Source organism: Brevundimonas sp. UBA5713, assembly GCF_002419815.1.
GTDB lineage: Bacteria > Pseudomonadota > Alphaproteobacteria > Caulobacterales > Caulobacteraceae > Brevundimonas.
Genome location: NZ_DIGV01000016.1, coordinates 103,023 through 214,610, shown reverse-complemented (window position 1 = coordinate 214,610; position 111,588 = coordinate 103,023). Strand labels below are relative to the sequence as shown.

Here is a 111,588-nt window from a genome sequence, read left to right as displayed (position 1 = left end):
GACCGGATCCCGCCCCTTGGCGATGGCGATTATCTTTTCGCGGCAGGTGTCGATGACCAGCGCCTCGGCGTCGCCCAAGGGCTGACCGTCTTCAAACAGGCGCACATAGACCTGACCCCGACGCGCATCGATTGCGGCCACGACCAGCCCCACTTCGGGCACAGACGCCGCCAGTCCATCAAGGCTGGACAGCCCTACCACCGGCACACCGCGCGCCGTACCCAGCCCCAATGCAAACGACAGCCCGACCCGCAGCCCCGTAAAACTGCCCGGGCCCACCGTCACGCCGATGCGCTCAAGGCCGTCAAATCCGCCAGCCTCGAACACCGCATCGCGGGCAAAGCCGCCCAAGCGCTCCTGATGGCCTTTGGTCATCTGTTCCTGACGCACACCTAAAGGCGCGACCGTTTCGCCCGCCTCAAACATTGCGGCGAGGCAGTTTCCCAGCGCCGTATCGATGACCATGACCTTCATGTCACCGTCACTAGCGCCCTCATCAGCGCAGGGCTAGCGCCTGAACCACTTCAAGCACCGACTGACGCACGCGCGCTTCACCAATACGTCCAAAGGCCTCGGTCAACCGACGCAGCTCGTCAGCGTCAAGATCGGTGGCTTCGGCTCGCTCGGTCATCGACCTCTCGCCGTTATGAGGGAAAAAGGCGGACACCGGACATTCGAACAGTTGCGACAGTTGAAACAGGCGCGCCGCCGACACGCGGTTCAAGCCTGCCTCATATTTCTGAACCTGCTGGAAGCTGAGACCCAAGGCCGAGGCCAGCGCGCCCTGCGACAGACCACGGTCGCGCCGCATCTGGCCGATGCGTTCGCCCACCCAATGGTCGATGTCTTCACTACGCCGCGCCATTTCACCCTCGATTGCAGATAACACTGTTTCACAACCAAGAGTATATATCAACGATTTTGTTTCATCCGTCTTCTAGGCGAGCGACCACTGCCGACACGCGAGCGAGACGGGCTCGGGCAATGGCCTCCTCGTGTCCGGCAGCATCACGGACCCAGACCTCGGCGGCATCTGAGCGGGCGAACAGGCGTACCAGCCGTTGGCCGTCATCAAAGTCCAGCACACAGCCTTGATCGCGGCGGGGCCACTGACCCTCAACATATTCCAGCACAACGCCGGCAAACGCCCACGGGGCCATGTCGTCCGTATCCAGACGCAGGCGAGATTTACCGAGTGCGGATGGCCCCTCAAACCCCCGATGGCGGGCTTCCATGCCCGTGGCGGCCACTGCTCGAGCAGGGGAGGTGACCGGTCCGCCGATCAGCAAATGCAGGTCCTCGACCGTGGCATCCAGCGCCCCCGTCAGGCGCCGCTGCACATCCGGACGAAACAGACCGGCGCGCTTGCCACTTTCATACAGGCCCCATCCCTGACTGGTCATGCCTATCCGGTTTCCGGCCTCGGCCTGACTGAGGCCGCGCTCCCTCCGGAGCTGGGCCAGGGCTTCCCCCAAACGCAATGCTTCTGCCTGCTCACTCATGGCGCGCACTATGTCGTAAACCGAACGATGTTACGAGAGCGTTTCATGTGAAACATTAAATGCATCCCGTGCAGATGCCGATCACGCTCCGCCCCCTTGAACCGGGCGGTCAGAAGGCGCATCTGCGCTGTATGTTCATTCAGACCGAACCCACGCCCAACCCGAAGGTGCTCAAATTCCTGCCGGGCCGCGAAGTCTCGCCGCAGGCTGTGCTGGAGTATCGCACCATCGACGAGGCCACCGCCTCGCCGCTGGCCGAAGCCCTGTTCGAACTGGAAGGCGTTTCCGGCGTCTTCTTCGGGGCCGACTATGTGTCGGTGACCCGCGACGTGCACGCGCCGGACTGGTCCGAAATGAAGCCGCCGATCCTGTCCGTCATCATGGACCACTTTGTGTCGGGTGCAGACCTGCTGCGTAGCGGCGGTGTCGCCAGCAGCGATGGTCATGCCTCGGATGGCGAAGACGACGAGATCGTTGCCGAGATCAAATCCTTGCTCGACACCCGCATTCGCCCCGCCGTGGCGCAGGATGGCGGAGACATCCTGTTCGACAGCTTTGACCACGAAAGCGGCATTGTGAAGCTGCGCATGCGCGGGGCCTGCTCGGGCTGTCCGTCGTCGTCGGCTACTCTGAAAGCCGGTGTGGAGCAGATGCTGCGCCACTATGTGCCCGAGGTGAATGCCGTCGAGCAGGTGATCTAAGGCCACCCGTCAGCGCTTAGGCCAGATCGTCGATATCCTCGGGGGACAGTTCGCCCGGCACCAAAGTCACCGGCAGCTTGCGCCCCTGAACCCCGATCCCTTGTTTGACGATGGACGTGACCAGCGGTCCCGGCCCGCGCGAGCCTGTGGCCGTGGCCAGCACCAGGATTTTGATCCCGGGGTCTTCGGCGGCGGCGCGACGTACGGCGGCGACGGGATCGCCTTCATAGATAAGATAGATGGGCGGCGAGCCGGACTGCTCGGCGACCTTTTCGCCCAGCTTGTTCAGCAGCGCTTCGGCTTCCTCGCGATTCTGGCGGCGGATTTCATCGCGCACACCGGACCAATGCTCATCGGTCGCATCGGGCAGAACCCGCAGCAGCACCACATGGCCTTGGGTATTGCGGGCCCGCCGCGAAGCGTAGGCCAGCGCGGCATCCATTTCAGGTGTATCGTCTACAACGACGAGAAATTTTCTAGGCAAACGGCCCCTCCGTCTTTGTTCGACAGGCGCACACCTAAACCGATGGGATAGTCGAGGCCAAGTCCTCTCACGCCTTCGTCAGATCAGAAAAAAGGGCACCCGGATAGACCGGATGCCCTGATTTCATTGCACTCTCGTTCGGCCTTAGGCCTCGCTGGAGATGACCTCGCGAATGGCCGCATTGGCAATCGTCAGCTTGGCAAAGGTCCAGCCTGCGCCCGAGGCTTCGATCTCGTCGACCGAGCCACGCAGAGCCTCGACCGCCGGCAGACGCTGGCCGATCCACGCATCCACGGCCTGCTCGGCCTTGGCTTCGGTTTCACCGACTTCCGAACCGCAGGTCTTTGCGACCGCACGGGTCAGGGTCATTTCCTCGGTCATCAGGTCCTGCACCAGACGGCGCACGGCCAGACGATCGAAATGATCACCCGACTTCATCGAACTTGCGGCGACACGCAGACGGTCAAAGTCGAATGCCGCACCGACCTGATGGTAGAGGCGGGCCATATCCGGAGCAGACCAGCCAGCCTCATCGGCCAGATCACTGATGTCGGCCGTCGCGACCAGCGGGCGCAGCATGGCGACCGTGCGGGCCAGCTCTTCCGGCGCGCCCATGTCGACGAAGCGCTGGACACGTTCTTCCAGACGACCTTGCTCGAAGCGCGACAGAACACCGCCGCCCGCCTGACGCAGGGCATCGGCGTGCGGGCGGTATTTCTCGATCAGGCCACCGACGCTGGTTTCCTGACGCGCAGCCCGGCGGGCGAGCCAGAAGGTCTGGCGACGCAGGACTACAGCGATTTCCTGATAGAGGGCGATTTGCGCCTCTGCCGGAATCTTGAGGTCCAGCGCCGACACGGCATCCCATGCCTCATCGAGGCGGAAGATACGACGAGCGGCCTCGAACGCGACCGTCATGGCGGTGGTGTCGCACTCGGCGGCCGCGCGCAGGCGGTCCGGGAAGGTCGGGCCGCACATGTTGACGATCTCGTTCGCCATCACGGTCGCGATGATCTCGCGGCGCAGACGGTGACCGGCCATGTCGGCTTCGAACTTCGCCAGCGGAGCCGGGAAATAGCGCAGCAGGCTATCTTCGAAGAACGGATCTTCCGGCGCTTGCGAGGCGACGATGTCGTCCGACAGCTCCAGCTTGGCATAGGCGGTCAGCACGGCCAGTTCCGGACGGGTCAGGCCCTCGCCATCCTTCTTCATCTCGGCAAGCTTGGCGTCGTCGGGCAGGAACTCGACCACGCGGTTCAGCTTACCTTCAGCTTCGAGCGACTGCATGAACTGCTGCTGGGCATCCAGAGCCGCGGCCCCTTCGGCCTGTTGCAGGCTGACGGCAAGGGTCTGGTCATAGTTGTGGGCCAGCACCTTCAGACCCACCTCTTCGGTCATCGACTTCAGAAGCGCATTACGCTCTTCGGCCTTCAGGTTGCCCGCAGCGATAGCGCCGCCCGTCAGGATCTTGATGTTCACCTCATGGTCAGAGGAGTCCACGCCTGCCGAGTTGTCGATCGCGTCGGTGTTCAGGCGAACGCCTTCTCGAGCCGCTTCGATACGGCCCAGTTGGGTGGCACCGAGGTTGGCACCTTCACCCACCACAGCGGCGCGCACCTCGCCGCCGTTGATACGGATGCTGTCGTTGGCCTTGTCACCGGCCTGGGCATTGGTCTCGCCCGCGCCCTTGATGTAGGTGCCGATGCCGCCGAAGTAGAGCAACTCGACGCGCGACTTCAGGATCGCCTGCATCAGCTCTTGCGGGGTAACCACGTCGGCCTCGATGTCGAGCATGGCCTTGATCTGCGGGGTCAGCGTGACCGACTTGGCGCCGCGCGGGAAGACGCCTCCACCTTCGGAGATCAGGCTCTTTTCATAGTCCTGCCAAGAGGTGCGCGGGGTGTTGAACAGGCGGTTGCGCTCTTCCCACGACTTGGCGGGATCAGGGTTCGGATCAAGGAAAATGTCGCGGTGGTCGAACGCCGCCACCAGCTTGATGGCTTTCGACAGCAGCATGCCGTTCCCGAACACGTCGCCCGACATGTCGCCCACGCCTGCCACAGTGAAAGGCTCGGACTGGATGTCCTTGCCCATCTCGCGGAAGTGGCGCTTCACGGCTTCCCATGCACCGCGTGCGGTGATGCCCATTTCCTTGTGGTCGTAACCGGCCGAGCCACCCGAGGCGAAGGCATCGTCCAGCCAGAAGCCATAGGACTGCGACACGCCGTTGGCGATGTCGGAGAAGGTCGCCGTACCCTTGTCGGCGGCCACCACCAGATAGGGGTCGTCACCTTCCCAGGCGATCACGTTTTCAGGACGCACCGGCGCGCCTTCGCCGACGATATTGTCGGTGATGTCGAGCATGCCCGACAGGAAGGTCTTATAGGCGCGGATGGCCTCAGCCTGCATCGCATCGCGGTCACCACCGACCGGAAGCTGTTTCGGATAGAAACCGCCCTTGGAGCCGACCGGCACGATGACCGAGTTCTTCACCTGCTGGGCCTTCACCAGACCCAGAACCTCGGTGCGGAAGTCGTCGCGGCGATCCGACCAGCGAAGGCCGCCGCGGGCCACCGGACCAAAGCGCAGGTGGGCGCCCTCGACGTGCGGTGCCCAGACGAAGATTTCACGGAACGGCTTGGGCAGCGGCATGTCCTCGATCTCGCGCGGTGCGATCTTGATCGAGATGTGCGGCTTGTCCTGATAGAAGTTGGTGCGTTTCAGCGCGCCGATCAGATCGGCAATACGACGTAGCGCACGGTCATGGTCAAGGCTGGCCACATCCTGAAGCAGGGTGGCGATGTCCGACTGGATACGGGCTACTTCGCTTTCGCGCGACGCGGCGTCACCACCGGCGGCCGGATCGAACTTGGCCTTGAACAGCGACAGGATGGCGCGCGACACCGCCGGATACAGCTTCAAAGCCTCTTCCTGCACGGCCTGCGACGGGTCCAGACCCGTTTGCTGGCGATAGCGGGCAAGGGTCCGGATCAGGGCCGCTTCACGCCAGTCGATACCCAGTTCCAACACCAGACGGTTGAAGCCGTCGCTCTCGGTCCGACCGTTCCACACGGCGGCAAACGCCTGTTCAAACGGGCCCTTGATGTCGGCGAAGTCCAGCGCCTCACCGCGCGGGTCTTCCAGCAGGAAGTCGTGGATGTAGATCGGATCGTCGCCGATCGGACGCACGACGTGATCGGACTCTTCCAGCGTCTTCAGGCCCATGTCGGCCAGGATCGGCAGAACATCCGACAGCGGTACAGCGCCGCCACGGCGATAGAGTTTGAAGCGGAACTGAAGCGGGCTTTCCGATACGGTGCGGAAGGCGCGCACAGCCACCGGCTCGGCGGTGATGCCATCGCCTTCGCCCGTAGTCGTCAGACGGTCGAACTGCTTCAGGTCCTGAGCAGCTTCGGCAGCGTCATAGCGGTCGCGGTAGCCCGCACCAAAGGCGTCCGCCCATTTGGCGCTGGTCGGGCCCACGGCCACTTCGTCAAACTCGGCGGCGCGCAGGGCGCTTTCGAAGCGGTCAATCCACGAACGGCCCGCCTCGGCCACGCGGGCCTCCAGCGCCTTGTGGTCCGGCACCGGATGATCACCCGGCGTCACGCCGATGATGTAGTGCACGCGGGTCAGCGGCTGATCCGACAGCTGCGGATACCAGGCCGAGACACGGCCACCCCATTCCTCGGCAAGGATACGGCCGATGCGGGCGCGCAGGGCGGCATCGAAACGCTCGCGCGGGATAAAGGCCAGCACCGACACGAAACGGTCGAACGGATCGCGGCGGGTGAACAGGCGAATACGCGGGCGGTCATACAGGTGCAGAATGCCCAGCGAGGTATCCAGCAGCTCGTCTTCCGAAATCTGGAAGAGTTCGTCGCGCGGATAGTTCTCGAGGATATTCTTCAGGCGCTTGTAGTTATGGGTGCCCGGTGCCTTGCCCGCACGCTCCAGCGCGTGAGCGACCTTGCGACGGATCAGCGGCACTTCCTTGGCCGTCTTGTCATAGGCCTCGGCGGTAAACAGGCCGACAAAGCGGGTCTCGCCCACGGCGCGGCCCTGATCGTCGTAACGTTTGACGCCGACGTAATCCATATAGGCGCGGCGGTGCACACGCGAGCGCAGGTTGGACTTGGCGACCGTGATCGGCTCGCTCTGGTCCAACTGGCGCTTCATGGCATGGGTCAGCACAGCCGGTTCCGATGCACGACGCAGCACACGGCGCTCGGCATCGCGCAGCACGCCCAGACCTTCCGGCGTCTTGTCCAGAGGGGCCTCGGCTTCGGATTCACCGGCCGAGTTCAGCGGGAAGTCATATTCGCGCGCACCGAGGAAGACGAAATGGTCCGCACGGGCCCAGTCGAGGAAGGCGACCGCCTCTGCCACCACCTCTGCATCCACGCCCTTTGGCGGAGTGTTTTTCAGACGGTTGATGGCCCCGTCCATCATCTCGATCATGCCGCCATGGTCCTGAACGGCCAGACGCGCATCGCTCATGGCCGCGGCCAGACCCTCGCCCAGGGTGTCGCGGCGCTCTTGCGGCAGAGGGTCGATGATCAGAATGATCAGGGAGTCGCGGCGCCCAGCCGAAATCTCGATGATGGGATGGTAGAAGGCGCGCACGGTCACACCGGCGTCGGCCAGTTCACCCAGCACACTGTCGACCAGGAAGGGGCCATCGTCCTGCAGGATCAGAACGTGGTCATAGCCGCTGTTCTGGCCCTTGGCGTTCAACAGAGGGCTGACCTTGATAATGGCTGGTGAGCCCGGCTCGCGCTCCTGATCGGCCTTGACCACATTGGCCAGCAGTACCGCCAGATCCTCAGCACCCAGCTCCGGCGTTTCGTCCGCCTCATAGTCCTCCATCACCTGCGCCAGCAGCGAGGACTGGAACGCGCCCGGCGGTCCCGAAGCCACTTGAGCAAAGGCTTTCTCGAGCGCCTCCAAAGTAGCCGGCACGGCAGGAGCAGGACGCGAAGCGGCGGACATATCTATTTCTCATCAAACGCGGCCACACGGCCACCAGACATGAAACCTACCTTAGCGTCATGCGCGTTAATGCATAGTGGCCGACCGGTCCGAAAATCAGTGTGCAGCGCACAATGTTGCGTGAAAGGCCCATAGCCAAAGAACGCTGTTCCAAACTATGGCGAAGCTTTGAAATTTACGCCCCATTCCAGCCTAAATCGACGTCACTGCGCGAAACCGGATCCCAGAAACGAACAAGGCCGTCGAAGCGGGTTCGACGGCCTGCTCGGACCGATGCTTAGGAGGGGGAGGGAAAGCACCGGTCTTGGACGAAGCAGCCCCGGGGGGAGGGGAGGGGGAGGGGCTGCGTTCGATGATTGTGAGATAGAGGCTGATTGAGGCGAATCAAGGACCAATAGAAGAAAAATTTCAGCCTAATCGTGATTATAAGCCAAGCTTTTTGCCCAAGCGGGAGAATAACGACGGTTTTGTGTCACTTTCGGCTTTCGAACCCTTGCGATCTTCCGGATAGGGGTCTCCATCTCCGGACAACAGCACGGCCATCCAGCGAGAACCACGAAACTCCGCCAGAATTGCCATGGCCATGACGGCCAGCGGGGTCGACAGGAACATGCCCGCCACGCCCCACATCTTGCCCCAAAAGGCCAACGCCAGCAGGACGACAATCGGGTCGATGTTCTGGTTGTCACCCTGCATACGCGGCTGGACCATATTGCCGACGATGAACAGAACGATCTGCAGGCCGACCAGCAGGATCAGAGCAGGCCAGTAGCTTTCGAACTGAACCAGAGCAAACAGCGGCGGGGCCAGACCGGCAATCGCGCCACCCAGGATCGGAATAAAGCCCACGATAAAGATGACGAAGGTCCAGAACTCGGCATTCTGCAGGCCCACGGCGCGCATCAGTATCCAGGCCACGATGCAGATCATCACGCCGGTCACGGCCTGAACCCACAGATAGCCCTCGACACCGCCGCGCACCCGCTCAAACACCTGCACGGCTTCCTGACGGTTGGCACGGTCAGGGAACATGCCGACGATCTTCTTGCCAAAGCCTTTGCGCGAGACAAGCAGAAAGCCCAGGTAGATCATGACAAAGAAGGCGCTGGAAGCCGCACCCTGCACCTGAAACGCCGCCGCCGTCAGCCAGCCGCGCAAGTCCACACCCGCGATCATGTCCTGCAAGGTTGGCGGATTGGATACGCCCACCATGCCACTGACATCGCGGCTGATCTGGTCGATGCGCGGGCCGATGCTGCCTGCCACGCCCGAGGCGTCGGTAAAGAAGCCCGCCGCCCCTTCAACTATAATATAGATAGAGCCAAGGAAGCCGATCACGACCAGGGCGATCGCTGTCACACCCGCGAAGCGCTCCGGAACCGGTGTCTTGGTCACGATCCAGCGCTCGATGCCTGCGATCATGATCATCAGGAACAGGGCCATGGCCAGCGGGGTCAGAATGTCCCGCAGCCAATAGAGCGCCGCGCCCGCCGCGACGACCGCCACCAGAACCACGGCATTGCGTGATGCGGCCGCAGCATCAGAATGAATGGGCACTTTCATCTCGGCTTACTCTCTCGGGCTCGGCACAGCACAATCGCTTGCAAAGTGGATGGTTCCAAAGCCGCGCATTAATGCCAAGCTTTACTTTACAAATCCTGCGCTTCGGACCGCTTGCTAAGCCGCGCGCGACAACGCAGCATAGCTCCAAATCGCGGAGCACTTCATGACCGACGCCCCATCTTTATTTATCGGCCAATCCTTCGACGGTGAGCCGCAGCGCCTGTTGCTGAACCGGGCCAACCGCCACGGCATCGTTGCGGGGGCGACAGGCACTGGCAAGACGGTGACCTTGCAGATCATGGCCCAAGGGTTTGCAGATCAGGGCGTTCCGGTGTTCTGCGCGGACATCAAGGGCGATCTGTCCGGCATCAGCCAGGCGGGCGGTACCGAAAAGTTCGGCGAGCGCGCGGGCAAGATGGGTCTGGAGCTTCACGGCAAAGGAGCCCCGACCGTGTTCTGGGACCTTTACGGTGAAAAGGGCCATCCGATCCGCGCCACGGTGTCGGATGTCGGCCCTCTGTTGCTGTCGCGCATGCTGGAGCTGAACGATGTGCAGGAGGGCGTGCTGTCGATCGCCTTCCACGTCGCCGACAAGGAAGGCCTGCTGCTGCTCGATCTGGAAGATCTGCGCGCCCTGCTGACCTATGTGTCGGAGAACGCCAAACAGATCGGTGCCGAGATCGGCAATGTCTCGCCCCAGTCGGTGGCGGCCATCCAGCGCGCCCTGCTGCAGCTGGAGCAACAGGGCGGCAAGGCCTTCTTCGGTGAGCCTGCCCTGAGATTGGACGACCTGATCAAGACCCCCTACGGCATGGGCCAGATCAATGTGCTGGACGCCACCAAGTTGATGAACAGCCCGCGTCTGTATGCGGTGTTCCTGCTGTGGCTGCTGTCGGAACTGTTCGAGGAGCTGCCCGAAATCGGCGACCCGGACAAACCGAAGCTGGTGTTCTTCTTCGACGAGGCCCACCTGCTGTTCAAGGACGCGCCCAAGGGCCTGTTGGAGAAGATCGAACAGGTCGTGCGCCTGATCCGCTCCAAGGGCGTGGGCGTCTATTTCGTCACCCAGAACCCTGCCGATATCCCCGACAGCGTGCTGGCCCAGTTGGGCAACCGCATCCAGCACGCCCTGCGTGCCTATACGCCTGCCGAGCAAAAGGGTCTGCGCGCCGCCTCCAACTCCTTCCGCGCCAATCCGGGCTTTGACACGGCAGAGGCCATTCAGGCGCTGGGCGTGGGCGAGGCTCTCGTCTCGCTGCTGGACGAGAAGGGGGCCCCCACGGTGGTCGCCCAGACCAAGGTACGCCCGCCGGACTCGCGTCTGGGTCCGGCCACCGATGCCGAGCGCGCTCAGGTCATCCAGAACAGCCCGGTTCGCGGCGTCTATGACACCGCCGTCAACCGCGAGAGCGCCGAGGAAATCCTGAAAGCCCGCAAGGCACAGGCCGAACGCATTAATGCCGATGCCAAGGCCGCCGAAGAGGCTGAAAAAGCCCGTGCCAAGGCCGAAAAAGACGCGGCCAAAGCCAAGGCTCCGGCCAAGCGCGCCTCAAACCGTCAGACGCCCATGGAGGCATTGACCAAGACAGTGCTTCGCACGGCCGGTGCCGCGATCACGCGCGAGATTTTGCGCGGCGTGCTGGGCGGACGTAAGCGCCGCTGATCAGGATCGCGGCATCAGGCGCCACATACGAAGCGGGTGTCGGACGGCACCCGCTTCGGCTCCTGCAGCGTCGCCGGTACCAATATAGAGATCGGCGCGGACCTTGCCGCGAATAGCCGATCCGGTATCCAGCGCCATGACCATGCCGCGATAGCTGGCCTTTGCGCCAATCAGATTGCCGCCGTCGGCCTCGATCCAGACCGCTTCGCCATAGGACCAGTGCGACGGATCCACCGCAATAGAGCGGCGGGCGGGCAAGGGAACATTGGCCGCACCCACGGCCTCGCGACCATCGTCAGCACTCAGGGTAAAGAAGATATAGCGCGGGTTCAGGTGCATGACCTCCCGCGCGACAGGGCCTCTATTGGCCGACAGCCATGCCCGTATCGCATCGCCCGACGTGCCGTTGCGCGGCAGCAGTCCCCGATCCGCCATCGGACGGGCAATACCGACAAAGCGCTGGCCATTATCGGCGGCATAGGCCGCACGCATGCGACGACCGTCGGGGAAGGTCAGATTGCCCGAGCCCTGAATTTGCAGGAAGAACAGGTCTTCGGCCCGCATCCACGCCAGCGCCTGCGACTGGGCCGAGCCCGCCTCGATCGCCGCGCGGTCGCCTACATTGGCCAGATTGGCCGGACGGCTGAGCACGGGTGCATCGAACTCGGCATCCGGATAGGCGCGGGCCGGATATTCCGGCGCGAAATAGGCCGTCAGCAAGCCATTGGAGCCATCATCATTGCGGACTTCCACAGCGGTGAAGTTCTGCTCGATGAAGCTGCGGGCGTCGCTGGGAGATGGCTGACGGGCGAGAAAATCACGTGCTGTCTGACACACGCGGCTGGGCGAACGCAGCACCGGACATCCCGCGCCAAACGCGTGCAGGGCCGACAGATGGTCTTCGTTTTCCCAACCGGGCAGGGCGCTGAGCGGCAGGCCATAGGGCTGCGGGCCGGTAGGCGGAGCCACAGGCGTCGTCTGCGGGGGATAGGCGGGCTGCTGAACCGGGGGCTGTACCGGATAGGGATAGGGCTGAGGCACCTTGGGTGACGATGCACACGACGCCGCCGCAACTGCCAAAGCCGCAACCGCTGCGGGCCGGATCCATTTCATCACTACGCCTACTCCCGCCTGTGCCGCGCCAAGGGCCCTTAGGCCGTGGCGGCCTCTACCTTAGCCAGCACCCAGTTCGGATCGGTGGTGCCGAGCTGACGCTCGAAGGTCCACACCTCGGCGGTGCGGCGTTCGTCGGTGGTGGTTTCACCCGTTGCAGTGGTCAGGGTGTTGCGCACCTCGGCCAGAAAACGCACGCGGGCCGAAGCCAGATTGCCTTGCGCATCGGCCAACTCGATATCGGCGCGGGCCGGAGATACCAGCTCGACCGTTTCGGTGTCGCCGCGCTGTTCGCGCTGGGTGATACCCGCGTCGAAGGATTTCATCACGCGCTCGGTCAGCAGCGGGCGCAGTGCCTCTCGGTCGCCACGCGCATAGGCGCGCACGATAGTCTCATAGGCCTGACGGGCGCCTTCGAGGAAGCGCACATGATCAAACGACGGATCGCGTTCCTTAAGGCCCTTGATGGCCGCAGCGATAGACGGGTCGATGGTCGGCGCAGCGGCAGCCTTGGGGTCAGGCGTGACCGGCGCGCGCGGCAGGCCGATCGGCGGCATGGGCTTTTTGCCGGATTTGGCCTGATCTTCGGGTTGGCGCCCCACCTTCTTGCCCAGCACATTGTAGAGCATGAACAGCAATACAGCTGCGATCACAGCATAGAGCACAATCGTAAAGGTCTGGGACACGGATATTCCTTGGCGTATTCAAGCCCTTGCCGCTCGTAGCGGGACGCGGAAGCGTCGGCCGCCCCATCTGAGGGACAATGATCTCATTCACAGTGATTAAGGATGGATGGGCTGTGACGCAAGATAATCAGTCCCATTCCCCCTATGGGAAACGTTGCGACCGATAGCCTCAACGTGCTACCCGCCCGCCACAGGCTTGCCTCAAACGGTGCTCGCTAGAGCCGCCCAAGAGGGCCATTCACAGACTTTTTCGAAAGACGGCTTTTCGACATGACTGACGCCACGCCGCCCGCCGACACCAACGGCCAAAACCCGCCAGCCGATCAGGCCCAAGGTCAGCCGCAAGGTCCGGGCTTCCGCATCCTGACCCAATTCGTCCGCGACCTGTCGTTCGAAAACCCGAAGGCACCGGAAAGCCTGCGTATCGAAGGCAAACCGGCCATCGACATGGGCGTGGAAATGAACGCCGGTGGCCGTCCAGACGGCCTGTTCGAGGTGGACCTGAAGATTTCGGTCAAGGCTACCGCCGAAGACAAGACCCCGGTGTTCCACGTCGAGCTGGTCTATGGCGGTCTGTTCGCCCTGCACGGCGTGGCTCCGCAGGACATCGAGCCGATGCTGCTGATCGAGTGCCCGCGCTACCTGTTCCCGTTTGCCCGTCAGATCATCGCCCAGGCAACTGCTGACGGCGGCTTCTACCCGCCGTTCATGGTCGATCCGATCGACTTTGCGGCCATCTATGTGGCTCGCCAGCAGCAGATCGCTGGCTCGCCGGCAGAAACCGGCCAGGCCTGATCACGCTTTTTAGCGATACAAACTAAAAAGGCCCGTCGCGTTCGCGGCGGGCCTTTTGTCTTGGGATCAGGCGTCTTCCTTGGGGGCCGGATCCACACCAAAGCGGGTCCAGATCGGGTCCTTGACCCATTGCGCCAGAAACGCGCGATGTGCGGCATCTTCTTGCGGCGTAAGCAGCGAGGGCAGGGGACGCGGGCGGGCCCCGTACTGGACACGGCCCTGCACCGGCACCAGCCCATTAGCGGCCACCGCGCTGTGGGTCGTCAGATCGAAGGAGCGCTCCTTGCCGCCGCGCAGCTCCAGATAGACTTCGGCTAGCAGACGGGCGTCGATGAGGGCGCCGTGATACGTCCGGTCGGCCAGCGAAATCTTATAACGCTTACAGAGGGCATCCAGCGTGTTGGGCTGGCCCGGGAATTTCGACTTGGCGATGGCCAAGGTGTCGATCCAGCGTGCCTCGCCGGTCTGCGGCTTGTGTGCCAGCAGCAGTTCCCAGTCGATGAAGTTGCGGTCAAAGCTGGCATTGTGGGCCACCAGCGGCGCATCGCCGATGAACTCCAGCAGCTCGTCCGCCATCTTGGCAAAGATCGGCGCATCCTTGACCATGTCGTCGGTGATGCCGTGCACCTTGATGGCGTCTTCGGGGATCGACCGCTCGGGGTTCACATAGCGGTGGAAGGTCCGCCCCGTGGGCAACAGGTCGACAATCTCGATACAGCCCACTTCGATCAGGCGGTCTCCGGTCTTGGGGTCAAAGCCGGTGGTTTCGGTATCGAGGACGATTTCACGCATGACGGCTTATTGACCCGATCGGCGCGGCGATGTCCACGCCGGATCCAGCACGGTTTCGACAACCGCCAAAACCTGATCGCGGGCGTGGTCCACACCGACGCTGGTATCGATGATGAAATCGGCGCGGGCGCGTTTTTCAGCGTCCGGCATCTGACGCGCCAATATGGCGTCCAGCCGCTCCTGCGTCATTCCCTCACGCGTCAAGACACGCTGGCGCTGCACTTCGGCGGGTGCCGAGACCACCACCACCGCGTCGACAAAGGCATCGCCGCCCGTCTCGAACAGAAGGGGAATATCGACCACCGCCAGTTTCACGCCTCTTTCGCGCGCCTCGGCCAAGGCTTCGGCGCGGTCCATGCCCACGAGCGGATGGACAATGGCCTCCAGAGTTTTGAAGGCCGCCTCGTCCTGCCCCAAGGCCGCGGCCAGACGGGTGCGGTCTACCGCGCCGTCGACCACCACACCGTCAAAGACTTCGGCAATCGGGGCCACGGCAGGACCGCCAGCGGCATAGAGGCGGTGCACGGCCTCGTCGGCGTTCCAGATCACCGCCCCCGCTTCAGCAAAAAAGCCCGCGGTAGTGGATTTACCCATACCGATACTGCCTGTCAGTCCCAGCAGGATCATGCCGTCTCTCCCAGATGGGCCATGAGGGCCGCGCGCATATCCATATCCGGCGGACTTTGACCGAAGATGGCCTCGAAGCCGGCTCCGGCCTGACCGATCAGCATGGCCAGACCATCGACAATCGTCAGACCGCGCGCCTTGGCGGCTGCCAGAAAGGGCGTGACCACCGGACGATAGGTCATATCCATCACCACCGCCGAGGCGGGCAGGCGCAGCAGATCGATATGCGGCGGCACGCTCAGCGCATTGATGATCAGATCGGCGCTTTCCAGCACGCTTTCATCTGTCGCCACCGAGACACCGCTGCCCAGATCATCGGCGAGAGCTTGCGCCCGCTCAGGCGTCCGGTTCAGGATCGACAGACGCGCCCCTGCGGCCAGCAGTGCTCCAGAGGCCGCACGGCTGGCCCCGCCAGCGCCCAACATCACCACATGGGCATCTCTCAGGGTCAGGGCCGGTGCCTGCTGCGCCAAGGCATAGAGGACGCCTGCGCCATCAGAGCTGTCTGCGTGGATCTGCCCCTCGCGAAAGGCGAGGATATTGGCTGAAGACACCTGTTTGGCCGCCTCGGTCACCCGATCGGCACGGGCAAAGGCCTGTTCCTTGAATGGTGCCGTGACATTGACGCCCGCAATCAGCCCTGCGCGGCCTGCGGCCAACAGGGCATCGAACCCTTCGGCATCCTTGGGCGCAAAAGCCACATAGGCCCCGTCCAGCCCCGCCGTCTCAAGCCACAGATTATGAATGAACGGGCTGAGGCTATGGGCAACGGGCTGCCCCACCACGCCACCGACTTTTACGGCTCCGGTAATCCGGCTCATCGCGGCAAGACCTCGAAGCGGCGAAGTTGCTCCAGCACCAGCCACAAGGGCATGCCCAGCACGGTGAAATAGTCACCGTCAACCTTGTCGAACAGTTGCGAGCCCATACCCTCCAGACGGTACGAGCCGACGCAATAGAGCAGCTCTTCGCCCTCTGCCGCGATATAGGCATCCAAGAAGGCGCTGGAGAAATCACGCACCACCATATGGGCGGTGTCTGCACCGGACCAGATGATCTGGCCGCCCTTGGCCAATGCCACACCCGAGTGCAGCTGATGGGGCTTACCACGCATATCCGCCAGACGGGCTCGAGCCTGTTGCAGGTCAGGGGCCTTGGAAATCAGCCCACCGTCAAAGGCCAAGGTCTGATCGGCGCCCAGGACCACCGCCTCAGGGTGCTGGACCGACACGGCCAGAGCCTTGGCTTTGGCCAATTCGATCGCCAGTTCACGCGGATCAGCGCCGGGGACCTTCAGCGCATCCTCGTCCACGCCCGCGACCTGAACATCAAAGTTGACGCCCGCATTGGCCAGCACTTCGCGGCGCGCGGCACTTTTGGAGGCAAGGATCAGGCGGTTCAAACTCATGCGGGTACTCCCATGCGGCGGTTACGCCGTGCATTCACCAGATTGACGATGGCCGCCGCCGTCTCTTCCACCGAACGACGCGTCACATCGATGACCGGCCAGCCACGACGTTCAAAGTCACGGCGCGCCTTGATGATCTCGGCCCGCACCGCGTCATGGTCGACGTAATCGGTTTCCTGCATCTGGTTCAGACTATCCAGGCGGTTGCGGCGGATTTGCACCAGACGATCCGGAGAGACTGTCAGGCCGATCACCAGCGGATTTTGCAAACGTGTCAGGCGCTCGCCATCCTCACTGCCCGGTACCAGCGGCACATTGGCGGCGCGAATGCCGCGATGGGCCAGATAGATGCAGGTCGGGGTCTTGGACGTCCGGCTAACCCCGCAAAGGACCACATCGGCCAGTTCCAGTTCCTCTAATGTTCCTTGCCCGTCATCGTGGGCAATGGCGTAGTCCAGCGCGCTCATCCGGTTGAAATAGCCGGTATCCAGCGTGTGCTGGGCCCCGACGCGGGTCGAGATGTCGGCCCCCAGATAATGGGACAAAGCACGAACCAGCGGGTCCAGCGCGCCGATCTGGGGAATGCCCAAGGCTTTACAGCCCCGTTCCAGCTGTTCACGCAGCTCGGGATCCACCACCGTATGCAGCACCAGACCGGGCGCGTCGGCCACCTCGGCCAAAACCTCGTCCATCTGACGCGGCGAACGCACCAGCGCATAGATGTGCTCGATCGGAATGACCTTGTCGAAGCGCGCCACCACGGCCTTGGCCATGGCGTTCAGAGTCTCGCCGGTAGAATCCGACACCAGATGGACGTGGAAATAGGTCGCGAGACGCGACGGTCCGGCCGGACGGGCAGGGCTCATGACAGTTCCTTCTGTCGGGGGCTTGGCATCGCACGGTTCTAAACCCGTTTGGCGTGCCCAAGCCATAGGCACCGCAGAGGCTCTCGAAGAGGCTTCTGGCGCCACAGCGACGATCAGGGTGCCCCAACTGCGAATTCGGCGCCCAATTCGGCGCCCACACCCTCCCTTTCACTGTGGAAAAGCGGGGGCGCCGAATTCAGAACCATGGGCGCCGAATGGGCGCCCACGAGGGTCGGTCCTGAACCTTGGTGGAGACTGGGCGCCAAAGTTGTAAACGGCGCCCCCGCCCGTGAACTTGGGCGCCAGTTATTTTTCCCACTGTGTGGGTAAGACTCGTCATCCAATTTTGGCGCCCGTGGATTCACCCACAATGGCGCCCAAGGCCAAGTCCAATTAAACTGGATGTTTCACGGCTTTTCCACAAAACTCACAGGGCCGTTTCAAGCCCTCTGGAATCGTTCGTCGTCTCAAGGGGAGAAGTTCATCCCTCGGAGGGACAATCAAAAACTATCCCCGCGGTCCACTGCCCCTCTTCAAAGACTATTTTCTATAAATTCTATTATTTCGATTTGAGTTGAGGTTGGGGCTCGGGGACGGCTAAAACCTAGCCTCATGAGCACCCCACTTCTGATCCAGGCTCTTCAGGGCCAAACGACCGCCCGTCCTCCCGTATGGTTCATGCGTCAGGCTGGCCGTCATTTGCCGGAGTATCGCGAGCTGCGGGCCAAGGCGCCGGATTTCATTTCCTTCTGCCTGAACCCCGAAATGGCGGCCGAGGCGACGATGCAGCCGCTGCGTCGTTACGGCTTTGATGCAGCGATCATCTTCGCCGACATCCTGCTGATCCCGGGAGCTTTGGGTCAGAAGGTCTGGTTTGAAGGCGGAGAAGGTCCGCGTCTGGGTGCACTTCCGTCTATCGAACAGATGACGGAACTGGCTCCGTCTGCGGGCGAAGCCCTCAAGGCGGTGGGTCAGAGCCTGTCACTGGTGCGGGCGCAGATGGACCCGTCCAAGACGCTGATCGGCTTTGCGGGAGCACCCTGGACAGTCGCGACCTATATGCTGGACGGCGAAGCGCGCACCATCGGCAAAGGCGAACGGGCCGCGGCACGGGCCTATGCCTATGCCGATCCGGCGAAGGTCGAAGCGGTTCTTGATGTGCTGGTCGAAAGCACCGCCCATTATCTGAAGATGCAGCAGGATGCGGGCGCCATGGTGCTCAAGATCTTCGAAAGCTGGGCCGAGGGCCTGCCCGATGATCTTTTCGAGACCTTGGTGCTGAAGCCGCACCAGAAGCTGGTCGCCCGCGCCCGTGAGTTGGGAGTGACCGTACCGCTGATCGGTTTCCCGCGTGGCTCGGCAGCTCTGGCTGAACGTTATGCGCGCGAATGCGACGTTGATGCCGTGGCGTTGGACACGGCCTGTCCGCTGGAAGTAGGCAAGCGCGTTCAGGCTATCAAACCCATTCAAGGTGCCCTCGATCCGCTGCTGCTGCGTGCAGGCGGCGACGCGCTGGACCGCCGCGTCGATCAGTTGATGGAAGCCTGGGGGCAGGGGCCGTGGGTATTTAATCTCGGCCATGGCATTATGCCCGATGTACCGATCGCGCACGTCGAGCAAGTGTTGAAGCGCATAGGAGCGCAATAGTCATGTCGGTCACACCGCTGAAATCGGGATCGGGCCGCCGCATCGCGGTGGTCTTGGCCAATCTTGGCGGGCCCGATGGTCCTGACGCCGTCAAACCCTTCTTGTTCAACCTGTTCAATGATCCGGCGATCATCAACCTGCCGGGCATTGTGCGGACGCCACTGGCCAAGCTGATTTCGTCCCGCCGTGAAAAACCGGCGCAGGAGAACTATGCGCTGATGGGCGGTGGTTCGCCGCTGTTGCCAGAAACGCGCAAACAGGCCGAAGCCTTGGAGGCGCAGCTGAACGCCCGTCTGCCGCAGGACGAGACGCGCGTCTTCATCGCCATGCGCTATTGGCATCCGTTCACCGAAGAAACTGCCCGCGCCGTCGAGGCTTTCCGCCCCGATGAAGTGGTCTTACTGCCGCTCTATCCGCAATATTCGACCACCACGACGGCCAGCTCCCTCAAGCTGTGGCGCCAGACCTATAAGGGCACGGGCACCGAGCGCGTGATCTGCTGCTATCCGCAATCGGAAGGCTTTGTTGCCGCTCAGGCCGAGCTGATCCGTGACACTCTGGCCAAGGCCGGGGAGCAGCCGGTGCGTGTGCTGTTCTCGGCGCACGGCATTCCGTCCAAACTGGTCAAACAGGGCGATCCCTATCAGGCGCAGGTCGAGGCGACGGTGGCGGCTGTGGTCGCTAAACTGGGTCTGACAGACTGGGCCATCTGCTATCAGTCCAAGGTGGGGCCTCTGGAATGGTTGGGGCCAGCCACGCCGGACGCGATCAAACAAGCGGCGGCTGATGGCGTCGGCGCGGTGGTGGTGCCGATTGCCTTCGTGTCCGAACATATCGAGACACTGGTCGAACTGGATCACGAATACGGTGAACTGGCCCATGAGGTCGTTTGTGCGCCCTATCTGCGAGCACCGGCAGTCGGTGATCATGCCGAGTTCATCCGTACACTGACGGAAGAGACCTTGAGCAGTCTCGGAGCCCAGACCGAACGTTGCGGCAATGGTTCGTGCGCCTGCGATGGCCGGTTTCTGAACGCGCAAACCAAGGCTGACGCAGCCATCCATGTGGCATAAGCTACTGATCTAACGACGGGGATCACGATGAACGCCTATGATCTTGCCCGCGGCCTGCACATTCTGGCGGTGATCGCCTGGATGAGCGGCATGCTCTATCTGCCGCGCCTTTATGCCTATGACGCTGAACAGAACGCCAAGGCCGAGCCTCTGAAGTCGGAGATGCAGGGCCTGTTGCGCACGTGGCAGGCGCGCCTGCTCCGCATCATCATCAATCCGGCCATGATCCTATCGCTGATCTTTGGCGTGTTGCTGTTTTGGCTGCGAGCCCAGATGCTGGGCAGTTGGTCATTCGCGCACGAGCCATGGATGATGGTCAAACTGTTGGGTGTTGTGGCCCTGTTGGGCTGGCACGGCTTTCTGGCCGCCAGCCGCAAGAAAATCGCCAATGGCACCTCGACCCGTTCCAGCAAATTCTGGCGCATGAGCAATGAGGTGCCGTTCCTGATTGCCATCGTCATGGTGTTGTCGGTGACGCTGGAGTGGGGTGCCTAAGCGCCTCGCCCCATCACTTCTAAGCGGGCAGGGCCGCACGACACTTGACCCACAGGGGCGTTCCGTGGTTTCGCTTGGGCGAACCGTGGGGTCAAATGACAGCGCGGCACCTCTCTTTCGATGGTTTCCGGTCTTTCTGCTGACTGGAGGCAACCATCTCCCCTGATGCGGCTTGGCCGTTACAACCTGCGAAGTCTTGCCAACCGCCCGCCATCCGCGCGCGGCTGAGCGTATGAGCCTGTATTATGACCGACACGCCTGAAAACGAAGTCACTGAAAACACTCAGGAAACTCAAGGTGAGCGTCCGCGCCGTACCCTGACGCTGGGCGGTGTCAAACCGGCCGCCGCCGAGGCAGAGCAACCGGTTGAGTCTGACGAACCGGCTCAAAATGACTACAGCGGCATCGACACCTCGGCTGAGGAAGACGAGGATGATGACGGTGAGCCGATCGTCCCGAACGGTCGCATCACGCTTCAGGAACTGAACGAAAAGACGCCGGAAGATCTGGTCGCCTTTGCCGAAGGTCTGGACATCGAGAACGCCGGCAATCTGCGCAAGCAGGACCTGCTGTTCGCCATCCTGAAGACCCTCGCCGACGAAGAAGTCGAGATCATCGCTTCGGGCGTGCTGGAAATCCTGCCGGATGGCTTCGGCTTCCTGCGCAGCCCTGACGCCAACTATCTTCCGGGTCCGGACGATATCTATGTTTCCCCGTCGCAGATCCGCCGCTTCGGCCTGCGTTCGGGCGACACTGTCCACGGTGCCGTGCGCGGCCCGCGCGAGGGTGAGCGTTACTTCGCCCTGCTCAAGGTCGACACGATCAATTTCGAAGACCCTGAAACGGTCAAGACCAAGGTCCTGTTCGACAACCTGACGCCGCTCTATCCTGAAGAGCGTCTGCACATGGAAATCCAGGACCCGACGCTGAAAGACCGCTCGGGCCGCGTGATCGACATTGTCGCTCCGCTGGGCAAGGGCCAGCGCTGCCTGATCGTGGCACCGCCGCGCGTCGGTAAGACGGTGATGCTGCAGAACATCGCCAAGTCGATCGAAAAGAACCATCCGGAAGTCTTCCTGATCGTTCTGCTGATCGACGAACGCCCTGAAGAAGTGACAGACATGCAGCGCACCGTGAAGGGCGAAGTTGTGGCTTCGACCTTCGACGAGCCGGCTTCGCGTCACGTCGCCGTGGCTGAAATGGTGATCGAAAAGGCCAAGCGTCTGGTCGAGCACAAGAAGGACGTTGTGATCCTGTTGGACTCGATCACCCGTCTGGGCCGCGCCTATAACGCCACTGTACCGTCGTCGGGCAAGGTGCTGACCGGTGGTGTGGACGCCAACGCTCTGCAGCGTCCCAAGCGTTTCTTCGGTGCTGCCCGTAACGTGGAGCAGGGTGGTTCGCTGACCATCATCGCGACCGCCCTGATCGACACCGGCTCGCGCATGGACGAAGTGATCTTCGAAGAGTTCAAGGGTACTGGTAACTCGGAAATCGTTCTGGACCGCAAGGTTGCCGATAAGCGCATCTTCCCGGCCATCGACGTGCTCAAGTCGGGTACGCGTAAGGAAGACCTCATCACGCCGAAAGATCAGCTGGCCAAGACCTATGTCCTGCGCCGTATCCTCAACCCGATGGGCCCGCAGGATGCGATCGAGTTCCTGCTCGACAAGCTGCGCCAGTCGAAGAACAACGGCGACTTCTTCCAGTCGATGAACACCTAACAAGCTTAGCAGTAAGACCGGACATACCGGTGTTTCACGTGAAACAGAGGAGCCCAGTGCAATGAAGGTCACCATCGAGATCGACTGCACACCGGCGGAGGCGCGGGCCTTTATGGGCCTGCCCGACGTGGCTCCTCTGAATGATCGGCTTGTCGAAGAGATGCAAAAGCGCATGACGGCCAATATGGCGGCCATGCAACCCGAGGAACTGATGAAATCCTGGACGGCCTTTGGCGTTCAGGCTCAGGATCAGTTCCGTCGCCTGATGGAAGCGGCAGTAACCGGCCAGACCAAGGGCTGAGGCGTAATCCATGACTGACACCATCTTTGCGCTTGCCACCCCGCCGGGGCGCGGGGCGGTGGCGATCATCCGTGTTTCTGGCCCAGACACCGCCGAGGTTCTGGAACGCATTGGAGCAGGGGGCGTAAAGCCGCGTCTGGCGTCGGTGCGCAACATCACTCACGACGGACAACTGGTGGATCAGGCGCTGATCCTGCGTTTTGTGGGACCGAATTCCTATACGGGCGAAGACAGCGTCGAACTGCATCTGCATGGTGGTCGCGCCGTCATCGAAGCGGCCAGCAAGGCCTTGATCGCCGAAGGCCTGCGGCCGGCCGAAGCCGGTGAGTTCACCCGCCGCGCCTTCCAGAACGGCCGTATGGATTTGGCGCAGGCCGAGGCCGTGGCCGACCTGATCGACGCCGAAACCGAGGCCCAGAAGGCGCAGGCGCTGGGACAGCTGGACGGTGCGCTATCTGAAACCTACGCCCGTTTCCGCCGCGATCTGCTGAAAGCCCTGTCTCTGGTTGAGGCCGAAATCGACTTTCCGGATGAAGAGGTGCCGGACAATCTGGCGCGTACCGCAGGGCCGGTTCTGGACCAACTGGCGTCGGACCTGCGCAAGGGTTTGGAAGATTCCGATCGTGGCCGCCGTGTGCGCGAGGGCTATCGCATCGTCCTGATCGGCGAGACCAATGCGGGCAAGTCTTCGCTGTTTAACGCACTGACCGCGCGCGAAGCCGCCATTGTCACCCCGATTGCGGGCACCACACGCGATGTGCTGGATGCCGACATCATGATCGGCGGCTATGCGGTAACTCTGTCGGACACCGCGGGTCTTCGCGAGAGTGACGACCCTGTCGAAGCCGAAGGCATTCGTCGCGCGCGCGCGCGTGCCGAAAGTGCCGACCTTCGCCTGTGGGTCCGTTCCCCATCGCAGACCGAGGGCGACGATCCGGCGGCCAGTTTCGTCCGTTCGTCCGATCTTCAGATTTTGAATAAGGCTGACTTGGGCACCCTAGAGGCCGTTCCCGACATTGAAGCCCTGACGGTCAGCACCGCGACGGGACAGGGGCTAAGCCAACTTCACGACTGGATTTCGGCGCGTCTGGCCCGTGACCTATCGGGTGCTGACTTCCCTGCTGTAACGCGAGAACGCCACCGTCGCCGTCTGGTCGAGGCGCTGGCCGCGGTGGAGGCAGGACGTCGCGCACTGGATATTGCACCCGAAATGGCAGGCGACGATCTGCGCCGCGCCGCCGATGCCTTGGCTCGCGTCACGGGAGCCATTGGTGTCGAAGACATACTGGGGGAGGTCTTCTCCTCCTTCTGTATCGGTAAATAGGCGGTTTCACGTGAAACCGTGATGCTTCGGGCGGTAGAGATTTGCCGCCGGATGCACTATGTGAACCGCATGAGTTCGACCCCGGATTACCATTTCGACGTCATCGTCATCGGCGGTGGCCATGCTGGTTGTGAAGCCGCCACGGCAGCGGCTCGCTTTGGTGCGCGCACCGTGCTGTTGAGCCAGAAGCTCGAAACCATCGGCGAGATGAGCTGTAATCCGGCCATCGGCGGTCTGGGTAAGGGCCACCTCGTGCGCGAGATCGACGCCCTCGATGGCGTCATGGCGCGTCTCGGCGACAGGTCGGGCATCCAGTTCCGTCTGCTTAATCGTTCCAAGGGGGCGGCTGTGCGCGGCCCGCGCAGCCAGATCGACCGCAAGCTTTACCGCGAAGCTATGCAGGCTGAGTTGGCAGATTACCCGAACCTGACCCTGATGGCTGGCACGGCCGAAGGTCTGATCCTGAATGGTGACCGCGTGGTCGGCGTGACGACTGCCGCGGGTGAAACCCTTAGGGCAGGGGCCGTGGTTTTGACTACAGGCACCTTCCTGAATGGCGTAATCCATCGCGGTGACCTGCGCATTCCTGCGGGCCGCCACGGCGAGGAACCGTCAACCGGTCTGGCCGCTGATCTGCATGCGGCGGATCTAATGATGGGTCGCTTGAAGACCGGTACACCCGCGCGTTTGGATGGCCGTACGATTGCTTGGGACCGTTTGGAGATGCAGCAGGCTGACGATCAGCCGGTGCCGTTTTCCTTCCTGACCGACAAAATCGAAGTGCCGCAGATCGCGTGTGGCATTACCCACACGACCGAAGAGACCCATCGCATCATTGCCGACAACCTCGGCGAAAGCGCTGTCTATGGGGGTCGTTTGTCGGGTCGTGGTCCCCGCTATTGCCCGTCTATCGAAGACAAAGTCGTCCGGTTCGCCGACAAGACGAGCCATCAGGTCTTTCTCGAGCCGGAAGGTCTGGACGATCCGACGGTTTATCCGAATGGCATTTCGACCTCGGTTTCGGACGCCACGCAGATGGCGTTCCTGCGCACCATGCCGGGGCTTGAGAGCGTCGAAGTCTTCCGCTTCGGCTATGCCATTGAATATGACTATGTCGATCCGCGTGAACTGACCCCTGCGCTGGAAGTCAAGAAACGTCCGGGCCTCTATTTGGCGGGCCAGATCAATGGCACGACCGGTTATGAAGAAGCAGGAGCCCAAGGCCTGATTGCGGGCCTGAACGCTGCCCGTCATGCCGCAGGCAATGACGCCGTGATCTTTGGTCGCGACGAAGCCTATATCGGCGTGATGATCGATGATCTGGTGACCCGCGGGGTCACCGAACCGTATCGCATGTTCACCAGCCGCGCCGAATATCGTCTGACCCTGCGCGCCGACAATGCCGATATCCGCCTGACGCCGCTGGGTATCAAAGCCGGTGTTGTGGGTACCGATCGCGAGAAAGTATGGCTCGAGAAGGCTGACCGGTTATACTCGGCGAACCGTGTTTCACGTGAAACGCTGTTTACGCCCAAAGAGGCGGGTGCACTTGGCATCACTGTCAACGCCGATGGTCAGCGCCGCTCGATACGCGATTTGCTGTCCTTCCCCGACGTGTCTCTGGAACATTTCGTCAGCGTGGTGCCCGAGATAGCGGGCTGGACACCCGCCGTCCGCGAGCAGGTTGAGATTGACGCCGTCTATGCCGGCTATCTGGATCGTCAGGTGCAGGACGCCGAGGCCTTGCGTCGTGAAGAGGGGCTGAAACTGCCTGCCGATCTCGACTATTCGGCTATCGGAGCCCTGTCCAATGAAGTGCGCGAGAAGCTGTCGATGGTGCGCCCGCAGACCCTGGGGCAGGCGGGCCGTATCGAAGGCATGACGCCAGGGGCTTTGACGGCCTTGCTCGCGCACGTCAAAAAGGCAGCCTCGCTGCAAGCCGATCTGCAAACTGTCGTCGCCTAAGAGCGGAATCCTATGGACCCTATCGCCCAGTTCCGCGCGCAGACCGGCGCAACCGACACCCAGATCGCTGATCTGAAAACTTTCCTCGACATGCTGACCGAGGCCAATCAGGTGATGAATCTGGTGGGTCCGGACACAATTCCTGATTTTTGGAACCGGCATGCGTGGGACAGCGCCCAGCTGTTGTCCATTGAACCCGAAGCCAAGACCTGGGCTGATCTGGGGGCAGGCGCAGGCTTCCCCGGCGTCGTGCTGGCGATCATGCTAAAGGGACGGGAAGGGGCGCACGTCTGGCTGATCGACTCTCTGGGCAAGCGCTGCCGCTTCCTTCAGACGATCGTTGATGCGCTGGGTTTGCCTGCGACCGTCATCAATGGCCGTGCCGAGGAGCAGCAGGTGAAGGTCGAGATCGTTACCGCACGTGCTGTGGCGGCTATGGAGAAATTACTGGGTTATGCACAGCCCTACTTCCAACGCGGTGCAAAAGGCCTGTTCCTCAAGGGCGAGAAAGCCGAAGCTGAGTTGAAAGAAGCGGCCCGTGTCTGGCATTTTGACTCCAATCTGGAAGTCTCGCGCAGTGATCCGCGTGGCCGTATCGTCTCAGTGGGGAGTTTGCGTCGTGTCCGATAAACCGAAAACGACCCGCGTCCTTGCGGTATCGAACCAGAAGGGCGGCGTGGGTAAGACCACGACGGCCATCAATCTGGGTACAGCTTTGGCCGCGATCGGCGAAAAGGTGCTGATCGTGGATATGGACCCGCAGGGCAATGCCTCGACCGGTCTGGGTGTTCCACGTGAAACGCGTCGCGTGACCATCTATGACGTTATTGTCGATGGTCGCCCGATTGACGAAACTGCCGTCGAAACGGCCGTGCCAGGGCTCTACATCGTGACCTCGGACCCCGATATGTCGGGCGTAGAGATCGAACTCAGTCAGGCAGACCGCCGGTCATACCGACTGCGCGATGCACTGGAGGCGCAAGGATCGGGGGGCGAGAGCAAGTTCGATTATGTGCTGATCGACTGTCCGCCGTCTCTGAACTTGCTCACGCTGAATGCCATGGCGGCCGCCGATGCGGTTTTGGTCCCGTTGCAGTGCGAGTTTTTTGCGCTGGAAGGTCTGACACAACTGATGCGCACCATCGACATGGTGAAGCAGAACCTGAACCCGACGCTGGAAATTCAAGGTCTTGTTTTGACCATGTATGATCGCCGTAACGCCCTATCGGGGCAGGTGGCCGCCGATGTGCGCGCCCACTTTGGCGACAAGGTTTATGAAAGTGTGATCCCGCGCAATGTGCGCGTGTCTGAGGCACCGTCCTACGGCAAGCCTGCGCTGATCTACGATCTGAAATGTGCAGGCAGCCAGGCCTATTTGAAACTGGCGCGTGAAGTGGTGGCGCGTGAGCGCCAGCGCCGACAGGCCGTCGCGGCCTAACCGAGTAAAAACTGAAACGGAATCCGTATCTTGTCTGAACGTCAGCGCGGTTTGGGACGGGGCCTTTCGGCCCTTCTGGGTGAAAACGCTCAAGAGGCAGTGGCCGTTGACGCGACCTCGTCCGCGCCTGCGGGCGTTCAGCGTGTGCCGATCGAGAACCTGAAAGCCAACCCCGATCAGCCGCGTAAGGTGTTCCGCAAGGAAGATCTGGACGAGCTGACGGCCTCTATTCGCGACAAAGGCGTTCTGCTGCCTATCCTCGTGCGTCCGCAACCGGGCGAGAAGGGGGTCTATCAAATCATCGCCGGTGAGCGCCGCTGGCGCGCGGCGCAGGCCGCCCGCGTCACCCAGGTGCCGGTCGTTGTGCGCGAAATGGATGATGTCGAGGTGCTGGAAGTCGGCATCATCGAAAACGTTCAGCGCGCCGACCTGAACCCGATGGAAGAGGCCAACGCCTACGCCCAACTGATGGAAAAGTTCGGACGGACGCAAGATGCGGTAGCGGGCGTTGTCGGCAAAAGCCGCTCGCACGTGGCCAATACGCTGCGTTTGCTGCAACTGCCGCCCGCCGTGCGTGAACATGTGGTGCATGGCCGCCTGACGGCCGGTCACGCCCGCGCTCTGATCACGGCCCCGAACCCCGAAGAATTGGCCGAAGAGATCATCTCCAAGGGCCTGAATGTTCGTCAGACCGAAATGCTGGCCCGCAAGTCGGCAGAAGGCCCCAAACCGTCCAAACCGCAGGCGGCCTTCAATAATGAAGGCGCAGCCGATATCGCAGCCCTTGAGCAAGACCTTTCGGATGCTCTCGGCTTGAAGGTCGCTCTGCTGGACAAGGGCGGGAAGGGCGCATTGACCATCGGCTATCAGACGCTGGAACAGTTGGACGAGCTTTGCCGCCGTCTGATGCGCAACTGATGTGATCGCAGGCGGGCCTTTCGGGGCCCGTTATGCTATGGGGTCGTTCATGACTGACAACGCCCCCAAAACTCCCCTCGCTGAGTCCATGCGTCGTGCGCTGGAAGCCAAAAAGGCGGCCAAGGCCGGTGGCACGGGCGTGGGCAAGGGCATGGACGCAAAATCCCTTGAAAAACAGCTACAAAGAGAAGCGGCAGCACTGAATAAGCCAGCCTTCCGCCGCATGTCACACCGCGGCTAAAGCCCCATCCGGCGCGCGCGGGCGGAGATCTCCAGCAGCAGGCGCTCGGCAATCAAATGCTCGGGCATGCCGGTTGTCTTGGTAGCGACATCGGCCGTGTTGACGCTTTGCAGGACTTCGTCGAGCGCTTCCAGCTTCCAGCTCCGCGCCTGACGCAGCATTTCGGCTTCCTGTTTCCAGAACACGCCTGCGGCCTTGGCGGCCTCTTTGGCCCCTTGGCCAGCGGCCTGTAACACATTGATCCGGCGTAATTTTGCGAGGTGCATGGACACCATGCGCACGGCCATGACGGCGCTTTCGCCCTCGGCTAGAGCGCGCCTCAGGCCCGATTGCGCAGGCCCTGCGCGGCCTCCAAACGCCTGGAGAGCGGCGTCGGATAGGGAAGCGTCCGGTTCGACGCCCAGATGCTTTTCCAGCTCTTCCAGATCGATGGTGCGGCCTGAGCCCGGACCGATATAGAGGACCAGCCGCTCGATCTCCTGACGCATCAGGCCGCGTTCGCGGGGTAGGCGGGCGACAAACCGGTCCAGAGCATCCGAAGACAGGCTGACCTTTTCTGCGGCCAAGGCTTCTCGCGTCATGCGGGCCACGTCGCCGACCTCGTCCTCGTAACAGGCGATGGCAGCGGCCCCGCTGGCTTTTTCAGTGGCTTTTCGAAGCGTGGATTCACGGCCCAGAGCGCCCGCTTCGATGACCAGCAACGCGTCTGGATTATACTGGCCCTCGGCATGGGCGGTGGCGGCGGCGGCAACAGCCTTGTCCACGCTGGCCTTGGGATCGCCAAGACGCACGCGGATCAGGCGGCGATCACCCAGCATGGACAAGGCCGTCAGCGCCTCTTCCAGCTTGATCGGATCGGCTTCGATATCGGATTCCGTCAGCACAGTGACGTTGAACGGATCATTCAGATCCGGCGTCACTGTCTTGCACAGGGCCACGGCCCGCTCGGCCACGCCCGAACGGTCCTTGCCATGGATCAGGGCGACGCGGATGTGTGCGTCGGGGGCCTTCAGAAACCGTTCGATTTCAGGCCGCTTGGAGAGGATCACGCGGCGCTCTCCTTAAGGCTCAGCGGGCCGCCAGCACGCGCATCAGGTCCATCCGGATCAGACGGGCCAGATCGGCGGCGGCGCGGTCTTCGCCGTCCTGCTGGGCCGCAATAGCCGCATAGGGTTGGTCTGCGGAGGCATAGGTGGTGGTGGTGGTACGCTCGCCCTTGATGGGCTCTCCGCCCGCTACAGGGGTGAGCGACCATTTGGCCGTCACCGTCAGCTGATAGCGGGTGGCTGTATCGTCGATGCGGCGACCCAGCGGCAGACGCGACTGCTCCACCTCGGCCTGCAGACGGTATTGCACCGGCAGGGCCGGGTTGCGGCCAAAGGCATCCTCAAGCTGCTCGCGAAGACGATAGCCAAGGCGATCATCCGGGGTGCTGACAGCAATCTGTGCCAGTTGGCCACCGATGGCACCTTCCCCCGTCTGTCCATAGATGGGCGTGAACCCACAGGCAGACAGCATGACAGCCGAAGCCGCGAGGACAGACAGGGGGAAGATGCGCTTCATCAGTTGGCCACCAGGTTCACAATGCGGTCCGGCACCACAATCACCTTGCGGACCGTCAGGTTGTTGGTCTCAAGGTAGGCCTTAACGGTCGGATTGGCGAGCGCTGCCGCTTCCACATCCGCTTGATCGGCACCGCGCGGCATTTGCACTTCGCCGCGACGCTTGCCGCCGATCTGCACCGGCATGATGACCTGATTGTCCGCGGCCAGCTTGGCGTCATAGACCGGCCACTCGGCCTCAAGGACCATGCCGTCCATGCCCAGACGGGTCCAGCCCTCCTCGGCCAGGTGCGGCGTGAACGGTGCGACCAGACGAGCTAGTGCAGAAAGCGCGACCTTGCGGGCTTCGCCGCCGGCCTTGGCGTGGTCTTTCAGTACACCGAGGAAGGCATACAGCTTGGCGATGGCCGAGTTGAAGCGGAAGCTGTCGATGCCTTCGCTCACGGCCTTGATGGCCTTGTGCGTCTCGCGGATCAGGCTGGCGTCAACATCGGCATTGGCCGGAGCCGAGGCGTCATAGGCGTCAAATTCGTTCCAGACGCGCTGCACGAAGCGCGAAGCCCCTTCAACGCCGCCGGTCGACCATTGCACGTCACGCTCCGGCGGGCTGTCGGACAGGACGAACAGGCGACCTGCATCAACGCCGTAGGTCTCGATGATGTCGACAGGGGCGACGACGTTCTTCTTCGACTTAGACATCTTCTCGACTTCGCCGATGCTGATTTCAGCACCTGTCGAGAGACGGCGGGCGATGCGCTTGCCGTCAACATGCTCGATCTGGACGTCGGTCGGCTCGACCCATTTGGGCTTACCGCTTGGCTCGTGGCCGTCGAAATAGGTTTCGTGGACCACCATGCCCTGGGTGAACAGACCCGCGAACGGTTCCTTCACGTCCATCAGACCCGCATCCGACAGGGCGCGGGTGATGAAGCGGGCGTACAGCAGGTGCAGCACGGCGTGTTCGATGCCGCCGATATACTGGTCAACCGGCAGCCAGCGCTTGGCGGCATCCTTGTTGATCGGCGTCGAGGCCTTCGGATCGGTAAAGCGCGCGAAATACCAGCTGGAATCCACGAAGGTATCCAGCGTATCGGTCTCGCGGCGGGCGGGCTTGGCGCAGGTCGGGCAGTTGACGTGTTTCCACGTCGGGTGACGGTCCAGAGGGTTGCCCGGCACGTCGAACGTCACGTCCTTGGGCAGCTCGACCGGCAGCTGGTCGGCAGGCACCGGCACCACGCCACAGTCTTCACAGTGGATGACCGGGATCGGGCAGCCCCAATAGCGCTGGCGGCTGACGCCCCAGTCGCGCAGACGGTAGATGGTCGTGCCCTTGCCCGAACCGGCTTCTTCGATCTTGGCGATCGCAGCGGCCTTGGCCTCTTCGATCTCCATGCCATTCATGAAGTCCGAGTTGAACAGGACACCGGGGCTCGTATAGGCCTCGTCCTCGACGGCGAAGGTCTCGTCGGCATCGTGCGGGCGCACCACAGCCTTGACCGGAAGGCCGTATTTGCGGGCGAAGTCGAGGTCGCGCTGGTCGTGGGCGGGACAAGCGAAAATGGCACCCGTACCGTATTCCGACAGGATGAAGTTGGCGATCCACACCGGCACTTCCTCGCCGGTGAACGGGTGTACGCACTTCAGGCCGGTGTCCAAGCCAATCTTTTCAGCCTGCTCGATCTCGGCTTGCGAGGCCCCCCCCTTGCGGCACTCGGCGACGAAATCGGCGACCTTGGGGTCAGCGTCGGCCAGTTGCTTGGAAATGGGGTGGTCAGGGGCCAGACCCACGAAGGAGGCCCCATAGAAGGTGTCTGGACGGGTGGTGTAGATTTCCACCCCGTTTTCATAGCCAGCCGGTGCGGTGCCAGCGAAGGCCCAGGTCATTTGCAGACCCTTGGAGCGACCGATCCAGTTTTCCTGCATCAGGCGGACCTTGTCGGGCCAGCGGCCTTCCAGTTCCTTCAGGCCGTCGATCAGGTCATCAGCATAATCGGTGATGCGGATGAACCACTGGGTCAGCTTGCGCTTCTCGACCAGAGCGCCCGAACGCCAGCCGCGACCGTCGATCACCTGTTCATTGGCCAGAACGGTGTTGTCGACCGGATCCCAGTTGACGGTGCCTTCCTTGCGGTAGACGAGGCCACGCTTCATCAGCTCCAGGAACCACGCCTGTTGCTGGCCATAATATTCCGGATCACAGGTGGCGAATTCGCGCGACCAGTCCAGCGACAAGCCCAGCAGCTTCAGCTGCGAGCGCATGTTGTCGATGTTGGAATAGGTCCAGTCGCCCGGATGTACGCCGCGCTCCATGGCGGCGTTTTCCGCTGGCATGCCGAACGCGTCCCAGCCCATCGGGTGAAGCACGTCAAAGCCCTGCGCACGCTTCCAGCGGGCGATGACGTCGCCCATCACATAGTTGCGGGCGTGGCCCATGTGGATGTTGCCCGACGGATAGGGGAACATCTCGAGGACGTAGTATTTCGGGCGACCGGTATCCTCGTTGGGAGCCGTAAAGACGTTGGCGTCGGCCCAGCGGGCCTGTTGGCGAGGTTCGGTAACTTTGGGCTCGTAGCGGGCCACGGCTAATCCTAAGCGATGCCTCAGGCGGGAAGCGTGAGGCATGCCTGAGGTCTAGCGTTGAAACAAAAACGAGAGGGTAGGGCGGGCCTTTAGCGGCCTGTGCCGGCGAGGTTGAGCTGGCGTGCCTTGGTCAGGATGGCGTTTTCCAGATCGGTTTCGGTCTGAGCAGCCACCGGTGCGGTGACCCACTGGCCGCTACCGTCTTGCACTTCCTTGGTCACAGCCACGTTCAGCGCATCGGCGCGCAGGCGGCGGTCAAGGATGAAGACGGTGGCCTTGAAGCGCTCGTTCGGCGCTTGCGGGTTGATGTACCAGTCATAGTTGACCACGCCGCCCCATGGGTCGGCACTGGCTAGCGGCATGAAGGACAGGGTGTCGAGGGTCGCACGCCACAGGAAGGCGTTCACGCCAATGCCCAGACGATCTTCGACCGTCACAGCCTTGGTTTCTTTCTTACCGATGAGCGGAAGGCTGGAGCAGCCACTCACTAGCAGGCCGGTAGCGACCAGGGCGATTGCTGCGCCACGAACAAGAGCCATTCCGAGATCTCCAAATAGGTCATCGACGTGGCGCGCCGAACCCGCTGCCTTAGCAGCGAACCCGCGTCGCCGGATTCACGCTCTATAACACGCTGAAAAGGGGGCGTGACAAGCTGATCTACACTCTATGGAAGCGTTGTAAGGCCAACAGATGACCTTGTAATCGCAAATCAGGCATCAAACGGCCCGAACAGGTGTTTTCCCGATAAGTGGATTTCAGCGTAACTGACTCGGTTTGCACGCCAATTGCGTGACGTCAGTGACACAGGTGTCCACAGACTCGAAGCGGAACCGCAAGGATTGGCGTACGTTCATGCCGCAAGCGTTGACCCCAGCAAACGACGGTGTCTAATCGGGCAGTCCTGTGGATGAATGCAGGATTGATTGATTTGAGATGTCGCCCACATAGGGGCGACAGTCTTGGACGGACTTGGGAATGATGCGCACGAAAGTCGCAATGATGGCAGCAGTCGGTGCCCTGGCCTTGGCCGGGACGACCACGCACGCCTCGGCCCAGACCCGCGCCAACCAGGTCAATCTGGCCCAAGCCATCAACCAGCCGGTCTCCACCGCGACGGAACGCGGGGCTTCGCCCCAGCAGCCGCAGCGCCGTGGTCTACGCTGGTCGGAAAGCGGCCGTTGGGGCCTGAACTTCAACCTGAACCAGCCGGTAGGTCGCGAGTATGACCTCGGCGATGTTGAAGCCGGTGCCTACTATCGCCTCAGCCCGCGCCTGCGCGTGGGTGCAGCGGCCCAGCTGGCGACGCCGGAACGCGATCCGGCCCGCGCACAGGAAACCGACCGCCGCAGCCAACCGCGCGTGCGTCTGGAAACCATCTTCAAATTCTAATCAGCCAAAGGCGGCTGTAATCGCATCCACGGCGGCGAAACCGCAGGCGCGTGTCTGCAACAGGCTGTGCGCATTGCCCGGCGATATGCCGCCCAGCGCATAGACGGGGCAGGGGGCCTGTTCGGTCAGGGCCTGAAACCCGTCCAGCCTGAGCGCGGCCTTGGCGGCCGAAGCCCCACCCGCCGGAAACACCGGCGAGACAATGGCGGCATCCAGTGATTTCGCCAGCCGCCAGTTTTCGGCCTGATGCACAGCCCCTGTGACCAGCCAGTCGGGATGATCGGCTCTAACAGAGCCCGCACGGCCCAGCAGTCGCTCCGGTAGATGCAGGCCATCGGCCCGGATCGCCTCGGCCAGTTCCACATCGCGCCCCGCCAGCAACACCACGCCTGCGCGGTCACAGGCGGCGCGCAGTTTCAGTCCCTGTTCGACGGCATCCTCGGCGGCAAAAGCGCGAAACACCACACCCGCCCCGCGCGGCAGATTTTCAGCGGTGCGCCATGGCTCCGGCGTGCGGTCCGGATCGGTGAAGAACAACAGCGGCGGCAGGGCAGGACGGGCGGACGGGCTGACAGGGACGACCTGAAGGGCTAGAGCCTTCGCCGTGTCCCAAAGGGTCGTCGCTGCCTCGGAGAGGATCATGTCTGCCTCGCATCCATCGCCATCGATTGCTGAGCGTTTCGCAACCGTGCGCGCCCAGATCGACAAAGCCTGTCACGACGCACAACGCAAGACATCCGAAGTGGTGCTGACGGCGGTCAGCAAGACCCAGATTGCCGAGGCGCTGTCCGAAGCCTTGGCCACTGGCCAGACCGTCTTTGGCGAAAACCGCGTGCAGGAAGCCCAAACCCATTGGGCCCACCAACGCGACGGTTTGGAGTTGCGATTGATCGGCCCGCTTCAGACCAATAAGGCGCTGGATGCGGTGCGCCTGTTTGATGTGATCGAGACGCTGGACCGTGAAAAACTGGCCGTCGCCGTTGCCGAGGCCCAGCAAAAGACCGGTAGGTCGGTGCGACTTCTGGTTCAGGTCAATACCGGGGCGGAACCGCAAAAGGCTGGCGTTCTTCCGGATGACGTCGATGCGCTGATCAAGGTCGCGCGCGACACCTATGGGCTGAACATCGAGGGGCTGATGTGTATTCCGCCCGTCGATCAGGACCCGACGCCGCATTTCTTGCTGTTGCAAAGCTTGGCCAAGCGTAACGGGCTGACCGTGCTGTCCATGGGCATGAGTGGTGACTTCGAAACCGCTATTGCCTGCGGGGCGACCCATGTCCGCGTCGGCTCAGCTTTGTTTGGCGAACGAAAAGCGGCAAAAAGCGCCTGATTACGACGTATTACGGCCTCTCCCTGTTGGCTTTTGAGACGATGATCGCCATTGTCTTCCTATGCCGACGCCCAAGACGATCCTGATCATCGACGATGACGACGACCTGCGCGAAGCCCTCGCCGAGCAACTGGCTCTGCACGAGGAGTTTCGTCCGGTTCAGGCCCCCACAGCTACGGAGGGGGTAAAACAGGCCCGCGAAAGCCGCGCCGACCTGATCCTGCTGGACGTTGACCTGCCCGACATGGATGGCCGCGAGGCCTGCCGCCTGATCCGCAAGGCGGGTGTTTCGACACCGGTCATCATGCTGACCGGTCAGTCGTCGGACGCAGACGCCATCCTGGGTCTGGATTCCGGAGCCAATGACTATGTGACCAAGCCGTTCCGGTTTGCTGTCCTGCTGGCCCGTATCCGCGCCCATCTGCGCAGCCACGAACAGTCTGAAGACGCGGTCTTCCAGATCGGCCCGTACGAATTCCGCCCTGCCTCCAAGATGATGGTCGACGCCAGCGGCAAAAAGGTCCGCCTGACGGAGAAGGAAACCAACATCCTGAAGTATCTCTATCGTGCAGGCACCAAGCCGGTGTCGCGCGAAGAGCTGCTGACCGAGGTGTGGGGCTATAATGCCGGTGTGACCACCCACACGTTGGAAACCCACATCTATCGCCTGCGTCAAAAGATCGAGGCCGAGCCGGGTCAGGCCCGCCTGTTGCTGACCGACGCCGGTGGCTATCGTCTCCAGCCCTAAGGCCGGTATGACCAAATAGAGAAAAGGCCCGCTGTGTTCGCAGCGGGCCTTTTTGTTTCACGTGAAGCTTTAGCCGAGGCGAGGGGCCTTGAGACGGCGCTTGTTCGCGTGGGTCTCGGGGGCCTTGGCCATTTCCTCGGGAACTTCGCCCTTGAAGTAATACCGCTGCCACGCCTCCTTCACCGCTGCCGGATCGTGGTTGGCCAGACGGTTGTTGAAGTCGGTACGGGCGCGGTTCCACGCCTCGAACTGTTCGCGCATGCCGGGGTTGGAGTTCAGGTCGCGGATTACCGGCTGCATCGCCTCCACCTTGTGGTGCTCGATGGGCAGGATGAAGCAGAAGGGCTCGCCACGTTCGAACTTGATCTTGCCGGGGCGGGTGAAGATCCAGTTCATGGTGAAGGGGAAGGGCAGCCAGTCGGTCTCGATAATGCCTTCCAGCGGCTGGATGCCGTCCTTCACATGGTTCGGCGCGCCCTTGGCGATCAGGCCCCAGCCCGGCGGGGTGCGGAACAGATACTGCGGGTGCATGGTCAGCACGCCGCGCGAAAAGTGCGAGGTGACGAAATGGTTCAGGTCCGGCGTGTGGCGCTCGGGCGTGATCTTGATGTCATCCTGATGTGGGCCGCCGTTCCATTCGGCGGTAAAACCGATCGGGCACAGGATTTCCCAACCCGTCGTATTGGCCATATTCAACGGCAGACAACGATAGGGGTGGCGCGCCGCAAAGGCGTCCATCCAGTTACGGGATTGCCGCCCCGGCACCAGATCGCACGGGCGGGCGTGCATCGGATAGCATTCCAGTTCCAAGTCGCGGCTCCACGGGGTAACGATGAGACTTCCTCTTCCCCTAACGTCGCCATACCCCGCCCGACAAGGCCTATGAACATTCCAGTGACAGAACCTGCGTCCGATTTCGTCCCCGCCTATGATCGCGCCGCCCTGCTGGCCTATCTGGCCGAGCATGGCATTGATCAGACCACCTATGATCATCCCGCCGTTTTTCGGGTGGAGGAGGGGCTGGACCTCAAGGCGGACATGCCCGGGGCCCATACCAAAAACCTCTTCCTGAAGGACAAGAAGGGCCGGATCTGGCTGATCTCGGCCAAGCAGGACACGGTGATCGATCTGAAACGCGCCCATAAGGTGATGGGCTCTGACCGTCTGTCGTTCGGCAACGAGACCCTGCTTTGGGAATGTCTGGGCGTGCGCCCCGGATCGGTGACGGCGCTGGGCCTGATCAACGATCCTGACCAGCGTGTGACCTTCGTTCTGGACCGTGCCCTGTGGGAAGCCGACATCGTCAACTTCCACCCTCTGGTGAACACGGCGACGACGGGCCTGCGACAAAGCGACTTCCGCCGCTTTCTGGAAACCCTGAAACGCCCGCCTTTCGTGGTGGATTTCGAGACTCTGGAGCGCGTCACCGTCTAGCTGCCTCTTGAGTCTGGCAGCGGTCGGGACCACATGAACAGAAACGACCTATTTCCTTTTGCAGGACCCGACTTCTATGAGCCTTACCGACCCGTCCGCCGCACCGTCCGACCTGATCAAGGACGGCACCGACGCGACCTTCATGCAGGACGTGGTCGAGGCGTCGAAGACCCAGCCGGTCATCGTCGACTTCTGGGCCACGTGGTGCGGCCCGTGCCGTACGCTGGGCCCGCTGCTTGAGAAGAACGTCCGTGCTGCCGGTGGTGCAGTGAAGATGGTCAAGATCGATGTGGACGCCAATCCGGCCTATGCGGGCCAACTGCGCGTGCAGTCGATCCCGACTGTCTATGCCTTCGTCAACGGCCAGCCGGTCGATGGCTTCCAGGGCGCGGTTCCGGAAAGCCAGATCAAGGCCTTTATCGATCGCCTGACGGGCGGCACGGGCGCCAACACCGACATCGAACAACTGCTGGGTCTGGGCGAAGAAAGCCTGACCCTGAACGACATCGGCGGCGCCGCACAGGCCTTCGCTCAGGTCCTGACCATGGACCCGAAGAACGAAAAGGCCATTGCCGGTATGGCCCGCGTCTATATGGCTGATGGCGACGCCGAGCAGGCCGCGCAGACTCTGGCCATGGCTCCGGCGGACTCCAAAGAACCCGCGGTGCAAAGCCTGCGCGCGCAACTGGCTCTTGCGGCCAAGGGCGGCGAGGCCTCGGGCGCAACGGCCGAACTGGATGCAAAGCTGGCCGCCAATCCTGACGACCACCAGACCCGCTTTGAACTGGCACAGGCGCTCGCCGCCTCGGGCGATTTCAAGGGTGCCTCGGATCACCTGCTTGAGATCATCGCCAAGGACCGCGAATGGAACGAACAGGCGGCCCGTAAGGAGCTGCTGACCGTGTTTGAAGCCGCTGGCACCATGAGCGATGTCGCCAAGGACGGCCGCCGCCGTCTGTCGGCCATTCTGTTCACCTGATAATGAAAGGTCACAGGATGGCTCAGGGCTATGTCAGATCGTCGGATTTGCCGCAGGTTATCCCGGTCTTTCCCTTGCCCGGAACCATCCTGCTGGCCCGCGGCCAACTGCCGCTGAATGTGTTCGAGCCGCGCTATCTGAACATGGTGGATGACGCCATGGCAGGCGACCGTCTGATCGGCATGATCCAGACGGTCGGGCCGACGGGCGAACAGCCGCCGTTGATGCGGGTTGGCTGTGCAGGCCGCATTACCAGCTTCGCCGAGACCTCCGATGGACGCTATCTGATCACCCTGACGGGGATCAGCCGCTTCCGCATTGCCAACGAGCTTCAGGTCAAGACGCCCTATCGTCAGGTACGGGCCGACTTCGCGCCTTATGAAATGGATCTGGACGGGCCGGACGAGTTTCCGTCCTTCCAGCGCGATGCCTTTCTGGATGCCCTGCGCCCCTATCTGGGTCGTCGCGGCCTGGAGATCGACTGGGACACGGCAGAGGCCGCTCCGGTAGAGGCCCTGGTCAACAGTCTGGCCATGGGGCTGCCGTTCGAGCCCGCCGAGAAACAGGCTCTGATCGAGGCCATGACCCTCAACGAACGCAGCGAAGCCCTGAAGGCCTTGATGCAGATCGATGCGGCGGGCGACGAGGACATAAATCCCAGCGTCCAATAGGCTTTCGCGGCCCAAGGCTTTCACCCTGCGGCGATGAGGATTACAACACCCGCATGAGCGACGATTTCAACACGCCGGTAACGGTCGACCCCCGCCTTCTTGAAGTTCTGGTCTGCCCGGTCACCCGTGGCCGTCTGACCTATGACCGCGAACGCGGCGAACTGGTCTCCGCCAGCGCCAAACTGGCCTTCCCGATCCGCGAAGGCGTGCCGATCATGCTGGTTGAAGAGGCACGAAGCTTAGAAGACTAAGCTTCGTGCATTATGCTTTTCGCACAAAGGGCCGCAGCGTTGCTGCGGCCCTTTTGCGGTTTGGTCGCTATCGCTCGGCCCGCGGGGCCTCGATGCTTGAGCGACAAGGGGTGTGCTGACACGCGACCCTGCGGGCGCGTGGTGCAAAAGCGTGAGGTTGGCTATCTAGAGCTCAATCCGCTCAAGCCGTGAGCCGCCGCGCGGCGAACGTAGCGGAACGCCCGAGCCGCTACGCGGCTCGAGGCACCTAAAGACTCTCGCCTCGCAAGAGGCGAGGGAGGTCACCGGTGGCACCGCCGGCCTCGTGCATGAAGGCGCGGCGCAGCGGGCCGATGCGGTTGACCACGGCCATGCCGACATCGCGGGCCAGACGAACGGGCGGCAGGTCATTGGAGAACAGGCGTACAAAGCCGTCGAAACCGGCGGCCAGAACGGCATTGTCGAACCGGCGCCAGCGGGCATAGCGCTCCAGCACCAGTTCCGAGCCGATATCTTCACCCAGACGCAGGGCCTCGGTCAGCACCTCGGCCAAGGCCGCCGCATCCTTCAAACCCATGTTCAGGCCCTGACCGGCCACAGGGTGCACGCCGTGGGCAGCGTCGCCCAGAATGGCGATGCGCGGCGCGATCAGGTTCTCGGCCAGCTGCAGGCTCAGCGGATAGACAAACCGCGGGCCGACCACTTCGACACTGTCGAGGAATTCACCAAAGCGTCGGAACAGGTGGGCGCTGAACGCCTCGTCCGAACAGGTCTTCAGCGCTTCGGCACGGCGGGTGCTCTCGGTCCAGACCAGAGAGGCGCGCTGTTCGGTCAATGGCAGGATGGCGAACGGACCATCCGGCAGGAAATATTCGTGCGCCACATTGCCGTGATCGCGGCCCAGTTTCACCGTGCAGACGACGCCGGATTGTTTGTACTGCCAGCCCAGAGTATCGATCTTGGCTTCACGACGCACGGTTGATCCGCGGCCTTCGGCACCGACTACCAACGGGGCCTTCAGCGTGCGGCCGTCCTTTAGCGTCACCGTCGCCAGACCGGGGCCGACATCGACCGAGGCCACAGCGGCGGGGGCAATGATCTCTACGCCCGCCTTGGGCAGGGCTTCGGCCAGCGCCTGACGGATGCGGCGGTTCTCCAGCATATAGCCCAGAGGCTCGCCGCCATTGCGGTCGCCGATTTCCTCGGCGTCGAAACGGATAAAGGCGGGCGAAGGTTTGCGGCTGGACGCACTGGGGCGCTGGCCGTCGGTCACCAGAATATGGTCCATCCGGCACGCGTGCGGTCGAAGGCTTTGGCCCATGCCCAGCGCATCCAGCATACGGAAGGTCGAATAGGCGATAGCGGTCGAGCGACCATCAAAGGTTGCGGCCAGCTGGTTCTCGAACGGCTGGGGATCGACCACAGCCACCTTCGTTCCGCCTTGGGTCGCCGCAAGGGCAAAGGTCGCGCCGGCAAGCCCTGCGCCCGCAATAATGATGTCGTAATCGGTACCGCTCATAGCTCATGTGTCGCGCCTCTGGACCCGTTCGTCCAGCCCCGTGCGTCAAACCGCGTGCCGAAGCGTCAAACTCCGTCACAAAACACGCTGGTAAATGGGGCGTTAACCCTAGTGCGGCACAACCGAGGGGAGTTCGTGCCAGAGGTCCGCCTTCATGTCTGCTGCTGTCCTGGTTGATCGGGTCTGGAATACCGTCCGCGTAGTGTGGGGCGCGCCCTTTGCCGTGCGCCTTCGCGGTGTGGCCCAGGCGGTGATCGGCGGCTTGTTGCTGCTGTCACTCGTGTCGTGGAACCCCGCTGACCCCAGCTGGAACACGGCCTCGGCCATGGATGTGCGTAACTGGCTGGGTCACTCGGGCGCGGTGTTTTCCGATGTGATGATGCAGTCTCTGGGGCTGGCCGCATGGCCCGCGCTGTTGCTCTTCATCGCCTTTGGCGTCGGTGTCGCGCTGGGCGACACCATGCCCCACCGCCTGCACCTCAGCCGCCTGAAACTGGCCGCCAGCATTGGCGGCACTTTGATGCTGGCTGCGGCCCTGTCGGCGCCGGTCAAGCCCGCTGCATGGCCGCTGGCCAGTGGTCTTGGTGGCTTGTGGGGTGACAGCGTCATCGGTCTGATCGACATGGGGCTTAAGGCCATCCATGTGCCATTCGGCCGCTGGATTTTCGGCATTCTGTTTGTTTTTGCGGCTCTGTGGTGCCTCGGCTATGCCATCGGCCTGCGTATCGGTGACCTGACCGACACGGCGGGCTGGGCCGCTGAAAAGGGGGCCCGCGCCCGTGGCGGCAAACAGTCCAAGTCCGCCCGCGCGCCAAAGGCTGCCCGTGTCGGAAAATCGGCACAGGTGCGCAAGCCTCGTCATGTGCTGCCCGACGATGCCTATGAAGACGAAGGTGATCAGAGCGCGCCCATGGCCCCCTCGGCGGCTGTGTCGGCAGCGGCTGCGCGCGCCGCAGAGGCGGCGGCTCCGGTCAATGCGCCGGTTGCTCACACACCCGATCACATCGACGCCGATGACGACGGCGACTACGCCCCACCGTGGGAGGAGGCCGCACCTGTCGCTCCGCCTTCGGCCAAGCCGTCCCGCAATGCCGAGCCGCGCGTCTCGGCGGTCAAGGCGCCCAAGCCTGCCGTCGATGTCGACCAACAGGCCTTCCGCTTTGAAAGCGAGAACGGTTTTGAACTGCCGTCACTGGGTATTTTGGCCAAGCCTGCCCAGCGCGGTGGCAATGTCGATGAAGAGTCGCTGAAGGCCAACGCCAAGATGCTGGAAGGCGTGCTGAACGAGTTCGGCGTGCGCGGCACCATTGACCAGATCCGCCCCGGTCCGGTCGTCACCCTCTATGAACTGGTCCCCGCGCCGGGCGTAAAGCACGGTCGTGTTGTGGCGCTGGCCGACGATATCGCCCGCTCCATGTCGGCGCAGGCCTGCCGTATCTCGGTGGTTCAGGGCCGCAACGCCATCGGTATCGAACTGCCGAACGCCAAGCGCCAGACCGTCTTCCTGCGCGACCTGCTGGCGTCGGGCGAATACGACAAGAAGACCCACCTGCTGCCGCTGGCGCTGGGTGAAACCATCGGCGGAGAGCCCTATGTGGCCGACCTTGCCCGAATGCCCCACCTGCTGATTGCCGGTACCACGGGCTCGGGTAAGTCGGTGGGCGTCAATGCGATGATCCTGTCGATCCTTTATCGCTACAGCCCCGCCGACTGCCGCTTCATCATGATCGACCCCAAGATGCTGGAACTGTCGGTCTATGACGGCATCCCGCACCTGCTGGCGCCAGTGGTAACCGATCCGAAAAAGGCGGTGGTCGCGCTGAAGTGGACCGTGCGCGAGATGGAAGACCGCTATCGCCGTATGTCCAAGCTCGGCGTGCGTAACGTGGCGGGCTACAACGCCCGTGCCGCCGAAGCGCAAGAAAAGGGCGAGCATTTCGAACGCACCGTCCAGACCGGCTTCGACGAGCAGGGCCGTCCGGTTTACGAGAGCGAGAAGATCCGCCCCGAGAAGATGCCCTACCTCGTCGTTGTGATGGACGAGATGGCCGACCTGATGCTGGTCGCGGGCAAGGAAGTGGAAGGTGCCGTCCAGCGTCTGGCCCAGATGGCGCGTGCTGCGGGTATCCACCTGATCATGGCCACCCAGCGCCCGTCGGTGGATGTCATCACCGGCACCATCAAGGCCAACTTCCCGACCCGTATTTCCTTCCAGGTCACCTCCAAGATCGACTCACGCACCATTCTGGGTGAGCAGGGCGGCGAGCAGCTGCTGGGTCAGGGCGACATGCTCTATATGGCCGGGGGTGGCCGCATCACCCGTCTGCACGGCCCGTTTGTGGGCGATCAGGAAGTCGAAGAAGTCTGTAAACACCTGCGCCTGCAGGCCGAGCCGGAATACCTCGACCTGATTACGGACGAGCCGGACGGCGACGGCGATGGCGGCTTTGACGACGGCGGTGGCGGTGGTTCGGGCGATGACCTGTACGACCGCGCCGTGGCCATCGTGACGCGTGACCGCAAGGCCTCGACCTCCTACGTCCAGCGTCGTCTGCAGATCGGCTATAACCGTGCCGCCACCCTGATCGAGCGCATGGAACAGGAAGGCGTCGTCACCCCCGCCAACCACGCCGGCAAGCGCGAGGTGTTGGCCGGGCCGCCGCCCATTGTCTGACGGATGTCAGACAATGGGTTTTTAGCGGGGGCGGCTTCGCCGACGCGCTAGCGTCGGCCCCCGCGGGGGCCGACTGCCTTGAGCGTAAAATAGGGAAGAGCGGTCAAAGGCTGGGCCTTTTGCGTCTGCACGGCGGTTGAAGGCGGAACAGCGCCATGATCTGTCCGTTTTGTTCAAGAACGTCCGTGACATGAACGGGCATAAATCTAGCTGAACACCCCTTCATTCTGTCGCCGGAATATGGTCTGCCTTGGGTCATGAGGACGCCAAGCCGCGCGGGCAGGGTGGGGGTCTCGATAATCCCGAATGGGAGTGAAGACATGATGCTTTCTCGACGCCTTTTTGGTCTCGGCGCTGCCGCTGCCGTAGCGCTGTCCGCTCCGGCCATGGCCCAATCCAGCCTGTCGGCGGATGATCAGGCTGTGCTGCGTCAGGCCCAGACCTATCTCAGCGGACTGACCGCTGCGCAGGGCACCTTCGTTGAGACCGGCCCGAACAACCAGCGCCGCGAAGGCCGTTTCTACCTGTCGCGTCCGGGCAAGATGCGCTTCGAATACACCAATCCGGCAGGTCTTCTGGTTGTGGCCGATGGCAATAACGTCAACCGCTATGATCCGCGCCTGAACACCTTCCGTCAGGTGCCGCTGGCGCAAACGCCGCTGTCGACCTTCCTCGCCCGCGAAGTCCGTCTGGACCAAGGCGTGCGTATCGACCGCGTGACGCGTATGGATTCCGGTGCCTATGCCATTACTGCGCGCGACGCCCGCCGTCCGAACGAAGGTTCGGTCATTCTGGCCTTTGCCGGCGGCCGTCTGCAGGAATGGACCATCACGGACGCGCAAGGGGCCCGCACCCGCGTGCAGCTGACCACGCTGCAACCGGCATCCGGTCTGGCCAGCAGCCTGTTCACCCTGCGCGACCCGACCCGTCGTCCTTCGCGCAACTGATTTGGCGCTCATCGCCTGAAAGAACGCCCGTGGCCCGCGCCGCGGGCGTTTCTTTTTGGACCGAGGAGGCCATGTCCTGCTAAGGCGAGGCCATGACCCTTCGCATTGTGACCTGGAACATTAATTCGGTGCGTCTGCGCATCGATCAGGTGGCCCGTTTCGTGGCCGAATACGCACCCGACGTGCTGTGCCTGCAAGAAATCAAATGCACCGAGGACCAGTTCCCTCGCCAAGCCTTCATCGACATGGGCCTGCCCTATATGAAGATCGGCGGGCAGAAGGGCTGGCACGGTGTAGCCATCGCCAGCCGCTTGCCAATCACCGAGGCCCCCGTTCTGGACGTCTGCCGCGAAAAGCACGCGCGCAATGTGGCCGTGATGGTCGAGGGCATCGAAATCCAGAACTTCTACATTCCGGCGGGTGGAGATATCCCAGACCGCACGATCAATCCGAAGTTCGATCACAAGATGGACTTCTACGAGCGTCTAACCGCCGAGGCCGCGCGCCGCGACCGTCAGGCTCCGCTGGTGCTGGCGGGTGACTTCAATATCGCGCCGGGCGAGTTCGATGTCTGGAACCACCGTCACATGCTGAAGGTGGTCAGCCATACGCCCATCGAGATCGAGACCCTGTATCGCTTTCAGGATGCCGGTGCCTTTACCGATGTGGTGCGCGACCAGCATCCCGAACCGATGAAGCTGGCCAGCTGGTGGAGCTATCGCGCCAAGGACTTCCGCGTGTCCAACCGTGGGCTGCGGCTGGACCACCTATGGACCTCGCCGGGCCTGACCCCGGCGGTGGTGAAGGGCAGTGCGCGCATTCTGGACACCGTGCGTGAATGGGAGCGCCCCAGCGACCACGCGCCGGTCATGATGGAACTGGACGTCTGATAAGGCGACGCCCCGGCTGCTGGCGGCAACCGGGGCGTTAAGCGCTCGCTTCCTTGAGGGAGAGGAGGCTCGGGGAGAAGCTGTTGTGCGGCCTTAGCTGACCGGACGGGTCACGCGGGCCGAAAGGTTCGAGATCACATCACGTGCATCGAACGCATTGGCGTCGTTGGACGGTTTCTGGCCGCGGCCCATGACGATTTCGGTGGTGGCCTCGTAGCGGTCGACCTGACGGACGTCCACATTGCGGCCCCAGTACGGATCCCACGGCGACCAGGCACCACGGTGATAGAAGCGCCAGCGCGGGCCCCAGAACGGGCTGTAGCGGTCATAGTAGAAGGGATCGGGCTGGGCGTAGAAACGGGTGTCGCGCTCGGTGGCGCGGTCCACGGTGGCGAACCAGTCAAAGCCGTTCTCGACGGTCAGTTCGGCGGCGCGCAGCAGCAGCGACATTTCCACCTGATCACGCGAGGTGACCGAGTTGCCAGCGAAGCTGACACGGAAGCGGTTCTGTTCCAGGCGCTGTTCGGCATAGCCGCCGCGTTGGCCGTTCAAACCGGCAGGCTGATACGGGGTCGCCGTCGAGGCACAGGCCGCAACGGTGAGCGCACCGGCAAGAGCCAGAAGCACGGGTGTTTTGCGAGCAATCTTCATAGACGTCACTCCTTGGTATGCGTTCTAGGCCTTTGCGTCTGAACGGCAGGTGAACACAGTAGTTCCTACGACTCAAAGGCGCGAGACGATCAGTCCTGCGGCAAGGAGAAGCAGCACCCCCACCGCAATGTCGAAACCACGACGGAAGGCGGGGCGCACCATCATCCGCGCAATTGCCGCGCCGCCCAAGCCATAGCAGCACATGGCGATAATATCGAAACCGATGGTGCCTGCCGCAAAAAGCGACAGCTGTGGGACCATCGGCTTGTCCAGCGCCAGAAACGGCGGAAGTACGGCGGTGAAGAACAGGATGGCCTTGGGGTTGGCAATCTGCACCATAAAGCCGTCGACGATGGCGCTGCGGCTGGTGGTGACCTCGGCCTCGGCCAGAGCAACCTCGGGCGCGGGTTTCCACGCCTTGATCAAGGCCTTGAGGCCCAGCCAGGCCACATAGAGGGCTCCGGCAACGGCAATCAGTTTGAACACCTGCGGAAAGGCTTTGACCAAGGCTCCAAGCCCCAGCGCCGCTGCCACGAACCATGTCAGAGTGGCGATGTTCATGCCTGCCACGGCCTGAATGACAGCGGCCTTGCCGCGCTGCATGCCCGTGGCAATGGCGAACACATTGGCCGGGCCGGGCGTAAAGGCCATGACGGCCATGGCACCAAGATAGGCCATGTACAGATGCGGATCGACGGGCAGGGCGTTCATGATCCTGCCTGTCGTCTTTCACGCTTCAACGGTCAAGGTAGCGTTTAAACGCCGATCTCAAATCGGGTTACGGATCGCATTCAAGTTGGTCAAAGAGAGAGGCCGCGACAGCCCCTCTCTATACAGGAGACCTGATAGGCAGGGCGCTTAGTTCGCGGCCTGATTGGCAATCGCCTGCTGGATGCTGTTGCGCAACTGATCAGGGATGGTGCGGATCACCGGCAGGGCCTTATCGGCATTACCACCTGAACCATCGAGAGCGGCTTGCAGCTCTTTGTTCATCTCGGCCATCCGGGCCTCGAAAGCCTGGGTCTTGGCTTCCATTTCCGCTTCGGTAACCGCCGCCACTTGGGCCGCTACAGTCATGGCGGGGACAGCCACCACGGGGGCCGACAGGACCAGAGCCGCCGAGGCAGCCAATATGAGACGAAGGGTCATTACTGTGTTCCGTAACAGCGGAGCACGCATGCCCCGAAAGGTTGGATCGCGAGATCGGTGTTCAACCTATAGGTCTGCATCAAGGTCTGCACCAAAAAAGAAAAGGCCGGACGGGGGTCCCCATCCGGCCTTTCAACCTTGGCGTCTTCAGGCTGGCCTTAGCCGGCGCGGTTGTCGCGCTTGGCCAGCACACGCAGGCGCAGGGCGTTTAGCTTGATGAAGCCTTCTGCATCCTTGTGATCATAGGCCACGGCACCTTCTTCGAAGGTCACCAGCTCTTGATCGTACAGGCTGTTCGGGCTTTCGCGGCCAATAACCGTGACATTGCCCTTGTAGAGTTTGACGCGGACGGTGCCCGAGACCTTCTCTTGCGACTTGTCGATGGCAGCTTGCAGCATTTCGCGTTCCGGCGAGAACCAGAAGCCGTTGTAAACCAGCGATGCGTATTTCGGCATCAGCTCGTCCTTCAGGTGCATGGCCCCACGATCCAGCGTGATGGACTCGATGCCGCGGTGGGCGGCCAGCATGATGGTGCCGCCCGGGGTCTCGTAAACGCCGCGCGATTTCATGCCGACGAAGCGGTTTTCAACCAGGTCCAGACGGCCGATGCCGTTGTCGTGGCCCAGCTGGTTCAGCTTGGTCAGGATTTCAGCCGGCGACATGGCTACGCCGTCGATGGCGACCGGATCACCCTTTTCATAGGAGATGGTGATCACGGTTGCGACGTCAGGCGCATCTTCCGGAGCGATGGTGCGCTGGTGGACGAACTCCGGAGCTTCGACTGCCGGATCTTCCAGAACCTTACCTTCCGACGAGGAGTGCAGCAGGTTGGCGTCAACCGAGAACGGGCTCTCGCCGCGTTTGTCCTTGGAGATCGGAATCTGGTGCTTTTCGGCAAAGGCCAGCAGGGCTTCACGCGACTTGAAGTCCCACTCGCGCCACGGTGCGATCACGCGGATGTCCGGTGCCAGGCCATAGTAGCCCAGCTCGAAACGCACCTGGTCGTTGCCCTTGCCGGTTGCGCCGTGGCAGACGGCGTCGGCGCCGAGCATCTTGGCAATCTCGATCTGGCGCTTGGCGATCAGCGGGCGCGCGATTGAAGTGCCCAGCAGATACTGGCCTTCATAGACGGTGTTGGCGCGGAACATCGGGAAAACGAAGTCGCGAACAAACTCTTCGCGCAGGTCGTCGATGAAGATGTTCTCTTCCTTGATGCCCAGCTTCAGGGCTTTTTCCTTGGCCGGCGCCAGCTCCTCGCCCTGACCGAGGTCAGCGGTAAAGGTGATGACTTCGGCACCGTACTCGGTCTGAAGCCACTTCAGGATGATGGAGGTGTCGAGGCCGCCCGAATAGGCGAGGACGACCTTTTTGGGAGCAGGGAGGCTCATCGGCAAATCCTTGAATCTGGAACGCCACTACGGGCGATTTGTCGCGCTTAAAAGACCTAAGACCCCGCGATGCAAGCGGATGTTACCCTTACCGCCTAAAAAAGAAGGCACAGCGCCGCAAAAACGCTGTGCCTTTCATTGTGTTGGCGCTGGGTACGACCTTAGGCGACCAATGCTTTCAGCTTGTCGACCAGATCGGTCTTCTCCCACGAGAAGCCGCCGTCGGCCTCGGGCGCGCGACCAAAGTGGCCGTATTTGGCGGTGCGCTCGTAGATCGGTTTGTTCAGGCCCAGATGCTGGCGGATCGAGCGCGGGGTGGCCCCGCCGATCATGGCCGGCAGTTCTTTTTCAAGGATCGCCGGATCGATCTTTCCGGTGTTGTGCAGGTCCACGTGAACCGACTGCGGCTGGGCCACGCCGATAGCGTAGGAGAGCTGGATGGTGCAGCGGTCGGCAAGGCCGGCGGCCACAACGTTCTTGGCCAGATAGCGGGCGGCATAGGCGGCCGAGCGGTCGACCTTGGTCGGGTCCTTACCCGAGAAGGCACCGCCGCCGTGTGGGGCGGCACCGCCGTAGGTGTCGACGATGATCTTGCGGCCGGTCAGGCCGGAGTCGCCGTCCGGGCCGCCGATTTCAAAGATGCCGGTGGGGTTGATGTGCCAGGCGGTGTCTTCGGTAATGAAGCCCTGCGGCAGGACGCCTTCAACGACCGGACGCACCACGGCGGCCACCTCGTCCTTTTTGCCCTTGGCGTGCTGGGTCGAGACGACGATCGAGGTCGCGCGCACCGGCTTGCCGTCCTGATAGTGCAGGGTGACCTGGGCCTTGGCGTCCGGCTCGAGGATCGAGCCACCGCCGTGGCGGATCTCGGACAGCTTCTTCAGAATGGCGTGGCTGTAGGCGAGGGTGGCCGGCATAAGTTCCGGCGTTTCATTGGCGGCATAGCCGAACATAATGCCCTGATCGCCTGCGCCCTCGTCCTTGTCTTCGGTCGAGTCGACGCCGACGGCGATGTCTGCCGACTGGCCGTGGAGATAGTTGGAGAAGGTGAAGCTTTCCCAGTGGAAACCGTCCTGCTCATAGCCGATCTCGCGCACGACGCGGCGCACGGTGGCTTCGATTTCGGCTTCGATCCCCGGAGCCCACTGATCGTTTTCCCAAATACCCTTGCCGCGGATCTCACCGGCCAGCACCACGCGCTGGGTGGTGGTCAGGGTTTCGCAGGCCACGCGGGCTTCGGGATCTTTCGACAGGAACAGGTCGACGATGGCGTCGGAAATCTGGTCCGCCACCTTGTCTGGGTGGCCTTCAGAGACGCTTTCGGACGTAAACTGGAAAGAGGTACGGGCCACGGGTCGGCTCCTGAATGATGCGATGCGCTTAGACATATAAAGATATGCTTATACGTGCAAGCGTTTGCCGACCCGTGTGCCGGCTTTGCCATTTTTAGTCGGCGGTCACCTTGGCGCGCGTCTCGCGACGGCCGTCGGGGTATTTGATGAAGCGGCCTTCGTCGCCGTGGGTGTGGGCGCGGGTGGGCCAGGGCCAGCGACCAAAGCCTTCGCTCTGATAGCGGGTGACGGTTTGGATCATTTCCTCGGCCGTGTTCAGGACGAAGGGACCGCGCGCAACCACCGGAGCCTCGATCGGCTTGGATTGAAGCAGCAGGATACGCACGCGCTGGTCGCCATCGTTGCTGATGGTGGTCACGCGCGAGGCATCCAGATTGACCAGATGGCTTTGTGGCTGGACCTGACCGTCAAAGGTGGCCGTGCCCTCATAGATATAGGCGCGGCGCAGAGCTTCCATCGAGGCGGTGGGCAGGGTGAGGCTGCCGCCCTTGTCGATGTCGATCAGCCAGATGGCCAGTTCGTGCGACGGGTCTGCGGCCCATGAATCCTTGGGCGGAGACAGCGGGCGCACATCACCGAACGGTCCGGCAATGACCGTAACCTTGGCACCGTCCTTCTCGACCACGGGGATGTCTTCGGCCCAGAACATGCCAAAGGCCGGCTCTGCGGATTTTCCTTCCGGCGGCAGGTTCAGCCAGATCTGGAACATCTCCATGGTGTTGGGCTTATCGGTGTTTACCAGCGGGAACATCTCGCCGTGCTCGACACCGCCACCGGTGGTGAGCCACTGGACATCGCCCTGACCATAGCGAGCCGCGCCACCCAGAGAGTCGGCGTGGTCGACATAGCCTTTCAGCACGATGGATACGGTTTCAAACCCGCGGTGAGGGTGTGCCGGAAACCCGGGCACATGGTCACCGTGGTACATACGCCAGCCTTGGCCTTCCTTGGCGCGGTCTTCGGGCTTGATACCCAGTCGGCCATCGCCTGCCGGATAGTTGTCCACGTGATGGACGGCGAACAGGAATGGGTCCAACCCCTGCCACGGACTTTCAAGCGGTTTGGTGCTGATCACACTGTTGGTCATGACGTGATCCTCCTTTACGCAATAGGTAATCAACACAGTTACGAATGCAAGGGCAGAAGCATCTTAGTCATAGGTCGAAGGGTGGCGTTCGCCGCTTGCGATTAAGGCATGAAAGTGGCAACTCATTGCGTTCTTCCCCGGAACACGTCCCGTTTCGTGCATCGCATGAGGCAGGATTTCCTGCGACTTGGAATAAATATGTCTAACCCGAATATCCTGCAGTCGGCTTTGACCCGCCTTGATGACGCCGCGCGCCACGTCCGTATCGACAGCGATGTGCTGGAGAAACTGAAGTTTGCACGTGAAACCATGAAGGTGCGTCTGTTGATCCGCATGGACGACGGGTCGCGCAAATCCTTCCTTGCCTGGCGCTGCCGTTATGACGATACGCGCGGTCCGACCAAGGGCGGCATCCGTTTCCATCCGGCGTCTACCGCCGAGGAAGTCGAGACGCTGGCGTTCTGGATGACGATTAAATGCGCCGTGACCAACCTGCCGTACGGGGGCGGGAAGGGGGGCATTCAGGTCGACCCCAAGACCCTGTCCAAGGCGGAACTGGAGCGTTTGTCGCGCGCCTATGTGCAGGCCTTTGCCAATATCATCGGTCCGGACCGCGATATTCCGGCTCCCGATGTCTATACCAACGCCATGATCATGGGCTGGATGGCCGATGAATATGCCAACATCCGTGGCGAGCCCCATCCGGGGGTGATCACGGGAAAGCCGATCGCACTGGGTGGTTCACTGGGCCGCGAGGATGCGACGGCGCGCGGGGGCTTTTACCTGACCTGCCACCTGACCGAGCGTTTGGGCCTGCCGACCGAGGGACTGCGCGTGGTGGTTCAGGGCTTTGGTAACGCAGGACAGCACGCTGCGCGTCTGTTTGCGTCGATCGGGGCCAAGATCATCGGCGTGTCGGACTCGCGCGGGGCTGTCTACGCCGCTGAAGGCCTCAATGTTGAAGCCTTGCTCAAGACAAAAGCTGACGGCGGTTCGGTCAATGACGCCAATCATGGTGGCAACGCGATCTCGCCCGCAGAACTTTTGGCGCTGGACACCGATGTACTGGTTCCTTCGGCCATGGAAGACATGATCGACGAAACCAATGCCGACAGCATCAAGGCCAAGGTGGTTCTGGAACTGGCCAATGGTCCGGTCACGCCCAGGGCAGATGAAATCCTTAATCAACGCGGTGTCATTGTGCTGCCTGATATTTTGGCCAACGCCGGTGGTGTGACCGTGTCCTATTTCGAATGGGTGCAGAACCGTCAGGGCTATTACTGGACGCTAGATGAAGTGCATCAGCGCCTGAAGACCATCATCGAACGCGAAGGCGACGCCGTGTGGGGTATTGCCAAGGACCGTACGGTTCCGCTGCGCACTGCGGCCTATATCCACGCCCTTGGCCGCATCGCCACAGCAGTCGAGGCCCACGGTACGCAGAACTATTTCAACAGCTGACCCCTTTGCGCTCAGGTATGAGTTCGCGAGCGCCCCCGACATTCTATGGGGGCGTTCGGGACTGGGCATGGCTAGGATCGGCGGATGTTGACGCTCGCAGAGTTGGGCCCGCGTATTTGCATTATGGGGCCGTCAAACAGCGGTAAATCAACGCTGGCTGTCGCGATTGGCGACGCCAAAGGATTGGAGGTCGTTCATCTGGACCGCCTGCGCCATTTGGAGGGTGAATAATGGGCACTGCGCCCTGATGACGAGTTTGCAGAACTGCATCAGGCGGCCATAGACCAAGACAAATGGGTCATGGAGGGAAACTATTCCCGCCTCTTGCCGCAGCGGCTGGCGCGCGCCACAGGATTTATTCTTATGGACGTGCCCGTCGCGACCAGCCTGTTTCGCTATATCGGGCGCACTCTGGGCTACACGGAACGGTACGGCGCACTCAGTGGGGTTCAAGACCGGCTGAGTGGCAAGATGATCTATCACCTGCTGACCACGGCTCAGAAAAATCGCCGCAGCTATAAAGACCGTTTTGCCCAGCTTGATATGCCCAAGGTCTTACTGGATCGTCCTTCGAAGCTAGACCGTTTTTACCAAGCCAACCAACTCCCTCGACGACCGCGAAAAGGCGTGCGTTGAGAATGCCGCACGTCGTTCCGCTCGGTTTCAGACGGGTTTGATGATGCGGAGGTCCAGGTCGTGGTTCACAGTAATACGGGCAAACTCTTCGCTTTCGCCGGTCCGTTCGAGAATAGTCGGCACCCGCACATAGTCGGTCTGGATCGTATCTCGTCTTAAGGTCACCAGCAGGAAGCCGTGTTCGTGGACGTGGGCAAACTGTACGTCCGGATTCTTGGCCACCAGTGCTTCTGAGGCGATGGTGAAAATGCGCGGGTCAGGGCTGATCCCTTCATAGCCGCCCGGCGATGTCACACTGGCGACGCCGAACTCGACGCCGACGGGGCTTTCGTCACGTGGATCATGCAGGCGGTTGCCCCAGAACATGTGGGTGTCGCCCGTCAGCACGGCCAAGCGTGCGCCAGTACGCTTGACGCTGTCATAGAGACGCAAGCGCGCCGCCGGATAGCCGTCCCAAGCGTCGAAATTGATCGGTAGCCCCAGACGGGTGCTTTCCAGCCAGCGGCGCGAGCCTGAGCGGCTCATTGCCTCGGCCTTGATGTCCTCGGGCAATATACTGAGGAAGTCGGGTGCGCGCATCCGTGCCACGATGGTCTGGTTGGCCAGCATCTGCCACGCCACGCCGCGGTCCTTGGACGCCTTTAGCTCTTCTTCCAGCCAGGCTTCCTGTTTGGGGCCCATCATGGAGCGCGAGGGATCATTCATAACCTCGGCTTCAAAGCGCGCCACATCCGGCTGGCCATTGGCATCAAGGACCATGTCGCGCGTGGCGCTCAGAGCCTTCATCCGGCCCGTCAGGCGCGTCTCGATCGCCATCAGGCTGGCGATGTCGCCAAAATCATAGGTGCGGTTCAGAACGTGCAACGGCTCGCCCGCCTTGGGGTCGCGCATCGGCATCCATTCGAAATAGGCCTTTAGCGCTGCGTCGCGGCGATCTTCCCAACGCCCTTCGGTTTCGGGATCGTGGATCGAAGCCCCGCCGACCCAGCTGTTATTGGCCGTTTCGTGATCGTCCCAGACCGTGATGAACGCTGCCCGCGCATGCAGCGCCTGCAGATCGGGATCAGAGCGGTACTGGGCAAAGCGCTGACGATAGTCGGCCAGAGTGACCAGTTCGTGCGCGGGCTGATGCTGGCGGCCAAGCTCTATGCTTTGCGGACCGCCATAGCCGTCGATGCCATATTCATAGATGTAGTCACCCAGATGGATGACCGCATCGAACGGTTGCTTACGCTCGGCCAAGGCGCGGTAGGCGTTGAAATAGCCAAAGCCGTAGTGCGAGCACGACAGCACGGCAAAGCGCACCTCTTCGATGCCCTTGTCCGGCAGGGTGCGGCCTTGGCCGACGTCGGAGACCGCCTCGCCCGCACGGAAGCGATAGAAATAGCTGACGCCGGCACGCAGGCCTTCGACCTCGACCTTTGCGGTGTAGTCGCGCGCAGACGTGGTCTGAACCTGACCATCGGCCACCACACGGTGGAAGGCCGGATCAACTGCGACCTGCCAATCCAGAACAGCCACCTCGCCGGTTTCGGGAACGGCGCGTGTCCAGATCACCAGACCGCTACGGGTCGGATCCCCACAGGCCACACCATGGGTAAAGCGCGCGGGCGTCGTCTGATTCTGCGTGTGGGCAGCCGCCTGACCAGCCGCTGCCGCACCACCGGCTCCCAGCAGTGCCAGCATACCGCGACGCGATACGGCACCCTTGGCCAACATATCCTTACCCACGCCCCAACTCCCCGAACTCGTGGCCTGAAAACAGATTGGCCGGCGACCGCCCTAAGACAATCGCCGGCCCGTCACAACTGTGACGCTTGATTAGAAGCGGTACGCCATATTGACGCGGAACATACGCGGCAGACCCGGCATCACAGCCACTTCCTTGTAAACCTCGGCCGACGGCGTGAAGTAACGCTCGTTGAACAGGTTATCGATATTGAGCGAAACGGTCAGGTCGCGGACCTTCACGAACGCCGCCGCCTTGGCCAGCGTATAGGCCGGCAGCTGGATGCTGTTTTCCAGAATACCGCCCGTTTCGGACACATAGGTAGCGCCTGCGGTCAGACCGGCCTTCAGCTCGACACCCTTCACCATGAACGGGTCGCTCTCATAGGTACCGAACAGGCTGAACACCGTGTCCGGCATGGTGCGGACCACATAGCCGTCGGCCAGTTCGGCGATATTGCCCGCATTGTTCTGGGCAAAAGTGCCGCCGTAGGAGGCCGCCGGATCAAGACCGAACTGCTCGGGGCGTAGTTCCAGATACTCGCCCTTGTCTCGGCCCGGCGCATCCACAACGGTTTCCTGAAGGGTCAGGGCCGTGGTGAAGCTCAGCTTGTCCGAGACCAGCCAGTTGGCTTCCAGCTCGAAGCCTTCCGAGGTGTTGCCGCTGACATTGCCCAGCAGGTCGGTCTGGCGACGGTATTGCTCGTAATAGGCCAGACCGCCGAACAGGTTGCCGTCCAGCAGCATGAATTTCACGCCCGCTTCCTTAAGTTCGGAAGGCGAGATGAACAGGTTGTTGGTAACCGTGCCCACGCCGACGCCGCCCGTCTGGGTCGACTCCAGCGAGCGAGGCTCGGCCACGGTCACATAGGGGGTCAGGCCCCACGGGGTTTCATAGCGCGCCGACAGCGACCAGGTAGTGGCGTCATTCGAGTTATGCGCCCACTTGTCGCGCAGACCAAAGACGGTGGCACCGGTGTTGATGGCCGAGACGTCGTAGTCATCCCAGCGCAGACCGGCCAGAACCGAGAAACGCTCGAACAGGGTGATGTCCGACATGGCGAACAGCGAGCGGCTGTCCCATTCCATATCCTGACGGGTGTCCCACATCTGTTCGCCGTTCACGACCAGTGGCGCCGCGATGCGGTCGGTTGCGGTCGAGCCGTGGTGCAGATCACGGCGGTTCAGGCCGATGTAGCCCGACAGGAAGCTTTCATACTGTTTGGCCTCATGGTCGCGATAGGCCGCGCCAATAACGGTGTCGGCCGACAGCTTGCCGTCCAGAGCCTTGAACGGGAAGCTGTAGGTGACACGTCCCTCAACGGCTTGCGCCTCATAGTCGGCGGCAAAACCGAAGCTGTTGAAGCGTTGGTTCTCGACCTTGTCCATAAAGGCCTTGAAGGCCAGCACGTGGCCGTTGGCGAACTCGCGCTGCAGGCCCGCATAGGCGGTGAAGGTCTCGGTCTCGTTATAGTCCACCTCATCAGCCATCACATCGCGGTGGCTGAGTTTGACCGTGCCGACACCTTCATCCAGCGCAAATTTCGGGTTCTGGCGACCGCCATATTCGCGGATCTGGCGAATGTTGGAGGTGTTGCCCGATTTGCCGAAGGCGGCGTCGATCTCGCCGTATTCAACCATGCCCGAGCCATCCAGATCAACGAGATCGGTATCGCGGCCGGTGATGTAGATGCCGTTGTCGATCAGGTTCTGGGTGACGCGGTTCCAGCCCGGCGACTGGATGCGGCCCGATTCCTCGAAATGCATAAGGTTCACTTCGCCCGACCAGCCGTTGCCGAGGTCAGTCACATAGGTGGCCTGAAGGTTCAGATGCTCGGGGTGGATATTGCGATAGTAGGAGTCTGAATCCTCGTGCTCGACATAGAGGGCCAGACCGCCATTACCCAGCGGCATGACCATGTCTGCCGAGACGTTTTGCTTGCCGTAGGAGCCGAGGGTCACATCAAAGCCGCCCGCCATATCCGTGGCAATACGACCGTCATTCCCGCGTGCCGACTTGGGCACGAAGTTCAGCAGACCACCGACCTTGCCCGGACCATAGATGGGCGACGACGGACCGCGCAAAACCTCGACGAACGAAGCCGCGCCAAGGTTGGACGAGAAGCTGCCGCGGTTCTCGATGCGCTTGAAGCCCTGGAAATAGGTGTCGGCCAGGGTGCCGCGCACATTCAGATTGCCCGGAACGCCAAAGAAGCTGGCCGTATAGGCACCCGGCACCGCAGCCACCAGATCGTCGACATTTTCCATGCCATAGCTGTCGATCGTATCCATCGATACGCGCGAGACCGAGCGCGGGGTCTCGTACATGGAGCGGTCCAGACCGGTGAAGCTGTCGGTGGCGCTCTTTTGCAGACGGCCCAGAGGATCATAGTGGGCGGTAACGACAATTTCGTCGACTTCAGCCGTTTGGTCCGTCTCCGCCGTCTGGGCCATGGCAGTGCCGGCACCGGACAGCAGGGCTATGGCCGCCGTGGTGGCCGTAAAAAAAGTCTTTGAAGTCAACGCACGCATGTTGGTCACACCTAAGCTAACCGTCCGCAGGAACCCTGCAAATCAGGCGCGCCTCAAACACCGCAAATGTGACAGAGGTATTATAGTAGATACCAATTCACAAAAGCTTAGCCATGGGGTGATCTTTGCTTCGCTAAAGCTTCACCTTGCGTCTCAGGATCGAGCCAAAACCCTCTAGGCTTCGACACGTCCGGTGGCGGAGGTGGCCGCCCATTCACACGCTACCGTGCGCTTTTAATGGGCCGCTTCCCAGGTCGGCTAGGCACCTGGAAAGCGGCCTCTTTGCTGTCCGCGCGTTTCGCAGACTTTTAACAAGAACCAGAGTGTCGATTTAGTTGGAGGTCCAGCCCCAGGCCTTCATCGCGACGTCGAAGAGGTGTGTATTGGGGAAATAGCCGCGCACTTGATCGGCACCTTGGCCGATGGCCAGAACGGGCACTTCCTCGCCGGTGTGCGTGCGATTGATCATGATGTTTTCCAGACGAACGACATCGGGACGTTCGCTGGAAGCCTTCCAGGCATCGTAGCCTTCCATGATGTCTTCACCGCGTTTGCCGCCATCGATCTGAACGCCGAAGGAGTGGTCGGCGGTGAAGATCAGCAGGGTCTCGTCCAGATCGACGCGCTGCGCGATGTCGGCCATCAGCAGGTCGAAATCGACAATGTTTTGCAGGCCCTTGCGCACGTCGTCGGTGTGGGCGTCCCACTCGACCACCAGCAGATAGCCGTTGTCCGAGGCTTCCAGCAGATCCAGAGCGCGGAGCGTCGAGGCGCGCACGTCGATGCTGTCGGCCACCACGATCGGGCGCAGGTTGCTGGCCGGAGCGTCTTCCAGAGACGCATAAACCGGACGATTGTTGGCCGCGGCCAGAGTCTCAAAGCTGGTGTTCAGCTCGGCCAGTTGGCCCCCGATACGCTCGCGACCCGCACCGATCAGCACATCCACGCCATTGCCGAAACGCGGGGTGAAAGCCTGCTGGAAGATTTCGCCTTGCTTGCCGCGATCATTCGAATGGGCATAGGCGGCAGCAGGCGTTGCATCGGCGATCGACTGCGACGAGACGACACCCGTGAGCAGGCCGCGCTCTTCGGCGTATTCCAGCAGGGTCTTGGTCGGGGTGCCGTCACGCTGGCCGCGCACAACGTCGGGATCCTGGCTGATGACGCCATTGCGGGTTTTGACGCCCGTCATGATCGCGCTCATGCCATTGGCCGAGTCCGATACGAAATTATCGACCGGTGAAGTCTCGCTGAGCCCCAGATGCGGCCACTGCTGGACCTTCAGTTTCAGCGGCTCGTTATAGGCCATGACGCTGGCGGCGTGCAGGGCGCTGACACCCATGGCATCGGCCAGAAAGATGATGACGTTCTTGGCGCGCGGAGCCTCGGCGGCGGCCGCAGGAGCCTGTGCGGTCTGCGCCATTACCGACAGTGGCGTGCAAACCAGAGCCGCAGCCATGGCGACAGATGACAAAAGGGTCTTGGCAGTCATTTTCATGGGTCTAGCCTTTGTTCTGAAAAGAGCCGGTTCGTTGCGGGACCGGCTGTGACGTTCCGTCAGAAAGAAGGGGAGGCCGCCGGCAAGGGGAGGGTTGAACACGCCGGCGGCCTGATGGGCTGGGTCAGAGTTTCCGTTAGAAATTCAGACGCACGCCCAACATGTAGCGGGCTCCAAAGCTTTCGTATTCGGACACCCGCATGCGGTCGCCCTGATAGCGGATACCCGGTTCGTTCAGCAGATTGTTGGCGTCGAAATAGACTTCGGCCTTGTCGTTGAAGGCATAGGAAATCTTGAAGTCCAGACGGCCTACTTCGTCCCAGAAGCTGTCGCCCAGAGCATCGCCGTCGCCCAGGCTGTCCAGCCATTCGGTGCGGTACTGCCAGCTGAGGCTGGTCGACAGGCCATAGCGCTCATAGGACAGGGCCGCGTTGTAGATGAAGTCCGACGAGCCGGGCAGGGCGACCTTGCGGCCATCCGGCGTTTCGGTCTCGGTCTTGTTGAAGGTCACGTTGCCGCGCACGCCGAAACCGGCGGCCCAGTCCGGCAGGCCCAGACGCTCTGCAAAAGGCTCAAGGGTTTGCGAGGCGGCAAACTCAAGCCCTGCCAGATAGCCTTCACCGCCGTTGTCGGTGGTGAAATAGGCATAGTCGGTGCGGTTCAATCCGCCGGAGTTCAGGTTGTCCTGACCATAGCGCGAATATTCGACGTCAAACAGCACGTCCTCGAGGTGCTTGTAGTATGCACCGACGGAGAAGAAGGCCCCCGACGGCATGTACCATTCGAGATAGGCGTCGCCGCCGATGGCCTTTTCAGGACCTGCCGAGGGGTTGCCACCGCTGATTTCCATGTCCTCGTCGTTCACTTCGAAGTTCGGGCGCAGCAGGGAATAGTCGGGGCGGGCCGCACCGGTATTCAGCGACAGACGCAGTTTCATCTGGTCGTTGATGTCCCAGTTCAGGTGAGCGCTGGGCAGGACCACGAAGCTGTCATCACCGACCGTGACCTGTTCAAAGCCATCGCCGAAATCGACCAGTGCCGTGCCTTCGTTTTCAACACGCTCGGCGCGGACGCCCAGCACCAGATTACCCCAGTCGAAATAGGTCGTGGTCATCGCATAGGCGGCGATGACGTCTTCGGAGACTTCATAGTTGTTGGTTTCCGAAACCCCGGGCTGGATGCGGCTCAGACCACGGCCATGCAGGTCGGCCCACAAGGCCTTGGCCTGCTTGTCCGAGAAGTAGCGGAACGCATAACCCAGCGGCATTTCACCGGCGTAAGGGTCATTGATTGCAAAGTCGTTGGGCGACGGATTGGCGACACCTGCATCGGACAACATGCCCGGGAGGATTTCCAGCGTGGTGCGGGTGTCTTCCTTGGTGCGGCTGTCGATCTGGCCGCCGAATTTCAGCTCGGTCGAGCGTCCGAACAGCTCCAGCTCGCGGCTGAGGTCGATACGTGCGCTGTACGAGATGCTGTCTTGCAGGCGGGTCGTCGAGCGCAGGTTGACGAATTCGTAGTCCTGCGGATCCAGCGAGCGTTTGTGGCCACCCATCGACAGGCTGCCATCATTGTTGACGATGGTGTCGTACAGGGTCACGCCATGCTGGGCGCGGTCGGTATAGTCATAAACCACAGTCGGGCGCAGGCTGTAATCAACCACACCGTTAGGACGGGGGCTGCGCCATGAGGAGTTAAACGACGGTCCAGATTCGGCTTGCGACTGGGTGTAGTTCAGGCGCCAGTTAATGTCCCAACCCTTGACGTAGTGGTTGCCGCCCAGAGTGTTGGTAAAGATGCTCTCGACCGTGTGGTTTACGTTCAGCGAGCTGTCTAACTCCACGCCATAGATGGTGCCCTGCATCGGCGTATTGCCGGTGCGAATGTCGGCATAGCCACGCGTAGCGCCCGCGTCAGTGCGGATGGCGCTGTCGTCAAAGTCGAACTCGTGCGCATTGCGCATCTCGTCGTCGGTGAACTCGGTATAAATGCTCGAGAAGAAGAAGCGATGGTCATCGCTGGGGCGATAGTCGAAACGACCGGCATAGGCGGTGTTCGAGCGCGTCAGGCGATACAGTTTATTCTGGTGGGCATCGGCCCAGAAACGGGTTTCTGATCCAGCTTCACGGTCTTCCGAAGCCGACTCCCAGTCGGTCTCGAAATTGTCGGTGACCATTTCGCGCTCATAGGTCGAGAACGAGAAGGCTGCGCCAAACTTGCCATCGGCAAACGTGTCGGCCAGGAAGGCGGCCACATCATGCTGTGCGCCACCACCCAGATCATTGTAGCCATAGCCCAGGTTCAAGGTCACGGCGCGGTCGGGGAAGTCGAAAGCGCCACGGGTCGAGATGTCGACATTACCAGCCAGCGTCTCGCCCGACATGTCTGCCGTCACCGCTTTGCGCACCGTCACAGCTTTGGCGATAGCTGCAGGAATGGTGTCGGTGCGGGCGCTTTTGCCGCCCGGTGAGACAACATTCAAACCGTCAAACGAAATGGTTGACCAGCGCGACGGGGCACCGCGCAGGCTGATGGCGCGCTCCTGACCCTGGTCACGCTCGACAGCCACGCCCGGCAGGCGAGCCAGAGCCGCGGCAATGTTCTGGTCCGGGAAGTTGCCGATACCGTCTGCCGAAACCACATTTACGAGGGAGGTCGACGAACGCTGGATCTGCAGGGCCGCGGCCTCGGACTCGGCCTGCGGGCGACGCCCGATGACGACGACATCGTCGACCGACGACGGCACATCCAGCGCCAGAGCGACAGTCACACGCGCCGCGCTGTCGGCGATGACCTGCACCGGCATACGCTGCGTCTGACGGCCGACATAGCTGATCACCAGCGTCTGCTGACCCACCGGCGCATTGTGCATTACAAAGCGGCCTTCGCGGTCGGTCACCGCAACTTGGCTATGCCCCTCGATACGCACCTCGGCTCCGACCAGAAAGCTGGTGCCCTCCGAGTTCGTTACAACACCCGTGACCTGAGTGGCCGCCGCCAAGGCCACTGCGGCCCCTTGCGCGCTGTCATTGTCGGCGTGCGCAGGTGAGGTCACCGCCACTACGCCTGCAACACTGCAAAGCAAGGCTAACTTAAAACGCGAATTCAACATGAAGGACGCCCCCGATAGATATCGGGCGTTCTTCTAGGTGCTCAGAAAAACATCGGGAAAAAGCTTTGAAGAAACAATGCTGATGAGTGAATGAAATACGATCCTTCAACGGATCTATTTTGGATTGGTTGTGCCGAAATTGTTTAAGGTCGACCGTAGGACCAAACGCTTCCATCAACTGGCGCAACTGGGCCCTCATCAAAGGCACGTTAGCCTCAGGCGAAGTTCATACACTGTCTGGAAGGGTGGTGCCGCTTACGTGACTCGAACACGTGACCCCCGCATTACGAATTAAGGGCGAGCGGCACGTAAAGTTTATATAATACAATGAACTGGTAAGAGTGATGGGCAGGGTTTGTGGACCGACCCATCAACGACCCACGCTGGCCTATAGGGGCTATTGGGACGCTTCCTAAGTTACGATCGATAGCTAGGAAGCGGCCCGAATTTCGACCCGCGCTATACCCTCAAACTTGAGCCAGAGAGGGTTGCCCGTTGGGCCCGTCTAACTTGTCATCTCTAAGCTAAGGTTTCGGTTCTCGTTAGCACGTTGGACGAGGTAGGCTCGCCAGAATGTAGCCTTTGAAAACATAATTAGTTCAGCGTGCTCGGGGGAACAGCCGAGATTATCCGCAACAGCCTCCACTAATCGATTAAATCTCGCGTATCGCTCTGGACTGTTTCTGGACGATACAATGAAGCCTCTAGGTCGCAAGATCCCATCTGGTTGAACTACTCTTTGTTCCGGGTTGAGGCGGATGAAGGTATTATCGTTAGTTAGGGCATTGGCCGAGCGGGCTGTCCATTGGTCCAGGATGTAGCCAGGGCTTTCCTCTCCAGCGGTGAAGAAAATGATCTTCGTGAAGAAGGCCGGCCCTAGACCGCGTAGAGAGCGCTCCTTAGTAGCCTTCAGGTAGTGTGTGTACTGAGCTTCGGAACGTTTTCCTTTCAAAGCGTGAAATGTCATGACCCAATCACTCCACGTTGAGGAGATATGATCCCGAGCACGATACCCGGTTCCTCCCCAAGCTAGGATGGCAGCAAGAGCGCGGTGAGGGTTGGGATCGCTCTGAAGATATTGGTGTAGTTCCGTGCGCGACATTGCCGCATCTGGCATGCCTGTTAGTTCAATTGGCGGGTCGTCCAGGAATATGTTGGATACCCAAGACTGCGGCGTTGCACCTCTCCAGTAATCGGCCACATTTGTAAGAACATTATTTGCGCTTTCCTCTCGTCGGTCTCGAAGTAGCAGGTAGTATGATTCGTTTAGCATTTTGAGCGCACTGGTATCGAATGAAAAATCCATTAATATATCCTGATATGACTTATGTGCTCGTCAAGAAGCATATTGTATAGATCTAAAGTGTGTCGATTGGATTCGATATTCTTCTAGGAAATTTATTCTTCATTTTAGTCGTAAGGCTTCACCTCGGACGATTGATAGGCGTCTAGACGAGCAGCCCATGGGGTATCGTAGTCAGTCTTTTTTGGGCACCAATTTTTATAATGCCGTGTTGCAGTAGTGGCAGCCCACGGTTCTGCAGCCTTCAAAATTGATAAGGCATATTGTTGTAAATCGTTGTCCATAATCCGCCCTTCCTGGTACTTTACATTATTGATAATTATGACTTCTTGTTCGAAAATCGTCTTTGATGATCTTCTAGTAGTGCCGAGTAGATTTTCGGAATGTGCTTGTTCGCTTGCACATTCATCCAGGACAACTCTTCATCAGTGTAGCCATTGGGCCGATTTTCGGACCTGTAGTGGATAGTGGCGAATAGAGCTGGAATCTGGTCGAATGAATCTGACAAAGCGGCCATCCTGATTTTTATTGCAAAACCATCAAATGTAACCTCGTTATGCCAATTTGCATAGGGTACTTCGATGTCTCAACAAACTTATGAAGCTAAGATCACGCCTGCTGCGGGTGGCTCACCCATAGTGGTTACTGTGCCGGCCAACGACCCTTTCCAAGCACGGCGAATGATTGAGGGGATGTATGGTCCGGTGAAGCTTTGGTGGCAAACCCCGTCACTCAGGCGGTGAGTTGAAGTAGTATGCAACTCATGTGCGTCATTATCGGACGCATGAGTGGTTGATCTTTTGGCAGAGACCTCAACGCAGGCAGTTGTCCACGCTGAGGCCTTGTTATCCCGGTTTACACCTTAAAAGCGTGCCTTAAGCTTTCCGCTGAAACGGCGCGTTGGCGACATTCCATTCTGGCCTATGAAGCCGGATCATGGGCGTCTTGAGCGCTTCCGCGAGGTTCTGACCGTCGAAGCTTGTGCCTGTGTAGATCACGTCAACCTCAAGGTTTTCGCGGTTCTCATATATCTTTCGCCCAGCGTAGTGGTTCCGGCCACTTGGGCTTTTACGGATGAAATCGTACAGACGTTTAGCTATGCCGGCGCGGCGATCAGCAGCAGTGCCGATATACATAACCCTGCCATTGAGCGTGCAACGGATCAGTCCCAGCTTTGAACGCAAATGACGTTGTTTAGCTTTGAGGCCATTGGGCACACGTACCCAGAGCCGATCCCATTCAAGCAGCGTCTTTTCGCCATATAGAGGCGCATCTGTAGTTGCCATGATTATTTCCTTATCAATGATGGTGAAGTGCCCCTGAGCCAGCCGTAGCCAGCCCAGAGGGCAGGGGTGTCACCAAGCCTTGTGCTTTGCCGCACCGGCTTCGACGGCCTTCAGCAGCGTATCGTTTGCCAAGTGGCTGTAGCGCTGAGTGGACTGGTAACTGGCGTGACCCAGCACCTTGCCGACCGCGAACAGATCGACACCGCTGTTGACCATGAAGGACGCCGCAGAGTGACGTAGGTCATGGATGCGAAGGCCCGGAAGGTTGGCTGCCTTGATCGCATAGGCCCAAGCGTTCTTGATCGAGACGAAGGGCTTGAGGGTGTCCGGGTTTGGCACCAACCACGGGCAGTCCTTGTACCGAGGCAGGCTCTCGATGATGTCGATAGCGGCTTGCGACAGGGGCACGTGACGAGGCTTGCCGGTCTTGGTCGTGGGTATGAACCACGAGCGACGGGCCAGATCGACGTGCTCCCATTTGGCGTCCAGGAGTTCGCGCTTACGGGCACCCGTCAGAAGCAGAAGTCCAACTATGTGCTGAAGCATCGGGTTGTTGGACACGATGCAGGCTTCACGCAGACGTTCGACTTCCTCTGCCGTCAGATAGCGATCACGGGCATTGTTCAAGGGCTTCCGGGCAATGCCACGTGTCGGGTTACGATCGGTGCCGGGAATGCCCCAGTTCTGGCCTAGCTGATAGGCTCGGCCCAGGATGACGCGGATCTTCTCGACGGTGGCCGGAGCGAGAGTCTTGCCCAGCTCCTGAAGCCATGAAGCGACAGCACGGTGCTCGATCTCATTGACCGGAACCTTGCCCCACTTGGGACGGATATGGACACGCACATACATCTCATTGGTGTCATGAGACTTCAGGCGGGCCTTAGAGTCCTCCAGATACATATCCAGTAGGACGGCACACAGAGGTATGGCCTTGATCTCCTCCTTCTTGGCTAGAGGGTCACCGCCCATGACCGTTTCGGCTCGAAGCTGTTGAGCCTTCTTGCGGGCTTGGGCGAAAGTGATGTCATTGACGCCACCGATCTTAATCTGACGCAGCTTCCCGCGAGGATCACGGTATCGCAGGGCATAGGTAGCGCTGCCGTTCTGACGGACTTCGACGATGAAGCCGATGATCTCTTCGCAGTAGTAGACGGTCTTCTGACCCGTGGGTTCAGCAGTCACACGGCGGATGAAGTCATGGCTGAGATGGGCTTTAGGCATAGGGTTTATCCTTGTGATGAGTTGGGTTCAGGCGTGCGCCATCACGCGGTGCCGGAGGGGCGCAGCGGGTGGCGGCGGTTAGGGTGTGGGAAGGGCGCGGTTGCCCCAGAGTGGCCCGCTCAGGCGGGGGGCTTTGACCCGGCGATGGTGTCCCATCCGGTTCCCCACTGAGCGCTCAGCGGGGCCGGTTTCTGGGCCGGGTTGAAGGCGGCAGGGCCGGGATCAAATGGGGTGAAAGAGGCGTCCCCCTTCTCCCCCTTTAGCGGCTGCCCTTGGCTGGGGCGGCGAGGGTCACTCGTCGTCAGTCAGGACACACCATGCCTTACGCTCACTGGACTTTCCGTCCTCGATGCGAAGGCCATTCACACGAACACCGCGATGGCGTTTGAGATAGTGGCCCATCATGTGAGGGTTCACACTTCCGCGCTCGGTGACGGGCAACTCCTGAATGATCTCCAGCAGCGGGGTCTTGGCATTCGAATGGGTGTGCGGCACCGAGATAAGCTCTCGGACCGTGACGGATTCCTCGTTGTAGACCTTGCGCCATTCCTGCAGGAACACGCCCAAGGCCTCGTTATCGGTGTTGTCCGTGACCTGACTAATCAGGCTCGAGGCAGGATCAGGTTCACCCAACCAGATGAGGGGTTCACGGCACAGTTCAGACCATTCCTCGTAGGAACCAATAGGCGTGATGGTCTGATCGCGTTTTCCATGACGCAGAAACGCTTGGACGATGGTGAGGGCGAAGCCGACGAAGGCGTTACGATAACGGGCAACTTGTTTGTACGGATCGTGTTCGAAGCTGCGCAGGCTTGCGGCATCAGACTTGGGTGCCAGTCGTATAGTTACGACGCGACGACGCATGTCCTTGATCGGTACGACGTTGTTCCCCGTGCCAAGGAACAGGCTGTTGGTGGAGGCCGTAGCGGTGCGGCTAGAGCCTAGAACACGCTCAGTCGTGGTTGGGCTGGTTAGAGCCTTGTTGATGGCACCAAAGGGCTTCCAGTCAGTCTGCATGTCATCGAACAGGATGACAGGTGGCTTCTCCAGCAACATAGCCAAGATGACCTTATTGGCCTCTTCAGCCTTGGTCGGATAGCTCGTCACATAGGGTGGTAGTGGTGTGGCAAATAGAGCGATAATCTTGGCCAGGTAACTCTTACCGCTGCCTGATACCGTAGCATTGATGTTGAAAGCAGGGGCTAAGGGCAGGCCTGGACGCAGAACCGCTGTCAAAATGGCAGCTAGTGCGGCTGATAAATCCTCTGGTTTCTCAAATTCGAACTCTGACAGTTCAGCCTTTAGCTGCATCAAACAGCGCTTGGCATCCTCAACGGTGACCTCCAGCAGCTTTTGGAAACGAGCGGTATCAAATGAGGCGTATATTCCTGTGTCAGGATTGAAGCCCGAAGTCGTAACCAGTTTGCGATCATTATCGAGATACGGATGGTGGGCGATGCCCTTCAGCGTCTTGAGGTGCTTGCGATCCTGATTGTGCAGCAGCGCGTTTACGATGCGTTGGGGCGGGTTGCAGGTTACCCAATCGCCTTTGTGATTTTTGATCTGCCATTCAAACAGCTCGCACAGCAGGACATAGAGTGTCTGGTTGTTGATCACTTCGCATTGGTAGGATGCGCCATGCGGTACTAGGCGAACGAGTTGGCCGCTGATGACATAGTACACACCGATAAGGGCAAGGATCCTTTCGGCCTCATACACAGCAACATTGTCTTGTCCCTGCACTAGCCTGTTGATGTGCTTCGGTGGGATCAGCGCCTCTGTGTCGGTAGCGATGACGGCGAGGGCGCTGCTTTGCATCCCGGATGCAGAAGGGGTGAAAGGGGGTTGTGCGCCGTCGGAGGGCTCCCCCTTTACCTCTTTAGATGTCAGTGGCGGGGCCGGTGGAGGTACCCTTAGGCCCTTCGGCGGTGGGGTGGGATGAGAGCGACTAATCACGTTTTGATCCTCAAGGGTTGATAGGATCGACCTCGGGTTTGGTGCTTGTTGAGCCGTTGTTCCCTTGGTCGATGATCAAAGTTGAGCATCAAAAAACACGTTTGAAAACAGTATTTTATATCACCATATTCCAAAATGGAAAGGTCCTATCCAATGATAATTTGGTGCGCTTCATTCCTTTTTGGAATACGATTTGGCATTGGTGCACTGACATCAATTGGAGCGAATCAGTCGTGAGAAGTGATTCGAATCAGCGTTACGCGAGCTTGGACTTCGGTGACTTGCGTCTGGCTTGGCTAGAGACGTTTGTGTGCGTCGCTCGGCTTCGTAATCGATCAGCCGTAGGGAAGGAGCTGGGCCTATCTCAAGGCGCTGTGACTAAGCACATCCAAAGCTTAGAGGGGTGGTCGAGAAAGATACTGGTTGATGCTGACAGCGTGCCAGCAACACTCACAGATGATGGTTTGGAGCTCCTTGAGGTAGCCCAGCTCATAATCCAGACGCTGGCAGAAGTGCGCATGTCTGGCGTTGCGCCAACATCGTTGAGTTATGGACCTGTTTCAGGTGAGGGTCTGAAAATGCCTGATCGTCCAGGTAAAGTTGGAACATCGACAGCGCATTTGAGAGTTCCGCCTAGCGTCCCTAAGTCCGATAAGGACTGAGCTTTCTTCCTTCCCTGAAAATGGAAGGATATTTTCATTTTAAGGTTCTTCTGCTCTCGCAGAGAGAAGCCTTGATGGTGCTTCTGGAAGGCGGATAACAACGACTTGATGATTGCCGTGCCTGTGCGCTTCCAGAAGCGATCTCTTGGTTAGTTGTCCATAATCAACAGGGTTTGAACCTCTCTAGGTTTAGGCTTTGGTTTGGTGGCTATCAGCACAATGGTGATCACTGCGATCATGAGGATGCAAAGGCCCGGTTTGGCGTTTGCCAAGCATGTGATGGGTATCAGGGCTAAGGCCAGAAGGGTGGCTCTTGGCCTTACTGCGAGACAGCACAGCGTGAGCCCCAAGGCTGCCATCGCCAGGATGATCAGGAGGACTTTGGCAAGGCTCAGAACCAGCAGCACGATAAGCAGGGTGATTAGCTTACTGGTCATGGCTAGGTGATGGGGTGTTGGAAGGCATTGGGGACCTTTCAGGCATAGAAAATCCCTCGACGGCGAGACCGTGAGGGCGTTGTGGGCTGGGAGTTGTTGGTGTCGTCACATGTTGGCGAAGCACATGGTCAGAAGGTCCTGATCGGTGTCTGGATGGACCTCGATGAAGATGCGTTGGTGAGGGGCATCGTCTCTAGCGTAGGCCAGCTCAAACCACTGACCGCCATGGTCTTCGATGGACACGAAGGAGGGCGGCTCTGCATCTTCACCTGTGATGGCAAATCCAAGGGCGGCGTTGATGGTGTCGGCCTTATCGCCAGCCTGGATGACATGGATAAGGGCGTCTGTGCCTAGTTCTGCTTCATGCTCAACAACCATGTGCCAAGCGCGAAAGCCGAGAAGGGCGCGTAGGTGAACGTCTAAGCTGCCGTCCTCAAGGGTGGCGGACACCTCGAAGATGTCGGTGAGCGTGATCATGGGTGGTTTCCTTATCAGGCATAGAAAAACCCCCGCAGCGGATGGCCACGGGGGTCAGTTGGGTTTGGTGTAGTGAGCGGCGTCTAAGTCGAAGTCGGGTCACGCAACTCTCGCCGCAAAAGGGGGAAAGGGGAGGGGGTGAGGTGGTGTTCGACTTATGTATATCGTCGATATATATGACTCGCCGTAAAGCTTAATTCGTGGTTCTATGATGACGTTAGGTCAACGTACTGACCTAATGTAGCCCGACAGGGTGTTACGAGCGCCCCCCGAACGACCCCGTGACTTTCCTGTCGGGCACTTCTTATGTGGTGGTTACTGTGCTGACGGAACGCTCGGAGAGATGGCTGTAGCCGCCTCTGAAAGTCGTTCCGTCAAACGCTTTGAACGAGACATACCCGATAGAGGCATGGTACCGCTGTGGGTGACGTTGAAGGGTGCTGTCAGTCCAACGCCAACTTGTCTCCAGTTGACGCATTTGGGGCAGGGGCGTGTAGGCTATCCGGCAAGTGTCTTCCACTCGGCAAAGGCAGCCGATCGCCGGGCTTTGAAGTCGTCTCGGCTGATGAGGTGGCGGTCCTGGTTGAAGTGGTTGTGGAAGGCGGCGTGGACGGAGCTGAACTTCTGCAAGGTCTTCATCTGGCGGAAGCGGAGCATGGCGCGTTCTCGCCGTCGGAACGGCAGATGTGAGTTCTCACACCGGTTGTTGGCCCAACGGCCGATATGCTGCTTCTCCCCATTGCCGAGGTCGTTCATCGCGGCGCGATACGAGCGGAGGCCGTCGGTGACGATGGCCTTGGGGCGGCCGTGGCGCTTCATGGCTTTCTTGATGAAATTCAGTGCTGCGGCCTTGTCCCGGGTCTTGGTGACAAAGGATTCCAGCACCTCGCCCTCATGATCGACGGCGCGCCAGAGGTAATGCATTTCGCCGTTGATCTTCGCGTAGACCTCGTCCAGATGCCAGCGCCAGTGAGTGTAGGCGCGCATGTGATCGACCCGCTTCCTGCGGATCTCGGCGGCGAACATCGGGCCGAATCGGTTCCACCAAAGCCGCACCGTCTCATGGCAGATGTCGATGCCGCGCTCGGCCAGAAGGTCCTCGACGTTCCGCAGAGACAGCGGGTATTTCACGTACATCAGCACCACGAGGCGGATCACCTCGGGCGAGCTGTCAAACCAGCGGAACGGATTGGTCGATTTGGCCATGCCGCGAGGCTAGGCGCGAGGCTCGCGATCGGCAATCAAGTTTGGGCTGACAGAGCCCCGCCGCCGCCTATTCCGTCGTCGTCCCGTCGAAATGCTCTTCGGTTGCCTCGGCTTCAGCCTTCGTGGCGCGCACGATCCCGTCCTTGTGATCCGGCGGACCGTAGACGGTGTAGAGCTTCAGCTTCTTGTCGCCCGTGTTGATGACGTTGTGGCGGGCGCCCGCTGGGACGATGATCGCGTCATCGGCTTTGATCTTCGTCCGCTGACCATCGATGCAGACTTCGCCCTCGCCCTTCTCGATGCGGAAAAACTGGTCGTGGTCGTCGTGGACTTCCTCGCCGATTTCCTCGCCGGGCCGCAGTGCCATCAGCACCAACTGAAGGTGCTTGCCGGTGTATAGCACCCGGCGGAAGTCCTTGTTCTCGACCGTCAGCCGGTCGATGTCATCGACGAAGCCCTTCATCGCGCTCTCCTATAATGCGTCACGGCAACGCTACCATTATAATGCGTCACGGCAACGCTATCATTCCAGACGGTCGGCGACCATTGATCCGCGTCAATGTGAACCACCCTCTATAGAGCTTGGCTCCTGTCTCTGCCCTGCCCTCCCGTCGGGAGGGACATTCACACGGGCACGGCTCTGAAGATCTTGGGCTTGAGCGGGCTGATTTGGCTGGCCTTTCAGCCAAAGAGATCAGACGACACGGACGAACCATGAGGTCGTAAGCGATCTGCCGCGCGATGCTGGTAGCACGAGGGACGGGCCGTGATCAGATCATCGCGTCAGATGTGAGCGCCTTGTCGGTTTGCCTTGGCGTTCTCGTCTTCCAGCGCCTTCAGCCGCCGGGCCTCAGACACATCCATGCCGCCGAACTTGGCCTTCCACTTGTAGAAGGTCGGCGAGCTCAGTCCGTGCTTCCTGCACAGATCCGTCACCGGAACACCGGCCTCCTGCTCGCGCAGGATCCCGATGATCTGCTCTTCCGTAAACCGTGATCGCTTCATTCTGTCCGTCCTTTCGAGGGGCGGACTCTAGCTATTCCTGGAGGAGTTTCAGGGGGTCACGTCACCGACCACGACGTAGAAGGCTGCAATGGCGGCAAGCACCATGCGTTTGGTGTTGGTATTCATCTGGTGTTTTCTCATTGATATTGAGTGAGATGCGCCAGGATTTGCACATCATATAAGATGCCGAGTTTTGCGCTCGGCTTTACTCAGGCTGTGATCTTGATTGGTGCGTTCATACGCCGAGCGACAGCTGCCTCCCCCCAACCACGAATAACCCAATCTGGGATATCCCGATTTAGGATTTAGCGAAAGAGCCTCACCTCGGAGGGGCGCTCTTTGCCGTCATCGATATTCACGGACCGGCATCAGGCGTTCATCAGCTTCCTTGCCGCCACTCGAAAAGAGGCTGGCCTTACGCAAGTTGAGCTGGCGACGCGGCTGGGTAAGCCGCAAAGCTACGTTTCAAAGGTGGAGAGGGGCGAGCGCCGGATAGACGTGATCGAGTTCTGCCAGATCGCAGAGGCATTGGGACGTGATCCATCAAAGCTGCTTCAGGGCTTTATTGATTTATAGCAGTGGCTTCCCAAGGCACCATATGTCTGAATAGCGGCATACTGTTTAGCTGTGAGGGGCACCCTATGAAACTTACCGGATATCAAGCCCGCGCTGCTCGTGCGCTGGTGCAGTGGCCGCGTGAACATGTGGCGCGTAAAGCCGCTGTAGAGTTGGAAGCACTGGCGGCATTCGAGCGTGAGAATGTCGATCCCGGTGAGGAAGCCCGCGAACGTATCCAGTCCACGCTGGAAGAAGGTGGTGCAGTGTTCTTGACCGAAGCTGACGGTGGCATCGGTGTGCGTCTTAAGTTCACTAGACAGGAAGTTCGATCCATACGGCGTATGGAGAACGAGGGCGGTCCCGTCGGAGATGATGACGTCTAACATTCGAGGGTGGCTAAAGGCCTGACCCAAGAAGAACTGTCAGCACTATGTGACTTTGATCAGCGCTACATCAGCCAAGTCGAGACGGGGCAGCGCAATCTGACCGTGTTGAGCCTTTATGAACTGGCTCAAGAGCTTGGTACGTCACCCGTTGCTCTTATCACCCCTGTTGAAGGGGAGACAAAATAAGTTTGAATACTGGGCTGCTCCCTACTCAGGAATAAGCTTCTTGATTTCGCTTTCTGCCGAGTATGGATAACCGTCTGCTTCTAACTTCCTTGTGTCAGCGACGATGTTTTTCGCGCGTTGGAGGCGATCCTTTCGCCATTGGGCGGCGTAGAACGGTAGGCTAAGTTTGTCGATTATTGAGAAGAGATAATCACGTTGATTGTAACAACCTAAAAACCACTGGTCGGTGATCCATGTTTCAAGTTCGTAAGAGTCGTAGACGTAGCCTGCCTTAGCATTCCAAAACTTGATGAGCCTGATGGCGGGCTTGAGGTGATAACCCTCGGCTGCGTGCTTGGCAGAGAGCTTAGCATTGAAGTCATTGGGGTTAGTAGATTGCCAAGTATTTGTGTTATTCGGGATTTTATAGGCACTTCCCCAAGCTTCTTTTAACGCAGGAACTAACTCGAATTTGATGTGGTTTAGTTCGAGTACAATGGTCGGATTTGATTGCCGAATTTCCGATGTTGAGTACTTGGTGTCTACGAACCGACGCAGGCGATCAAGATAGGTTTGAGGCATGTAGCCACTTTCGGCGAACACCACCATGAAGTCGATGTCGGATAGCTCGTCCATCTTGCGCGGTAGGATAGTGTCTCGAGTATAAGAACCGAACGTGAAGCGTTCCGAGACCGATGTGCCAAAATAGCTATTTAAGCGTGAGATCAGCGTGCTAATCGAGGTTGCGATTGATGATTTTTCGAAAGTCGAGAGTACGGCATCGCTAGAGCGCGTTTGTAGGTAAGTCAGAACGGACATTATGATCTTCTATCAATTGCGTGGAGGGCTTCTCCCGCATCAATGCCCTTCTTTGCTTTCTTAAAATCGCTGTTCCCGAATTGCATGCTGGCCATATTCAGCTCACGGCGCCTTTTCGAGAATTCGTCTAAGCCGTCGATGGCAGCCTGATCGTCGCATATGTGGTCTAGCCGGACTTCACGAAACACACGGGCGTCATTGCGTAGACCTAAATATTGGTCTCCAGAAGCCTTGTGAGCGGCGGCGCGCTCTGAGGGCTTTAGAAACGTTTGTAGCGCCGTAAGAATGGCAACGGCTGCGGCAAACCAACCTGCAACCTCTGGAATATCGTTGAAAAAGGCCGTGCTGGCTAGGGCACTAAGAATTACGGCAGGGATGCCGAAGCCCATGTGATAACAGTTCCAGCGATCGGCAGCGTTGAAATGCGCTTTACCAGAGTGAGTGCAATCTTCTTCGATCCGTAACAACTCAGAACAGATCTTGGCTTTCATAGAAGCATCAGTTGTATCGACCATTACCTGTCCCCCAATCACATCGATGCGTCTGTGGCGTATTAAACAAGCTCTCAGCACAAAGGATATAGGCATTGTCTTGTTGTGAGAAATGGTCGTCGCACTGAATATATCCGCTCAAACGCGCTCCCACTAGGAACCCACGATGAACCCTTGCCAAAGGCAAGTTAGCCTTAGGCGAAGTTCATATACTGTCTGGAAGGGTGGTGCCGCTTACGTGACGCTGATTCAGGTTCCAGCGCTGCTCGATGGTATGAGTAAGAGAACAGACATAGATCAAAATCTGCGTTGCGTGTGATCAACAGGCTCACATTCACCTGTAAAGGGTGATCTGCCCCGCAATTCTAGTACCCCCGTCAGACGATCGATACGTAAGCTCTGTCGAGTGACCGGCCCAAGAGCAACCTTTCCTGTAATAAGGTCGTCTGTAACTACTAATTCAGTTATCGGTCTCCACCCGTCCTCGCTTCTTGACCTAAAGGGCCAATCGGGAAGCATTGAGGAGGGAGTTCTTATACGTGCCGAGCTTCCATCTATCGATACTCCCACACGCTCGTTGATCCTCGCTGTTCCTTGCGATGTAACAGAATTCGATGGATCACCGTAATTATTGCCGCTTGTTGTGACAGATGTAGGCACAGTGGCTGTGCCACGACAAACCAGTTCTAATCGGGTGTCAGTTGGATTGGTTAGAAGAAGCGTTGCAATGATAGCTAGCATTGATTTGTAGCCCCTCCTTTGATGAGGGATTATTAAATATCAGCGATACGCACGGTGTCTAGCCGCTCCCCTCGAATAAGAAGTTATAGCGCTAAAGCCCAAAGCTCTCCCACTAGGAACCCACGACGGACCCTAGCCAAAGGCACGTTACCCTTAGGCGAAGTTCATACATTGTTGGAAGGGTGGTGCCGCTTACGTGACTCGAACACGTGACCCCCGCATTACGAATGCGGTGCTCTACCAGCTGAGCTAAAGCGGCCCTGATCCGCGTCGGCGAATGCCTGACGGGGCGGAGAGGCGGGTTTCTTATACGGGAGTTGGCGACTTGCCAAGCGCTGTCAGCACACCTTCTTCATCTGGCGTGTGGGAGATGCGAATTTCTTTGAAGGGAAGGCCGTTGAGAGGCCTTGCGGCGGCTGCTGAAATGGTGATGGTGGTCAGGGTCCGGGCCCGATCGGGCGTTAAACGCTCGGAGAGGATTCGCGCAGCGCGAGGTGAGTGCAGCAGGACGGCGTCGATGTCGTGAGGAATCCGGGCGTCGGTCGGCAGGGTCTCATAGACCGGTAGGCGGATGACGGTGCGGTCTGGCAGGAGCGCGGGCAGGTCACCGGCGGGCTCGGCGGCACCGGGCGCGAAGACGATGCCCATCGGGGCTTTGGCTGCGATCAGGGTCGCGAGGGCGTGGATGTCGCCCTGTGCCGACAAGACATTTGCAAAACCGGCCGCCGCAGTGGCCTTGGCGGTCGTGTCACCCACGGCATAGGCGGGCAGGTGGGTGAAACGACCCCAGTCGCTTACAGCGTCCAGCGTATTGGGGCTGGTCAGGGCGAGGCAAGCGATTTGATCGGGCAGGGGCGCGTGCAGCATCGCATCGGCGATGGGCCGTACCTCAAGTAGCGGTGCCACCACGGCGTGCCAGCCCAGTGCTGACACGCGCGCGGCAGTGTGATCGGCCCCGGGGCGCGTGCGGGTAATCCAGACGCGTCGGGGCGTGGTCATGCTTAGATCTCGATCCGCTGGTCGCCGGCGGCGGCCTTGACCTTTTCGCCCAGTTCGCGGCCCAGCGCATAGACCTCGTCTTGAGAGGCATTGGCCGAGATAATGCCGCGCTCGGTCCAGCGGCTAGCACCGTCCGGCGACAGCATTTCAGTGCCGATGTGCAGGGTTTCGCCCTCGATATGGGCAAAGGCCCCGATGGCCGTGCGGCAGGAACCTTCCAGTGCCAGCATGGCACCGCGCTCGGCTGCGACGGTCAGGGCCGTGGGGGCGTGGCTCAGCGCGCGCGCCCAGTCGCTGTCTACGTCGCCTTCACGGGTCTGGAGGGCGAGGGCGCCCTGACCGGGGGCGGGCAGGAAGGCGTCCAGCGGCAGGCGTTCGGTAATCACGTCTGACAGGCCGAGACGGTTCAGTCCCGAACAGGCCAGCAGGATGGCGTCAAAGTCACCGTCGCGCAGGCGGCGCAGGCGGGTGTCGACATTGCCACGCAGCATTTCGATTTGCAGATCGGGGCGTAGAGACAGCAACTGGGCCTGACGGCGCAGCGAGGCTGTGCCTATCTTGGCACCTTCGGGCAGTTCGGCAAAAGCTTCATGGTTCACGCAGATAAAGGCATCGCGCGGATCTTCACGCTCGGGGATGGCAGCGATGGCCAAACCGGCGGGCTGTTCGGCCGGCACATCCTTCATGGAATGGACCGCCACATCCACGCGACCGTCCAGCAGGGCCTCTTCGATCTCCTTGGTGAACAGGGACTTGCCGCCCACTTCCAGCAGGCGACGGTCCTGAATGCGGTCGCCGGTGGTGACGATCTCCACCAAAGGTATGGCTTGCTCGATCTCGGCTTCGGGCACACCCAGAGCACGGCCGATCGCCCGTTGCATCATGCCCGATTGGGCCAGAGCAAGCTTGGAACGGCGGGTGCCGATGCGGAGAAGCGGAGTCATATGAGCGCGCCAGACATTGCGAAATGGAAGGGGGGTCGCTACCTCGACCCGATGCATACCGGCGCGAACTATATCAGCCAGCCAAGCGGAGCAAATCCGCAGGATGGGACCATGGTCGAAAACTTGGCCGAGAGTCTCGTGGTTTTGGGTCTGGAGACCAGCTGCGACGAGACCGCGGCCTCGGTCGTGCGCCTTGGTCCTGACGGCGCGACGGTCCTGTCCAGCGTCATACACAGCCAGATCGACGAGCATGCCGCCTATGGCGGGGTGGTGCCTGAAATCGCGGCCCGCAGCCACGTCGAAATGATCGATACCGTGACCCGTCAGGCCATGGAGCAGTCTGGTCTGGGGTGGGACGATTTGTCCGCCGTGGCGGCGACGGCCGGCCCCGGACTGGTTGGCGGGGTGATGGTGGGACTGTCCTATGGCAAGGCGGTGGCGCTGGCGCGTGATCTGCCGCTGTTGGCGGTGAACCATCTGGAAGGCCATGCGGTCTCGGCGCGTTTGGGGGCAGAGACGGCCTATCCTTTCCTGCTGCTGCTGGTTTCGGGCGGTCACTGCCAACTGCTGGAAGTGCGCGGCATCGGTGACATGAGCCGTCTGGGTACCACGATTGATGACGCGGCGGGCGAGGCCTTTGACAAGATCGCCAAGGCCATGGGTCTGGGCTATCCCGGTGGGCCTGCGCTGGAGAAGCTCGCGGCTAAGGGCGATGGATCGCGCTTTGACCTGCCGCGCGCCCTGCTGGGCCGCAAGGACTGCGACTTTTCCTTCTCGGGATTGAAGACGGCGGCGTCGCGACTGGCGGCGACCTGCGAGACCGAGCAGGACAAGGCCGATCTGGCCGATGCGGTCCAAAAGGCGATCGCGCGGCAGCTGAAAGAACGCACCGAGCGGGCGATGAAGGCCTATCTGGAAAGCCATCCGGAGCTGGTGCCGTACGACCCATCCTCCCTCAAGCAGCCGAGCCCCGCGGGCGAGAAGGTAGGGACCAAACAAAGACTATTTGTGGTCGCGGGCGGTGTGGCGGCCAACAAGACCATTCGCCAGACGTTGACCGATCTGGCGACCAAATACGGTTTCGGCTTCTTTGCGCCGCCTTTGGCTTTCTGCACTGACAATGCGGCCATGATCGCCTTGGCGGGGGCCGAGCGGCTGGAAAAAGGCTGGGTGTCGGACCTCGACGCGGTGGCTCGCCCGCGATGGCCTCTGGACGAGGCGCGCGCAATGGGTGACCCTGTGCACAAGAAACAAGGGCGCAAAGGCGCCAAGGCGTGAACCCCTGCGGGGACTTCACCGCCACCGGAGTGACTATGGAATTCAAAACGGCAGGGGTTATCGGTGCGGGGGCCTGGGGCACCGCACTGGCACAGAGCGCTGCAGCCGCAGGCCTTAAGGTCACGCTTCAGGCACGCGAGCCGGAGGTGGTCGAATCCATCCGCGAACGCCGCATAAACGAAGCCTTCCTTCCGGGCGTGGAACTGGATGCCTCGATCACGGTGACGCCGGATCTGGCCGATCTGGCGGGTTGCGACATCATTCTGGCCGTGCCGCCTGCCCAGCATATGCGTGCGACGCTGGGCGCCTTTGCACCCTATGCCCGTGAGGGCCTGCCAATTGTGCTGTGCTCCAAGGGGATCGAGCGCGGCTCGCTGAAGCTGATGGCCGAGGTGCTGGAAGAGACCATTCCCCACGCCATTACCGCCGTCCTGTCGGGCCCCAGCTTTGCGGGCGAAGTGGCGCGTGGCCTGCCCAGCGCGGTAACGCTGGCCTGCGCCGATATCGATATGGCCGAAAAACTGGCGGGCGCTTTGTCCGGTCCCGTGTTCCGTCCCTATTATGCGGAGGACATCATCGGGGCCGAGACGGGCGGAGCGCTGAAGAATGTGCTGGCCATCGCCTGCGGCATTGTCGAAGGCCGCGAAATGGGCCGCAGCGCCCACGCCGCCGTTATCACCCGTGGTTTTGCCGAAATCGTGCGCGTGACCGAGGCTCTAGGCGGCAAGGCCGAGACGGTGACCGGCCTGTGCGGTCTGGGCGATCTGGTTCTGACCTGCTCCAGCCCACAGTCGCGCAATATGAGCCTCGGTTTGGCTCTGGGACAGGGCCAGACGGTGGAGCAGGCGCTGGCGGGCAAGCGCTCGGTGGCCGAGGGCTATGAGAGCGCCCCGGCGGTGCGTGAGCTGTCGCGCAAACTGGGTGTGGACACGCCGATCATCGAGGCTGTCGCCGCTGTTCTGGCCGGTGAAACCACTGTGGATTCAGCCATCGAAAACTTGCTGAGCCGCCCGATCAAACCCGAGCGCGAATGACCGAAGCCGCCAATCCTACGCCCGAGGCGCAGCCGGAGCGCAAGCGCGTCTGGAAAACGCCGGCCAATGTCGCGCTGTGTCTGGAAACGGATCTGGCCGATCCCGGCTCGCGCGGCTTTGTGCTGCAAATAGGCGATGCCTTCTTCCACGGCTTTGTGGTGAAGAAGGACGGTGCCGTCGCGGGCTGGGTCGACCGCTGCCCGCATGCAGGCTTTCCCATTGCCATGGAGCTGGACCGCTATCTGTCCAGCGACGGCTCTTTGATCCTGTGCGGCTGGCACGGGGCGGTGTTCGAGCCGCTGACAGGAGCCTGCATCGGTGGTCCGTGCGCAGGCGGCAAGCTGACCCCTTGGTCGGTGCAGGTCGTGAACGGCGTGGTTCGGACGGCCTGACACGCCCTCAAGTAGCCCGAAGGGCGTTAGGGCAGGTAAAACAGCGCTCAAGTAGCCCGCAGGGCGTTAGGGCGGCTAACACAGCCCTCAAGTAGCCCGAGGGGCGATAGGGCAGGTAAAACCCCCTCAAGTAGCCCGAAGGGCGTTAGGCCTACTTAAGACGCTCGGCGTTTTGGGTCACGGCGGCGTGGACAGGAGCGATGATGTCGGCCTGTGCCTTCAGGCTCTGGCTCCACAGCTCGATGCTGTCGATCATGGCCTGTCCCCAAAACTGGGCGATCTGTTCGGTTTGCAGGGCCAGACGGCTGGCCTCGCTGGGTTCGCGCGATAGGGCATCCAGATTGGACTGGACGGTCTCGCTGTTGCGGCGGGCGATCTCCAGACAGGAGTCGCTCAGGTTCAGGGCGGCTTCGCCTGCAGCGTGGGCCGAGGCGCTGAACGCCTCGACCTTTTCGCTGCCCATCAGGCCGATTTCGCTGTGGTTCGCCCCCAGAGGGTCGACCGCAGCACCGGCCAGCATCTCCAGCCGTTTTTGCAATACAACCGCAGACGCCTCGGCCATTTCCTGGCCAAGGCGCACATTGTTTTCGGCATCACGCAGTACGGTACGGAGAGCTTTATCCATCAGGCGACCGGCAGAACTTCCGTGGCGAAGGCGTTGATGTCGGCGATCAGGGCGGGAATGGCCTTGTCGATGATCTGCTGACCCTTTTCAGGCGAGGCCTGCGCCGGATCCGAGCCGATACGGCCATCGGGGAAGCGGGCGCGATAGTCGTTGGCATCGCGGATCGGGCCGTTCGGAGCAATCTTCGGCTCATAGGTCGCGGTTTTCACGCGGTCCGGATAGGCGGCGTAGGTGACGGCGATTTCCGACGGCGTGGCGTGCGAGCCATGGCCGGTCGGGAACATGTCCTCGCAGAATTTTTGCACGCCCGGCAGGTCCCACCAGTTACGCAGCTTCAGCACGAAGGGCGGACGCTCGGCCCACGGCTCGGGCGTGAAGGACCACTCGGCATAGATTTCGGCAAAGGCGGCTTCGATGGTGGCGACATTGCCGCCGTGGCCGTTGAGGAAATAGATGCGCTCGAAGCCGTGGCGGGCCAGCGATGACACCCAGTCGGCAATCGCACCCATAAAGGTGGACGGGCGCAGGGTGATGGTGCCGGGGAAGGCGAGGTGGTGCTGGGCCATGCCGATATTGAAGGTCGGAGCCACCAGAATGGTCTCGTCGTTCTTTTCAGCGGCGTGAGCGATGATCTCGGGGCACATCCAGTCGGTGCCCAGCAGGCCGGTCGGGCCGTGTTGCTCGTTCGAACCGATAGGGACGATAACCGTCTTGGCCAGAACGTGGCCCGACTTCAGATGGGCATCGATTTCAGGCCAGGACGAGAATTGGATCAGCATATTGGGGCTCCACAAGGCCACACAGGCGGCCTCGAAAGGTTAGACCCTTCCCGTTTAGGCTGATCTTGGGATTAAGGCCAATGTCTAGAGGCCCGAAGGCCGGGCGTAGGCCATAACAAACCGGTGGGCGGCCTCGCGGGCATGGGCATTGAGGTCGCGGCCCGCCAAGGGGGGCATGTTCAGAACCAGACGCAGATAGGCATGGCCCTGCACCATGCCTATAAAAATCTCGGCCGCCTGCTGCGCATCTTCGATGTTCAGAACGCCGCGTTGATTCTGGATTTGGAGCCAGGCGGCCAACCGGTCCAGGCTTCTTCCCGGTCCTGCCTCGTAAACGGCGTTGGCCAGTTCGCTGTCTTCGCGCGAAACCAGCGCCAGTGCCCTAAGATGGTCTGTGCTTTGAGGAAGGTTGATCCTGTCCAGCAAGGCCTCGGCGACAGATGTCAGGGCGGTCACGGCATCAAGATCTGCATTCAGCGGCGCGGTGATGGCCATGGAGCGCATGGTCAGCAAAGCCCGCGCCAGATCGGATTTGGACGGATAGCGGTTGTACAGGGTTTGTTTCGAAACGCCGGCTTCACGCGCGATTTCGGCCATCGACGCCTTTGGTCCTTTTCGAGCGAAAAGGTCGATGGCGGCACGAAGAATGTCTTCGCTTTTCTGCTCGTCGATCTGGCCTAGGGCGCGGGGCATCTAATGCACCTCGGATGAGGGGGGTGATCCTCCCGGCTTGGCCGGGCGCGAGAACAGGGTGACGAAGGCGGCGAGCGCACAGGCACTGGCCAGCAGGGCAAAGGCATCGCCAAAAGCCAGCGTGGTGGCCTTCTTCTGCAGCATGCCATAGACCGCCTTTACGGCGGACCCGTGCGGGTCGACCGATCCGGCAAAACGCACACTCAGCGCCTCGATCATCTGTCGAACCTGCACATGGGTCTGATCTATGCGGCTGGTCAATTCGACCATGTGTCGCGCCGTGTTCTCGGTCAGGCTGGTGTTGAGGAAGGCCAGACCAAAGGCCCCGCCCACATTACGCGACAGGTTCACAAGGCCAGATGCATTCTTGACCATGTGCGGGGGCAGGGTGGTCATGGTCACCTGCTGCGAGGCGATCATGGCCAGCATGACGCCTGCACCGCGCATGGCCTGTACGCCGGCAAAATCCCAGAAGGCCCAGTCCTCTGTGACCAGACGGGCATCCCACATGCCCCATGAGGCCATGACGAAGCCGATGAACATCAGGATGCGGGCATCGACCTTGCGCACCAGCCGTCCGGCAATCGGCCCCATGGCGAACATGGACAGGCCCGACACCACCATGGTGGTGCCCACTTCGGCGGCCGAATATTCGCGCACCCGACCCAGAAATAGCGGGATCAGGAAGGAGCCGCCGAACAGGGCCGCGCCGACAATAAAGGTCATGATGACACCGACCACAAAGTTGCGGTTGGCAAAGGCCCGCAGCTCGACAATCGGATTTTTTGAGGTCAGCGAGCGCCAGATGAAGGCGGGCCCTGCCAAAGACGCGACGACCGTCAGCAACAGGATCATGTCATCGGCAAACCAGTCGTCCTTGGCACCTTCCTCCAGCACGAACTGCAGGCTCATCAGGAAGCTGGCCATCAGGATCAGGCCCAGCCAGTCGAACCCCTTGGCCAGAGACGGATCACCCTTGTCGAAATTGGCGTAGCGACCGACCAGAAACAGCACGATCATGCCGGGGAACACGTTGATGAAGAACAGCCAGCGCCAGCTGAGCCACTCCGTCAAATGCCCGCCCAGTGTCGGCCCGACGGTGGGAGCCAAGGTGACGATCAGGCCCATGATCACGCTGGCCGTCACGCGTCGTTCGGGTGGAAAGGCCGTAAAAGCGACGGCGAAGACGGTCGGGATCATGGCCCCGCCGACAAAGCCCTGAATGGCACGGAAAAAGATCATCATCTCGATGGATGTCGACATTCCGACCAGAATGCTGGTGATCAGAAACCCGATGCAGGAGGCCATGAAAACCTTTTGCGTGCCCCATAGCCGCGACAGGAAGCCCGACAGCGGGATCATGACCACCTCGGGGATCAGATAGGCCGTCTGGATCCAGCTGATCTCGTCAGCCGAGGCTCCGACACCCGCCTGAATCTGGGGCAGGGAGGCAGCGACGATCTGGATGTCCAGAATGGCCATGAACTGGCCAATGACCATGCCGGAAAAGCCCAGCATCAGGGCCTTCCAGTTAATCTCCGGTGCATCGCCCGTGGTGGTGGGCGCTGTCCCTGCGGCGGGGGCGGCGGCGGTCATGACCGATCCGCAGGCGTGCTCTTGAGATCGACCGTCACATGGACCGACAGGCCGGGACGAAGATTCAGGCTGGGCGCGTTTTCAACCGCAATGCGCACGGGCACGCGCTGGGTCACCTTGGTGAAATTGCCGGTGGCGTTTTCAACCGGAATAAGCGCGAACTCGGAACCGGTGGCGGGGGCAAAACTGTCGATGCGACCGGTAATCTTCAGATCAGGGAAGGCGTCGGCCTTGATGCTGACGCTCTGGCCCAGCTGCATGCGCGCCAGCTGGGTCTCCTTGAAGTTGGCAACCACATAGACGTCCTGCACCGGCACCAGGGTCATCATCTGGCTGCCGGCCTGCACGACCTGACCGGGGCGGACGCCGCGCGCGCCGACCGTACCGGCGATGGGGGCGCGGATGACCGTACGCTCCAGCGTCAGGCGGGCTTTTTCCACGGCGGCTTCGGCTTTTTGAACGGCGGCGGATGACTGGGCCCGCGATGACGTCAGAACGCCGAGCGTCCGCTGTTCCGCAGTCAGGGCCGCTTGGGCCTGACGGACGCTGGATCGGGCTGTGTCGGCCTGCGCGTGTTCGGCATCGATGCGCTGACCCGAGACCCAGCCCTGTTGGGCCAGACGATCGTAACGCTCGACCTGTTTCTGGGCCAGATTGGCTTGGGTGCGCGATTGTTCGACCGAGGCGGCGCGGGCGGCGATAGCGGCGCGCTGCTGCTCCACTTGTGCATCCACATTTCCAACGGCGGCACGCAGGGCAGCCAGATCGGCCTCGGCTTCGGCCAGCGCGGCGCGGGCGTCGGAATCGTCCAGACGCACCAAAATGTCTCCGGCCTCGACGTGCTGGTTATCGCGCACCAGCACCTCGACCACCTGACCGCTGATGCGCGGGGAGACCATGACCGAATCCGCCTCGACAAAGGCGTTGTCGGTCTTTTCCCAGCGCTGCTTGCCGACCCACCAGACCGTTCCCCCGATAATGAGGGCAAGGCCGACGACGACAGCAATGATCAGGGGCAGGCGTTTACGTGCAACTGAGGCCATGAGGAGGATCCGCGACAATTTGTCATCGAAAAATGGACCCATACGTCTAAAAATCAATAGACTTGTGCAGGTCACGCCTGAAACGGCGATCACTCTGTCTTTCAGGCAGGGCTTGCCTTGGCCCGAAATCGAAGCCAAGGCAGGGCCATGACCGACAGCAAACGTCCAGCCTCGCGTGTGGCCCGTGCCGCTCTGACGCCGACCACGCCTGTGCGCAAATCGCGACAACCCAAGAAGGCACCTGTCGGTGTGATCGTGCGCTGGCCGCCGAGCAGAACCAAGGTGGAGACGGTGTTTGAGCGCCTGTCGGCCATCATGCCCGAGCCCAAGACCGAGCTGGACTTTGTGAACCCCTATACGCTGGTGGTGGCGGTGGCCCTGTCGGCACAGGCGACCGACGTGGGGGTCAATAAGGCGACCAAGGCCCTGTTTGCCGTGGCCGATACGCCCGAAAAAATGCTGGCCTTGGGCGAGGAGGGGCTGATCCCCTACATCGCCTCCATCGGCCTTTATCGTACCAAGGCCAAGAATGTGATCGCGGCGGCCCGTATGCTGGTGAACCAGCACAGGGGCGAGGTACCCCTGAACCGCAAGGATCTACAGGCGCTGCCGGGCGTGGGTCGCAAGACCGCCAGTGTGGTTTTGAACGAACTGGGCATCGAGCCGGCCATTGCTGTCGACACCCATGTGTTCCGCGTCTCGCACCGGCTGGGGTTGGCCAATGGATCCACGCCGGACAAGGTGGAGGACCAACTGCATCAGGTGGTGCCTAGGAAATGGCTGGCCAAGGCCCATCACTGGCTGATCCTGCACGGGCGCTACACCTGTCTGGCCCAAAGGCCCAAATGCAGCGCCTGCGTGCTGGCGGACATTTGCCCTTCGCGGGCTAGCTTCGCCGGTTGATCCGCGCCTGTACGGCGGCGGCAAAGCGCGCTCCGGCTGCGGGATCGGCCGACAGGTAGAAATCAGGCTCCACCAGTTCGGCCTCCATCAACACCCAATCGCCTTCGGCGGTGCGGGTCATGTCGATGCGCGCATAGAGCAGGTCGTCATCGAACTGACCCAATACCTGTTCGGCCAGTGCCAGCGCGCCCTTGGGCGCTTGCGGCAGGGCCTGGTAGCGACCGCCATATTGAGACTGGATGCGGAACTCGCCCTCGCTGCCGGGGCGCTTGTTCACCACATGGCTGAGCGCGCCGCCAAAGAACAGAAGGGAAGTCTCGCCCTCGGTCTCGATGGACGGCAGATAGGCTTGGATCATCGCCGCGCCTTGCGGGGCGTCACTCAAGGCCGCGTTCAGATCATCACAGCGTTGCAGGCGCAGTGTGCGCCATGCCCCCGCCGATATGGTGGGTTTGACGATCACGGTGTCGGTGCCCAGACGATCAAACGCCTCGGCCAGATCATTGTGGGTCACCTGCTCGACAAACAGGGTTTCGGCCATGGGCACGCCCGCCTCGGCCAGTCCTTTCAAATAGGCCTTGTCGGAGTTCCATTTCAGCGTCTCGGCCGGATTGGCGACAGGCAGGCCCTTTGCGGCCCACAGGTCCAGCGCCGCCTGCCATGCCTCGTAATCTGTGTAGTATCCCCACACCAACAGCGGCAAAATCAGGTCATAGGATTCCAGCCCCTCGACCGAGGTCACATAGTCGGTCCATGGCGAGGCGGCGACCTGAAAGCCCGCGGGTTGCAGGGCTTCTTTCAGTCTTTCCAGTACCATAGGCCATTGCGACGCATAGGACGGATCATCGGGGGCGGGAGTCAGTACAAGAAGCTGGGCCATGGCCGCTTTATGATCTGGTGTTCAGGGAATTGAAAATTTCATTTTGCGCCTGTGGCGTGCCGCGAAACGTGCCGCTAAGGGACGTTCCATGACCCAATCTTCTTCTTCCGCCCGTTTCGACGTTCTGGCCGTCGGCAATGCCATTGTCGATGTGCTGGCACCGTGTGACGAGGCCTTCCTGACCCAGCGCGGTCTTGTCTCCGGCTCGATGCAGCTGGTGGACGAAGACCAGAGCGCAGCCCTGTATGCCGATATGGCACCGGGCGTCGAAGCCTCGGGCGGATCGGCCGGCAATACGGTGGCTGGCGTCGCCTCCTATGGTGGTCGCGCGGCCTATATCGGCAAAATCGCCAAGGACCAGTTGGGCGAGGTGTTCGCTCACGACATCCGCGCCGGCGGTGTGCATTTCGACACGCCGGAACTGGAGGGCGGTGCCGGTACCGGCCGTTGCCTGATCAACGTCACCGACGATGGCCAGCGCACCATGTGCACCTATCTGGGTGCCGCCAATCAGCTGACCGTAGACGATATCGACGCCGCCCTGATCGGTGACAGCGCTATTGTCTATCTGGAAGGCTATCTGTTCGATCCGGCTCCGGCCCGCGCGGCTTTCGAAGCTGCTGCCGCTGCCGCGCACAAGGCGGGCCGCAAGGTAGCCATCACCCTGTCGGACAGCTTTGTGGTGCACCGCTGGCGCGCCGAACTGCTGGACTTTATCAAGTCGTCTGCCGACATCGTTCTGGCTAATGAGGCTGAACTGGCCGCGCTGTTCGAAACCGAAGACTTTAACGCCGGTGCCGACCAACTGGCCGCCATCGTCGACATCGCCGCCGTGACCTGCGGTGAAAAGGGCTCGGTCGTCATTGCTGGCGAGCAGCGCGTCTCGATCCAGACCTATCCGGTTGAAAAGGTACTGGACACCACCGGTGCCGGTGACCAGTACGCCGCCGGTTTCCTGCTGGGTCTGGCCCGTGGTCTGTCGCTGGAAGACGCAGGCAAGCTGGGCTCTCTGGCTGCTTCCGAAGTGATTGCCCACTGGGGACCGCGCCCTCAGGTCAGGCTGTCCGATCTGGCCACGGAAAAGGGCCTGACGCTTTAAGATTTGAAAAGGCGGGTGTGATGAAACGCCCGCCTTTTTTGCGTCCTCTTGCTGTCTGGCTCAGGTCCGCGTAATCGGCGGACATGTTTGGTCTCGCCAATCCTGATCGTTTCATGCGCTTCACCGGCCCGATTGTGCCGGTGCTGTGGGTTCTGGCCCTCGGCGGTCTGGCCGTGGGGACAGCGCTCAGCTTTGCCGCGCCGCAGGACTATCAGCAGGGCGACACCGTCCGCATCATGTTCATCCATATCCCCGCGGCTATCTGGGGATTGGCAGCCTATGGCGCCTTGGGTGTGTCCAGCTTCTTTGCGCTGGTGTTTCGCCATGCGCTGGCCGATGCCGCCGCGCGTGCCGCGGCCCTGCCGGGAGCGGCTCTCACGGCGCTGGCCCTGATCACCGGATCGCTGTGGGGCAAGCCTATGTGGGGTACGTGGTGGGTGTGGGATGCGCGCCTGACCTCGGTGCTGGTGCTGTTCCTGTTCTACATTGGCTATATGGCTCTGCGCGCTTCGATCGATGACGAACAGAAGGCATCAAAAGCCGCAGCCGTGCTGGGCATGGTGGGCTTGATCAACCTGCCCATCGTGAAATTCTCGGTCGATTGGTGGAATACGCTGCATCAGCCTGCCTCGCTGATCCGCTCGGGCGGCACCAGTATTGATCCGGCCTTCCTGCCCGCGACCCTGACCATGCTGGCGGCCTATGGGTTTCTGTTCGGGGCCCTGTGGCTGACGGCTATCCGCACCGAAGTGCGTCGCCGCCGAGTTGTCGCCCTGCGCGCCCGAGCCGCTTTAAACGCCTGATTGGAGAGGACCGATGTTCGACTTCGATATGAGCCCGTATTCAGCCTTCATCTGGCCCGCGTGGGGTGTGACGGCGGTGGTGCTGGCCGGACTGTGCGTGCGCGCGGTGGCCTCGGGCCGCTATTGGAAGCGTGAACTGGCCCGCCTCGAGGCCGAGCGGGCCCGCAAATGAACCGCTGGTTCGCCATTTTGCCGATTGCGGCGCTGATTGTTCTGGCCGTGTTTCTGGCCGTGCAGATGAACCGCATGTCCTCGACGGGGCAGGGGGCGGAATATCGCCCTGACGCCATGGTCGGACAGGAACTGCCGCTGACCGTCCTGCCGCTGCTGGACGGCGACAAGGCTTCCGACAGCCAGCTTGATCTGAAGACTGCCGCCGTGGGCAAGCCCATGGTGCTGAACCTGTTTGCCAGCTGGTGCGCGCCGTGCCGTCTGGAGCACCCCCAGCTGTTGGCGCTCGAAGCACGCGGCATCAAAGTGCTGGGCGTGGCCTATAAGGATGATCCGGTCAAAACCCGCGCTTTTCTGGATGAGCTGGGTGATCCGTTCGATCTGGTGATGGTGGACCGCGAAGGGCGCGCCGGTCTGGATCTTGGCGTCTCGGGTGTGCCGGAAACCTTTGTCGTCGACGCCTATGGGGTGATCAAGGCCAAGATCAGCGGTCCGATCCTGAATGAGGATCAGGTTCAGACCATTCTGACCGCGCTGGAGGCCGACAGCCACTAAACCCGAAACAGGGTTTACGGCTGTTAACCATAATTTAGAGCCCTCCAGGCCAAGCTTGGCCCATGACGGCGATTGTCACAGATCGTCCGGTCTTTCCGCCAGCGCCTCAGGGTGCGGGAGCGAGGGGACCGGGACTGGCCACTCCGGCCAAGGCCCTGCGTGAAGCGCAGGCCGCCTTTTTCCGTCCGTCGTCATTGGCACCGGCTATCGGAACGGCACCCGAAGCGGTCGCCCAAGCCCCTGCAGAGCCGGTAGACCGTAGCCGCATGCGCCCCGGCAGCCTGCTGGACATTCGTATCTGACGAGGGGTCAGGCCGCCTTTTTCTTGGGGGCCTTTTTGATCTTCTTGGCTTCGGGATCGGCCAGCTTGCGGGCCAGTTTTTCGGCCCTGCGCGCTTCCTTGGCCGCTTTCTTGGCTGCCTTGGCTTCCAGCTTGGCCTGTTCGGGGGCCATGTCGGCGGTTTGGGCCAGAAGGCTCAGAATCTCGAGGAAGCTGTCGCGGCGTGACTTGGGCAAAAGGGCCAAAATCCGCTTGTCTGCTGCCGCCACACACGGACGGGCAGCTTCCAGCGCGGCCAGACCTTCTTCGGACACCTTGACCGTCATGGCGCGGGCATCCAGTACCGAACGCTCCCGCATCAACAGGCCCTTGGCCGTCATACGCGCGACGAGATCGGCCAGCGTAGAGCGGTCAATGCCGGTGGCCTTGACCAGATCGGTCTGTGTCAGGCCGGCATTATGAGAGGCGGCCTCGAGCACGGCGAACTGGCGTTGTGTCAGGCTAGAGGCAGCGGATTCTTCGTTATAGATATCCAGCGCCAACTGTAGGGCGCGGTGGATCAGATGGCTGGGCGAGCTTTGCAGTCCGCCTTGGTTTTTTGCCGCTTTACTCATGCGCGCTGTCTCCCCCTAGGGTGGATAACGGCGGTAACATTCGCCTTTTATGCTTTGACGACACAATGACGTCAGCTTTTATAAACTTGGCGCGTCGGCGGAAAAGAAAACGGCCCGGGCGGGGAAGCGCGGGCCGTTTGGATGTCAGGTAGCGGGTCCTTCCACTGGCGGGACTTCGTCTTCGTCCTTCACCAGATGCTTCATGATGAAGAAGACCTGCCAGATGCCAAAGGCGGCAGACGCCATCCACAGCCCGCCACGGAAGGCGACCCAGAAGTCATCGGTCTGGGTGCGCCAGATCACTTCATTGACGATAGCGACCGTCAGGAAGAACAGGCCATAACGCAGGGTCAGGCCGCGCCATCCGGCGTCGGTCAGGTTGAAGGCGCTGCCAAGCAGATATTTGAACGCCGCCTTGTTGAAGACCAGCGAGCCCAGAAGAATGGTGGCCAGCGCCAGATTCTGGACGGTGATCTTGATTTTCAGCAGGTTCGGATCGTGGAAGAAGATCGTCAGGGTGCCGAACACCAGCGCAAAGAGGCCGCTGAACAGCGGCAGCGGTGCCAGACGTTTCTCCAGCACCCAGCCCGCGATCAGGGCGATCAGCGAGGCCCCGACCAGAACCCATGTCGCCGAAATCAGGGCTTCGCTGCTTTCCTGTCCCTTGAAGAAACGCAGGAAGGCATAGGAGCCCATGAAGGCAATCAGGGCACCGAAATCGATCGCCTGACGCAGGTTGGAGGCTTTCTTGGTTTCAGCCATGGAAAATCAGTCCTCCAGACCGACGAGAGAGCGTGAGAAGGCGACAGCGTCGAAATCTTGCAGGTCTTCGATGCCTTCGCCTACGCCGATCAGTTTGATGGGGGCGTCAGAGGCCTGGGCCACGGGCACCAGCACGCCACCGCGCGCCGTGCCATCCAGCTTGGTCATCACCACGCCCGACACATAGGCCGTGCGGCCAAAAATCTTTTCCTGCTCCAGCGCGTTGCGGCCCACGGTGGCATCCAGCACCAGCAAGGTTTCGTGCGGCGCATCGGCATCCACCTTTTTCAGCACGCGCACGATCTTGAGCAGTTCGTCCATCAGGGCAGACTTGTTCTGAAGACGGCCTGCGGTGTCGATCAGCACCACGTCAAAGCCCTCGGCCTTGGCCTTGGTATAGGCATCGAAGGCGAGGCCAGCGGCATCGGCCCCGTCGCGGCGGCTCTCGAAAAGGGCCCCCGAACGGTCGGCCCAGACCTTGAGTTGTTCGCGGGCGGCCGCGCGGAAGGTATCACCTGCCACGATCATAACCTTGGCCCCTTTGGCCGTCAGGTCGGCGGCAATCTTGCCCAGCGTCGTGGTCTTGCCCGAGCCATTCACACCGACGAACAGAACCACATAGGGTTTGTCGCCCGACAGTGGATCAAACTTCGCCTGACGCGGCGACAGCTCGGCGGCGACCGCTTCGGCCAGCGCCTCCTTGATCTCGCGTTCATCCGACGTCTTGCCGAACCGCAGGGCGCGGAAACGCTCCACGATGCGAGCCGACGCGGCCGGCCCCAGATCGCTTTCGATCAGATGTTCCTCGAGTTGCTCGAGGTGGTCTTCGGACAGGGGTTCTTTGACAAAGGTCGAGATGACCTGATCGGTCATCTGTTTCGAGGAACGGGACAGACCCGCACTCAGTCGCTGGAACCAGCCTTTTTTTGGCGTATCGCTCATGCACTCTGCTCTAGCGGACAGCGGTTCTCAGGTCACGCCCGAACCTATATGGGTAGTCAGGATTGATTGGCACACCGGAAACCCGTCATGCCCCGATACGACCATCCCTTCTATCAGCCTGCCACCCATGGCTTCGTCCGCACGGCGGCGGCCACGCCTGTTGTCCATGTGGCCGATCCGGTGGCCAATGGCGATGAGCACGAGGCGCTGATCCTGAAGGCGGCAGAGCAGGGCGTGGACCTGCTGGTGTTTCCCGAACTGTCCTTGAGTGCCTATGCCATTGACGACCTGCACATGCAGGCCGCCTTGCTGGATGCGGTGGAAGACCAGATCGCGCGCCTTTCGGCCCTGACCGAGCAAGTCGATCTGGTGGCGGTGGTGGGCGCTCCCATCCGTCACGGTGACAGCCTGTTCAACTGTGCCGTGGTGATGGCAGGGGGCGAGGTGCTGGGCGTGGTGCCGAAAACCTATCTGCCCAACTACCGCGAATATTATGAAAAGCGCTGGTTCGCCCCCGCCGACAGCCGCACCGAAGACGCCATCACCCTGAACGGTGAACGGGTCGATTTCGCGCCGGGTCTGGTGTTCGAGGCGGTGAACCGTCCGGGCTTTATCTTCGCGGTCGAAATCTGCGAGGATTTCTGGGCACCGCAACCGCCGTCGACCCGTGCGGCGATGGCCGGTGCGCGTATCCTTTGCAATCTGTCCGCCTCCAACATCGTTATCGGCAAGGCCGAAGACCGCGCCCTGATGTGCGCCAGCCAGTCGGCCCGCACCCTGTCGGCCTATGTGTTTGCCGCCTCTGGCTGGGGCGAGAGCACGACCGATCTGGCTTGGGACGGTCAGGCCTCGATCCACGAACTGGGAGCCAAGCTGGCCGAGGGCGAGCGCTTCGCGCTGCACAGCCATCTGACAGTAGCCGATGTGGACGTGGACCGGATCGGCCTGGACCGCCTGCGCAACGGCACCTTTGCCGACTGCGCGCGGGTTGAGGGCCAGACCGCCACCATCGTGCCCTTTGAAGCGGGTGAGGGTCCGCAGGGCGATCTGCTGCGCCCGCTGGACCGTTTCCCCTTCGTGCCGGACGACGCCTCGCGCCTCGATCAGGACTGCTATGAGGCCTTCAATATTCAGGTGCAGGGCCTGATGCGCCGTATGACGGCCACAGGCTCAAAGACACTGGTGATCGGGGTGTCAGGCGGTCTGGATTCGACGCAGGCCCTGCTGGTGGCCTGCCGCGCCTTTGACCGGCTGGAGCTGCCGCGCGAGGGTATTTTGGCCTACACCATGCCGGGGTTCGCCACCTCTGACGGTACCAAATCCAACGCCTGGGCCCTGATGAAATCGCTAGGCGTTTCGGGCAGCGAGATCGACATCCGCCCCGCTGCCAGTGCCATGCTGGAAGGTATCGGCCACCCGTTCGCCAAGGGCGAGCCGGTCTATGACATCACGTTTGAAAATGTGCAGGCGGGCCTGCGCACCGACTATCTGTTCCGTCTGGCCAACCACAACAACGGCTTTGTGCTGGGCACGGGCGATCTGTCGGAGCTGGCGCTGGGTTGGGCCACCTATGGCGTGGGCGACCATATGAGCCACTACAACGTCAACGGTGGTGTGGCGAAGACTCTGATCCGCCACCTGATCCGCTGGGTAGCCGACAAACAGGTGGTGGGCGAGGCCGTTAGCCCGACGCTTTACGCCATCCTCGATACGGAGATCTCGCCCGAACTGGTACCCGCAGGGGCTGATGGCAAGATCCAGTCGACCGAGGGCACGGTGGGCCCCTATGCGCTGAACGACTTCTTTTTGTTCTACATCAGCCGATATGGACTGGTGCCGTCCAAGGTGGCCTATCTGGCCCATCAGGCTTGGTCGGATGCGGCGCGCGGCGAATGGCCCGCGGGCACGCCTGAAGATGAAAAGATCACCTTTGATCTGGACACCATCCGCTTCTGGCTGCGCAAATTCCTGATCCGCTTCTTCCAGACCAGCCAGTTCAAGCGCTCGGCGGTACCGAACGGGCCCAAGGTGGTCACGGGCGGGTCGCTGTCGCCGCGCGGTGACTGGCGCGCGCCTTCGGATTCCTCGGCCAAGGTCTGGCTGGAGGAGCTGGATCGCAACCTGCCGCCGGTGGTTCTGTCGCGGGTTCAGTAAAAATCCATACGTGAGGTGTGGTTTTTCGCGCTTCGGACCGTTAGAGGGGCTTTATGACCGACGAAATCACACGCGATAGCAACGGCGCAGAGCTGAAAGACGGCGACAGCGTCACCCTGATCAAAGACCTGAAGGTAAAAGGCTCCGGCGGCGTGACGCTGAAGCGCGGCACCAAGGTCGCCAAGATCCGCCTCACGGGCGATCCGGAAGAGATCGAAGCCAATGTCGATAAAGTCCGCGGGCTGGTGCTGCGGACCGAGTTCGTCAAAAAAGCCTGATCAGGCCTCGTTATCAAAAGATCAGGGCCACCTTTGCGGGTGGCCCTTTTTCGTGGGCTCAGCCCTGCTTGGACAGGAAGTCCAGAATGGCCGTTTGCGCCTGCGGCTCGTCCAGCATGGGCGCGTGGCCGATGCCGGCCACTTCGACGGCGGTGGCTTTATCACCGTCTTCCAGCATGCGCTCCAGAATGGCGGCGCTGAGCAGGTCGGAGTTCGCGCCCCGCACGATCAGGGTCGGGCGCTGGGCCAAGGTGCGGTACAGCGGCCATAGGTCGGGTACCAGGGCACCGGAGCCAGCGGCCTTGATGGGGGCAGAGATGTCGGGATCATAGGCCAGCTTGGGCACACCCGCCCCATCCTCTACGAACAGACGGCGGGCAAAGTCCGCCCACTGCGCATCGTTATAGTGGGGGAAGGCGACCTCGTTGATGCGTTTGGCATAGGCCGTCGCATCGTCCCAGTTGTTCACGACCACAGGCTGGCCGGTGTAGGCCGCGATGCGGGTCAGGCCTTCGATGGCCACTTCAGGTCCGACGTCATTGAGGATGGCCGCGGCAATGGCCTGGGGCTTGATTGCTGTCAGGGCCATAGTGATCAGTCCGCCCATGGAGGTGCCCAGAAACACCGCCCGCGTGATCGACTGGTCTTCCAGTAGGGCGGCGATATCGCCCGCATAGACCGGCGGCACATAGGTCATCGGATCAGACGCACATTGCGATTTGCCACGACCGCGCACGTCCACGGCGATGATGCGGCGACCGGCCTTTGCCAGCACGGGGGCGATGGCACCAAAGTCCGCGCTGTTGCGGGTCAGGCCATGGATGGCGATCACCGGCAACAGGCCACTTTCGGATACGGGGCGATAGTCGCGGGCGTAAAGTTTCAGCCCGTCGGGCGAGGTCCAGTACAGGTCCTGATAGGTCGCTTGGCTCATGATGGCATCTCCCCTGATCTTGTTATGCCAATCAGGTTATTCACCACCTGAGGAATTGTCATCCATTGGCGAGGATGCTGGCAACGAATTCGTCCAAATCGCCACCGTGGAAATGATAGCCGCGCACGCCCGCATTGGCCGCGGCCTGCACATCAGAGACATTGTCGCCGATCATCAGCGAGGCTTTGGACAGGTCCAGATCGTGGTCCTTGGCTGCGCGCAGCAGCATGCCGGGGTTGGGTTTGCGGTCCGGATGATCGGGATGCTCATAACGCGCTTCGACCGCCACCTTGTGGAAGGGGCAGAAATAGATGGCGTCCAGCTTGGCTCCGCCCTTGGCCAGTTCGGCCTGCATCAAATCGTGGAAGGCGTGCATTGTATTTTCGTCGAAATAGCCGCGCGCAATACCGGACTGGTTGGTGACCAGAACAATCACATAACCCGCGTCGCTCAGGCGTTTTACGGCGGCCGCTGCCCCCTCCATCATCTGTAGCTGGTCAGGGCGGTGCGGGTAGCCACAGTCGTGGATCAGCACGCCGTCACGGTCGAGAAAGGCTGCGGGGCGGGGCATGGGTGATCCTCTGGGCCGATGGTTCCAGCGGGCAGCGATAGGCCAGAAATGGACGATTTGCCAACCTTGTTCGACCTCACAATTGTTGCATCCGGCAACGCGAAGTGACCTTCTCGGGTTTTGAACCTTCAGCGTGTTTTGGTACGACGCCAACTGATTTTCCTGCGCCAAAGTCCGGCGCCGCCCCCGATCGACGTGGAGAGCGAAGCTTATGATCCCCTTTATCGACCTACAGGCCCAACGCGTCCGACTGGACGGCAAGATCGAGGCCGCTGTCGCCGAAGCCGTTACCGGCGGCGCATGGGTCATGGGCCCGCAGGTCCGTCAATTCGAGGCCGACCTTGCCGCTTTCGGCGAGGCCAAACACGCTCTGGGCTGTGCCAATGGCACCGACGCTTTGGCGCTGCCGCTGATGGCATGGGGTATTGGCGCGGGCGATGCCGTGTTCGTGCCCAGCTTTACCTTTGCCGCGACTGCCGAAGTGGTGCCGTGGTTCGGTGCCGAGCCGGTGTTCGTGGACGTCGATCCGGTCACTTACAATATGGACCCGGCCAAGCTGGCTGCGGCTATTGACGCCATCAAGGCTGAAGGCCGCCTGACCCCGCGCGTGGTCATTGCCGTGGACCTGTTCGGCCAACCGGCGGACTATCCGGCTATCAAGAAGATTGTCGACCAGCACGGTCTGAAACTTATTTCGGACTCGGCGCAGGGTTTCGGCTGCACCATCGATGGCAAGCATCCGCTGGAATGGGCCGATGTGACCACCACCAGCTTTTTCCCGGCCAAGCCGCTGGGTTGCTATGGCGACGGCGGTGCCGTGCTGACCAATGACGACGATCTGGCTCAACTGCTGGATTCGGTGCGCGTGCATGGCAAGGCCGTCGAGCTCGATCTGAAGGGCAAGACCTTCGAACACGATCCGAAATATCTGAACATGCGCATTGGCCGTAACAGCCGTCTGGACACGATCCAGGCTGCGGTTCTGATCGAAAAGCTGAAGGTGTTCGGCCAGGAGATCGAATGGCGTAACCGCATCGCCGCCCGCTATAACGAAGGCCTGCGCGCGCATGTCGCCAAAGTGCCGGACGTACCGGCGGGCAACCTCTCCAACTGGGCGCAATACACTATCGAGCATCCGAACCGCGACGCTCTGGCCGCCCATCTGAAAGAGCAGGGCATCCCGACGGCGGTCTATTATCCGATCCCGCTGCACATGCAGCCGGCGTATGAGATGTTCCCGCGCGGTGCCGGTGGTCTGCCGGAAACCGAGCGTCTGAAGGATGTGGTCATCAGCCTGCCGATGCACTCGGATCTGGACGAGGCCACCCAGGACAAGATCATCGCCGCCGTCGCTTCCTTCAAAGGCTAAAGACCAATGACTGCATTGAAACTGGGCGTCGCCGGTGTGGGCGTGATGGGCCGTAACCACGCCCGTGTTGCCGCCGACATGCGCGAGTTCGACCTGACCTCGGTGTTCGATCCGGATGGCGTCACCGCCGACGGCGTGGCCGCAGCCTATGAGGCGACGGCCTATACCGATCTGGATGCCTTTGCGGCCTCGGGTATCGATGCGGCCGTGGTGGCGACGCCGAACCGTTTCCACGCCGACACCGCCGTGGCCCTGCTGGAGCGCGGCATCCACGTTCTGGTCGAAAAGCCGATAGCCCCGACCGTCGAAGAGGCCCAGCGCATCATCGACGCCGCCCGCGCCAACAACCGCGTGCTGATGATCGGCCATGTCGAGCGTTTCAATCCGGCGGTCGAAACCGTCAAACGCGCCATTGCCGATGACGAAATCATCTCCATCCAGATCACTCGCGTGGGCCCTTTCCCGCCGCGCATGGGTGAGGTGGGCGTGGTCATTGATCTGGCCGTGCACGACATCGACATCATCCGCCACTTGACCGGTGCGGAAATGTCGGACGTGCAGTCGCTGCTGGGTCACACCCACGCTTCGCGCGAGGACTCGGCCCTGTTGCAGTTCCGCATGGACAATGGTGTGATCGCCCACATCACCACCAACTGGGTCACGCCCTATAAGACCCGTACCCTTCAAGTGGCGACCAAGTCGCGCTTTGTCGTGGCCGATCTGATCACCCGTCAGGTCACCGAATATTTTGGCCAGCAGCCGGACGGTTCCTATTCCACCCGCATGCTGAACAGCTGGCCGAACGAGCCGCTTAAGAAGGAACTGGAAGCCTTCGCCACCGCCATCGCTTCGGGGCAGACTCCGGCGGTGACGGGCGAAGACGGCCTGCGCAACCTTGAGGTGGCCCTGCGCTGTCTGGCGGAATAGTCTCTTTAGACATCACCGTTACAAAGAGCGGCGGACCGGAAACGGCCGCCGCTTTTTAATGGGAGGGGCAGGGTGCAGCGTTCCAAAACGCTCTGGATGTGGATCGCCCTGCTGCTGGTTTTCACTCTGATCGGCCCGGTCTTGGGTGGACTGATTTTCTGGGTCGGTAGTGGCGTCGTTTTCGGCGCAGTGAAAAGCGTGTCTGATCTTGGCAAGCTGGCGACGGGAGCATTGGCGGTCAGCATCGCCATGACCCCGCTTGGCATGGTTCAGGCGCTTATTACCGGGATTATCAGTGGCCTGGTTTCACGTGGAACGTCCAACCCCGCCCTCTGGCTGGCTGCCAGCTCAGTCATCGGCGGGATTGCTTCGGTTCTCTCTGTGCCCACGGCCTTGCTGGTGTACTCTACGGCACGCCATGAGGGCTTTGCCCACGCCTTGGCCTTTGGCACAGCCAGTATGTTTATCAGCGGCGCTGGCGCAGCCTTGCTCTGCGCCAGCCTGTGTGTGCGCTTTCGACCGCGCCGCCAGTTGGCCGATCAGTCGTCCTGACGCACCATTTGCATCGACAGCCAGTCGGCGATCAGGGCAGGTTTATCCTCGCCTTCAATCTCGACGGTCATTTCATGGGTCAGCAGCCAGCGGGTAATGCCACTGTCGCTGCCTTTGTTTTCGGCATTCTTGAGCACGAAACGGCCCCGCACCCGCTTTCCGGCTTTGACGGGCGCGAGGAAACGCAGGCGGTCAAAGCCATAGTTCACGCCCATCACCACGCCATCGATGGGTTTGACGGCGTCATAGCTCATGGCCGAGCCAAGGCTGAGGGTCAGGAAGCCGTGGGCGATGGTACCGCCAAACGGGGTGTGCCTGGCCATATCCGGATCGATATGGATGAACTGTTCATCCTCGGTCAGTTTGGCAAAGGCGTTGATCCGATCCTGATCGATTTCGATCCAGCGGCTGACACCGATTTCAGTGCCTATAAGCGACGCAAGTTCACTGGCTGACGGCATGACGCAAACCTCCCCGTGTTATATGAGGGGCAGGTTCGCGTCATATTTACATAAATACAAGCCCGGGTTTCAGCCGTTGAAGCGGCCGGAGATGATGTCGCTGAACTGATCAGGATCGACATTGCCGCCCGAAGCGATGATGGCTGTGGTCATGTCCTTGGCATTTATCTTGCTGGCCAACAGCGCGGCCAGAGAGACGGCACCGCCCGGCTCGATCACCAGCTTCAGCCAGCGGAAGGCAAAGCGCATGGCCTCTGCTACCTCGGCATCGGTGACGGTCAGGGCTCCACTGAGGCGTTGGTTGATAGGGAAGGTCAGCTCGCCCGGAATGGGGGCCATCAGGGCATCGCAGATGGACGGATTGCCCTTGGGGTGGGCGGTGCGTTCACCGGCTTCCAGCGAGCGGCGGGTGTCGTCAAAAGCTTCTGGCTCGACCACATAGACGGCGGTCTGCGGGCTGCGCTCGGCAAACACCAGATTGATGCCCGCCATCAGGCCTCCGCCCGACGCGCCGCACAGCAGCTGGTCGATAGGCCCGTCAGCGTCCTCCAGCAGTTCCAGAGCACAGGTGCCCTGGCCCTCGATGATGAAGGGATCATCGAAGGGCGGGACCAGAATGGCTCCGCGTTCAGAGGCGATCTGGGCCCCGATTTCCTCGCGGCTTTCGGTCCAGCGGTCGTACAGTCGCACCTCGCCGCCAAAGTGCCGGACGCCCTCAACCTTCACCGCAGGACTGTCCGATGGCATGACGATGACAGCCTTGGTGCCCATGGCTTGAGCGGCTGCCGCTACACCTTGAGCATGATTGCCGGAGGAAAATGCCACGACACCGCGTTTGCATTCTTCGGGGGTCAGACGGCTGATACGGTTGTAGGCCCCGCGGAATTTGAATGCGCCAGCGACCTGAAAATTCTCGGGTTTGATCAGCACTCGTCCTCCGACCGCCTCATTGAGGGCCGGATGTTCCATGGTGCAGGTTCGAACGATGGCGGGGGCAATCTGGCGGGCGGCGTCCAATACGCCGGAATAGGACGGAGTGCGCATAAAAAGCCCTTAACGGGTAACCGTGTCATCTGCATAACTGAAATGATGAAAAACGCGCTCATCCTGTCGATCGACCAAGGCACCACCTCGACCCGCGCTATCGCCTTCGAGGTGACGCCGGAAGGGGTCTTTTCGGTACAGGCGGTCAGCCAGCTGGAACTGACCCAGCATTTTCCCCAATCCGGATGGGTCGAGCACGATGCGGACGAGATCTGGCGCGCGGTGGTTCAGACCTGCCGCGAAGTCATCAAAAAGGTGGGCAGCGTCGAGCGTTTTGCGGCGGTAGGCATCACCAACCAGCGCGAGACCTCGGTGCTGTGGGACGCCGGGACGGGCCAGCCTCTGGGCCGCGCCATTGTCTGGCAGGATCGCCGGACCGCCGCGCAGATGGAGCGCCTGATCGATCAGGGGCATGAAGACAAGGTCCGCGAAACCTCCGGCTTGATCCTCGATCCCTATTTTTCCGCCTCGAAATTCTCATGGCTATTGGATCAGGTAGAGAACGGGCGCGAGCGGGCGCGTGCGGGGGAACTGAAACTCGGCACAATCGACAGCTGGATCATGTGGAAGCTGACCGGGGCACAGCGTCACGTCACCGACATCACCAATGCCGCACGCACCAATCTGATGGCACTGGACGAGGGCCAGTGGTCCAAGGCGCTGTGCGATCTGTTTGATGTACCGATGGAGGCGTTGCCACAGATACTGCCCAGCGATGCCCTGTTCGGGACCTGTGATGCCTCCATTCTGGGCAAGGCCCTGCCAATCCATGGCTCGGCAGGGGATCAGCAGGCGGCTCTGGTCGGTCATGGTGCTCTTGAGGCCGGTGACGCCAAGATCACCTATGGCACCGGAGCCTTTCTGATCGCCAATACGGGGCCCAAGGTGGTCCGCTCCGAGGCGCGTCTGCTGGGCACAATGGGATGGGCCGCAGGCGGTCAGGTCCGATACGCACTGGAAGGTTCTATCTTCTCTGCCGGTTCTGCGGTGCAGTGGCTACGTGACGGACTGAAGGCGATTTCGGATTCTCGACAATCGGAAGCGGTCGCCCATACCCTGAAAGACAATGGCGGGGTCTATCTGGTGCCGGGTTTCACCGGCCTGGGGGCTCCATGGTGGGAGCCGGATGTGCGCGGCACCGTCATTGGCCTGACCCGCGACGCCGGCCCCGCCCATCTGGTGCGGGCGGCATTGGAAAGCCTCGCCTATCAGACCTATGACCTGCTGGAGGCTCTTCAAAAGGACGGTGCGCCGCCAATGAAGCGTCTCAAGGTTGATGGCGGGGTGACGGCCAATGCCTTTGTCATGCAGTTCATCGCCGACATTTGCGACATCGAAGTCGAGCGTCCGGCCTTTCAGGAAATGACAGCACTCGGTGCCGCGCGGCTGGCGGCCTTTGGCGCGGGCGTGACGAGCGAGCTATGGGGACCGCCACAGACGGCTCCGGCCATCTGGAAGCCGGCCATGGAGCGTGATCAGCGCAACGCTTTGATCAAGGGCTGGCGCAGGGCCGTAAAAGCCGCCATCGTGGCTGCCAGCGACGACTAAGGATCACAACCAAGCCCGCCAGAGGCCGGATCAAGGGGAGGGGACATACCCATGGACGCGCAGGAAACCTTTTCAGGCACCCGTGAGGTGGACCCTCGCTATCGGTTGGACGAAGCGCAACTGGAGCGGTGGCTGGTGGAAAATGTCGAGGGCTATGCCGGCCCGCTGACGATCCGCCAGTTCAACGGAGGGCAGTCCAATCCCACCTATGAGCTGGTGACCCCTTCACGCGCCTATGTCCTGCGCCGCAAGCCGCCCGGCACTCTGCTGGCCAGTGCCCATGCGGTAGACCGCGAGTTTGCTGTGATTTCGGCGCTTCACGGGCAATCATTTCCTGTGGCGCGCGCCTATGCTCTGTGTACGGACGAAAGCGTTATCGGCTCGGTCTTCTATGTCATGGACAAGGTCGAGGGACGTATTTTCTGGGACCTGAAACTGCCGGGCCTGACCCCGACAGAGCGCCGCGATATCTGGATGGCACAGGTCGACACCCTGGCCGCTCTTCACAAACTCGAACCCGCAGCCATCGGTCTGGCCGACTATGGCAAGCCGGGCAACTATTTCGCCCGTCAGGTCGGGCGCTGGACCAAACAGTATCGGGCATCGGAAATCGATCCCATCGGGTCCATGGATCGCCTGATCGAATATCTGCCTGCGACCCTGCCGCCGGAAGGGCCGACCCGCATCGTTCACGGCGACTACCGCCTGGACAATATGATCCTGCATCCGAAAGAGCCGCGCGTGCTGGCGGTGCTGGACTGGGAACTGTCGACGCTGGGCGATCCGATGGCCGACTTCTCCTATCTGCTGATTGCCTACGCCATTTCTGCCGATGCGCGGAACGGGCTGAAGGGCGCGGACATCGCGGCGCTGGGCATTCCCTCGATAGATGAGCTGGCCGAGCGATACGGGGCCCAGACGGGGTGGGGCCGTCCCGACAATCTGGATTGGCTGATCGCCTATAATTTGTTCCGCTTGGCCGCCATCTGTCAGGGCATCGCCGGGCGGGTGCGGGACGGCACCGCAGCCAGCCCCCACGCCAAGGCCATGGCCGCACAGGTTGGACCTTTGTCGGACACAGCGTGGGAATATGCTGTAAAAGCAGGCGCTTAAATCACTGCTCAGCGAAAAGAAACAGATTCTGATGCTGATTGGTTTGTGAAAGCCCATCGGAAGCCCTACCTTAAGGGCCGGAGAGATATGCCTCATGTCTGACAGCCAAAAATTCCCGGTGGCCGCCCACGCCCTCGCCTATCTGGCCCACAAGGGGGCCTATGATGCCAAGGATGCCGAGCCGAGCGCCGTTCTGGCCGCTTCGGTGCCGACCAATCCGGTCGTCATCCGCCGCGTCACCGCCCTGCTGGCTAAGGCCGGTCTGATCGCTACCCGTCCGGGGGCGAGCGGCGGCTCATGGCTGCTGCGCCGCCCCGAGACCATCCATCTGGATGAGGTGCTAAAGGCCGTGAACGGCTGCGCCCATCTGGGGTCTACGCCTCTGGGTGCCCAAGGCTGTCCGGTTGGCCAGCATATTCCACGTCAGGTCGCCAAGGCGCTGACGGCGGCAGACCAAGCGGCCGCAGCGGCTCTGGCCAAGATCACCATTGCCGATCTGTTGGCCGAAGATCCGGAAAGCCTGCGCGGTCTGGCCCCGCACGCCTCTTGCCCACAGGCGGCCTGATCGCAAGCTAACAGCCGGGGAGGGGCCAAATGCAGACGCGTAAGACGATTGCCATCACGGGAGCCTCGGCCGGTATCGGCGCGGCCATGGCGCGGGTATGTGCCGCGCGCGGCTATGACCTCATCCTGATCGCCCGCCGCGAAGGGCCGCTGGCTGCGTTAGCTGCCGAACTGGAAGCGGCCCACGGTATCCGCGCCCATGTCGTCACCGCTGATCTGGCCGAGCCTGATGCGGCCAGAACCCTGGCCGCTGCGGTGGCGGAGCGCGGTCTTCAGGTCGATGGTCTGGTCAATAACGCAGGTTTCAGCAAGACGACCGGTTTTCTCGAAACCGATCCGGAGGCCCAACAAGCCATGATCCGCGTCATGCTGACCGTACCGGTCGAGCTGAGCCGGCTTTGGCTGCCGGGCATGAGGGCGCGCGACTGGGGCCGTGTGGTGAATGTCGCCTCAATGGCAGGCTTTCTTCAGGCCACGGGCGGCGACACCCTGTATGGTCCGATCAAAAGCTTTCTGATCAAATTCTCCCAGGGCCTCTGGGTGGAAAATCAGGGCACGGGCGTGAATGTGTCGGTGGTCTGCCCGGGCTATACCTATACCGAGTTCCACGACGTGAACGGCTCACGCGAGGCGGTGTCGGCGGCCTATCCCAAATGGATGTGGCTGGACGCAGAGCGTGTGGCACGCGAGGCGTGGGAGGCCGCAGAGGCCAACCGCCCGCGCTGCATTCCCGGCAAACGCTATCAGATCCTGTCGGTGGTCTCGAAACTCCTGCCCGATCAGATGGGGTTGAAGACGGCGGCCAGCCATGCACGCAAGCTGAAGCGCATTTAATCAAACGAAAAACGGCGGCCCGCAAAGGCCGCCGTTCTTGTTGGGCTAAAGGTGATCAGCCGCCGGACGGGTAGGGGGTGGTGACCCCCGTGCTGATCATGCCCGGCAGGGCCTCGCCCAGACCCATCAGGATGAACTGGATGGCCAGCGCACATAGGATCAGGCCCAGCACGCGCACAATAATGGCCATGCCCACTTCGCCCAGAATACGGCTGAGCCAGCCGGTCATCGAGAAGCAGATGAAGGACACAAAGGCTGCTGCGCCGATGGCGACAACCGATGCCATCGTGCCGACCGGGCCCAGCTTGGCCGCTTCACCCGCATTGATGATGACCGCCGAAATCGCACCCGGTCCAATCATCAGCGGAATGGCGAACGGCACCACCAGACGCTGGAAGCGGCGGCGGGCATAACCGCGCACATCCGCCTTGTCATGGGCGACATCGGTGTCGGCAAACATCTTCAGGAAGTCCTCGCGGGCCATGTCCAGACCGAGGAACAGCAGCAGAATACCGCCTGCGATGCGGAATGCGGCCAGCGAAATGCCGAAGAACTGGAGCAGCCACAGGCCCGTCGCGAGGAAGAACAGCAGGAACAGGAAGGCGAAGACGCAGATCAGCGCCGAAACCGACACCCGCTGTCGCAAGGTCGCGCCCACCGTGGCGGCGGCAAAAATCGGCAGGTTGCCGATCGGGTCCAGCAACGCAAACAACGTCACGAAAAGGTTGACACCCAGTTCGCTGGCGTTCATCGCCTCGCCTCACCAAAATCCAGCCGCGCCCACTGCGACCCCTGATAACATCCTATCGGGGAGTATGGCCGCGCCTGCAAGTCGCCGGGAGACGGAAAATGTCAGTCAACCTTGCTCACGACAGTGCCAATCGCCCGTTTGACCCGCGTGTGATCTGCGCTCTGGACGTGCCGACGGCGGACGAAGCCCGCGCTCTGGTCGAGAAAATCGGCGATGCGGTGGGCTTTTATAAGGTTGGCCTGCAACTGTTTGCCTCGGACGGCATGACACTGGCGCGAGAACTGAAGGCTTCGGGCGCGCAAATCTTCCTCGACTGGAAACTGCACGACATCGGGGCGACGGTGGAAAAGGCGACGGCGGTGCTGGCCGAATCCGGTTGTGACCTGCTGACCGTCCATGCCCGCCCGCAGGTCATGGCCGCCGCCGCACGCGGCGCAGCGGGCTCGGACCTGAAGATCCTCGGCGTCACTGTGCTGACCAGCCTGACCGACGATGATCTGAGAGCGGACGACCACAGCCTCTCGGCGGCGGAACTGGTGGAACTGCGCGTGCGTCAGGCGCTGGAGGCAGGCATCCACGGTGTGGTGTCCAGCCCGCACGAGGCCGCCCGTGTGCGCGACTGTGCACGCGAAGCGGGTCGCGATAAATTCCTGATCGTGACCCCCGGTGTGCGTCCCGCTGGCGCATCGCTGGACGATCAGGCCCGTGCGGCCACGCCCGCTGCGGCTTTGAGCCAAGGGGCCACCCATCTGGTGGTCGGGCGCCCGATCACGGCCTCCAGCGATCCGCGCGCGGCGGCTCAGGCCATTACCCGCGAAATCGCCGCGATCTGACGCGATTTCAACGGCTTCGCTTCACGTGAAACATTAAGCGGCCTTAGCCGCGCTCGCCCTGTTCCTGAACATAGGGGTGTTCGGTCTGCGACGGCGGTACCGCGTAATAGCCGCTGTCGCTGGCGACGGGCGCAGGTGGCGGCGGTATGACAGGAGCGGGTGGCAGCTCGGTCGGGACAGGCGTGTAAGTTGAGCCATAGGCGGCTCGCTGCCACGGATAGCGACCAAACCCGTCCACCACATAGCCAAATGGCATGGAGCGGGTGACCTGCGGACCGGTCCAGCGGCGTTCGCCATCTCTGATCGGCTCATGCGCAGGGGCGATCACAGTGGCCGGAGGATAGCCCGCACCGCCATAGCCGTAGCCATAACCATAGGGCTGCACAGCGTCATAGCCGGGTTGCCAACCCGTGTCGTGATACCACTGCTGCACGCGCGACTGGAGCGGCGCGCCATAGGGGACAGGGCCGCGCACGGGCGCGGTTGCGGCATTCTGGGCCACAGCCGTACCCGTCAGTGCTGTCAGGCCCATGGCCACAGCCGTGACGCTAACCGTGCGATAAAAAGACATGGGGCCTCTCCGTTCAGGAAGGCTCCATCATGGCGCGGCGGGCGGTACGGCGCTGCCGGTTTCGCCTGTCACGCGATCTGATCCAACCTTAGCGAAGAAGCGGCACCTAGAAATCGACCGCGATGCCCTTCTTCTCCCAATCGCCAAAGCGCGTGGGTTCGGGGCCGCGCGGACCCCCATGTTCAGTCGGGGCCTCGGCCTTGCCGAACTCGACCGCACGGCGCTCGGCGGCCTCCAGCAAGGCGCGGCGGGCGACGTCGCTCAGCGGACGCTCGCGCGTGGCATGCGGCACATCGTCATTATAGGCGGGGGCAGGGGCCGCTTCGGTGCCGTGATTATTGGATTCACAGCCTTCGGCGTGGCAGCCGCAAGCGGGGGTGGGATGTTCGGTCACAGGGGCACCGTCTTGAGAGCGGAGGGTTAGAGGGTCAAATAGGGGATACGGCACAGATCGCCACCCTAGAAACGTCGTAAGTCCCATGAATCATCTCAAGACCTTCGTCCTGCTGGCCGTGATGACCGCCCTGTTCATGGGGATCGGCTATCTGATCGGTGGTACCGGCGGCATGGCCATTGCCTTTGTGGTGGCCGCAGGGATGAACCTGATCTCCTACTGGAATGCCGACAAGATCGTGCTGCGCATGTATAAGGCCGAGGTGGTCGACGAGACCCACCCCAACGCCGTGGTGCGCGCCTATGTGGCCGATACCAAGCAGATGGCGCTGGATGCCGGCATGCCCCTGCCCAAGATCACCATCATTCCCAATCCCCAGCCGAACGCCTTTGCGACGGGGCGCAATCCCCAGAATGCTGCCGTGGCCGCTACGACCGGATTGCTGGATATGCTGAGCCGCGACGAAATCCGCGGCGTCATGGCCCACGAGCTGGCCCATGTGAAAAACCGTGACACCCTGACCATGACCGTCACCGCCACCATCGCCGGTGCCATCGGCATGTTGGCCAACTTTGCCCTGTTGTTCGGCGGCAACGACCGTGAGCGTCCGGGGGGCATGATCGGTACCATTGCTCTGATGATTTTGGCCCCGATGGCCGCAGGTCTGGTGCAGATGGCCATCAGCCGCGCCCGCGAATATGAGGCGGACCGTGTCGGGGCCGAGATCGCCAATGATCCGGACGCGCTGGCCCGCGCCCTGCAAAAGATCGAGGCCTATGCGCGCGGCAATATGAATCCGCAGGCCGAGCGCAATCCGGCCACGGCGCATATGTTCATCATCAACCCGCTGAACGGGAAGGGAGCGGACAATCTGTTCTCGACCCACCCGGCCACGCACAACCGCGTGCGTGCGCTGATGGAGTTGGGCGTCAAAATGGGTGGTCGCAAGCCGTCCGCTCCCCGTCCAGCGCAGGCCTATTCGGCGGTCCCAACGACCGGTGCGCCGTCGCATACGGGTGTGCCGACCACGCCCGACGAACAGCCGACCCAGCCGCCACGCGGGCCGTGGGGCTAAAGCCGCCCTTTGCGTGTGCGCGCTTAATCGGCTAGGGGCGCGCACATGACCGATACGCCTGACACCCCCGATCACAACGAAGACCGTCCCGACTGGGCCAAGCCCAATGGACCGCTGCGCTCTTTCGGGCGCATCAAGTCGCGCCCGATCAAGAACCGTCAGGCGGCCCTGTTCGATACGCTGATGCCGCAGATCGCAGTGCCGGACCCCAAGCTCGGCCCGATCGATCCCAAGGCTATGATGCCCGAGGCGACCTCGGCATGGCTGGAAATCGGCTTTGGCGGTGGTGAGCATCTGGCCCATCAGGCGGCGCAAAATCCCGACGCCCTTATGATCGGCTGCGAGCCCTTCCTGAACGGCGTGGCCTCGGCCCTTCGTCACGTGGAAGAGGGCGGCCTGAAAAATGTGCGCCTGCATGCCGATGATGCGCGCGCCGTCATGGCGGCTCTGCCGGATGCCTCGCTGGATCGCGTGATGATCCTGTTCCCCGATCCGTGGCACAAGGCCCGCCACAACAAGCGCCGCTTCTTGCAGGATGAGACGGCTCAGGAAATCACCCGCCTGTTGAAGCCGGGCGGTATGGTGCGTTTTGTGACGGACTGGTTCGACTATGCCGAATGGGCGCTGGAGCGGCTGGCCCGCACCGAGGGTCTGGAGCGGATCGAGGTTGAGGGCGAAGACTGGTTCGTCCCGCCCGTCGATCACTTTGTGACCCGTTACGAGGAAAAGAAGCTGGGCGACACAGACCCCATCTTTATCCAGTTCCGCAAGGTCTGATTTTGGACCCGTTCTTGTCACGTGCCGTTTGAGGGCTGACAAGGACGGGTCTTTGCCTTATATGGCACCTCACATCGTTAGACCGGCGTCCAACGGCGTCGTTTCCAGCGGCGGCCCGGACGGACCGTCGCTTTTGTTTTTCCGGAGGTTCCGCGTGCGGGCCAAAACCGCAGAAGACCGTGCTCTTCTCGAGATGATCGACCCGATCGCCGAGGCCCAAGGCCTGGCGATTGTTCGCGTGCGCCTGATGGGCGGCACCCTGCGTCGTCGTCTGCAAATCATGGCCGAGCGTAAGTCCGACAACGACATTTCGGTTGAGGAATGCGCCCGCCTGTCGCGCGCCGTCTCCGAAGTGTTCGACGCTGCCGACCCGATTTCGGGCGAATACCTGCTTGAGGTTTCCTCGCCGGGTATCGACCGCCCGCTGACCCGCCTGATGGACTTTGACCTGTTCGAAGGTTTTGAAGCCCGTCTGGAAACCGACCGCATGGTCGAGGGGCGCAAGCGCTTCAAGGGCATTCTGGCCGGTATTGAAGGCGAAGACATCGCCATCGATCTGGACGGCGAAGACGAAACCGCTCTGATCCCGTTCGCCTGGCTGGCCGATGCCAAGCTGGTGCTGACCGACGAACTGCTCAAACGCGGTGCCGCCCTGCGCGCAGCCCGTGGCGAACCCGAAGATGACGGCCTGCCGGAAGGCGCGCCCGATAACCAAAACCCTGACCTGTCCAAGGACGAAGCCTGATGGCCGTGACCGGAATTTCCGCAAACCGTCTGGAACTGCTCTCGATCGCCGACGCTGTCGCGCGTGAAAAGAACATCGACCGCGAGATCGTGATCGATGCCATCGAAGAAGCGATCCAGAAAGGCGCCAAGTCGCGTTACGGCGCGCACCACGACATCCGCGCCAAGATCGATCACAAGACCGGTGAACTGACCCTGACCCGTCACACCACGGTGGTGGCTGACGACTGGGCACCGGAAGACGAGCTGGAAGAGTTTAACGACAGCGCCATGGTGCGCCTGCGTGACGCCTCCAAGCGCGATCCTGAAGCCTTCGTCGGCAAGGAATACATCGAAAACCTGCCGCCGTTCGAGTTTGGCCGCGTCCAGACCCAGATGGCCCGTCAGGTCGTGACCGGTAAGGTGCGCGAAGCCGAGCGCGCCAACCAGTACGAAGAGTTCAAGGACCGCGTGGGCGAAATCGTCAACGGCACGGTCAAGCGCGTCGAATATGGCAACACCATCGTCGATCTGGGCCGTGGCGAAGGCATCATGCGCCGCGACCAGTCGATCCCGCGTGAAGTGTTCAACGTCGGCGACCGCGTCCGCACCTACATCTACGACGTCCGTCCCGAGGCCAAGGGCCCGCAGGTCATGCTGTCGCGCGCCCATCCGGGCTTCATGGCCAAGCTGTTCTCGCAGGAAGTGCCGGAAGTCTATGACGGCGTGATCGAAATCCGCGCCGCCGCCCGTGACGCTGGTTCGCGTGCCAAGATGGCTGTGCTGTCGAACGACTCTTCGATCGATCCGGTCGGTGCCTGCGTGGGTATGCGCGGTTCGCGCGTTCAGGCTGTCGTGGCCGAACTGCAAGGCGAAAAGATCGACATCATTCCGTGGGTCGACGACGAGCCGACCTTCATCGTGAACGCTCTGGCTCCGGCCGAAGTGTCCAAGGTGGTTCTGGACGAAGACGCCGACCGCGTTGAAGTCGTGGTGCCTGACGATCAACTGTCGCTGGCCATCGGTCGTCGCGGCCAGAACGTGCGTCTGGCCTCGCAGCTGACCGGTTGGCAGATCGACATCATCACCGAGGCGCAAGACTCCGAGCGTCGCCAGAAGGAATTCGCCGAGCGCACCGCCCTGTTCCAGGAAGCGCTGGACGTCGATGAGACCATCGCCCAGCTGCTGGTGACCGAAGGCTTCGCCACCGTTGAAGACCTCGCCTATGTCGAGGCTTACGAAGTGTCGGAAATCGAAGGCTTCGACGAAGAAACCGCCGAAGAACTGCAAACCCGCGCCCGCGAGTATCTGGACCGTCAGGTTGCAGAGCTGGACGAGAAGCGTAAGGCCCTGGGCGTCGAAGACGGCGTTCTGGCCGTTCCGGGCGTGACCGCGCAGATGGCTGTGGCCCTCGGCGAAGGTGGCGTGAAGACCGTTGAAGATCTGGCTGATCTGGCCACCGACGAAATCCGTGGCGGCTATGAAGTCCGCGGCGGCGAGCGTGTGAAGATCGCCGGTGTTCTGGAAAGCTTTGCCCTGACCCAGGAAGCTGCCGAAATGCTGATCCTGCAAGCCCGCGTGGCTGCTGGCTGGATCGACGCTTCGGAACTGCCGCAGGTCGAGCCGGAATATGAAGAGGCCGAAGAAGGTTTCGAAGGTGAATACGACGTGGCTGACAGCGAAGAGGCCGAAGGCGACGTCGAAGAGGCTGCACCGGAAGGTGACGCCGACCAACCCCAAGACGCGTGATGAGGCCCGCATCCATCCATGACTATGTCCGAGGTGCTGATCGATAGAGAGCGTCAGGATCTGGTGTCCCGCCAGGTTCTCGATGAGTCTCGCCTGATCCGCTTCGTGGCTGGTCCGGATGGTGCGGTCTATCCCGATCTGGCGCGCAAACTGCCCGGTCGCGGCCTTTGGGTCGCGGCCGACCGCGCCTCTGTCGATGCGGCAGTAAAGAAAAATATGTTCGCGCGGGCCGCCAAGGCCCCGCTGAAACCGGCAGCTGATCTGTCAGATATGGTCGAAAAGCTGCTGTTTAAGCGCTGTTTGGACCAACTGGGCCTTGCCCGACGCGAAGGCGTGCTTATCTCTGGCTTTGAAAAAAGTGCGGCTGCCATCAAGGGCGGACGCGTTGCGTGGATGGTTGAGGCCGCCGACGGTGCAGCCGACGGACGCAACAAGCTGATCGCCAATGCGCGCCATGTGTCTCCGGCGCCGAAAATTTGCGGCATTTTCAGCGTAGACGATTTGAGTTTGGCCCTTGGGCTGGAAAATGCGATACACGCCGTCCTGCTGAAAGGCGGACGGGCTGATCGTTGGACCGAAGAGGTCGAGCGTTTGGCAGGTTTTAGGCCTCTATGTCCTCAGGACTGGCGCCGGATTACTCCGGCAGACGGTGATGATGACAGCCGGGGAGTTTCCCCGGATCATGAGACCTGACGGTTTTGGCGGGTGCGGGCCGGTTCTCTTAGGAGGGCGGGGCCGCATTCGTGTATGGGTATGAAGGACGAGGCGGAATTCTCCGCCACAAGTAAAGCGACCGGATGAGCGACGAAAACGACAAGACCAACGACGGCAAGACCCCTGGCAATGCGCCTTCGCAAGGTGGAGCACGCGCTCCTCTCACGCTGAAGCCGCGGGCCGCAGGCTCGGTCTCGACCGGCACGGTGAAGCAAAGCTTCAGCCATGGCCGTTCGAAGACGGTTGTTGTCGAGACCAAGCGCCGCCCGGGCGCTGGTGGCGGCCATCAACGCCCGCAAGGCTTCGATGTGGCTCGTCCGCGTCAGGAAGGCGGTAATCCGCGTTCCAACGCCCCGCGCGCCCAGAACACTCCGGGTGGCCTGTCCGCCGAGGAGATGGAGGCACGCCGCCGCGCGATCGCCCTGGCCACTCAGGCCCAGGCCGAGAAGGAGCGCCGCGCCGCTGCCGAGAAGGCTGCGGCTGAAAAGGCTGCCAAGGAGCAGGCCGCAGCTGCCGAGAAGGCTGCTGAAGCTGCTCGCGCCGAAGCGGCCGCTGCCAAGGCCGCTGCCGATGCGGCCCGCGCAGAAGCTTCCAAGCTGGGCGCTGAACCGGCCAAGCCTGTTGAGGCTCCCAAGGTCGAGGCTCCCAAGCCTGCTGCCGAACCGGTGAAGGCTGCCGAACC

General features: G+C 61.4%; 113 protein-coding genes, 1 tRNA gene and 1 pseudogene (1 of these 115 cut by a window edge). 55 read left to right on the top strand and 60 right to left on the bottom strand.

Features of this window, described 5'->3' with window-relative positions; translation table 11 throughout:
- From tsaB to B3B04_RS03375, 3 genes are all read right to left on the bottom strand, one after another.
- Nucleotides 1-474 carry the 5' portion of a tRNA (adenosine(37)-N6)-threonylcarbamoyltransferase complex dimerization subunit type 1 TsaB gene (gene tsaB, locus B3B04_RS03385; protein ID WP_292039868.1) on the bottom strand. Its footprint begins 216 nt before the window's first position, so the window shows 474 of its 690 coding nt (coding positions 1-474); its start codon is at nt 472-474; its stop codon lies beyond the left edge, outside the window.
- Nucleotides 475-496: 22 nt separating this feature from the next.
- A complete protein-coding gene (locus B3B04_RS03380) occupies nt 497-865 on the bottom strand; it encodes a helix-turn-helix domain-containing protein (protein WP_292039866.1) in 369 nt (122 codons plus the stop codon).
- Between the two features lie 61 nt (nt 866-926).
- Complete coding sequence (locus tag B3B04_RS03375) at nt 927-1,502, bottom strand: helix-turn-helix transcriptional regulator (RefSeq protein ID WP_292039864.1); 576 nt, start codon at nt 1,500-1,502, stop codon at nt 927-929.
- 131 nt (nt 1,503-1,633) lie between these two features.
- Here B3B04_RS03375 and B3B04_RS03370 point away from each other — a divergent pair, with 131 nt between their 5' ends.
- On the top strand, nt 1,634-2,203 hold the full coding sequence (locus B3B04_RS03370) for a NifU family protein (RefSeq protein WP_292039887.1): 570 nt from the start codon (nt 1,634-1,636) through the stop codon (nt 2,201-2,203).
- A gap of 16 nt (nt 2,204-2,219) precedes the next feature.
- Here the strand turns inward: B3B04_RS03370 and B3B04_RS03365 are convergent, their stop codons facing one another.
- The 3 genes from B3B04_RS03365 to B3B04_RS03355 form a co-directional block, all read right to left on the bottom strand.
- Complete coding sequence (locus B3B04_RS03365) at nt 2,220-2,687, bottom strand: universal stress protein (protein WP_292039862.1); 468 nt, start codon at nt 2,685-2,687, stop codon at nt 2,220-2,222.
- 144 nt (nt 2,688-2,831) lie between these two features.
- On the bottom strand, nt 2,832-7,679 hold the full coding sequence (locus tag B3B04_RS03360) for an NAD-glutamate dehydrogenase (protein WP_292039859.1): 4,848 nt from the start codon (nt 7,677-7,679) through the stop codon (nt 2,832-2,834).
- Between the two features lie 423 nt (nt 7,680-8,102).
- Nucleotides 8,103-9,242, bottom strand: a complete 1,140-nt coding sequence (locus B3B04_RS03355) for an AI-2E family transporter (RefSeq protein WP_292039857.1) — start codon at nt 9,240-9,242, stop codon at nt 8,103-8,105.
- A 163-nt stretch (nt 9,243-9,405) separates the two neighbouring features.
- Between B3B04_RS03355 and B3B04_RS03350 the strand changes: the two genes are divergently transcribed.
- Entirely contained in the window at nt 9,406-10,905 is a 1,500-nt protein-coding gene (locus B3B04_RS03350; RefSeq protein WP_292039855.1) for a helicase HerA-like domain-containing protein, read from the top strand.
- On the opposite strand, the gene B3B04_RS03345 is transcribed toward B3B04_RS03350, so the two are convergent.
- Complete coding sequence (locus B3B04_RS03345; RefSeq protein WP_292039886.1) at nt 10,906-12,018, bottom strand: MltA domain-containing protein; 1,113 nt, start codon at nt 12,016-12,018, stop codon at nt 10,906-10,908.
- A 38-nt stretch (nt 12,019-12,056) separates the two neighbouring features.
- Nucleotides 12,057-12,704 carry a TIM44-related membrane protein TimA gene (timA, locus tag B3B04_RS03340; RefSeq protein ID WP_292039852.1) on the bottom strand — a complete coding sequence of 216 codons (648 nt, stop codon included), beginning with the start codon at nt 12,702-12,704 and terminating at the stop codon, nt 12,057-12,059.
- Between the two features lie 270 nt (nt 12,705-12,974).
- On the opposite strand from timA, the gene secB reads away from it, so the two are divergent.
- Nucleotides 12,975-13,499, top strand: coding sequence for a protein-export chaperone SecB (gene secB, locus B3B04_RS03335; RefSeq protein ID WP_292039848.1), 525 nt, complete (start codon nt 12,975-12,977; stop codon nt 13,497-13,499).
- 66 nt (nt 13,500-13,565) lie between these two features.
- Here the strand turns inward: secB and dnaQ are convergent, their stop codons facing one another.
- From dnaQ to B3B04_RS03310, 5 genes are read right to left on the bottom strand one after another with little or no spacing between them, the layout of a single operon-like run.
- On the bottom strand, nt 13,566-14,291 hold the full coding sequence (dnaQ, locus tag B3B04_RS03330; RefSeq protein ID WP_292039846.1) for a DNA polymerase III subunit epsilon: 726 nt from the start codon (nt 14,289-14,291) through the stop codon (nt 13,566-13,568).
- Nucleotides 14,292-14,297: 6 nt separating this feature from the next.
- Nucleotides 14,298-14,918, bottom strand: coding sequence for a dephospho-CoA kinase (gene coaE / locus B3B04_RS03325; RefSeq protein ID WP_292039844.1), 621 nt, complete (start codon nt 14,916-14,918; stop codon nt 14,298-14,300).
- Nucleotides 14,915-15,739 carry a shikimate dehydrogenase gene (aroE, locus tag B3B04_RS03320; RefSeq protein WP_292039842.1) on the bottom strand — a complete coding sequence of 275 codons (825 nt, stop codon included), beginning with the start codon at nt 15,737-15,739 and terminating at the stop codon, nt 14,915-14,917. The genes coaE and aroE overlap by 4 nt, the downstream gene beginning before the upstream one ends.
- Nucleotides 15,736-16,326: a Maf family protein gene (locus B3B04_RS03315; RefSeq protein ID WP_292039840.1), complete on the bottom strand. Its 591-nt coding sequence runs from the start codon at nt 16,324-16,326 to the stop codon at nt 15,736-15,738. The genes aroE and B3B04_RS03315 overlap by 4 nt, the downstream gene beginning before the upstream one ends.
- Entirely contained in the window at nt 16,323-17,192 is an 870-nt protein-coding gene (locus B3B04_RS03310) for a pyruvate, water dikinase regulatory protein (RefSeq protein WP_292039838.1), read from the bottom strand. Before B3B04_RS03310 ends, B3B04_RS03315 begins: the two co-directional genes overlap by 4 nt.
- Before the next feature lie 612 nt (nt 17,193-17,804).
- Here B3B04_RS03310 and hemE point away from each other — a divergent pair.
- The 11 genes from hemE to B3B04_RS03255 all read left to right on the top strand — a co-directional run bounded on the left by hemE (nt 17,805) and on the right by B3B04_RS03255 (nt 28,318).
- The gene (gene hemE / locus B3B04_RS03305; protein WP_292039836.1) at nt 17,805-18,839 is read left to right on the top strand and encodes a uroporphyrinogen decarboxylase; all 1,035 of its coding nucleotides are present in this window, start codon (nt 17,805-17,807) and stop codon (nt 18,837-18,839) included.
- Between the two features lie 2 nt (nt 18,840-18,841).
- Nucleotides 18,842-19,912 (top strand): ferrochelatase, encoded by a 1,071-nt coding sequence (gene hemH / locus B3B04_RS03300; RefSeq protein WP_292039834.1) that lies wholly within the window; start codon nt 18,842-18,844, stop codon nt 19,910-19,912.
- A 27-nt stretch (nt 19,913-19,939) separates the two neighbouring features.
- Nucleotides 19,940-20,407: a CopD family protein gene (locus tag B3B04_RS03295; protein ID WP_292039833.1), complete on the top strand. Its 468-nt coding sequence runs from the start codon at nt 19,940-19,942 to the stop codon at nt 20,405-20,407.
- A gap of 245 nt (nt 20,408-20,652) precedes the next feature.
- Nucleotides 20,653-22,131: a transcription termination factor Rho gene (rho, locus tag B3B04_RS03290; RefSeq protein WP_292039831.1), complete on the top strand. Its 1,479-nt coding sequence runs from the start codon at nt 20,653-20,655 to the stop codon at nt 22,129-22,131.
- A gap of 61 nt (nt 22,132-22,192) precedes the next feature.
- Complete coding sequence (locus B3B04_RS03285) at nt 22,193-22,432, top strand: DUF6489 family protein (protein ID WP_292039829.1); 240 nt, start codon at nt 22,193-22,195, stop codon at nt 22,430-22,432.
- A gap of 10 nt (nt 22,433-22,442) precedes the next feature.
- Nucleotides 22,443-23,756: a tRNA uridine-5-carboxymethylaminomethyl(34) synthesis GTPase MnmE gene (gene mnmE / locus B3B04_RS03280; RefSeq protein WP_292039827.1), complete on the top strand. Its 1,314-nt coding sequence runs from the start codon at nt 22,443-22,445 to the stop codon at nt 23,754-23,756.
- Nucleotides 23,757-23,807: 51 nt separating this feature from the next.
- Entirely contained in the window at nt 23,808-25,721 is a 1,914-nt protein-coding gene (gene mnmG / locus B3B04_RS03275; protein WP_409516039.1) for a tRNA uridine-5-carboxymethylaminomethyl(34) synthesis enzyme MnmG, read from the top strand.
- 12 nt (nt 25,722-25,733) lie between these two features.
- Nucleotides 25,734-26,351: a 16S rRNA (guanine(527)-N(7))-methyltransferase RsmG gene (gene rsmG / locus B3B04_RS03270; RefSeq protein WP_292039823.1), complete on the top strand. Its 618-nt coding sequence runs from the start codon at nt 25,734-25,736 to the stop codon at nt 26,349-26,351.
- Complete coding sequence (locus B3B04_RS03265; RefSeq protein ID WP_292039822.1) at nt 26,341-27,159, top strand: ParA family protein; 819 nt, start codon at nt 26,341-26,343, stop codon at nt 27,157-27,159. The genes rsmG and B3B04_RS03265 overlap by 11 nt, the downstream gene beginning before the upstream one ends.
- A 30-nt stretch (nt 27,160-27,189) precedes the next feature.
- A complete protein-coding gene (locus B3B04_RS03260) occupies nt 27,190-28,077 on the top strand; it encodes a ParB/RepB/Spo0J family partition protein (RefSeq protein ID WP_292039821.1) in 888 nt (295 codons plus the stop codon).
- 49 nt (nt 28,078-28,126) lie between these two features.
- The gene (locus B3B04_RS03255; RefSeq protein ID WP_292039818.1) at nt 28,127-28,318 is read left to right on the top strand and encodes a hypothetical protein; all 192 of its coding nucleotides are present in this window, start codon (nt 28,127-28,129) and stop codon (nt 28,316-28,318) included.
- On the opposite strand, the gene holA is transcribed toward B3B04_RS03255, so the two are convergent.
- The 4 genes from holA to B3B04_RS03235 form a co-directional block, all read right to left on the bottom strand.
- Entirely contained in the window at nt 28,315-29,367 is a 1,053-nt protein-coding gene (holA, locus tag B3B04_RS03250; protein ID WP_292039816.1) for a DNA polymerase III subunit delta, read from the bottom strand. The two genes, B3B04_RS03255 and holA, sit on opposite strands and share 4 nt — an antisense overlap.
- A gap of 19 nt (nt 29,368-29,386) precedes the next feature.
- A complete protein-coding gene (lptE, locus tag B3B04_RS03245) occupies nt 29,387-29,881 on the bottom strand; it encodes an LPS assembly lipoprotein LptE (RefSeq protein WP_292039814.1) in 495 nt (164 codons plus the stop codon).
- Complete coding sequence (gene leuS / locus B3B04_RS03240; RefSeq protein WP_292039812.1) at nt 29,881-32,460, bottom strand: leucine--tRNA ligase; 2,580 nt, start codon at nt 32,458-32,460, stop codon at nt 29,881-29,883. The genes lptE and leuS overlap by 1 nt, the downstream gene beginning before the upstream one ends.
- Before the next feature lie 89 nt (nt 32,461-32,549).
- Nucleotides 32,550-32,999, bottom strand: a complete 450-nt coding sequence (locus tag B3B04_RS03235) for a DUF3576 domain-containing protein (RefSeq protein WP_292039810.1) — start codon at nt 32,997-32,999, stop codon at nt 32,550-32,552.
- 436 nt (nt 33,000-33,435) lie between these two features.
- On the opposite strand from B3B04_RS03235, the gene B3B04_RS03230 reads away from it, so the two are divergent.
- Nucleotides 33,436-33,849 (top strand): NtrZ family periplasmic regulatory protein, encoded by a 414-nt coding sequence (locus B3B04_RS03230; RefSeq protein ID WP_292039808.1) that lies wholly within the window; start codon nt 33,436-33,438, stop codon nt 33,847-33,849.
- On the opposite strand, the gene B3B04_RS03225 is transcribed toward B3B04_RS03230, so the two are convergent.
- A complete protein-coding gene (locus tag B3B04_RS03225; RefSeq protein ID WP_292039806.1) occupies nt 33,850-34,491 on the bottom strand; it encodes a thiamine phosphate synthase in 642 nt (213 codons plus the stop codon).
- On the opposite strand from B3B04_RS03225, the gene B3B04_RS03220 reads away from it, so the two are divergent.
- Together B3B04_RS03220 and B3B04_RS03215 are read left to right on the top strand one after the other, a co-directional pair.
- A complete protein-coding gene (locus B3B04_RS03220; RefSeq protein WP_292039804.1) occupies nt 34,490-35,179 on the top strand; it encodes a YggS family pyridoxal phosphate-dependent enzyme in 690 nt (229 codons plus the stop codon). The genes B3B04_RS03225 and B3B04_RS03220 overlap by 2 nt on opposite strands.
- Before the next feature lie 61 nt (nt 35,180-35,240).
- Nucleotides 35,241-35,927 (top strand): response regulator transcription factor, encoded by a 687-nt coding sequence (locus B3B04_RS03215; protein WP_292039802.1) that lies wholly within the window; start codon nt 35,241-35,243, stop codon nt 35,925-35,927.
- Between the two features lie 69 nt (nt 35,928-35,996).
- On the opposite strand, the gene B3B04_RS03210 is transcribed toward B3B04_RS03215, so the two are convergent.
- Entirely contained in the window at nt 35,997-36,737 is a 741-nt protein-coding gene (locus B3B04_RS03210; protein WP_292039800.1) for a DUF6065 family protein, read from the bottom strand.
- A 72-nt stretch (nt 36,738-36,809) separates the two neighbouring features.
- Between B3B04_RS03210 and B3B04_RS03205 the strand changes: the two genes are divergently transcribed.
- The 4 genes from B3B04_RS03205 to B3B04_RS03190 all read left to right on the top strand — a co-directional run bounded on the left by B3B04_RS03205 (nt 36,810) and on the right by B3B04_RS03190 (nt 39,262).
- Nucleotides 36,810-37,361, top strand: a complete 552-nt coding sequence (locus B3B04_RS03205; RefSeq protein ID WP_409516036.1) for a prolyl-tRNA synthetase associated domain-containing protein — start codon at nt 36,810-36,812, stop codon at nt 37,359-37,361.
- Nucleotides 37,362-37,437: 76 nt separating this feature from the next.
- Entirely contained in the window at nt 37,438-38,340 is a 903-nt protein-coding gene (locus B3B04_RS03200; RefSeq protein ID WP_292039796.1) for a thioredoxin family protein, read from the top strand.
- A 17-nt stretch (nt 38,341-38,357) separates the two neighbouring features.
- Entirely contained in the window at nt 38,358-39,011 is a 654-nt protein-coding gene (locus tag B3B04_RS03195; protein ID WP_292039793.1) for an LON peptidase substrate-binding domain-containing protein, read from the top strand.
- Nucleotides 39,012-39,064: 53 nt separating this feature from the next.
- Nucleotides 39,065-39,262, top strand: coding sequence for a Trm112 family protein (locus tag B3B04_RS03190; protein WP_292039791.1), 198 nt, complete (start codon nt 39,065-39,067; stop codon nt 39,260-39,262).
- A 247-nt stretch (nt 39,263-39,509) separates the two neighbouring features.
- Here the strand turns inward: B3B04_RS03190 and B3B04_RS03185 are convergent, their stop codons facing one another.
- The gene (locus tag B3B04_RS03185; protein WP_292039787.1) at nt 39,510-40,760 is read right to left on the bottom strand and encodes a UbiH/UbiF/VisC/COQ6 family ubiquinone biosynthesis hydroxylase; all 1,251 of its coding nucleotides are present in this window, start codon (nt 40,758-40,760) and stop codon (nt 39,510-39,512) included.
- A 154-nt stretch (nt 40,761-40,914) separates the two neighbouring features.
- Between B3B04_RS03185 and B3B04_RS03180 the strand changes: the two genes are divergently transcribed.
- The 3 genes from B3B04_RS03180 to xth all read left to right on the top strand — a co-directional run bounded on the left by B3B04_RS03180 (nt 40,915) and on the right by xth (nt 45,271).
- The gene (locus B3B04_RS03180) at nt 40,915-43,434 is read left to right on the top strand and encodes an FtsK/SpoIIIE family DNA translocase (protein ID WP_292039785.1); all 2,520 of its coding nucleotides are present in this window, start codon (nt 40,915-40,917) and stop codon (nt 43,432-43,434) included.
- 320 nt (nt 43,435-43,754) lie between these two features.
- Nucleotides 43,755-44,381 (top strand): LolA family protein, encoded by a 627-nt coding sequence (locus tag B3B04_RS03175; protein WP_292039783.1) that lies wholly within the window; start codon nt 43,755-43,757, stop codon nt 44,379-44,381.
- Nucleotides 44,382-44,473: 92 nt separating this feature from the next.
- Nucleotides 44,474-45,271: an exodeoxyribonuclease III gene (gene xth / locus B3B04_RS03170; RefSeq protein WP_292039781.1), complete on the top strand. Its 798-nt coding sequence runs from the start codon at nt 44,474-44,476 to the stop codon at nt 45,269-45,271.
- Between the two features lie 93 nt (nt 45,272-45,364).
- Here xth and B3B04_RS03165 read toward each other — a convergent pair whose 3' ends face one another.
- The 6 genes from B3B04_RS03165 to B3B04_RS03140 form a co-directional block, all read right to left on the bottom strand.
- Entirely contained in the window at nt 45,365-45,922 is a 558-nt protein-coding gene (locus B3B04_RS03165) for a CC0125/CC1285 family lipoprotein (protein WP_292039780.1), read from the bottom strand.
- 72 nt (nt 45,923-45,994) lie between these two features.
- The gene (locus tag B3B04_RS03160) at nt 45,995-46,633 is read right to left on the bottom strand and encodes a LysE family translocator (protein ID WP_292039779.1); all 639 of its coding nucleotides are present in this window, start codon (nt 46,631-46,633) and stop codon (nt 45,995-45,997) included.
- Nucleotides 46,634-46,780: 147 nt separating this feature from the next.
- Nucleotides 46,781-47,071: a hypothetical protein gene (locus B3B04_RS03155; protein WP_292039777.1), complete on the bottom strand. Its 291-nt coding sequence runs from the start codon at nt 47,069-47,071 to the stop codon at nt 46,781-46,783.
- A 158-nt stretch (nt 47,072-47,229) separates the two neighbouring features.
- The gene (locus B3B04_RS03150) at nt 47,230-48,459 is read right to left on the bottom strand and encodes an argininosuccinate synthase (RefSeq protein ID WP_292039775.1); all 1,230 of its coding nucleotides are present in this window, start codon (nt 48,457-48,459) and stop codon (nt 47,230-47,232) included.
- A gap of 161 nt (nt 48,460-48,620) precedes the next feature.
- Nucleotides 48,621-49,847: a methionine adenosyltransferase gene (metK, locus tag B3B04_RS03145; protein ID WP_414632057.1), complete on the bottom strand. Its 1,227-nt coding sequence runs from the start codon at nt 49,845-49,847 to the stop codon at nt 48,621-48,623.
- A 58-nt stretch (nt 49,848-49,905) separates the two neighbouring features.
- On the bottom strand, nt 49,906-50,898 hold the full coding sequence (locus tag B3B04_RS03140; RefSeq protein ID WP_292039770.1) for a pirin family protein: 993 nt from the start codon (nt 50,896-50,898) through the stop codon (nt 49,906-49,908).
- Nucleotides 50,899-51,096: 198 nt separating this feature from the next.
- On the opposite strand from B3B04_RS03140, the gene B3B04_RS03135 reads away from it, so the two are divergent.
- Nucleotides 51,097-52,359 (top strand): Glu/Leu/Phe/Val family dehydrogenase, encoded by a 1,263-nt coding sequence (locus B3B04_RS03135; RefSeq protein ID WP_292039767.1) that lies wholly within the window; start codon nt 51,097-51,099, stop codon nt 52,357-52,359.
- 300 nt (nt 52,360-52,659) lie between these two features.
- Nucleotides 52,660-52,995, top strand: coding sequence for a hypothetical protein (locus tag B3B04_RS03130; protein ID WP_292039764.1), 336 nt, complete (start codon nt 52,660-52,662; stop codon nt 52,993-52,995).
- A 27-nt stretch (nt 52,996-53,022) separates the two neighbouring features.
- Here the strand turns inward: B3B04_RS03130 and B3B04_RS03125 are convergent, their stop codons facing one another.
- The 8 genes from B3B04_RS03125 to B3B04_RS03090 form a co-directional block, all read right to left on the bottom strand.
- Nucleotides 53,023-54,726, bottom strand: coding sequence for an alkaline phosphatase D family protein (locus tag B3B04_RS03125; protein WP_292039762.1), 1,704 nt, complete (start codon nt 54,724-54,726; stop codon nt 53,023-53,025).
- A gap of 90 nt (nt 54,727-54,816) precedes the next feature.
- Complete coding sequence (locus tag B3B04_RS03120) at nt 54,817-57,255, bottom strand: TonB-dependent siderophore receptor (RefSeq protein ID WP_292039759.1); 2,439 nt, start codon at nt 57,253-57,255, stop codon at nt 54,817-54,819.
- 331 nt (nt 57,256-57,586) lie between these two features.
- Nucleotides 57,587-58,753 (bottom strand): alkaline phosphatase, encoded by a 1,167-nt coding sequence (locus B3B04_RS03115; protein WP_292039757.1) that lies wholly within the window; start codon nt 58,751-58,753, stop codon nt 57,587-57,589.
- Between the two features lie 136 nt (nt 58,754-58,889).
- Nucleotides 58,890-61,808, bottom strand: coding sequence for a TonB-dependent receptor (locus B3B04_RS03110; protein WP_292039755.1), 2,919 nt, complete (start codon nt 61,806-61,808; stop codon nt 58,890-58,892).
- 562 nt (nt 61,809-62,370) lie between these two features.
- Entirely contained in the window at nt 62,371-63,171 is an 801-nt protein-coding gene (locus B3B04_RS03105) for a hypothetical protein (protein WP_292039753.1), read from the bottom strand.
- A gap of 872 nt (nt 63,172-64,043) precedes the next feature.
- A complete protein-coding gene (locus tag B3B04_RS03100; protein WP_292039751.1) occupies nt 64,044-64,454 on the bottom strand; it encodes a hypothetical protein in 411 nt (136 codons plus the stop codon).
- A gap of 69 nt (nt 64,455-64,523) precedes the next feature.
- Entirely contained in the window at nt 64,524-65,675 is a 1,152-nt protein-coding gene (locus B3B04_RS03095; RefSeq protein WP_292039748.1) for a tyrosine-type recombinase/integrase, read from the bottom strand.
- Nucleotides 65,676-65,966: 291 nt separating this feature from the next.
- Nucleotides 65,967-67,493 carry a hypothetical protein gene (locus tag B3B04_RS03090; protein WP_292039746.1) on the bottom strand — a complete coding sequence of 509 codons (1,527 nt, stop codon included), beginning with the start codon at nt 67,491-67,493 and terminating at the stop codon, nt 65,967-65,969.
- A gap of 179 nt (nt 67,494-67,672) precedes the next feature.
- Between B3B04_RS03090 and B3B04_RS03085 the strand changes: the two genes are divergently transcribed.
- Nucleotides 67,673-68,293, top strand: coding sequence for a helix-turn-helix domain-containing protein (locus tag B3B04_RS03085; protein ID WP_292039885.1), 621 nt, complete (start codon nt 67,673-67,675; stop codon nt 68,291-68,293).
- Nucleotides 68,294-68,442: 149 nt separating this feature from the next.
- Here the strand turns inward: B3B04_RS03085 and B3B04_RS03080 are convergent, their stop codons facing one another.
- From B3B04_RS03080 to B3B04_RS03060, 5 genes and pseudogenes are all read right to left on the bottom strand, one after another.
- A complete protein-coding gene (locus B3B04_RS03080; protein ID WP_292039744.1) occupies nt 68,443-68,730 on the bottom strand; it encodes a hypothetical protein in 288 nt (95 codons plus the stop codon).
- Nucleotides 68,731-68,835: 105 nt separating this feature from the next.
- The gene (locus B3B04_RS03075) at nt 68,836-69,207 is read right to left on the bottom strand and encodes a hypothetical protein (protein ID WP_292039742.1); all 372 of its coding nucleotides are present in this window, start codon (nt 69,205-69,207) and stop codon (nt 68,836-68,838) included.
- A 498-nt stretch (nt 69,208-69,705) separates the two neighbouring features.
- On the bottom strand, nt 69,706-70,413 hold the full coding sequence (locus B3B04_RS03070; RefSeq protein WP_292039740.1) for an IS6 family transposase: 708 nt from the start codon (nt 70,411-70,413) through the stop codon (nt 69,706-69,708).
- Between the two features lie 67 nt (nt 70,414-70,480).
- Entirely contained in the window at nt 70,481-70,876 is a 396-nt protein-coding gene (locus tag B3B04_RS03065; RefSeq protein WP_292039739.1) for a cupin domain-containing protein, read from the bottom strand.
- Between the two features lie 338 nt (nt 70,877-71,214).
- Nucleotides 71,215-71,418, bottom strand: a pseudogene (locus tag B3B04_RS03060) (transposase); the annotation flags it as partial.
- Between the two features lie 339 nt (nt 71,419-71,757).
- Between B3B04_RS03060 and B3B04_RS03055 the strand changes: the two are divergent.
- The 3 genes from B3B04_RS03055 (at nt 71,758) to B3B04_RS03045 (ending at nt 72,548) form a co-directional block, all read left to right on the top strand.
- Complete coding sequence (locus tag B3B04_RS03055) at nt 71,758-71,994, top strand: helix-turn-helix domain-containing protein (protein WP_292039736.1); 237 nt, start codon at nt 71,758-71,760, stop codon at nt 71,992-71,994.
- Nucleotides 71,995-72,059: 65 nt separating this feature from the next.
- Nucleotides 72,060-72,359 (top strand): DNA-binding protein, encoded by a 300-nt coding sequence (locus tag B3B04_RS03050; protein WP_292039734.1) that lies wholly within the window; start codon nt 72,060-72,062, stop codon nt 72,357-72,359.
- A gap of 9 nt (nt 72,360-72,368) precedes the next feature.
- Nucleotides 72,369-72,548, top strand: a complete 180-nt coding sequence (locus B3B04_RS03045; RefSeq protein ID WP_292039732.1) for a helix-turn-helix domain-containing protein — start codon at nt 72,369-72,371, stop codon at nt 72,546-72,548.
- 21 nt (nt 72,549-72,569) lie between these two features.
- On the opposite strand, the gene B3B04_RS03040 is transcribed toward B3B04_RS03045, so the two are convergent.
- The 5 genes from B3B04_RS03040 to hemC form a co-directional block, all read right to left on the bottom strand.
- Entirely contained in the window at nt 72,570-73,346 is a 777-nt protein-coding gene (locus B3B04_RS03040; protein WP_292039729.1) for an SMODS domain-containing nucleotidyltransferase, read from the bottom strand.
- Nucleotides 73,346-73,861, bottom strand: a complete 516-nt coding sequence (locus B3B04_RS03035; RefSeq protein ID WP_292039728.1) for an SLATT domain-containing protein — start codon at nt 73,859-73,861, stop codon at nt 73,346-73,348. Before B3B04_RS03035 ends, B3B04_RS03040 begins: the two co-directional genes overlap by 1 nt.
- Nucleotides 73,862-74,761: 900 nt before the next feature.
- A tRNA-Thr gene (locus tag B3B04_RS03030) sits at nt 74,762-74,837 on the bottom strand.
- Nucleotides 74,838-74,884: 47 nt separating this feature from the next.
- Nucleotides 74,885-75,577 carry a uroporphyrinogen-III synthase gene (locus B3B04_RS03025; protein ID WP_292039727.1) on the bottom strand — a complete coding sequence of 231 codons (693 nt, stop codon included), beginning with the start codon at nt 75,575-75,577 and terminating at the stop codon, nt 74,885-74,887.
- Between the two features lie 2 nt (nt 75,578-75,579).
- Nucleotides 75,580-76,521, bottom strand: a complete 942-nt coding sequence (gene hemC / locus B3B04_RS03020; RefSeq protein WP_292039725.1) for a hydroxymethylbilane synthase — start codon at nt 76,519-76,521, stop codon at nt 75,580-75,582.
- Between the two features lie 111 nt (nt 76,522-76,632).
- On the opposite strand from hemC, the gene tsaD reads away from it, so the two are divergent.
- The 3 genes from tsaD to B3B04_RS03005 are packed head-to-tail and all read left to right on the top strand — an operon-like array spanning nt 76,633 to nt 79,225.
- Nucleotides 76,633-77,799: a tRNA (adenosine(37)-N6)-threonylcarbamoyltransferase complex transferase subunit TsaD gene (gene tsaD / locus B3B04_RS03015; RefSeq protein WP_292039724.1), complete on the top strand. Its 1,167-nt coding sequence runs from the start codon at nt 76,633-76,635 to the stop codon at nt 77,797-77,799.
- A 35-nt stretch (nt 77,800-77,834) separates the two neighbouring features.
- Nucleotides 77,835-78,833, top strand: coding sequence for an NAD(P)H-dependent glycerol-3-phosphate dehydrogenase (locus tag B3B04_RS03010; RefSeq protein WP_292039722.1), 999 nt, complete (start codon nt 77,835-77,837; stop codon nt 78,831-78,833).
- Nucleotides 78,830-79,225 carry a Rieske (2Fe-2S) protein gene (locus tag B3B04_RS03005; protein WP_292039720.1) on the top strand — a complete coding sequence of 132 codons (396 nt, stop codon included), beginning with the start codon at nt 78,830-78,832 and terminating at the stop codon, nt 79,223-79,225. Before B3B04_RS03010 ends, B3B04_RS03005 begins: the two co-directional genes overlap by 4 nt.
- A 151-nt stretch (nt 79,226-79,376) precedes the next feature.
- Here the strand turns inward: B3B04_RS03005 and B3B04_RS03000 are convergent, their stop codons facing one another.
- The 5 genes from B3B04_RS03000 to B3B04_RS02980 form a co-directional block, all read right to left on the bottom strand.
- Nucleotides 79,377-79,850 (bottom strand): phasin family protein, encoded by a 474-nt coding sequence (locus B3B04_RS03000; protein WP_292039719.1) that lies wholly within the window; start codon nt 79,848-79,850, stop codon nt 79,377-79,379.
- On the bottom strand, nt 79,850-80,629 hold the full coding sequence (locus tag B3B04_RS02995; protein ID WP_292039718.1) for a creatininase family protein: 780 nt from the start codon (nt 80,627-80,629) through the stop codon (nt 79,850-79,852). The genes B3B04_RS03000 and B3B04_RS02995 overlap by 1 nt, the downstream gene beginning before the upstream one ends.
- 84 nt (nt 80,630-80,713) lie before the next feature.
- Entirely contained in the window at nt 80,714-81,322 is a 609-nt protein-coding gene (locus B3B04_RS02990) for a TetR/AcrR family transcriptional regulator (RefSeq protein WP_292039716.1), read from the bottom strand.
- Entirely contained in the window at nt 81,323-82,918 is a 1,596-nt protein-coding gene (locus B3B04_RS02985; RefSeq protein ID WP_292039714.1) for a DHA2 family efflux MFS transporter permease subunit, read from the bottom strand.
- Entirely contained in the window at nt 82,915-83,961 is a 1,047-nt protein-coding gene (locus B3B04_RS02980; protein WP_292039712.1) for an HlyD family secretion protein, read from the bottom strand. Before B3B04_RS02980 ends, B3B04_RS02985 begins: the two co-directional genes overlap by 4 nt.
- Before the next feature lie 147 nt (nt 83,962-84,108).
- Here B3B04_RS02980 and nth point away from each other — a divergent pair, with 147 nt between their 5' ends.
- Nucleotides 84,109-84,864, top strand: coding sequence for an endonuclease III (nth, locus tag B3B04_RS02975; protein WP_292039711.1), 756 nt, complete (start codon nt 84,109-84,111; stop codon nt 84,862-84,864).
- Here nth and B3B04_RS02970 read toward each other — a convergent pair.
- Nucleotides 84,848-85,744: an ATP-grasp domain-containing protein gene (locus B3B04_RS02970; RefSeq protein ID WP_292039710.1), complete on the bottom strand. Its 897-nt coding sequence runs from the start codon at nt 85,742-85,744 to the stop codon at nt 84,848-84,850. The genes nth and B3B04_RS02970 overlap by 17 nt on opposite strands.
- Nucleotides 85,745-85,832: 88 nt before the next feature.
- Between B3B04_RS02970 and B3B04_RS02965 the strand changes: the two genes are divergently transcribed.
- From B3B04_RS02965 to B3B04_RS02945, 5 genes are all read left to right on the top strand, one after another.
- A complete protein-coding gene (locus tag B3B04_RS02965) occupies nt 85,833-86,843 on the top strand; it encodes an adenosine kinase (RefSeq protein ID WP_292039708.1) in 1,011 nt (336 codons plus the stop codon).
- 83 nt (nt 86,844-86,926) lie between these two features.
- Nucleotides 86,927-87,646: a heme ABC transporter permease CcmC gene (gene ccmC / locus B3B04_RS02960; protein WP_292039706.1), complete on the top strand. Its 720-nt coding sequence runs from the start codon at nt 86,927-86,929 to the stop codon at nt 87,644-87,646.
- 13 nt (nt 87,647-87,659) lie between these two features.
- Nucleotides 87,660-87,818, top strand: a complete 159-nt coding sequence (gene ccmD / locus B3B04_RS02955) for a heme exporter protein CcmD (protein WP_292039703.1) — start codon at nt 87,660-87,662, stop codon at nt 87,816-87,818.
- Nucleotides 87,815-88,372: a DsbE family thiol:disulfide interchange protein gene (locus B3B04_RS02950; RefSeq protein WP_292039701.1), complete on the top strand. Its 558-nt coding sequence runs from the start codon at nt 87,815-87,817 to the stop codon at nt 88,370-88,372. The genes ccmD and B3B04_RS02950 overlap by 4 nt, the downstream gene beginning before the upstream one ends.
- 62 nt (nt 88,373-88,434) lie before the next feature.
- The gene (locus B3B04_RS02945; RefSeq protein WP_292039699.1) at nt 88,435-88,674 is read left to right on the top strand and encodes a hypothetical protein; all 240 of its coding nucleotides are present in this window, start codon (nt 88,435-88,437) and stop codon (nt 88,672-88,674) included.
- Between the two features lie 7 nt (nt 88,675-88,681).
- Here the strand turns inward: B3B04_RS02945 and B3B04_RS02940 are convergent, their stop codons facing one another.
- The 3 genes from B3B04_RS02940 to ftsY form a co-directional block, all read right to left on the bottom strand.
- On the bottom strand, nt 88,682-89,266 hold the full coding sequence (locus tag B3B04_RS02940; RefSeq protein ID WP_292039698.1) for a MarR family winged helix-turn-helix transcriptional regulator: 585 nt from the start codon (nt 89,264-89,266) through the stop codon (nt 88,682-88,684).
- A gap of 144 nt (nt 89,267-89,410) precedes the next feature.
- A complete protein-coding gene (locus tag B3B04_RS02935) occupies nt 89,411-90,028 on the bottom strand; it encodes an inner membrane-spanning protein YciB (protein WP_292039697.1) in 618 nt (205 codons plus the stop codon).
- A gap of 6 nt (nt 90,029-90,034) precedes the next feature.
- The gene (gene ftsY, locus B3B04_RS02930) at nt 90,035-90,970 is read right to left on the bottom strand and encodes a signal recognition particle-docking protein FtsY (protein WP_292039696.1); all 936 of its coding nucleotides are present in this window, start codon (nt 90,968-90,970) and stop codon (nt 90,035-90,037) included.
- A gap of 87 nt (nt 90,971-91,057) precedes the next feature.
- Between ftsY and B3B04_RS02925 the strand changes: the two genes are divergently transcribed.
- Together B3B04_RS02925 and B3B04_RS02920 are read left to right on the top strand one after the other, a co-directional pair.
- Entirely contained in the window at nt 91,058-93,124 is a 2,067-nt protein-coding gene (locus B3B04_RS02925; RefSeq protein ID WP_292039695.1) for an NAD(+) synthase, read from the top strand.
- A 53-nt stretch (nt 93,125-93,177) separates the two neighbouring features.
- Nucleotides 93,178-93,402, top strand: a complete 225-nt coding sequence (locus tag B3B04_RS02920) for an alkylphosphonate utilization protein (protein ID WP_292039694.1) — start codon at nt 93,178-93,180, stop codon at nt 93,400-93,402.
- A gap of 58 nt (nt 93,403-93,460) precedes the next feature.
- Here B3B04_RS02920 and B3B04_RS02915 read toward each other — a convergent pair whose 3' ends face one another.
- Entirely contained in the window at nt 93,461-94,336 is an 876-nt protein-coding gene (locus B3B04_RS02915; RefSeq protein WP_292039693.1) for an alpha/beta fold hydrolase, read from the bottom strand.
- Between the two features lie 58 nt (nt 94,337-94,394).
- Nucleotides 94,395-94,907: a D-glycero-alpha-D-manno-heptose-1,7-bisphosphate 7-phosphatase gene (locus B3B04_RS02910; RefSeq protein WP_292039691.1), complete on the bottom strand. Its 513-nt coding sequence runs from the start codon at nt 94,905-94,907 to the stop codon at nt 94,395-94,397.
- 211 nt (nt 94,908-95,118) lie between these two features.
- Between B3B04_RS02910 and B3B04_RS02905 the strand changes: the two genes are divergently transcribed.
- The 3 genes from B3B04_RS02905 to B3B04_RS02895 all read left to right on the top strand — a co-directional run bounded on the left by B3B04_RS02905 (nt 95,119) and on the right by B3B04_RS02895 (nt 97,755).
- Nucleotides 95,119-96,276: a DegT/DnrJ/EryC1/StrS family aminotransferase gene (locus B3B04_RS02905; RefSeq protein ID WP_292039689.1), complete on the top strand. Its 1,158-nt coding sequence runs from the start codon at nt 95,119-95,121 to the stop codon at nt 96,274-96,276.
- 6 nt (nt 96,277-96,282) lie between these two features.
- The gene (locus B3B04_RS02900; protein ID WP_292039687.1) at nt 96,283-97,203 is read left to right on the top strand and encodes a Gfo/Idh/MocA family protein; all 921 of its coding nucleotides are present in this window, start codon (nt 96,283-96,285) and stop codon (nt 97,201-97,203) included.
- Between the two features lie 72 nt (nt 97,204-97,275).
- Nucleotides 97,276-97,755 carry a hypothetical protein gene (locus B3B04_RS02895; protein ID WP_292039686.1) on the top strand — a complete coding sequence of 160 codons (480 nt, stop codon included), beginning with the start codon at nt 97,276-97,278 and terminating at the stop codon, nt 97,753-97,755.
- Here the strand turns inward: B3B04_RS02895 and B3B04_RS02890 are convergent.
- A complete protein-coding gene (locus tag B3B04_RS02890) occupies nt 97,743-98,216 on the bottom strand; it encodes a MaoC family dehydratase (RefSeq protein ID WP_292039685.1) in 474 nt (157 codons plus the stop codon). The two genes, B3B04_RS02895 and B3B04_RS02890, sit on opposite strands and share 13 nt — an antisense overlap.
- Before the next feature lie 69 nt (nt 98,217-98,285).
- A complete protein-coding gene (locus tag B3B04_RS02885; RefSeq protein WP_292039684.1) occupies nt 98,286-99,260 on the bottom strand; it encodes a threonine ammonia-lyase in 975 nt (324 codons plus the stop codon).
- 42 nt (nt 99,261-99,302) lie between these two features.
- Between B3B04_RS02885 and glpK the strand changes: the two genes are divergently transcribed.
- The 4 genes from glpK (at nt 99,303) to B3B04_RS02865 (ending at nt 103,319) form a co-directional block, all read left to right on the top strand.
- Nucleotides 99,303-100,808 carry a glycerol kinase GlpK gene (glpK, locus tag B3B04_RS02880; protein WP_292039682.1) on the top strand — a complete coding sequence of 502 codons (1,506 nt, stop codon included), beginning with the start codon at nt 99,303-99,305 and terminating at the stop codon, nt 100,806-100,808.
- Between the two features lie 51 nt (nt 100,809-100,859).
- Nucleotides 100,860-101,921 (top strand): phosphotransferase, encoded by a 1,062-nt coding sequence (locus tag B3B04_RS02875; protein ID WP_292039680.1) that lies wholly within the window; start codon nt 100,860-100,862, stop codon nt 101,919-101,921.
- Between the two features lie 94 nt (nt 101,922-102,015).
- Nucleotides 102,016-102,486, top strand: a complete 471-nt coding sequence (locus tag B3B04_RS02870; RefSeq protein WP_292039678.1) for an Rrf2 family transcriptional regulator — start codon at nt 102,016-102,018, stop codon at nt 102,484-102,486.
- A gap of 29 nt (nt 102,487-102,515) precedes the next feature.
- On the top strand, nt 102,516-103,319 hold the full coding sequence (locus B3B04_RS02865) for an SDR family NAD(P)-dependent oxidoreductase (protein WP_292039676.1): 804 nt from the start codon (nt 102,516-102,518) through the stop codon (nt 103,317-103,319).
- Between the two features lie 55 nt (nt 103,320-103,374).
- On the opposite strand, the gene B3B04_RS02860 is transcribed toward B3B04_RS02865, so the two are convergent.
- The gene (locus B3B04_RS02860) at nt 103,375-104,070 is read right to left on the bottom strand and encodes a MarC family protein (RefSeq protein WP_292039675.1); all 696 of its coding nucleotides are present in this window, start codon (nt 104,068-104,070) and stop codon (nt 103,375-103,377) included.
- A 98-nt stretch (nt 104,071-104,168) separates the two neighbouring features.
- Between B3B04_RS02860 and pyrF the strand changes: the two genes are divergently transcribed.
- Nucleotides 104,169-104,903: an orotidine-5'-phosphate decarboxylase gene (gene pyrF / locus B3B04_RS02855; protein WP_292039673.1), complete on the top strand. Its 735-nt coding sequence runs from the start codon at nt 104,169-104,171 to the stop codon at nt 104,901-104,903.
- Between the two features lie 43 nt (nt 104,904-104,946).
- On the opposite strand, the gene B3B04_RS02850 is transcribed toward pyrF, so the two are convergent.
- The gene (locus B3B04_RS02850) at nt 104,947-105,474 is read right to left on the bottom strand and encodes a hypothetical protein (RefSeq protein WP_292039671.1); all 528 of its coding nucleotides are present in this window, start codon (nt 105,472-105,474) and stop codon (nt 104,947-104,949) included.
- A gap of 106 nt (nt 105,475-105,580) precedes the next feature.
- Complete coding sequence (locus B3B04_RS14635) at nt 105,581-105,868, bottom strand: DUF1674 domain-containing protein (protein WP_409516037.1); 288 nt, start codon at nt 105,866-105,868, stop codon at nt 105,581-105,583.
- 85 nt (nt 105,869-105,953) lie between these two features.
- Here B3B04_RS14635 and htpX point away from each other — a divergent pair, with 85 nt between their 5' ends.
- The 6 genes from htpX to B3B04_RS02815 all read left to right on the top strand — a co-directional run.
- Nucleotides 105,954-106,943 (top strand): zinc metalloprotease HtpX, encoded by a 990-nt coding sequence (gene htpX / locus B3B04_RS02840; protein WP_292039668.1) that lies wholly within the window; start codon nt 105,954-105,956, stop codon nt 106,941-106,943.
- Nucleotides 106,944-106,988: 45 nt separating this feature from the next.
- Nucleotides 106,989-107,720, top strand: coding sequence for a tRNA (guanosine(46)-N7)-methyltransferase TrmB (trmB, locus tag B3B04_RS02835; RefSeq protein WP_292039666.1), 732 nt, complete (start codon nt 106,989-106,991; stop codon nt 107,718-107,720).
- A gap of 154 nt (nt 107,721-107,874) precedes the next feature.
- Nucleotides 107,875-108,465: a ribosome maturation factor RimP gene (rimP, locus tag B3B04_RS02830; protein ID WP_292039663.1), complete on the top strand. Its 591-nt coding sequence runs from the start codon at nt 107,875-107,877 to the stop codon at nt 108,463-108,465.
- On the top strand, nt 108,465-110,192 hold the full coding sequence (gene nusA, locus B3B04_RS02825) for a transcription termination factor NusA (RefSeq protein WP_292039658.1): 1,728 nt from the start codon (nt 108,465-108,467) through the stop codon (nt 110,190-110,192). The genes rimP and nusA overlap by 1 nt, the downstream gene beginning before the upstream one ends.
- An 18-nt stretch (nt 110,193-110,210) precedes the next feature.
- Entirely contained in the window at nt 110,211-110,885 is a 675-nt protein-coding gene (locus tag B3B04_RS02820) for an RNA-binding protein (protein WP_292039655.1), read from the top strand.
- Nucleotides 110,886-110,989: 104 nt separating this feature from the next.
- Nucleotides 110,990-111,588, top strand: a 599-nt coding sequence (locus tag B3B04_RS02815; RefSeq protein ID WP_292039653.1) for an IF-2-associated domain-containing protein, incomplete at its 3' end; no start/stop codon positions are given.

What these genes read in the sequence shown, in the direction of transcription:
- xth (WP_292039781.1), top strand. Translation starts at nt 44,474, where the DNA reads ATGACCCTTCGCATTGTGACCTGGAACATTAATTCGGTGCGTCTGCGC.
- B3B04_RS03235 (WP_292039810.1), bottom strand. Translation starts at nt 32,999, where the DNA reads ATGGCTCTTGTTCGTGGCGCAGCAATCGCCCTGGTCGCTACCGGCCTG.
- B3B04_RS03080 (WP_292039744.1), bottom strand. Translation starts at nt 68,730, where the DNA reads ATGACCAGTAAGCTAATCACCCTGCTTATCGTGCTGCTGGTTCTGAGC.
- rho (WP_292039831.1), top strand. Translation starts at nt 20,653, where the DNA reads ATGACCGACACGCCTGAAAACGAAGTCACTGAAAACACTCAGGAAACT.
- ftsY (WP_292039696.1), bottom strand. Translation starts at nt 90,970, where the DNA reads ATGAGCGATACGCCAAAAAAAGGCTGGTTCCAGCGACTGAGTGCGGGT.
- coaE (WP_292039844.1), bottom strand. Translation starts at nt 14,918, where the DNA reads ATGATCCTGCTGGGACTGACAGGCAGTATCGGTATGGGTAAATCCACT.
- rsmG (WP_292039823.1), top strand. Translation starts at nt 25,734, where the DNA reads ATGGACCCTATCGCCCAGTTCCGCGCGCAGACCGGCGCAACCGACACC.
- B3B04_RS03065 (WP_292039739.1), bottom strand. Translation starts at nt 70,876, where the DNA reads ATGAAGGGCTTCGTCGATGACATCGACCGGCTGACGGTCGAGAACAAG.
- B3B04_RS03100 (WP_292039751.1), bottom strand. Translation starts at nt 64,454, where the DNA reads ATGGCAACTACAGATGCGCCTCTATATGGCGAAAAGACGCTGCTTGAA.
- B3B04_RS02925 (WP_292039695.1), top strand. Translation starts at nt 91,058, where the DNA reads ATGCCCCGATACGACCATCCCTTCTATCAGCCTGCCACCCATGGCTTC.
- B3B04_RS03075 (WP_292039742.1), bottom strand. Translation starts at nt 69,207, where the DNA reads ATGATCACGCTCACCGACATCTTCGAGGTGTCCGCCACCCTTGAGGAC.
- B3B04_RS03115 (WP_292039757.1), bottom strand. Translation starts at nt 58,753, where the DNA reads ATGAAAATGACTGCCAAGACCCTTTTGTCATCTGTCGCCATGGCTGCG.
- B3B04_RS02995 (WP_292039718.1), bottom strand. Translation starts at nt 80,629, where the DNA reads ATGCTGATCCAATTCTCGTCCTGGCCTGAAATCGATGCCCATCTGAAG.
- B3B04_RS03025 (WP_292039727.1), bottom strand. Translation starts at nt 75,577, where the DNA reads ATGACCACGCCCCGACGCGTCTGGATTACCCGCACGCGCCCCGGGGCC.
- B3B04_RS03220 (WP_292039804.1), top strand. Translation starts at nt 34,490, where the DNA reads ATGTCTGCCTCGCATCCATCGCCATCGATTGCTGAGCGTTTCGCAACC.
- mnmG (WP_409516039.1), top strand. Translation starts at nt 23,808, where the DNA reads ATGCACTATGTGAACCGCATGAGTTCGACCCCGGATTACCATTTCGAC.
- B3B04_RS02865 (WP_292039676.1), top strand. Translation starts at nt 102,516, where the DNA reads ATGCAGACGCGTAAGACGATTGCCATCACGGGAGCCTCGGCCGGTATC.
- B3B04_RS02850 (WP_292039671.1), bottom strand. Translation starts at nt 105,474, where the DNA reads ATGTCTTTTTATCGCACGGTTAGCGTCACGGCTGTGGCCATGGGCCTG.
- B3B04_RS03205 (WP_409516036.1), top strand. Translation starts at nt 36,810, where the DNA reads ATGAACATTCCAGTGACAGAACCTGCGTCCGATTTCGTCCCCGCCTAT.
- B3B04_RS02820 (WP_292039655.1), top strand. Translation starts at nt 110,211, where the DNA reads ATGACTATGTCCGAGGTGCTGATCGATAGAGAGCGTCAGGATCTGGTG.
- B3B04_RS03350 (WP_292039855.1), top strand. Translation starts at nt 9,406, where the DNA reads ATGACCGACGCCCCATCTTTATTTATCGGCCAATCCTTCGACGGTGAG.
- B3B04_RS03230 (WP_292039808.1), top strand. Translation starts at nt 33,436, where the DNA reads ATGATGCGCACGAAAGTCGCAATGATGGCAGCAGTCGGTGCCCTGGCC.
- hemE (WP_292039836.1), top strand. Translation starts at nt 17,805, where the DNA reads ATGAGCACCCCACTTCTGATCCAGGCTCTTCAGGGCCAAACGACCGCC.
- secB (WP_292039848.1), top strand. Translation starts at nt 12,975, where the DNA reads ATGACTGACGCCACGCCGCCCGCCGACACCAACGGCCAAAACCCGCCA.
- B3B04_RS03010 (WP_292039722.1), top strand. Translation starts at nt 77,835, where the DNA reads ATGGAATTCAAAACGGCAGGGGTTATCGGTGCGGGGGCCTGGGGCACC.
- B3B04_RS03380 (WP_292039866.1), bottom strand. Translation starts at nt 865, where the DNA reads ATGGCGCGGCGTAGTGAAGACATCGACCATTGGGTGGGCGAACGCATC.
- dnaQ (WP_292039846.1), bottom strand. Translation starts at nt 14,291, where the DNA reads ATGCGTGAAATCGTCCTCGATACCGAAACCACCGGCTTTGACCCCAAG.
- pyrF (WP_292039673.1), top strand. Translation starts at nt 104,169, where the DNA reads ATGTCAGTCAACCTTGCTCACGACAGTGCCAATCGCCCGTTTGACCCG.
- B3B04_RS03360 (WP_292039859.1), bottom strand. Translation starts at nt 7,679, where the DNA reads ATGTCCGCCGCTTCGCGTCCTGCTCCTGCCGTGCCGGCTACTTTGGAG.
- trmB (WP_292039666.1), top strand. Translation starts at nt 106,989, where the DNA reads ATGACCGATACGCCTGACACCCCCGATCACAACGAAGACCGTCCCGAC.
- B3B04_RS03150 (WP_292039775.1), bottom strand. Translation starts at nt 48,459, where the DNA reads ATGAGCCTCCCTGCTCCCAAAAAGGTCGTCCTCGCCTATTCGGGCGGC.
- B3B04_RS03155 (WP_292039777.1), bottom strand. Translation starts at nt 47,071, where the DNA reads ATGACCCTTCGTCTCATATTGGCTGCCTCGGCGGCTCTGGTCCTGTCG.
- tsaD (WP_292039724.1), top strand. Translation starts at nt 76,633, where the DNA reads ATGGTCGAAAACTTGGCCGAGAGTCTCGTGGTTTTGGGTCTGGAGACC.
- B3B04_RS03195 (WP_292039793.1), top strand. Translation starts at nt 38,358, where the DNA reads ATGGCTCAGGGCTATGTCAGATCGTCGGATTTGCCGCAGGTTATCCCG.
- hemC (WP_292039725.1), bottom strand. Translation starts at nt 76,521, where the DNA reads ATGACTCCGCTTCTCCGCATCGGCACCCGCCGTTCCAAGCTTGCTCTG.
- B3B04_RS03005 (WP_292039720.1), top strand. Translation starts at nt 78,830, where the DNA reads ATGACCGAAGCCGCCAATCCTACGCCCGAGGCGCAGCCGGAGCGCAAG.
- B3B04_RS03160 (WP_292039779.1), bottom strand. Translation starts at nt 46,633, where the DNA reads ATGAACGCCCTGCCCGTCGATCCGCATCTGTACATGGCCTATCTTGGT.
- B3B04_RS03095 (WP_292039748.1), bottom strand. Translation starts at nt 65,675, where the DNA reads ATGCCTAAAGCCCATCTCAGCCATGACTTCATCCGCCGTGTGACTGCT.
- B3B04_RS02920 (WP_292039694.1), top strand. Translation starts at nt 93,178, where the DNA reads ATGACCGACGAAATCACACGCGATAGCAACGGCGCAGAGCTGAAAGAC.
- B3B04_RS02970 (WP_292039710.1), bottom strand. Translation starts at nt 85,744, where the DNA reads ATGGCCCAGCTTCTTGTACTGACTCCCGCCCCCGATGATCCGTCCTAT.
- B3B04_RS02950 (WP_292039701.1), top strand. Translation starts at nt 87,815, where the DNA reads ATGAACCGCTGGTTCGCCATTTTGCCGATTGCGGCGCTGATTGTTCTG.
- B3B04_RS02990 (WP_292039716.1), bottom strand. Translation starts at nt 81,322, where the DNA reads ATGCCCCGCGCCCTAGGCCAGATCGACGAGCAGAAAAGCGAAGACATT.
- htpX (WP_292039668.1), top strand. Translation starts at nt 105,954, where the DNA reads ATGAATCATCTCAAGACCTTCGTCCTGCTGGCCGTGATGACCGCCCTG.
- B3B04_RS02885 (WP_292039684.1), bottom strand. Translation starts at nt 99,260, where the DNA reads ATGCGCACTCCGTCCTATTCCGGCGTATTGGACGCCGCCCGCCAGATT.
- B3B04_RS02870 (WP_292039678.1), top strand. Translation starts at nt 102,016, where the DNA reads ATGTCTGACAGCCAAAAATTCCCGGTGGCCGCCCACGCCCTCGCCTAT.
- B3B04_RS03200 (WP_292039796.1), top strand. Translation starts at nt 37,438, where the DNA reads ATGAGCCTTACCGACCCGTCCGCCGCACCGTCCGACCTGATCAAGGAC.
- B3B04_RS03345 (WP_292039886.1), bottom strand. Translation starts at nt 12,018, where the DNA reads ATGAAATGGATCCGGCCCGCAGCGGTTGCGGCTTTGGCAGTTGCGGCG.
- B3B04_RS03375 (WP_292039864.1), bottom strand. Translation starts at nt 1,502, where the DNA reads ATGAGTGAGCAGGCAGAAGCATTGCGTTTGGGGGAAGCCCTGGCCCAG.
- B3B04_RS03215 (WP_292039802.1), top strand. Translation starts at nt 35,241, where the DNA reads ATGCCGACGCCCAAGACGATCCTGATCATCGACGATGACGACGACCTG.
- B3B04_RS03135 (WP_292039767.1), top strand. Translation starts at nt 51,097, where the DNA reads ATGTCTAACCCGAATATCCTGCAGTCGGCTTTGACCCGCCTTGATGAC.
- B3B04_RS02965 (WP_292039708.1), top strand. Translation starts at nt 85,833, where the DNA reads ATGACCCAATCTTCTTCTTCCGCCCGTTTCGACGTTCTGGCCGTCGGC.
- B3B04_RS02875 (WP_292039680.1), top strand. Translation starts at nt 100,860, where the DNA reads ATGGACGCGCAGGAAACCTTTTCAGGCACCCGTGAGGTGGACCCTCGC.
- B3B04_RS02940 (WP_292039698.1), bottom strand. Translation starts at nt 89,266, where the DNA reads ATGAGTAAAGCGGCAAAAAACCAAGGCGGACTGCAAAGCTCGCCCAGC.
- B3B04_RS02945 (WP_292039699.1), top strand. Translation starts at nt 88,435, where the DNA reads ATGACGGCGATTGTCACAGATCGTCCGGTCTTTCCGCCAGCGCCTCAG.
- B3B04_RS03310 (WP_292039838.1), bottom strand. Translation starts at nt 17,192, where the DNA reads ATGAGCCCTGCCCGTCCGGCCGGACCGTCGCGTCTCGCGACCTATTTC.
- glpK (WP_292039682.1), top strand. Translation starts at nt 99,303, where the DNA reads ATGATGAAAAACGCGCTCATCCTGTCGATCGACCAAGGCACCACCTCG.
- B3B04_RS03355 (WP_292039857.1), bottom strand. Translation starts at nt 9,242, where the DNA reads ATGAAAGTGCCCATTCATTCTGATGCTGCGGCCGCATCACGCAATGCC.
- B3B04_RS03295 (WP_292039833.1), top strand. Translation starts at nt 19,940, where the DNA reads ATGAACGCCTATGATCTTGCCCGCGGCCTGCACATTCTGGCGGTGATC.
- B3B04_RS03225 (WP_292039806.1), bottom strand. Translation starts at nt 34,491, where the DNA reads ATGATCCTCTCCGAGGCAGCGACGACCCTTTGGGACACGGCGAAGGCT.
- B3B04_RS03285 (WP_292039829.1), top strand. Translation starts at nt 22,193, where the DNA reads ATGAAGGTCACCATCGAGATCGACTGCACACCGGCGGAGGCGCGGGCC.
- B3B04_RS02980 (WP_292039712.1), bottom strand. Translation starts at nt 83,961, where the DNA reads ATGGCCTCAGTTGCACGTAAACGCCTGCCCCTGATCATTGCTGTCGTC.
- B3B04_RS03090 (WP_292039746.1), bottom strand. Translation starts at nt 67,493, where the DNA reads ATGCAAAGCAGCGCCCTCGCCGTCATCGCTACCGACACAGAGGCGCTG.
- B3B04_RS03105 (WP_292039753.1), bottom strand. Translation starts at nt 63,171, where the DNA reads ATGGATTTTTCATTCGATACCAGTGCGCTCAAAATGCTAAACGAATCA.
- B3B04_RS02900 (WP_292039687.1), top strand. Translation starts at nt 96,283, where the DNA reads ATGACTGCATTGAAACTGGGCGTCGCCGGTGTGGGCGTGATGGGCCGT.
- B3B04_RS03040 (WP_292039729.1), bottom strand. Translation starts at nt 73,346, where the DNA reads ATGTCCGTTCTGACTTACCTACAAACGCGCTCTAGCGATGCCGTACTC.
- hemH (WP_292039834.1), top strand. Translation starts at nt 18,842, where the DNA reads ATGTCGGTCACACCGCTGAAATCGGGATCGGGCCGCCGCATCGCGGTG.
- B3B04_RS03255 (WP_292039818.1), top strand. Translation starts at nt 28,127, where the DNA reads ATGACTGACAACGCCCCCAAAACTCCCCTCGCTGAGTCCATGCGTCGT.
- B3B04_RS02905 (WP_292039689.1), top strand. Translation starts at nt 95,119, where the DNA reads ATGATCCCCTTTATCGACCTACAGGCCCAACGCGTCCGACTGGACGGC.
- nusA (WP_292039658.1), top strand. Translation starts at nt 108,465, where the DNA reads ATGGCCGTGACCGGAATTTCCGCAAACCGTCTGGAACTGCTCTCGATC.
- B3B04_RS03185 (WP_292039787.1), bottom strand. Translation starts at nt 40,760, where the DNA reads ATGAGCGGTACCGATTACGACATCATTATTGCGGGCGCAGGGCTTGCC.
- aroE (WP_292039842.1), bottom strand. Translation starts at nt 15,739, where the DNA reads ATGAGCCGGATTACCGGAGCCGTAAAAGTCGGTGGCGTGGTGGGGCAG.
- B3B04_RS03180 (WP_292039785.1), top strand. Translation starts at nt 40,915, where the DNA reads ATGTCTGCTGCTGTCCTGGTTGATCGGGTCTGGAATACCGTCCGCGTA.
- B3B04_RS03190 (WP_292039791.1), top strand. Translation starts at nt 39,065, where the DNA reads ATGAGCGACGATTTCAACACGCCGGTAACGGTCGACCCCCGCCTTCTT.
- B3B04_RS03070 (WP_292039740.1), bottom strand. Translation starts at nt 70,413, where the DNA reads ATGGCCAAATCGACCAATCCGTTCCGCTGGTTTGACAGCTCGCCCGAG.
- B3B04_RS03130 (WP_292039764.1), top strand. Translation starts at nt 52,660, where the DNA reads ATGGAGGGAAACTATTCCCGCCTCTTGCCGCAGCGGCTGGCGCGCGCC.
- B3B04_RS02915 (WP_292039693.1), bottom strand. Translation starts at nt 94,336, where the DNA reads ATGAGCCAAGCGACCTATCAGGACCTGTACTGGACCTCGCCCGACGGG.
- mnmE (WP_292039827.1), top strand. Translation starts at nt 22,443, where the DNA reads ATGACTGACACCATCTTTGCGCTTGCCACCCCGCCGGGGCGCGGGGCG.
- lptE (WP_292039814.1), bottom strand. Translation starts at nt 29,881, where the DNA reads ATGAAGCGCATCTTCCCCCTGTCTGTCCTCGCGGCTTCGGCTGTCATG.
- B3B04_RS03175 (WP_292039783.1), top strand. Translation starts at nt 43,755, where the DNA reads ATGATGCTTTCTCGACGCCTTTTTGGTCTCGGCGCTGCCGCTGCCGTA.
- B3B04_RS03370 (WP_292039887.1), top strand. Translation starts at nt 1,634, where the DNA reads ATGTTCATTCAGACCGAACCCACGCCCAACCCGAAGGTGCTCAAATTC.
- B3B04_RS03165 (WP_292039780.1), bottom strand. Translation starts at nt 45,922, where the DNA reads ATGAAGATTGCTCGCAAAACACCCGTGCTTCTGGCTCTTGCCGGTGCG.
- ccmC (WP_292039706.1), top strand. Translation starts at nt 86,927, where the DNA reads ATGTTTGGTCTCGCCAATCCTGATCGTTTCATGCGCTTCACCGGCCCG.
- B3B04_RS03035 (WP_292039728.1), bottom strand. Translation starts at nt 73,861, where the DNA reads ATGGTCGATACAACTGATGCTTCTATGAAAGCCAAGATCTGTTCTGAG.
- B3B04_RS02890 (WP_292039685.1), bottom strand. Translation starts at nt 98,216, where the DNA reads ATGCCGTCAGCCAGTGAACTTGCGTCGCTTATAGGCACTGAAATCGGT.
- ccmD (WP_292039703.1), top strand. Translation starts at nt 87,660, where the DNA reads ATGTTCGACTTCGATATGAGCCCGTATTCAGCCTTCATCTGGCCCGCG.
- B3B04_RS02860 (WP_292039675.1), bottom strand. Translation starts at nt 104,070, where the DNA reads ATGAACGCCAGCGAACTGGGTGTCAACCTTTTCGTGACGTTGTTTGCG.
- B3B04_RS03050 (WP_292039734.1), top strand. Translation starts at nt 72,060, where the DNA reads ATGAAACTTACCGGATATCAAGCCCGCGCTGCTCGTGCGCTGGTGCAG.
- B3B04_RS03315 (WP_292039840.1), bottom strand. Translation starts at nt 16,326, where the DNA reads ATGAGTTTGAACCGCCTGATCCTTGCCTCCAAAAGTGCCGCGCGCCGC.
- metK (WP_414632057.1), bottom strand. Translation starts at nt 49,847, where the DNA reads ATGTCTAAGCGCATCGCATCATTCAGGAGCCGACCCGTGGCCCGTACC.
- B3B04_RS02910 (WP_292039691.1), bottom strand. Translation starts at nt 94,907, where the DNA reads ATGCCCCGCCCCGCAGCCTTTCTCGACCGTGACGGCGTGCTGATCCAC.
- B3B04_RS03120 (WP_292039759.1), bottom strand. Translation starts at nt 57,255, where the DNA reads ATGCGTGCGTTGACTTCAAAGACTTTTTTTACGGCCACCACGGCGGCC.
- B3B04_RS03140 (WP_292039770.1), bottom strand. Translation starts at nt 50,898, where the DNA reads ATGACCAACAGTGTGATCAGCACCAAACCGCTTGAAAGTCCGTGGCAG.
- B3B04_RS02935 (WP_292039697.1), bottom strand. Translation starts at nt 90,028, where the DNA reads ATGGCTGAAACCAAGAAAGCCTCCAACCTGCGTCAGGCGATCGATTTC.
- B3B04_RS03000 (WP_292039719.1), bottom strand. Translation starts at nt 79,850, where the DNA reads ATGGATAAAGCTCTCCGTACCGTACTGCGTGATGCCGAAAACAATGTG.
- B3B04_RS02985 (WP_292039714.1), bottom strand. Translation starts at nt 82,918, where the DNA reads ATGACCGCCGCCGCCCCCGCCGCAGGGACAGCGCCCACCACCACGGGC.
- nth (WP_292039711.1), top strand. Translation starts at nt 84,109, where the DNA reads ATGACCGACAGCAAACGTCCAGCCTCGCGTGTGGCCCGTGCCGCTCTG.